The organism is Pseudomonadota bacterium (assembly GCA_039815145.1).
GTDB lineage: Bacteria > Pseudomonadota > Gammaproteobacteria > Steroidobacterales > JBCBZW01 > JBCBZW01.
This window is the reverse complement of sequence record JBCBZW010000011.1, coordinates 1-81,961: the sequence shown is the minus strand read 5'-3', so window position 1 is coordinate 81,961 and position 81,961 is coordinate 1. Positions and strand designations below refer to the sequence as shown.

Annotated in this window: 77 protein-coding genes; 25 read left to right on the top strand and 52 right to left on the bottom strand. The window is 67.1% G+C overall.

Annotated elements, in window-relative coordinates; genetic code table 11:
- A partial coding sequence (locus AAF184_05380; protein ID MEO0421744.1) for an MTH938/NDUFAF3 family protein occupies positions 1-382 on the top strand: 382 nt, incomplete at its 5' end.
- Positions 383-406: 24 nt separating this feature from the next.
- Here AAF184_05380 and AAF184_05375 read toward each other — a convergent pair.
- The 4 genes from AAF184_05375 to surE are packed head-to-tail and all read right to left on the bottom strand — an operon-like array spanning position 407 to position 3,278.
- Positions 407-1,228 (bottom strand): peptidoglycan DD-metalloendopeptidase family protein, encoded by an 822-nt coding sequence (locus AAF184_05375; protein ID MEO0421743.1) that lies wholly within the window; start codon positions 1,226-1,228, stop codon positions 407-409.
- A 30-nt stretch (positions 1,229-1,258) separates the two neighbouring features.
- Positions 1,259-1,810, bottom strand: coding sequence for a YqaA family protein (locus AAF184_05370; protein ID MEO0421742.1), 552 nt, complete (start codon positions 1,808-1,810; stop codon positions 1,259-1,261).
- 41 nt (positions 1,811-1,851) lie between these two features.
- Entirely contained in the window at positions 1,852-2,523 is a 672-nt protein-coding gene (locus tag AAF184_05365) for a protein-L-isoaspartate(D-aspartate) O-methyltransferase (protein MEO0421741.1), read from the bottom strand.
- Positions 2,520-3,278: a 5'/3'-nucleotidase SurE gene (gene surE / locus AAF184_05360; GenBank protein ID MEO0421740.1), complete on the bottom strand. Its 759-nt coding sequence runs from the start codon at positions 3,276-3,278 to the stop codon at positions 2,520-2,522. Before surE ends, AAF184_05365 begins: the two co-directional genes overlap by 4 nt.
- Positions 3,279-3,405: 127 nt before the next feature.
- Here surE and AAF184_05355 point away from each other — a divergent pair, with 127 nt between their 5' ends.
- Positions 3,406-4,005, top strand: coding sequence for a Smr/MutS family protein (locus AAF184_05355; protein ID MEO0421739.1), 600 nt, complete (start codon positions 3,406-3,408; stop codon positions 4,003-4,005).
- Between the two features lie 7 nt (positions 4,006-4,012).
- Here the strand turns inward: AAF184_05355 and AAF184_05350 are convergent, their stop codons facing one another.
- The 10 genes from AAF184_05350 to AAF184_05305 form a co-directional block, all read right to left on the bottom strand.
- Entirely contained in the window at positions 4,013-4,777 is a 765-nt protein-coding gene (locus AAF184_05350; protein MEO0421738.1) for an enoyl-CoA hydratase/isomerase family protein, read from the bottom strand.
- 2 nt (positions 4,778-4,779) lie between these two features.
- Positions 4,780-5,868, bottom strand: a complete 1,089-nt coding sequence (locus AAF184_05345; GenBank protein MEO0421737.1) for a tRNA pseudouridine(13) synthase TruD — start codon at positions 5,866-5,868, stop codon at positions 4,780-4,782.
- Positions 5,865-6,176, bottom strand: coding sequence for a septum formation initiator family protein (locus AAF184_05340; GenBank protein MEO0421736.1), 312 nt, complete (start codon positions 6,174-6,176; stop codon positions 5,865-5,867). The genes AAF184_05345 and AAF184_05340 overlap by 4 nt, the downstream gene beginning before the upstream one ends.
- Positions 6,177-6,188: 12 nt before the next feature.
- Positions 6,189-7,493: a phosphopyruvate hydratase gene (gene eno, locus AAF184_05335; protein MEO0421735.1), complete on the bottom strand. Its 1,305-nt coding sequence runs from the start codon at positions 7,491-7,493 to the stop codon at positions 6,189-6,191.
- A gap of 46 nt (positions 7,494-7,539) precedes the next feature.
- The gene (gene kdsA / locus AAF184_05330) at positions 7,540-8,373 is read right to left on the bottom strand and encodes a 3-deoxy-8-phosphooctulonate synthase (GenBank protein ID MEO0421734.1); all 834 of its coding nucleotides are present in this window, start codon (positions 8,371-8,373) and stop codon (positions 7,540-7,542) included.
- A 19-nt stretch (positions 8,374-8,392) separates the two neighbouring features.
- The gene (locus AAF184_05325; GenBank protein ID MEO0421733.1) at positions 8,393-10,039 is read right to left on the bottom strand and encodes a CTP synthase; all 1,647 of its coding nucleotides are present in this window, start codon (positions 10,037-10,039) and stop codon (positions 8,393-8,395) included.
- Between the two features lie 108 nt (positions 10,040-10,147).
- Positions 10,148-11,443: a tRNA lysidine(34) synthetase TilS gene (gene tilS / locus AAF184_05320; protein ID MEO0421732.1), complete on the bottom strand. Its 1,296-nt coding sequence runs from the start codon at positions 11,441-11,443 to the stop codon at positions 10,148-10,150.
- Between the two features lie 77 nt (positions 11,444-11,520).
- Entirely contained in the window at positions 11,521-12,486 is a 966-nt protein-coding gene (locus AAF184_05315) for an acetyl-CoA carboxylase carboxyltransferase subunit alpha (protein ID MEO0421731.1), read from the bottom strand.
- A gap of 161 nt (positions 12,487-12,647) precedes the next feature.
- Positions 12,648-16,169: a DNA polymerase III subunit alpha gene (dnaE, locus tag AAF184_05310; protein ID MEO0421730.1), complete on the bottom strand. Its 3,522-nt coding sequence runs from the start codon at positions 16,167-16,169 to the stop codon at positions 12,648-12,650.
- Positions 16,166-16,798, bottom strand: coding sequence for a ribonuclease HII (locus AAF184_05305; protein ID MEO0421729.1), 633 nt, complete (start codon positions 16,796-16,798; stop codon positions 16,166-16,168). Before AAF184_05305 ends, dnaE begins: the two co-directional genes overlap by 4 nt.
- A gap of 193 nt (positions 16,799-16,991) precedes the next feature.
- Between AAF184_05305 and ppk2 the strand changes: the two genes are divergently transcribed.
- Entirely contained in the window at positions 16,992-17,783 is a 792-nt protein-coding gene (gene ppk2, locus AAF184_05300) for a polyphosphate kinase 2 (GenBank protein MEO0421728.1), read from the top strand.
- A 1-nt stretch (position 17,784) separates the two neighbouring features.
- Here the strand turns inward: ppk2 and lpxB are convergent, their stop codons facing one another.
- The 13 genes from lpxB to rpsB form a co-directional block, all read right to left on the bottom strand.
- On the bottom strand, positions 17,785-18,984 hold the full coding sequence (gene lpxB, locus AAF184_05295; GenBank protein MEO0421727.1) for a lipid-A-disaccharide synthase: 1,200 nt from the start codon (positions 18,982-18,984) through the stop codon (positions 17,785-17,787).
- A gap of 22 nt (positions 18,985-19,006) precedes the next feature.
- Positions 19,007-19,780, bottom strand: a complete 774-nt coding sequence (lpxA, locus tag AAF184_05290) for an acyl-ACP--UDP-N-acetylglucosamine O-acyltransferase (GenBank protein ID MEO0421726.1) — start codon at positions 19,778-19,780, stop codon at positions 19,007-19,009.
- On the bottom strand, positions 19,777-20,217 hold the full coding sequence (gene fabZ, locus AAF184_05285) for a 3-hydroxyacyl-ACP dehydratase FabZ (GenBank protein MEO0421725.1): 441 nt from the start codon (positions 20,215-20,217) through the stop codon (positions 19,777-19,779). Before fabZ ends, lpxA begins: the two co-directional genes overlap by 4 nt.
- A gap of 45 nt (positions 20,218-20,262) precedes the next feature.
- Complete coding sequence (gene lpxD, locus AAF184_05280) at positions 20,263-21,306, bottom strand: UDP-3-O-(3-hydroxymyristoyl)glucosamine N-acyltransferase (GenBank protein MEO0421724.1); 1,044 nt, start codon at positions 21,304-21,306, stop codon at positions 20,263-20,265.
- A 16-nt stretch (positions 21,307-21,322) separates the two neighbouring features.
- On the bottom strand, positions 21,323-21,838 hold the full coding sequence (locus tag AAF184_05275; protein MEO0421723.1) for an OmpH family outer membrane protein: 516 nt from the start codon (positions 21,836-21,838) through the stop codon (positions 21,323-21,325).
- 50 nt (positions 21,839-21,888) lie between these two features.
- Positions 21,889-24,291: an outer membrane protein assembly factor BamA gene (gene bamA, locus AAF184_05270; GenBank protein ID MEO0421722.1), complete on the bottom strand. Its 2,403-nt coding sequence runs from the start codon at positions 24,289-24,291 to the stop codon at positions 21,889-21,891.
- Positions 24,292-24,326: 35 nt separating this feature from the next.
- On the bottom strand, positions 24,327-25,700 hold the full coding sequence (rseP, locus tag AAF184_05265) for an RIP metalloprotease RseP (protein ID MEO0421721.1): 1,374 nt from the start codon (positions 25,698-25,700) through the stop codon (positions 24,327-24,329).
- A 166-nt stretch (positions 25,701-25,866) separates the two neighbouring features.
- Entirely contained in the window at positions 25,867-26,715 is an 849-nt protein-coding gene (locus tag AAF184_05260) for a phosphatidate cytidylyltransferase (protein ID MEO0421720.1), read from the bottom strand.
- Between the two features lie 57 nt (positions 26,716-26,772).
- Positions 26,773-27,540 carry a polyprenyl diphosphate synthase gene (uppS, locus tag AAF184_05255; GenBank protein MEO0421719.1) on the bottom strand — a complete coding sequence of 256 codons (768 nt, stop codon included), beginning with the start codon at positions 27,538-27,540 and terminating at the stop codon, positions 26,773-26,775.
- Positions 27,541-27,543: 3 nt separating this feature from the next.
- The gene (gene frr / locus AAF184_05250; GenBank protein ID MEO0421718.1) at positions 27,544-28,101 is read right to left on the bottom strand and encodes a ribosome recycling factor; all 558 of its coding nucleotides are present in this window, start codon (positions 28,099-28,101) and stop codon (positions 27,544-27,546) included.
- A gap of 65 nt (positions 28,102-28,166) precedes the next feature.
- Positions 28,167-28,901, bottom strand: a complete 735-nt coding sequence (gene pyrH, locus AAF184_05245) for a UMP kinase (GenBank protein ID MEO0421717.1) — start codon at positions 28,899-28,901, stop codon at positions 28,167-28,169.
- A 36-nt stretch (positions 28,902-28,937) separates the two neighbouring features.
- Positions 28,938-29,816, bottom strand: a complete 879-nt coding sequence (gene tsf, locus AAF184_05240) for a translation elongation factor Ts (protein MEO0421716.1) — start codon at positions 29,814-29,816, stop codon at positions 28,938-28,940.
- A gap of 137 nt (positions 29,817-29,953) precedes the next feature.
- Positions 29,954-30,904 carry a 30S ribosomal protein S2 gene (gene rpsB / locus AAF184_05235; protein ID MEO0421715.1) on the bottom strand — a complete coding sequence of 317 codons (951 nt, stop codon included), beginning with the start codon at positions 30,902-30,904 and terminating at the stop codon, positions 29,954-29,956.
- A gap of 212 nt (positions 30,905-31,116) precedes the next feature.
- On the opposite strand from rpsB, the gene map reads away from it, so the two are divergent.
- From map to dapE, 5 genes are read left to right on the top strand one after another with little or no spacing between them, the layout of a single operon-like run.
- Positions 31,117-31,884, top strand: a complete 768-nt coding sequence (gene map / locus AAF184_05230; protein MEO0421714.1) for a type I methionyl aminopeptidase — start codon at positions 31,117-31,119, stop codon at positions 31,882-31,884.
- 3 nt (positions 31,885-31,887) lie between these two features.
- Positions 31,888-34,629: a [protein-PII] uridylyltransferase gene (gene glnD, locus AAF184_05225; protein ID MEO0421713.1), complete on the top strand. Its 2,742-nt coding sequence runs from the start codon at positions 31,888-31,890 to the stop codon at positions 34,627-34,629.
- Between the two features lie 37 nt (positions 34,630-34,666).
- Positions 34,667-35,884, top strand: a complete 1,218-nt coding sequence (gene dapC, locus AAF184_05220) for a succinyldiaminopimelate transaminase (GenBank protein ID MEO0421712.1) — start codon at positions 34,667-34,669, stop codon at positions 35,882-35,884.
- A gap of 46 nt (positions 35,885-35,930) precedes the next feature.
- On the top strand, positions 35,931-36,752 hold the full coding sequence (dapD, locus tag AAF184_05215) for a 2,3,4,5-tetrahydropyridine-2,6-dicarboxylate N-succinyltransferase (protein ID MEO0421711.1): 822 nt from the start codon (positions 35,931-35,933) through the stop codon (positions 36,750-36,752).
- Positions 36,749-37,921: a succinyl-diaminopimelate desuccinylase gene (gene dapE, locus AAF184_05210; GenBank protein ID MEO0421710.1), complete on the top strand. Its 1,173-nt coding sequence runs from the start codon at positions 36,749-36,751 to the stop codon at positions 37,919-37,921. Before dapD ends, dapE begins: the two co-directional genes overlap by 4 nt.
- Positions 37,922-37,924: 3 nt before the next feature.
- On the opposite strand, the gene pstB is transcribed toward dapE, so the two are convergent.
- The 9 genes from pstB to AAF184_05165 all read right to left on the bottom strand — a co-directional run bounded on the left by pstB (position 37,925) and on the right by AAF184_05165 (position 48,370).
- Positions 37,925-38,743: a phosphate ABC transporter ATP-binding protein PstB gene (gene pstB / locus AAF184_05205; protein ID MEO0421709.1), complete on the bottom strand. Its 819-nt coding sequence runs from the start codon at positions 38,741-38,743 to the stop codon at positions 37,925-37,927.
- Positions 38,744-38,746: 3 nt separating this feature from the next.
- A complete protein-coding gene (gene pstA, locus AAF184_05200; protein ID MEO0421708.1) occupies positions 38,747-40,090 on the bottom strand; it encodes a phosphate ABC transporter permease PstA in 1,344 nt (447 codons plus the stop codon).
- Positions 40,083-41,453 (bottom strand): phosphate ABC transporter permease subunit PstC, encoded by a 1,371-nt coding sequence (gene pstC / locus AAF184_05195; GenBank protein ID MEO0421707.1) that lies wholly within the window; start codon positions 41,451-41,453, stop codon positions 40,083-40,085. Before pstC ends, pstA begins: the two co-directional genes overlap by 8 nt.
- Entirely contained in the window at positions 41,453-42,478 is a 1,026-nt protein-coding gene (locus tag AAF184_05190; protein MEO0421706.1) for a substrate-binding domain-containing protein, read from the bottom strand. The genes pstC and AAF184_05190 overlap by 1 nt, the downstream gene beginning before the upstream one ends.
- A 117-nt stretch (positions 42,479-42,595) precedes the next feature.
- A complete protein-coding gene (gene phoU, locus AAF184_05185; protein MEO0421705.1) occupies positions 42,596-43,381 on the bottom strand; it encodes a phosphate signaling complex protein PhoU in 786 nt (261 codons plus the stop codon).
- A gap of 172 nt (positions 43,382-43,553) precedes the next feature.
- Positions 43,554-44,900, bottom strand: a complete 1,347-nt coding sequence (gene phoR / locus AAF184_05180) for a phosphate regulon sensor histidine kinase PhoR (protein ID MEO0421704.1) — start codon at positions 44,898-44,900, stop codon at positions 43,554-43,556.
- A gap of 18 nt (positions 44,901-44,918) precedes the next feature.
- A complete protein-coding gene (gene phoB / locus AAF184_05175) occupies positions 44,919-45,614 on the bottom strand; it encodes a phosphate regulon transcriptional regulator PhoB (protein MEO0421703.1) in 696 nt (231 codons plus the stop codon).
- Positions 45,615-45,692: 78 nt separating this feature from the next.
- Entirely contained in the window at positions 45,693-46,394 is a 702-nt protein-coding gene (gene tsaB, locus AAF184_05170) for a tRNA (adenosine(37)-N6)-threonylcarbamoyltransferase complex dimerization subunit type 1 TsaB (protein ID MEO0421702.1), read from the bottom strand.
- Positions 46,391-48,370: an ATP-dependent DNA helicase gene (locus AAF184_05165; protein ID MEO0421701.1), complete on the bottom strand. Its 1,980-nt coding sequence runs from the start codon at positions 48,368-48,370 to the stop codon at positions 46,391-46,393. Before AAF184_05165 ends, tsaB begins: the two co-directional genes overlap by 4 nt.
- 145 nt (positions 48,371-48,515) lie before the next feature.
- Here AAF184_05165 and phaP point away from each other — a divergent pair, with 145 nt between their 5' ends.
- Positions 48,516-49,049, top strand: coding sequence for a TIGR01841 family phasin (gene phaP / locus AAF184_05160; protein MEO0421700.1), 534 nt, complete (start codon positions 48,516-48,518; stop codon positions 49,047-49,049).
- 37 nt (positions 49,050-49,086) lie between these two features.
- Here phaP and AAF184_05155 read toward each other — a convergent pair whose 3' ends face one another.
- From AAF184_05155 to AAF184_05120, 8 genes are all read right to left on the bottom strand, one after another.
- The gene (locus AAF184_05155) at positions 49,087-49,389 is read right to left on the bottom strand and encodes a hypothetical protein (GenBank protein MEO0421699.1); all 303 of its coding nucleotides are present in this window, start codon (positions 49,387-49,389) and stop codon (positions 49,087-49,089) included.
- A gap of 50 nt (positions 49,390-49,439) precedes the next feature.
- Positions 49,440-50,348 (bottom strand): adenylate/guanylate cyclase domain-containing protein, encoded by a 909-nt coding sequence (locus AAF184_05150; GenBank protein ID MEO0421698.1) that lies wholly within the window; start codon positions 50,346-50,348, stop codon positions 49,440-49,442.
- Between the two features lie 125 nt (positions 50,349-50,473).
- Positions 50,474-51,328 (bottom strand): class I SAM-dependent methyltransferase, encoded by an 855-nt coding sequence (locus tag AAF184_05145; protein ID MEO0421697.1) that lies wholly within the window; start codon positions 51,326-51,328, stop codon positions 50,474-50,476.
- A gap of 138 nt (positions 51,329-51,466) precedes the next feature.
- Positions 51,467-52,477, bottom strand: coding sequence for a tRNA dihydrouridine(20/20a) synthase DusA (gene dusA / locus AAF184_05140; protein MEO0421696.1), 1,011 nt, complete (start codon positions 52,475-52,477; stop codon positions 51,467-51,469).
- A complete protein-coding gene (locus AAF184_05135) occupies positions 52,474-53,379 on the bottom strand; it encodes a CorA family divalent cation transporter (protein ID MEO0421695.1) in 906 nt (301 codons plus the stop codon). Before AAF184_05135 ends, dusA begins: the two co-directional genes overlap by 4 nt.
- Positions 53,380-53,477: 98 nt before the next feature.
- On the bottom strand, positions 53,478-54,608 hold the full coding sequence (locus tag AAF184_05130) for a carboxylate-amine ligase (protein ID MEO0421694.1): 1,131 nt from the start codon (positions 54,606-54,608) through the stop codon (positions 53,478-53,480).
- A 92-nt stretch (positions 54,609-54,700) separates the two neighbouring features.
- The gene (locus AAF184_05125) at positions 54,701-55,297 is read right to left on the bottom strand and encodes a hypothetical protein (GenBank protein ID MEO0421693.1); all 597 of its coding nucleotides are present in this window, start codon (positions 55,295-55,297) and stop codon (positions 54,701-54,703) included.
- A 9-nt stretch (positions 55,298-55,306) separates the two neighbouring features.
- A complete protein-coding gene (locus AAF184_05120; GenBank protein ID MEO0421692.1) occupies positions 55,307-57,010 on the bottom strand; it encodes a hypothetical protein in 1,704 nt (567 codons plus the stop codon).
- Between the two features lie 264 nt (positions 57,011-57,274).
- On the opposite strand from AAF184_05120, the gene galE reads away from it, so the two are divergent.
- Genes galE through AAF184_05105 form a run of 3 tightly spaced genes read left to right on the top strand, consistent with a single transcriptional unit; the run spans position 57,275 to position 61,115 of the window.
- Positions 57,275-58,267 (top strand): UDP-glucose 4-epimerase GalE, encoded by a 993-nt coding sequence (galE, locus tag AAF184_05115; protein ID MEO0421691.1) that lies wholly within the window; start codon positions 57,275-57,277, stop codon positions 58,265-58,267.
- A complete protein-coding gene (locus AAF184_05110) occupies positions 58,264-59,865 on the top strand; it encodes an acyl-CoA ligase (AMP-forming), exosortase A system-associated (protein MEO0421690.1) in 1,602 nt (533 codons plus the stop codon). Before galE ends, AAF184_05110 begins: the two co-directional genes overlap by 4 nt.
- Complete coding sequence (locus AAF184_05105) at positions 59,862-61,115, top strand: pyridoxal-dependent decarboxylase, exosortase A system-associated (GenBank protein MEO0421689.1); 1,254 nt, start codon at positions 59,862-59,864, stop codon at positions 61,113-61,115. The genes AAF184_05110 and AAF184_05105 overlap by 4 nt, the downstream gene beginning before the upstream one ends.
- 14 nt (positions 61,116-61,129) lie before the next feature.
- On the opposite strand, the gene rimI is transcribed toward AAF184_05105, so the two are convergent.
- On the bottom strand, positions 61,130-61,642 hold the full coding sequence (rimI, locus tag AAF184_05100; GenBank protein MEO0421688.1) for a ribosomal protein S18-alanine N-acetyltransferase: 513 nt from the start codon (positions 61,640-61,642) through the stop codon (positions 61,130-61,132).
- A complete protein-coding gene (locus AAF184_05095) occupies positions 61,639-62,427 on the bottom strand; it encodes a uracil-DNA glycosylase (GenBank protein MEO0421687.1) in 789 nt (262 codons plus the stop codon). The genes rimI and AAF184_05095 overlap by 4 nt, the downstream gene beginning before the upstream one ends.
- Positions 62,428-62,610: 183 nt before the next feature.
- Here AAF184_05095 and AAF184_05090 point away from each other — a divergent pair, with 183 nt between their 5' ends.
- Both AAF184_05090 and AAF184_05085 read left to right on the top strand, forming a co-directional pair.
- A complete protein-coding gene (locus AAF184_05090) occupies positions 62,611-64,329 on the top strand; it encodes a proline--tRNA ligase (GenBank protein MEO0421686.1) in 1,719 nt (572 codons plus the stop codon).
- Positions 64,330-64,441: 112 nt separating this feature from the next.
- A complete protein-coding gene (locus tag AAF184_05085) occupies positions 64,442-64,990 on the top strand; it encodes a lytic transglycosylase domain-containing protein (GenBank protein MEO0421685.1) in 549 nt (182 codons plus the stop codon).
- On the opposite strand, the gene AAF184_05080 is transcribed toward AAF184_05085, so the two are convergent.
- The 4 genes from AAF184_05080 to AAF184_05065 form a co-directional block, all read right to left on the bottom strand.
- Positions 64,991-65,293, bottom strand: coding sequence for an acylphosphatase (locus AAF184_05080; GenBank protein ID MEO0421684.1), 303 nt, complete (start codon positions 65,291-65,293; stop codon positions 64,991-64,993).
- Positions 65,294-65,308: 15 nt separating this feature from the next.
- Entirely contained in the window at positions 65,309-65,611 is a 303-nt protein-coding gene (locus AAF184_05075; GenBank protein ID MEO0421683.1) for a DUF4398 domain-containing protein, read from the bottom strand.
- 84 nt (positions 65,612-65,695) lie between these two features.
- Positions 65,696-66,433, bottom strand: coding sequence for a DnaA regulatory inactivator Hda (gene hda / locus AAF184_05070; GenBank protein ID MEO0421682.1), 738 nt, complete (start codon positions 66,431-66,433; stop codon positions 65,696-65,698).
- Complete coding sequence (locus AAF184_05065; GenBank protein MEO0421681.1) at positions 66,434-67,606, bottom strand: DUF2066 domain-containing protein; 1,173 nt, start codon at positions 67,604-67,606, stop codon at positions 66,434-66,436.
- Positions 67,607-67,876: 270 nt separating this feature from the next.
- Between AAF184_05065 and purM the strand changes: the two genes are divergently transcribed.
- The gene (purM, locus tag AAF184_05060) at positions 67,877-68,920 is read left to right on the top strand and encodes a phosphoribosylformylglycinamidine cyclo-ligase (GenBank protein ID MEO0421680.1); all 1,044 of its coding nucleotides are present in this window, start codon (positions 67,877-67,879) and stop codon (positions 68,918-68,920) included.
- Between the two features lie 13 nt (positions 68,921-68,933).
- Here the strand turns inward: purM and dcd are convergent, their stop codons facing one another.
- Together dcd and apbC are read right to left on the bottom strand one after the other, a co-directional pair.
- Entirely contained in the window at positions 68,934-69,500 is a 567-nt protein-coding gene (gene dcd, locus AAF184_05055; GenBank protein ID MEO0421679.1) for a dCTP deaminase, read from the bottom strand.
- On the bottom strand, positions 69,500-70,591 hold the full coding sequence (gene apbC, locus AAF184_05050) for an iron-sulfur cluster carrier protein ApbC (GenBank protein MEO0421678.1): 1,092 nt from the start codon (positions 70,589-70,591) through the stop codon (positions 69,500-69,502). Before apbC ends, dcd begins: the two co-directional genes overlap by 1 nt.
- 164 nt (positions 70,592-70,755) lie before the next feature.
- Between apbC and AAF184_05045 the strand changes: the two genes are divergently transcribed.
- The 10 genes from AAF184_05045 to AAF184_05000 form a co-directional block, all read left to right on the top strand.
- Positions 70,756-73,212, top strand: coding sequence for a HEAT repeat domain-containing protein (locus AAF184_05045; GenBank protein MEO0421677.1), 2,457 nt, complete (start codon positions 70,756-70,758; stop codon positions 73,210-73,212).
- Positions 73,213-73,217: 5 nt separating this feature from the next.
- Positions 73,218-74,318, top strand: coding sequence for a PilT/PilU family type 4a pilus ATPase (locus AAF184_05040; protein ID MEO0421676.1), 1,101 nt, complete (start codon positions 73,218-73,220; stop codon positions 74,316-74,318).
- Positions 74,315-75,412: a type IV pilus twitching motility protein PilT gene (locus tag AAF184_05035; protein ID MEO0421675.1), complete on the top strand. Its 1,098-nt coding sequence runs from the start codon at positions 74,315-74,317 to the stop codon at positions 75,410-75,412. Before AAF184_05040 ends, AAF184_05035 begins: the two co-directional genes overlap by 4 nt.
- 84 nt (positions 75,413-75,496) lie before the next feature.
- On the top strand, positions 75,497-77,152 hold the full coding sequence (gene metG, locus AAF184_05030) for a methionine--tRNA ligase (GenBank protein MEO0421674.1): 1,656 nt from the start codon (positions 75,497-75,499) through the stop codon (positions 77,150-77,152).
- Between the two features lie 9 nt (positions 77,153-77,161).
- Positions 77,162-77,734: an Rnf-Nqr domain containing protein gene (locus AAF184_05025; protein ID MEO0421673.1), complete on the top strand. Its 573-nt coding sequence runs from the start codon at positions 77,162-77,164 to the stop codon at positions 77,732-77,734.
- A 22-nt stretch (positions 77,735-77,756) separates the two neighbouring features.
- Positions 77,757-78,287, top strand: coding sequence for an RnfABCDGE type electron transport complex subunit B (locus tag AAF184_05020; protein MEO0421672.1), 531 nt, complete (start codon positions 77,757-77,759; stop codon positions 78,285-78,287).
- Positions 78,284-79,927, top strand: coding sequence for an electron transport complex subunit RsxC (gene rsxC, locus AAF184_05015; protein MEO0421671.1), 1,644 nt, complete (start codon positions 78,284-78,286; stop codon positions 79,925-79,927). Before AAF184_05020 ends, rsxC begins: the two co-directional genes overlap by 4 nt.
- A 6-nt stretch (positions 79,928-79,933) precedes the next feature.
- Positions 79,934-80,956, top strand: a complete 1,023-nt coding sequence (locus AAF184_05010) for an RnfABCDGE type electron transport complex subunit D (GenBank protein MEO0421670.1) — start codon at positions 79,934-79,936, stop codon at positions 80,954-80,956.
- Entirely contained in the window at positions 80,953-81,540 is a 588-nt protein-coding gene (locus AAF184_05005) for an FMN-binding protein (GenBank protein MEO0421669.1), read from the top strand. The genes AAF184_05010 and AAF184_05005 overlap by 4 nt, the downstream gene beginning before the upstream one ends.
- The coding region (locus tag AAF184_05000) for an Rnf-Nqr domain containing protein (protein ID MEO0421668.1) at positions 81,537-81,961 on the top strand (425 nt) is incomplete at its 3' end. The genes AAF184_05005 and AAF184_05000, both read left to right, overlap by 4 nt.

Genomic DNA, 81,961 nt, shown 5'->3' with positions numbered 1-81,961 from the left:
TCGAGGAGATCGCGTGAAACTGACCCTGCATACGGAGGCAGGCGTACACCTGGTCCGCGCCTACCGACCGGGCCAACTGCGCCTTGCGGATCGCGAGGTGGATACGCCCGTGCTGATGAGTCCCAACGAGCTCGTATGCCCTTGGGATGCCCCGCCCGTGGAGACGCTCGATCTGAAGGCGCTGAAGCCGTTGCTGGCCTGGCAGCCCGACATCGTCGTGCTCGGCACCGGTCCGACCCAAGCGTTCCCGCCGGCGCTGCTCATCGCCGACCTCGCCGAGCTCGGCATCGGCCTCGAAGTCATGGGCACCTCGGCGGCCTGCCGCACCTACAACGTGCTGGTGGTGGACGGGCGCCGGGTGGCGGCGGCGCTGATCCTGTAGGCGATCGCGGCACGAACGCGGGGGTCAACGACCGCGATCGCGGGCCGGCAGGTAGCGCAGAGGATCGACGGGCTTGCCGTTGACGCGGATCTCGAAGTGCAGGCGGGGCTGCTGCCCAGGACCGAGGCCCATGCGAGCGATGCGCTGCCCTGCCCGCACGTCATCCCCCTGGGAGACGAGGAGCGCGTCGTTGTAGCCGTAGGCGCTCAAGAAGGTATCGTCGTGCTTGATGATCACCAGGTTGCCGTAATAGCGCAGGCCACTGCCCGTGTACACCACTCGGCCGCTCGCGGCGGCGCGTACGCCGTCTCCCTTCTTGCCACCGACGTCGATACCGCGTCCCGCCTCGGCGGGGTCGCTGAAGGTGGCCACCAGGGGGCCACTGGCGGGCCAGCGCCAGCTCAAGGAGGACGCCACAGAGTTGGTTGGCGCCGGCGTACGCTTCGGCGGTGACGTAGGTGCTGGCGTCGCCGCGGTGCCCTTGGGTGGCTTAGTCGATGGCTTAGGCGTCGGCGACCTGCTGGAGGTGGACGGGGGAGTGCCACGGGCGACTCGCGTCGACTTGCTGCGCCGCTTGGCACCTGACGGCTCGCTCAGCACCAGGCGCTGACCAGGGTGAATCAGGGAGGGGTTGTCGAGGCCGTTCCAACGGGCGAGGTCACGCCAGTCGAGCTTCAAGCGAAAGGCGATCGAGTAGAGCGTGTCGCCGGGCAACACCGTGTAGTGCGTGGGTTTAGCGGGCTGGTAGGGCGTGTCGTCCTGGGTCACGATCACGCACGCGTTGAGTAGCAGCAGCGTCGCCCAGGCGGCCAGGGCGACGCCCACACGCCGCGGAGGCAGCTTCACCCGGTCACTGACGCGCCCGGCCCGCATCGCTCAGTGCCCGATGGTGAGCGCCACGATCAGCACGGCGATGACGAGCACCAGGGCCCACCCCAGCCACTCCACGTGACGGCGTACGGCGGCCTCCATAGCGGGACCGCCCGCCTTCATCAACCCGGCCACCAGGAAGAAGCGTGCTCCGCGCCCGAGCAATGACATCAGCACGAAGCCCGGCAGGAACATACCGAGGGCGCCCGCGGCAATGGTGAACACCTTGTACGGGATCGGCGAGAACCCCGCTGCCAATACGGCTAACAAACCCCATCGGTCGAACCAGCTACGAGCGAGCTCGTAGGCGTCGACGTATCCAGCACGCTCGAGGAACGGCGTAATGCTCTCGATGGCGAGCACGCCGATCAGGTAGCCGAACAAGCCGCCGGCCACCGACGTGGCGGTGGTGATCGCGGCCAGAAACCAAGCCCGCGTCGGGCGCGCCAGGGTCATCGGGATCAGCATGACGTCTGGCGGGATGGGGAAGAAGGACGACTCGGCGAAGCTCAAGCCGCCGAGGTACCAGGTGGCCTGCGGCGTGCCGGCCCGGCCCATCACCCAGCTGTACAGGGCACTGAACCAGCCGCCCTCGCCGCTCAAGCGCGGCCCTCGACCAAGGGCACGAACACCACCGGGTCCAACACCTCCTGCTCGAAGTGATCGCCCTGGCGGCGAATGCACAGGAGCTGCTGCGCCCGACGTCCGCCGACGGGGATGACCAGGCGACCGCCTTCGGCGAGCTGGGACTCGAGCATCGCCGGCACCCGTGCCGGCGCCGCCGTGCAGAGGATCGCGTCGTAAGGGGCGTAGGTGGTCCAGCCCTGCCAGCCGTCGCCGTGGCGCAGGTGCACGTTCGAGAGTTTCAGGGCGCGCAGCTGCTCGCGAGCACGCTCGTAAAGCGGGGCCAAGCGCTCGACGCTGTAGACCATGCGCACGAGACCTGCCAGCACCGCGGTCTGGTAGCCGCAACCGGTACCGATCTCGAGCACCTTTGCGGGCTTGGGCGTCGTTGCCAGAATCGCTTCGGTCATCCGCGCCACCACCCAGGGCTGGGAGATGGTTTGGCCATGGCCGATGGGCAGGGAGCTGTCCTCGTAGGCGCGACTGGCGAGGGCCTCGTCAACGAACAGATGGCGAGGCACCTCTCGCATCCGATCGAGCACGGCCGTATCCGTGATGCCCTGCTCCGCCAAGCGCATGACCAGTCGCTCACGCGTACGCGCCGAGGTCATGCCGATGCCCGACGAGTATCCGTCCCCGCCCCTCATGCGCCCAACTCCGACACCCAGCCAGCGAGGCTCGGCAACGCCGAATGGCGCGTGAGATCGACCTGCAAGGGGGTGATGGACACGCAGTGTTCGGTGAGGGCGTGAAAGTCCGTCCCCTCCCCCGCGTCCTGCTCCTCGCCGGCGGGTCCTACCCAATAGATCCGTGCACCGCGTGGATCGGTCGATGCGATCGCCGGCTCCGCCTTGTGTCGATGGCCGAGGCGCGTGCTGCGATAGCCGCGAAGCTCCTCGACGGCGACCGCGGGCACGTTGACGTTCAGGATCGTGTCTGCGGGCAAGGGGTCGTCGATCAGGCGCCGCACCAGCTCGGCCGCCACATGGGCGCCCGTTGGCATGAAGCGACTGCGCGGCGAGCTCGAGGACATCGCGATGGCGGGCAAGCCGAGAAAGCGCCCCTCCATCGCGGCGGCGACAGTGCCCGAGTACAACACGTCATCGCCGAGATTAGGTCCATGATTGATGCCGGAGATCACCATGTCCGGCTCGAAGTCGAACAGCCCCCCGGTCACGGCGAGGTGCACACAATCGGTCGGCGTGCCGTTGGTGAAGTAGACGTCCTCCGCATCCTTCCAGACGCGGATGGGTTGCTCCAAGGTGAGCGAGTTGCTGGCGCCGCTGCGATTGCGGTCGGGCGCGACGATCACCGTCTGCTCGACAAGCGGCGCGATCGCATCGCGCAAGGCGCGGATGCCCGGCGCGCGATAACCATCGTCGTTACTGATCAGGACCTTCATGCAGTTGCATAGTCTCATGTGGTGCGGCGTGCCGCGGCGGCCTTGCGGGCCCAAGCGCTACTATACTGGATCGAGCGGGTCCCCACGCCCGCATTCAACACTCGATCGGCAACAACAGCGAGGACCCATGGCCGGCGGCGACGACGCTGACGAACAGCAGCAGGAGGCGCAGCGCCTGTTTCGCGAAGCGATGCGCGATGTGCGCCGGCTGGAGGCGGAGGATCCACCCGACGTGCTCATGCGCGCGCGCGATCCTGTGCGTCCGCGGCCGCGACCGTCCGACGCACCCTCGGCGGCGGATCGAACGCCCACCCCAAGCGCCATGGCCGACGCGTTCGCCGCGCAGAACCTTCCGAGGGTGGGACGGGGCGAGCCCCTCGAGTACCGTGCCCCCGGTGTCGCCACCTCCACCTTGCGACAGCTGCGGCGAGGTCAGTATCGGGTGGAGGGAGGCGTCGATCTGCACGGCCTCACCACCGCCCGGGCCACGAAAGTGCTGAGCGACTTCATGGCGGAGGCGCGCGAGGAACGGGCGCGTTGCATTAAAGTGGTACACGGCAAGGGGATCGGAAGCGGCGATCGTGGGCCCGTGCTCAAGACCCTCGTCAACGCCTGGCTGCGCGAGCAGCCCAACGTCCTCGCCTTCGTCTCGGCGCCAACCGAAGACGGCGGCACCGGCGCGGTCTACGTACTCCTACGCCGACCGCGGCGCGACGCCGAGAGCTGACGCAACCTCAGCGCTTGGCAAGGCGCGCTACCAACGCCTTCATGGAGGCCTGCGTCTCATCGCTGAACCAGACCTCCGCCATGCGCTGGCCGAGCCCTTCCTGGCGCAGCACCTCGAAGCGCGTGAGCAGCGCATGGCGCGCGTAGCGCCTCGTCTCGCGCTGCGCAATCGGCGGAAACGCCGCTAGGCGACGCGCCTCCTCCAGCGCCCGGGGCACCACCTCGTCCACCGCCACCACCTCGTCGACCAGACCGGCCTCGAGCGCGTCGTCGGGGGGTAGCAACGCCGCGAGGCTCAGCAGGCGCTCGGCCCGTGCAGCGCCCACCAGCCGAGCGTAGGCGTCGACCACGACGGGCGGCACGGGCAGCCCCACCTGCACTTCGTTCAGCCCGATCGTGTACTTGCCCTCCGCCATGATGCGGTAGTCGCAGAACACGGCGAGTACGGCACCGCCGGCGGGGCTATGGCCGGTGATCGCCGCCACCACGGGCACGGCACTCGCAGCGATCGTGTGCATGAGGTCAATGAAGTCCTCCCACACGGTAGCGATCGTCGGCCGATCGAGCTGCAACAGGGTGGGCACGTCGAGGCCGGCGGTAAACATGCCCGGCCGCCCGGAGATGACCACGGCGCCGGCCTCACCCCCCGCCGCCTTGATCTGGTCGCGCAGCGTCGCGATCAGGTGAGGGTCCAGGGCGTTGACCGGCGGGCGCGCCATGCGCAGTTCCCGCACGCCGCCCTCGTGGTCGATCACATCCACGGTGTCACTCATCGTCAGTCTCCTGCTTCGCTCGCCCGCGCGGTTGCGCGCGAGCGGTCGGGTTCGTCGATATCGGCCAGCTCGCGCACCAGGGAGGTGGCGTAGCTACCCGCGGGTAAGGTGAAGCGAACGCACGCCGTGCGCTCGTGCTGCTCGATCGTGGCGCCCTCGGCGCACGCGCGCAGGGGACGACGCTGCTGGCGCAGGCCGCCGCGGGCCAGCCCCGTCGCGAAGCCTTCGTGGGCGGCCGCCACCGCCTGCTCGAGCTCGGCGATGCTCGCGCCGGTGGCGAGGTCGCCCGCGCCCCACAGGGGGCCGCTCGGATGGATGTCGAAACAGGCCAGGCGCTCGGCCAAGGCGTCGTCGGGGGTGTCGACGGCGAACCAGCTCTGTGAGCCTGCCAGCATGGCCGCATCGCCCGCGAGCAGCCGGTTCCAGCTGCCCTGCGCCACACGCTCGGCGAGCACCGTATCGAAGAGCAAACTGCGCGCGGACGACAGCGCCATGCTGCGCTGCTCGCGCTTCAGGCGCCGCCCCTTCCCCGAGAACAGGCTGCGGGCACTGTCGAGGTTGCGCTGGCCGTAGCGTTGCGCACCAAAGTAGTTCGGAAACCCGTGCGCGAGCACATAGGCGAAGCGATCCGTTAGGTCCGCATCCAACTCGCGAAGGGTCAGGGTGAAGTGATTCGCCCGATGGGTGCCCCGGCGCAGCTTGCGGCCATGGCGGGCGCTGCTCAGCACCTCGACGCCTTCCACGTCGAGCTCGGCCAAGGGCGGGTCCTCGCGTCCTCCCATGCGCAGGGAGAACCACTGACGGGTCACGGCATGGCGGTCCTTCATACCGCTGTAGCTCACATCCGCCGGGGGTATCTGCGCCCAACGGGCGAGCTGGCGAGCGACCCAGGCCGTGTTGGCACCGGTCTTTTCCACTCGCAGCAAGAGGTGCTCGCCGCTGCCGTCAGGCTCCAGCCCGAGGTCCTCGTCGACCATGAAGTCCTGAGGCTCGGCGCGCAGGACGCAACGGGTCGCGGGCGCACCCTGGGCCCGAGGCGGGGCGAGGGGTGTGTCGGCGGGTGCGGTCGGGAGCGCTGGGGGCTCGCTCACGGCGTCGGCGAGGCGTTGCCGATGCGCAGTGCGCGCGTGGGCGATCGGTAGAAGGTCTCGTCGTCGCGAATCATGCCGAGATCGGTGCGGGCGCGTTCCTCGATGGCGCCGAGGCCCTCGCGCAGATCGGCGACCTCCGCGTCGAGCTTGGCATTGCGCCGCACGAGCCCGGCGTTCTCCTCCCGCAGCTGATCCAGCTCAGCGCCCAGGCGAAATACCTCGCGCAGCCCCTGCGGCGTCAGCCACAGCTGGTACTGCAGCAGCACGAATGCAGCGAGCAGGCTGATCAGGAGTGCGCGGAAGGCCATCGTTTCGGTGCCCTAGGCGAGGAGATCCAAGTTGAAGGCCTTGGCGCCGGGGTACACGGCCGCGTCGCCCAAGGCCTGTTCGATGCGCAGGAGCTGGTTGTACTTGGCCATGCGATCGGACCGCGAGAGCGAACCGGTCTTGATCTGCGTGGCGCTGGTGCCCACGGCGATGTCGGCGATCATGTGGTCGGAGGTCTCGCCCGAGCGGTGTGACACGACCGCGCCGTAGCCGGCGGCACCCGCCATTTCGATCGCCTGCAAGGTCTCTGTGAGGGTGCCGATCTGGTTCGGCTTGATCAGGATGGCGTTGGCGATGTTGCGATCGATGCCCTCGCGCAGGATGGCGGTGTTGGTGACGAACAAATCGTCGCCGACCAACTGCACCTTGTCGCCGACCGCCTTGGTGAGCAGGTCCCACCCATCCCAGTCGCTCTCGTCCATGCCGTCTTCGACGGAAATGATCGGGTAGTCGCGGGTGAGCGTGGCCAGGTATTCGACGAAACCGCCCGCATCGAAGCTGCGGTTCTCCGCAGCGAGCGTGTACTTGCCGTCGGCGTAGAACTCGGAGCTGGCGACATCGAGGCCCAGGTACACATCGCTGCCCACCTTCAGCCCGGCCTTCTCGATGGCCTGCATGATGGTCTCGAGGGCCACCGCGTTGGACGGCAGGTCGGGGGCGAAGCCGCCCTCATCGCCCACCGCCGTGTTCAAGCCCTGACCCTTGAGCACGCTCTTCAGGGCGTGGAACACCTCAGCGCCGTAGCGCATGGCTTCGGTGAAGTTCGGTGCGCCCACCGGGAGGATCATGAACTCCTGGATGTCGAGGGCGTTGTCCGCGTGGGCGCCACCGTTGATAATGTTCATCATCGGCACGGGCAGCTGGCCGACCGAGGCGGCCACGCCGGCGGTGGCGGCCAGGCGCTGATACAGAGGCTGGCGCGTGGAGATGCTCGCCGCCTGCGCCGCAGCGAGGGAGACGGCCAACAGGGCGTTGGCGCCGAGGCGGCCCTTGTTGTCGCTGCCGTCGAGGCTGATCAGGCGGGCATCCAGCGCGGTCTGATCGAGCACGTCCATGCCGACCACCACGTCGCGAATCTCACCGTTGACGTTGGCCACTGCCTTGCTGACGCCCTTGCCCAGGTAGCGAGCCTTGTCGCCATCGCGCAGCTCCACCGCTTCGCGCGTGCCCGTGCTGGCGCCCGAGGGCACCGCCGCGCGCCCGAGCGAGCCGTCTTCCAGCAACACGTCTGCCTCCACGGTGGGATTGCCCCGGGAATCGAAGATCTGGCGGGCGACGACGTTGCTGATGTTGGTCATGGGCGGGGTACTCCGCGGTCCGGTGGTGATTGATTGGCCGCGTATTCTACAGGGTTGTTTCGGCGAAACCTTCAGACTTTACCAGGCGGTCCAGGGCGATCAGTGTTCGCAGCAGGGGCTCGAGCTTGCCCAGGGGCCAGGCGTTGGGGCCGTCGCTCAGAGCCTTCTCGGGATCCGGATGGGTTTCCATGAACACCCCCGCCACCCCCGCGGCGACCGCTGCCCGGGCCAGCACGGGCACGAATTCCCGCTGGCCGCCAGACGCGTGGCCCTTGCCACCTGGCAGTTGCACGCTGTGCGTGGCATCGAACACGACGGGACAGCCCGTCTCGCGCATCACCGCCAGCGAGCGCATATCGGACACCAGGTTCTGGTAGCCGAAGCTGAAGCCGCGCTCGCAGACCATGATCTGCGCGTTGCCGGTGGCCCGCGCCTTGTCCACCACGTTGCCCATCTCCCAGGGCGAGAGAAACTGCCCCTTCTTGATGTTCATCGGCTTGCCAGCGGCGGCGACGCGTTGGATGAAGTTGGTCTGACGGCAGAGGAATGCCGGCGTCTGCATCACATCGACGACCGCCGCGACCTCCTCGATGGGCGTGTCGTCGTGCACGTCGGTGAGCACGGGCACGCCGATCTGTTCGCGCACAGCCTCGAGTATCTTGAGCCCCTCGTCGATACCCGGGCCGCGAAAGCTGCCGGCGGAAGAGCGGTTCGCCTTGTCGTAGGAACTCTTGTAGACGAAGGGAATGCCTAACTCTTCCGTCAGGTCGCGTAGGGCGCCTGCCGTCTCCATGGCCATCGCTTCACTCTCGATGACGCACGGACCGGCGATCAGGAACAGCGGGCGCTCCAGACCCACCTCGACGCCGTTGAGCTTCACGGGGAGACGCCCAGGCTGCTCAGGCGCTCGCCTCACGCGGCATCATGCCCTCGCGGTAGGCACGGGCGGCGCGCACGAACCCTGAGAACAGCGGATGGCCATCGCGCGGATTGGAGGTGAACTCCGGGTGGAACTGGCAGGCCAGGAACCACGGGTGATTGGGCACCTCGACGATCTCCACCAGGTCATCGGCGGAGCGACCGGAGAAGCGCAGGCCCTGGGCCTCGAGCTGGCCCATGTAGGTGTTGTTGAACTCGTAGCGATGGCGGTGGCGCTCGGAGATGGTGAGATCGCCGTACAACTGGTGGGCCAGGGAGCCCGGCCGCAGGCGGCACTCCTGGGCACCCAGGCGCATGGTGCCACCGAGGTCGCTGTCCACATCGCGCTGCTCGACGGCGCCGCTACGGTCCCGCCACTCGGTGATCAGGCCGATCACCGGATCCGGCGTCGCCGGATCGAACTCTGAGCTGTGGGCGGAGGTGAGGCCCGCCACGGAGCGCGCGTACTCGATCACCGCCACCTGCATGCCGAGGCAGATGCCGAGGTAGGGAATGCGCTTCTGACGCGCGTAGCCGGCGGCCAGGATCTTGCCCTCGATGCCGCGCTCGCCGAAGCCGCCGGGCACGAGCACCGCGTCCATGCCGGCGAGGCGGCCGGGGCCATCCTCCTCCAGGCTCTGGGCTTCGATGTAGTGCACCCGCACGCGCGTGTGGGTGTGCACGCCGGCGTGCATCAGGGCTTCCGTAAGGCTGATGTAGGAGTCGCGGAAGTCCACGTACTTGCCCACCATCGCCACGTCGACCTCCGCTTCCGGATTGGCCCGTGCATCCACCACCCGCTGCCAATCGTCGAGCTGAGCCTCGGGCACCTCGAGGCCGAAGTGCTCGGCAACGATATCGTCGAGACCCTGGCCCTTCAGGATGAAGGGGATCTTGTAGATGTCGTCTGAATCGTGGCAGCAGATCACGGCGCGCGGTTCCACGTTCGTGAACAGGGCGATCTTGCGCCGCTGCTCCTCGGGAATCATCTTCTCCGCGCGACACAGCAGAATGTCCGGCTGAATACCGATCGAGCGCAGCTCCTTCACCGAGTGCTGCGTCGGTTTGGTCTTGATCTCGCTCGACACGCTGATGTACGGCACCAGGGTCAGGTGCATGAACAGCGAGTTGCGTACCCCCACCTCCACGCGGAACTGGCGAATCGCTTCCAGGAACGGCAGGGACTCGATGTCACCCACGGTGCCGCCGATCTCCACCATGCATATGTCCGCGCCGTCCGCGCCCTGGCGGATGCAGCGGATGATCTCGTCCGTGATGTGCGGAATGACCTGCACGGTGGCGCCGAGGTAGTCCCCCCTGCGCTCCTTGCGGATCACATTCTCGTAGATGCGCCCGGTGGTGAAGTTGCTGGAGCGGCTCGTGGTGTGGCGCACGTAGCGCTCGTAGTGCCCCAGGTCGAGATCGGTCTCGGCGCCGTCGTGGGTGACGAACACCTCGCCGTGCTGAAAGGGACTCATGGTGCCTGGATCGACGTTGATGTACGGATCCAGCTTCATCATGCTGACGCGCAGACCGCGCGCCTCGAGCAGAGCTCCCAAAGAAGCCGAGGCGATGCCTTTCCCCAACGAGGAAACGACGCCGCCGGTCACGAAGACGTATTTAGTCATGAGAGGGAACCCCGTCTGTGCGGATGCAAAAGGCGCATCAGCAAGCCGGGAGTAGAAACTACCAGATTCGGTCCCTAACGACAAAGGAAAGCGCGACCGACCGCCCCGTCAGTGCACGCTCGGGTGCCCCTCCCAGCGCACTTCGAGGGCTGGCGCGTCGGGTCTCGCGGCAAACTCCGCGGTTACCGCCAGGCCGGCGATGGCGACGATCGCATCCCCCTGACACAGGAGCGGGATGCGCCCGCGCATCCATGGCACCACCCCCCAGTCCTGCAGCAGGTGCTTCAGGGATCGGCTGCCCGCACGCCCGACCAGGCGAACGCGCTCCCCGCCGCGGCGAAAACGCACGCGCACCGGAGCGGCGTGCCAACGCTCGGGATCGACGCGCAAGCCCCCCACCCCCGGCGCCACCGGGGCCACCGCGAGGCGCCCCAGCGCGGCGGGAAGCGCCAAGCGGTCATCGGCGCTCGGCAGCGGGTCATCGAGGCGGATCTGCGCGGGGCACACGAGGTAGAGGTGATCGCGATAGCGGCGCAGAGCGACCTCCTCCCACTCGAGGCTCGGCAGGGCATCCTGGGCGCAGGTGAGGAGGTCATCGAGGCCCTGGCGCAGGCGCCGCTCCGGCGGCGGCCGATACCCGCGGGCGCGACACCAAGCGCGCACGAGGTTGCGCTGACGATCGCCACCCAAGGGCGCGAGGCTCACCACCGGCAAGCGATCCAATACGGCCAGTTCGGCACCGGCGTCCACGCGGGCGAGGGCGTCGCCCTGGGCCGCGGCGGCTCCGCAGTGGGCTGCACTGCGCACCGCGCCCGCCGCGATCGACGGCCAGCGTGCCCGCAGCCGCGGCACTACCTCACGGCGCAGATAGCTGCGCGCGTGACGCGGATCGGCGTTCGAGGGGTCGTCGACGTAGGTGAGGCGATGGTGGTGCGCATAGGCCGCCACCTGTTCGCTCGACCAATTCAGCAGCGGTCGCAGGTGCCAGCCCTTCCCTCGCCGCTGTACGGAGGGCATTCCCGCGAGGCCCTGCACCCCTGCTCCTCGGGCCAGGGCCAGCAGCACGGTCTCCAGCTGATCGTCCGCGTGATGCGCTGTCAGCAGGCGCCCTTGTGCGGCGAGGTGCTCGAGCAAAGCGGCGTAGCGCGCTTCGCGAGCGACTGCTTCCTCGCCACCATCGCCGGCCCGTCGCGCCAGGGTCAGGCGCTCGACCGCGAGCGCCACGCCGAGTTGCCCCGCCTGTTGCTCACAGTGTGTTGCCCACGCGTCCGCTTGCGGGTGCAGGCCATGGTGGATGTGAACCGCTTGCAACTGGCAGCCGGGCAGCGCGCCGGCGGCGCTGAGGGAGTGGACCGCGTGCAGCAGCACGCTCGAGTCGCGGCCGCCGCTGTAGGCCAGCAGCAACTGGCCCGGTGGGACATCGGGCGGTTGGGCGAGCGGATCGAGTAACAGGTCGCTCGCCGGCGGGGTCGCCTCGCCGGTCAGGCGGCCCCGTCCTTGAACATGCCGAAGTTGGCGAGGCGCTGATAGCGCGCGGCCACCAGATCCTCGGCAGGGATGCCGCTGAGCTGATCGAGGAGCTTGTCGAGCGCGCTGACGAGCGTCTTCGCCATGGTCTTGGGATCGCGATGGGCGCCGCCGAGCGGCTCGTCCAGCACCTCGTCGATGAGTCCCAGGTCGTACAGACGGTCACCCGTGATGCCCATCGCTTCCGCCGCGTCCTCGGCCTTCTCCGCACTGCGCCAGAGAATGGAGGCGCAGCCCTCGGGGGAGATCACCGAGTAAATCGAGTGTTTGAGCATCAGCACCCGATCACCGACGCCGATCGCCAGGGCGCCGCCCGAGCCGCCCTCGCCGATCACGACGCACACGATGGGCACGCTGAGGCGCGCCATCACCGTGAGGTTGCGGGCGATGGCCTCGCTCTGGCCGCGCTCCTCCGCACCGATGCCCGGGTAGGCGCCCGGGGTGTCGATCAAGGTGATGATCGGCAGCTTGAAGCGCTCAGCCATCTGCATCAGGCGCAGGGCCTTGCGGTAGCCTTCAGGACGCGCCATGCCGAAGTTTCGGCGCACCTTCTCACGCGTATCGCGGCCCTTCTGATGGCCGAGGATCAGCACCGGGCGCCCCTCGAGGCGGCCGATCCCGGCGATCAGGGCAGGATCATCGCGAAAGGCGCGATCTCCGTGCAGTTCCTGAAAATCCGTGAACATCATGTCCACGTAATCGAGGGTGTACGGGCGAAGCGGGTGGCGTGCCAGGCGAGCGATCTGCCAGGCGCTCAGGTTGGAGAAGATCTGCTCCGTCAGCGCGCGGCTCTTCTCTTCGAGCTTGGCCACTTCCTCATTGATGTTGATCTCCGAGTCGCCGGTGACGTGGCGCAGTTCGTCGATCTTGGCCTCTAGTTCGGCGATCGGTCGCTCGAAGTCGAGAAAATCCGTATCCATGTTCGCGGTCAAATGGGCAACCCCGATAACGACTTGTAAGACCGGCTGGGGTGCGCCATCGCTGGGCGACGGGCGTTCCTGGCATGCCGATACTGGTTGAAGCCCGCAACCTTAGCGGGCGTGCGCCGGGTCCACAAGCAACTCACAGGGGAACACGCCGCCTACGCGTCGAGTTGCTGCGCGTAGACCAGCCGGACCCGGCGACCGCCGGTCAAGGAGTGGAGACGGTCGAGGAGCTGGCGGGTTGGGCGCACCCGCCACTCATCGCCGAGGGACAGGCGAGCGCCGGCTTGAGCGCTGCGGTAGAGCACATTCACCTGGCAGCAGCCGGGCGCCTTGAAGGGGCTCAGCGCCTCGCGCAGCTCACTGGCGAAACGTTGGGCGTCCTCGCCGCTATCCACGTCCGCAGGCGCTTGCCAGAAGATGTCCATGCGCCGGGCACACTTCTCCCAGAGCTGATCGAGGTCCATGATCTCGCGAGCGTCCCCACGCCATGCGTCGCTGTAATCGTCGTAGCGCAGGATACAGTCCACGATCAGGATCGTGTCCTTGACGATGGCGTTGCGCGCCCGCTGGTACAGATCGTCGTTGACCACGATCTCCATTCGACCGCTGCGGTCATCCAGCATCAGCATCAGGCGTTGGCCGCGCTTGCGGATATCCACCAGCAGGCCCGCCACGCGTACGTTGCGACGACCGGCCGAATACGCGCGTTCGCGTTGCGCCTGGGTCGGCTCTTCGGCCTGCAGCTCACCGAGCCGACCGCTGGTCACCTCGGCGATCTCCGCCTCGTACTGGGCGAAGGGATGGCCGCTGAGGTAGAGCCCCAGCGCGTCGCGCTCGTACTTCAAGCGCAGGCTCTCCGGCCACTCCGGCCGCGGCGCCGCGCGCGGGGCGCTGGCGGTGTCTGCCGCCGCCAAGGGCGCTTCCGTGGCGGCCAGGCCGAACAGGTCGTCCTGCCCCGCCTCGCTGGCTCGAGCGCGTTGCTCGGCGGCGCGCAGGGCATCGCCCAGCTGCGCGTCCAGGGTGGCTCGGTTAGCACCGATGCTATCCATGGCACCGGAGCGAATCAGCCCCTCCAGCACGCGGCGATTGATCCGCTGCAGATCGATGCGGTCGCACACATCATGCAGGCTCGTGTAGGGCCCACCCCGCTCGCGTTCTTCGATCACCGCTTCTACCGCACCGCGCCCGACGCCCTTGATGGCGCCGAGGCCGTAGCGAATGCCGTCGCCCTCGGTGGTGAAGTAGTAGTCCGAGGCGTTCACATCCGGCATCTTCACCTCGAGCTTCATCTCGCGGCAGGCATCGACCAGATGCATGAGCTTGTCCGTGTGCTCGAGGTCTGCGGACAGCACGGCAGCCATGAAGGCGGCGGGGTAGTGGGCCTTCAGCCAAGCGGTGTGGTAGGAGAGCAGCGCGTAGGCCGCCGAGTGTGACTTATTGAAGCCGTAGCCGGCGAACTTCTCCATCAGGTCGAAGATGTGGGTCGCCACATCCTCGTCGACGCCGCGCGCCAACGCCCCTTCCATGAAAATGTCGCGCTGCTTGGCCATCTCCTCGGGTTTCTTCTTGCCCATGGCGCGACGCAAGAGATCGGCGCCGCCGAGGGAGTAACCGGCCAGCACCTGAGCGATCTGCATCACCTGCTCCTGGTACAGGATCACCCCGTAGGTCGGTTCCAGGATCGACTCGAGCTCCGGGTGCGGGTAGGCGATCGCCGCCAGGCCATGCTTGCGCGCGATGAAGTCGTCCACCATGCCGGACTGCAGGGGGCCGGGGCGGAACAGGGCGACGAGGGCCACGATGTCCTCGAAGCGGTGCGGCTGCAGGCGCTTGATGAGGTCCCGCATGCCGCGCGACTCCAACTGGAACACGGCCACGGTGTCGCAGGCCTTGAGCAGATCGAAGGCGGCGCTGTCGTGCATGGCCACGCGGCGCAGATCTAGGGGCTCCTCGCCGGCACCCGCACGGGCCACGTCGATGGTCTTCACCGCGCGGTCGATGATCGTGAGCGTGCGCAGCCCCAGGAAATCGAACTTGACCAGACCGATCGCTTCCACGTCGTCCTTGTCGAGCTGGGTGACCTTGTTGCCGCCCCCCTCTTCGCACACCAGCGGGGTGAAGTCTGTGAGTTCGCCCGGGGCGATGACCACGCCGCCGGCGTGCTTGCCCGCGTTGCGCGCCAAACCCTCCAAGGAGCGCGCGAGATCGATCACCGCGCTCACCTCCTCGTCGCTGTGGTACTGGCGCTTGAGCTCCTCGTCCTGCTCCAGGGCCTTGTCCAAGGTCATGCCGATCTCCATCGGGATGAGCTTGGCGATGCGATCGACGAAGCCGTAGGGATGCCCCAGCACGCGGCCGACGTCGCGCACCACGGCGCGCGCGGCCATGCTGCCGTAGGTGATGATCTGGGAGACTCGATCGCGGCCGTAGCGATCGGCGACGTAGTCGATCACCCGGTCACGGCCGTCCATGCAGAAGTCGATATCGAAATCGGGCATGGACACGCGTTCGGGGTTCAGGAAGCGCTCGAAGAGCAGGTCGTACTCGAGGGGATCGAGATCGGTGATGCCCAAGGCGTAGGCCACCAGGGAGCCCGCGCCCGAGCCACGGCCGGGCCCCACGGGCACGTCGTTCTCGCGCGCCCAGCGCACGAAGTCCGCCACGATGAGGAAGTAGCCAGCGAAGCCCATGCTCTGGATCACGTCGAGCTCACGGGCGAGGCGCTTGTCGTAGACCTCCTGGGCGTGCTCCGTTGGGTGCTCGATGAGCTTCGGTCCTAGGCGGCGGGCCGACTCCTCGGCGAGGAACCGGTTCTCGTCGTAACCGTCCGGCAGCTCGAAGTCCGGCAGCACGCTCTTGCCGAGGGTCAGCTCCAGATTGCAGCGCAGGGCGATCTCGACGCTATTCTCGAGGGCCTCGGGGAGATCGTCGAACAGGTCCGCCATCTCCTCGACGGTGCGCAGGTACTGCTCCTGCGTGTGGCGACGGGGTCGGCGCCCGTCGGCAAGCGTGTAACCGTCGTGGATACACACGCGAGCCTCGTGCGAGTCGTACTCCTCAGGCTGGAGGAAGCACACGCCGTTGGTGGCCACCACCGGCACGGCGAACTCGGCGCTCATCAGCACCGCATCCGCCAGGTACTCATCCTCGCCCGGGCGACCGATCCGCTCCAGCTCGACGTAGTAGCGATCTTCGAAGACGTCCAACCAATGCTGGAGGCGCTCACGGGCCAGGGGCGCACGGTTCTGCACCAGCGCCTGCCCGACATCGCCGTCCATGGCCCCGGACAGGGCGATCAGGCCTTGGGTGGCCTGTGCACTCAGCCACTCCCGCTCGACCCGGGGACGTCCGTCGTGCAAACCGTCGAGGTACGCGCGAGTGAGTAGATTCGATAGGCTACGGTAGCCGGTGGGATCCTGGCAGAGCACCGTGAAGCGGTAGTCCGCCTGCCGTTCCTCGTGTGCGGCGATGGTAAGATCGGCACCGATGATCGGTTTGACGCCGGCCTTCTCCGCGGCGCGGTAGAACTTGACCATGGCGAACACATTGTTGTGGTCGGTGATCGCCACCGCGCCCATACCGTTGTCCGCCACCCGGCGCACCAAGCCGGGGATACGCACCACGCTGTCGATCAGCGAGTACTCCGAGTGCACGCGCAGATGGACGAAACCGCTCATGCCACGCCCTCGGTCCGCTCGCGCAGGGCGGCGTCGACAGGGGCGAAGCTGCGCCTGTGCAATGCGCAGGGGCCGGCATCGCGCAGCGCCTCGAGATGCGATCGGGTGGGATAGCCCTTGTGCTTCTCGAAGCCGTAGGCGGGAAACCGCGCGTGCGCTTGCACCATGTGCTCATCGCGCCAGACCTTGGCGAGGATCGACGCGGCGCTGATCGACGCCACCGTCGCATCGCCCCCGATTACCGCCTCTGCCCTCGCGACACCCTCTGGCAGGGTGGGTAGCTGGCGGCCGTCGATCAGGGCGCGGTCGGCGGGGCCGTCGCTGACCACGCCGGCGAGGGCGCGCGTCATGGCGAGAAGGCTGGCCTGCAGAATGTTGAGGCGATCGATCTCCTCGACCTCAGCGCTGGCAATACACCACGCCGTCGCCTGCTCGCGGATCTCCCCTGCGAGGCGCTCGCGCTGGCGCGCGGTGAGCTTCTTCGAGTCCTTGAGCCCCTCCGGGACCCGCCGCGGATGCAACACCACGGCCGCCGCAACCACCGGGCCGGCCAGGGGCCCGCGGCCCACCTCATCCACGCCGATAGCCCAGCGCCGAGCGCGCACGCCACGGCGGCCGCCGCAATGCACGCTCGCCCCCGGCAACGGCAGCGGCTCGGATGCCAAACCGCGCTGTTTTGCTGCCACCCTGGTGCTCCCGTCGACCAAGCTACCCCCCTGTCGCCCACGTAATCGCCTCAGCCCCAATCGGCCAGAGCCTGTCTGGCGCTGGGGGGCGCGTCAACCTTGATCTCCATGGGCCAGTCGTGCCTGATTGGGCGCCATGAGCTCAGACTACAAGCAAGCGCTGCGCGCGCTTCAGGTGCGGCTGGTACGCATGCAGCGGCGCATCATCGACGAGGGACTTCGGGTATTGGTGCTGTTCGAGGGGCGTGACACCTCGGGCAAGGACGGTGTGATCAAGCGCATCACCCAGCACTTGAGCCCGCGCGACCTGCGAGTGGTCGCCTTGGGCAAACCCTCCGACCGCGAGACGTCGAGCTGGTACTTCCAGCGCTACGCCCATCACCTGCCCGCCAACGGCGAACTCGTGCTCTTCAACCGCAGCTGGTACAACCGCGCCGGGGTGGAGCGGGTGATGGGGTTCTGCAACGACGAGCAGCACGAGCGCTTCCTGCGCCAAGTGCTGCCCTTCGAGCGGATGTTGGTCGACTCGGGCACGATCGTGCTGAAGTACTACCTCGATATCTCCCGCGACGAGCAAGCCGAGCGCCTGGCCGCGCGGCGGGAGGATCCCCTGAAGCAGTGGAAGATCAGCCCGATCGACGCCGTCGCCCTCGAGCACTGGGACGGGTACACCCACGCGCGGGACGAGATGCTCACCCGGACCCACACACGGGAGATCCCCTGGTGGGTGGTGCGCACGAATGAGAAGCGCGAGGCGCGCCTCAACGTGATCCGCCACCTGTTGCGCGAAGTCTGCCCAGATCTCGCCCCGGAGCCCCCAGATGCACCGGAGGGTCTGCTCGATGAGAAGGTGCTGTTCGCCTTCGGCCCCGAGCGCCTGCCCGGCAAGGATCGGACGAACGGCGACCTGACCACCCTCGCTCCCTAGATCAGCTGGAGCTGAGGCCCTCGCCCCTCCCTTGCAGCAACTCGTGCAGCGCCTGCGCGGCCCGCTGGCTGGCGCCCCGGCGCAGGATTCGGTGGAGCCGTTCGTAGGTGCTGGTCAACCTGGCCCTTGCATCGGATGATGCCTCTAGCTGTTCGAGCACGGCAGCGCCGAGGGCCTCACCGCTGACCGCCTCCTGCATGATCTCGGGCACCAAGTCCGCGCCCGCCAGCAGATTGGGCAAGGAGAAGCGCTCGGTGGTCATCAGTTTCAATCGTCTCGCCACCCAGGCGCTCACCGGCGATACGCGATAGCACACCACCATCGGCCGCTTGATGAGCAGGGCCTCGAGGGTGGCCGTACCCGAGGCCAGCAGCACCACATCGGCAGCCGCCATCACCTCGCTCGCACGGCCGTCGATCAACGCGAGGGGCAGGGGCGACCCTGGCTGCTCTGCGAGGAGGGTCTCGAAGGTGCTGCGCACGGTCGGGTTTGCCATCGCACTGACGAAACGCACCGCCGGCCGACGTGCCAACAGCCAACGCATGGCGTCCCCCAGGGGCTGCGCGAGCCGGCGAACCTCGCCCTCGCGACTGCCGGGCAATACCGCGACGACGGGCGACTCATCGTCCGACGGCAGGCCCAGCGCCGCGCGAGCGCGGTCAGGATTGCTGGTCATTGGCACTCGGTCAGCCAACGGATGGCCGGTGAAGGTGGCACCCACACCATGCTCCGCGTAGAACTCCGCCTCGAAGGGCAACAGGCAGAGCACGTGATCCACGCTCTCCCCGATACGCTTCACGCGCCCGCTGCGCCAGGCCCAGAACTGAGGGCTCACGTATTGCACGGTGCGCAGGCCACTCACGCGCGAGCGCAGGCGTCGGGCGAGGCCGAGGTTGAAGTCCGGGGAGTCTATACCGACGAAGAGATCTGGCGCGGCCGCCGCGATCTCGCGCAACAGGCGCGAGCGCAGGCGAAGCAACCTCGGCAGATGACCTATCACCTCCGCTAGGCCCATCACGGCGATCTCCTCGCTGTCAGCGAGCGCCTGGCAGCCTAGGGCGCGCATGCGCGGCCCAGCCATGCCGAACACGTGGGCCTTCGGGTAGCGCTCTCGAAGCGCTTCGATCAGATCGGCCCCGAGCGCATCACCGGACGCCTCACCGGCCACGAGCGCGATCCGAGGAGAGCGCTGGTCGGTCATGGACGCCTACCGCGGGAGCGCGCTAGCGAATGATGCTGCGCTGGGTGTCGCGCAGGAAGTCGACCAGCGGTTGCAGCTCGGGCTGCTCGCCGACCACCGCATCGAACTGCTCCAAGGCCTGCTCCAGGCGCAGCTCGCTGCGATAGAGCACCTTGAAGGCGTTGCGGATGTTACGAACCTGCTCGGCCGTGAAGCCTCGGCGCTTGAGGCCTTCGCTGTTCACCCCCCGCGGCTCGCCCAGATGCCCGGCCGCCATCACGTAGGGGGGCACATCGCGCGAGAGGCCACAATCCATCGCCGTGAAGGCGTGACAGCCGATGCGGCAGAACTGATGGACCTTGGTGAAGCCGCCGAGCACCGCGTAGTCGTCCACGGTCACGTGGCCCGCCAGGGTGGTGTTGTTGGCCATTACCGTGTGATCGCCGACCAGGCAGTCGTGGGCGATGTGCACGTAGGCCATGATCCAGTTGCCATCGCCGATGCGGGTGACCCCACCGCCCCCGCTGGTGCCGCGGTTGATGGTGCAGTACTCACGGATGGTGTTGTCCGCTCCGATCTCGAGACGACTGTCCTCATCGTCATCGAACTTCTTGTCCTGGGGGTCGCCGCCGATCGCCGCGAAAGGGTAGATGCGCGTGCGAGGGCCGATGGTGGTCGGGCCCTCGATGACGGCGTGGGCACCGATGCGGCCGCCCTCACCGATCTCGACCTCAGCGCCGATCACCGCGTAGGGGTCGACCTGTACCGAGTCATGTAAACGAGCCTGCGGTGAAATCACCGCGCGCTCATCTCTCAACTGCCGATCTCCACCCGTGCAGCCATGATCTCAGCCTTCGCGGCGACGTCGCCGTCCACCTCTGCCACCGCATCGAAGCGCCAGATGTTCTTCACCGTGCGCAGGGAGCGCACCCGCAGCGTGAGCGTATCCCCAGGTTCCACGGGACGCTTGAAGCGGGCCTTATCGATCCCGCAGATGTAATAGAGCACGGTCTCGTCCGGCACGCCGAGGGTCTGGAAGGCGAGCAACCCAGTCGCCTGCGCCAGCGCCTCGATGATGAGGACCCCCGGCATGACCGGTCGATGGGGGAAATGCCCCGTGAAAAACGGCTCGTTGATGGTGACCTGCTTGATCGCCACGAGGTGGCTGTTCGCCTCGCACTCGAGCACCCGATCGACGAGAAGAAACGGGTAGCGATGTGGCAGCTGGCTCATCACCTTGTGGATGTCCATCACCGGCTTCTGCCCCTGCTCTCCTGCTGCCATCGTCTCCCCTTCCGCCTAGTTGTCGTTGCGAGTGGTCACCTGTTTTTCCAGGCGCTTCACGCGGCTCGCCAAATCATCGAGCTGCTTGTAGCGCGCGACGCCGCGCGCCCAGCGCTTGTTCTCTTCGACGGGAATGCCGCTGGAGTAGACGCCGGGACCGGCGAGCGACCTGGTTACCATGGTCATGCCGGTAACCACCACGTCATCGCCGATCTCGATATGGCCGTTGAAGCACGCTGCGCCGCCAATCATACAGCGTTGGCCGATTCGCGTACTGCCGGAGATACCAACGCAGGCGGCGATCACCGTGTGATCGCCAATGCTGACGTTGTGCGCCACCTGGATCAGGTTGTCCAAGCGCACGCCGTGGCCGATGACCGTGTCGCCGATGGCACCGCGGTCGATGGTGGTGGAGGCCCCGATCTCCACGTCGTTGCCGATCCGTACCCCGCCGATCTGGGGCACGCCGATCCAGCCTTCGGCTGTGCGCGCCATGCCGAAACCGTCCGCGCCGAGCACGACTGCCGGGTGCAGCACCACCCGATCCCCGAGCGTGACGTCGTGACAAAGCGTGACGTTGGCCGCCAGCCGGCAACCGGCACCCAGTCGGGAGCTGGCGCCGATCACGCAGCCTGCGCCAACGACGCTGTTGGCCCCGATCTGGACCTCATCCTCGATGACGACGTTGGGGCCGATGGCCACGCCCGACCCCAGCTCGACGCGCTCTCCGATCACGGCGGAGGGGTGCACCCCAGCGCTCGGTCGCGTCCGCGGGTAGAGCCAATCCGCGATGCGGGCGTAGGTGACGTAGGGGTCGTCGCTGATCAGCGCATCGACCGGACAGGCGTCCAGGTGCCGGGGCTGGAGCACCACGGCGCCGGCACGGGTCGAGGCGAGTGCCCCCGAATAACGAGGGTTGGCGAGAAAACTGAGGGCATCCTCACCAGCATCGCCGAGGGTGGCGACGCGAGCGATCATGCGCTCCGGGTCTCCCCGGAGCGATGCACCGGCGCGCACGGCCAGGTCACCCAAGCGGAGCGCTAGCGGCTCCCCACGCACGCCAGTGGCCCAGTGATCAGCGGGCGTTCTTCTCCAGGGCCTTCAACACCTCGTCGGTGATGTTGGCCTTGTCGCTCGCGTAGAGCACGCCTTCGCCGACCAGCAGATCGTAGCGCTTGCTCTTCGCGTAGTCCTGAACCGCCACCAACAACTCGCGCTGCAGCCTGCTCAGGGATTCGTTGCGGGCGATATTGAAGTCTTCCTGGAGCTCGCGCTCCTTGCGCTTGTAGTCGAGCTCGCGGCGCTTGATGTCGGCTTCCTTACGCTCGCGCTCGCTCGCTCCCATCACCGGGCTGTCGCGACGGAAGTTCTCCACTTCACGCTGCAGCGCCTGGCCCTCGTTCTGCACTTCCTTCAAGCGCGGCGCGAACTGTTGGTTCAGCTGCTCCTGCACGGACTGGGATTGCGGAGCGGCCTCCACCAGGCGGGCGAAATCCACCACGCCCACCTTCAGGTCGGCGGCGGTGGCAGCGGTCGTGGCGCAGAGCATCAGCGCAACGCTCAGGAACATGGCTTTGGTCGCTTGTCGCATGAGGTATACCTCTGTTTTCCTTTTCATTAGGTAATAAGCGTGGGCAGCAATCAGAACGTCTGGCCCACGGAGAACTGGAACCGCTCGACTTCGTCTAGAGGACCCGCGTTGAGCGGGACGGCGAGACTGAACCGGAAGGTACCGAGGGGCGCTAGCCACTCGACGCCGACACCGACGGAGCTGCGCAACTCGTTCAGATCGAATCCGAAGTCAGTTCGGTTGGCGCTGGGCGTGCTGCAGGACGTACCCACCAGGTTGCCATTGTCCGCCCGTGCCGTACAGAAGTCAGTGTCGCCTTCGTAGAAGATGTTGCCGATGTCGTAAAAGATGGCAAACCGCGTGCTATCGCCGAAGTTCTCGGGCGTCGGCACCAGCAGTTCGAGGTTGCCTACCACCTTGACGTTACCGCCGTAGGGGTTGTTGAACGAGTCACGAGGCCCGAGGAAGCCGTTGCGATAGCCACGTACCGAGCCCGGTCCACCGGCAAAGAAGTTCTTGAACGGTGGCAGGTCCGTCGTCTCGTTAAGGGGCTGACCATAGCCCAGCTCCGCGTTCGCGCGGATGCCCCAGCGGCCCGGCAGGTTGATGTACTTCAGGTAGTCGTAGCGCGCGGTGAAGTACTCGACGTCGCTCACTTCGGGCGCGGTCACGCCGAGCGTCAGGCGCTGGCGGCTGCCGCGGGTAGCGAAGATCACGCGGTTACGCGTGTCACGGCCCCAGCCCAGGAACGCCTCGATGGTGCGGAAGTTGGTGCCGAAGAACCCGTCCGCCACCTCGAAGGTATCGCCGTTGTTGAGCACGAAGGCCCGCGCCTGCTCGGCGCTGAACTGGCCCGTGACGAGATCCGCACTCTGGAACGCCAAGCCGTAGCGGAAGAAACCGAACTCTGAGATCGGCACACCAAACTCGAAGCTCGCGTTGATGGTCTCGGTGGAGAAGTCCGACGCGCCGATGATGAACTGGGTGGAATCGCGGTAGCCGAGCCCGAGCGTTAGCTGCACACCGTCCTTGGTCCAGTAGGGGTTGGTGTGCGAGACCTGCGCGGAGGTCACGAACTGGCCGAGGTTGAGGTCCGCGGCGAGGCGGGTGCCGCGGCCGAGGAAGTTGGTGTGCGTGAAGTTACCGTTGAGCAGGATACCCTGCGTGCCGGAGAATCCGATGCCGCCGCCGAACTGTCCGGGCAGGCCTTCCTCGATCTCCATTTCCACATCGACCAGGTCGTCCGAGCCCGGCACGGGCACGGTCTCCGTGGATACGTTGGTCACGAAGGGCAGGCGTCGCACGCGCTGCTCCGAGCGCTCGAGCTGCACGTTGGAGAGGTAGCCCCCCTCCAACTGACGCATCTCGCGGCGGAACACATCGTCATCGACGGTGGTAGTGCCATTGAAGTTCACCCGCCGCACGTACACACGCTTACCGGGCTCGACGAAGAAGCTGATCGCCACCTCGCGGGTCTCGGGGTTGATGTCGGGAATCGGGTTGATGTTGGCGAACGCGTAACCTTCCTGCCCCAGCCTGTAGCCCATCAGCTCCGTGCTCTGAGTGACCTGCTTGCGCGAGAAGGTCTCGCCCGGCCGAGCCAACACCAGCCCCAACAGATCCTCCTCGGGCACGACGAGATCGCCCGTCATGCGCACTTCAGAGACGGTGTAGCGCTCGCCCTCTTCGATGTTCACCGTGATGAACATGTCCTGCTTGTCCGGCGAGATGGCCACCTGAGTGGATTCGATCTCGAAGGAGGCGAAGCCCCGATCCATGTAGAAGGAGCGCAGACTTTCGAGGTCGCCCTGCAGGGCCTCACGGGCGTAGCGATCGCGCTTGTTCAGGAACGAGAGCAGCGTGGGCGTGCTGAGCTGAAACTCATCCAGCAGCTCCTTGTCCTTGAAGTTGTCGTTACCAACGATATTGATCTGCCGGATACGGGCTCGCACGCCCTCTTCGACGAAGACCTGGATGCTGACGCGGTTGTCCGGCAGATCGGTCACCGAGGTGTCCACCGTGACGCCGTACTTGCCGCGTTCGAAGTACTGCTGGGTGAGGAACTGGGTGACGCTATCGAGGACGGAGCGATCGAAGGAGCGGCCAGGCGAGAGGCCCACCTCACGCAGTGACCCGAGAAGATCCTCGGTCTTGATATCCTCGTTACCGCTGATGTCGAAGGACGCGATCGACGGGCGCTCGCGCACCACCACGATCAGCGTGTTGCCATCGCGGCGAAACTCGATCCCATCGAAGAACCCCTGCGCGTAGAGCGCACGGAAGGCTTCGCGAAGGCGCACGGGGTTGAGCTGATCACCGATGTTGATAGGCAGGTAGTTGTACACCGTGCCTTCGGAGATTCGGCGCAAGCCCTCCACGCGCAGGTCCTGCACGGTGAAGTTGGCGTTGGCCGCGACCTGGGCGAAGGACGGTGCCGAGAGGCACACGAGCAAGCCCATCAGGAGGCCGCCCAATACCGCCCTCGCCTTCCGTGGCGCGAGCAAATGCATCATCCGATGAGCCTCGACAGATCGTTGTACAAGGCGAGGGTCATGAGCGCTAACACGGCGAATATCCCCACTTGCTGACCGAGCAGCTGAACGCGATCGGACAGGGGACTACCCCGCACACCCTCTATCGCCGTAAACACAATTTGCCCGCCGTCCAGCATCGGCACGGGCATCAGATTGATGAGCCCGAGGCTAACGCTGACCAGCGCCAGGAAGCGCACGAAATCCACGAAGCCGCTGCGGAAGGTATCCCCCGCATAGACTGCGATGTTGATCGGCCCCGAGAGGTTCTCCATCGACACCTGTCCGAAGAGCATGCGTCGGAACAGATCGAGGGTCAGGCTGGTCATCTCCCAGGTTTTGGCGGCCGCGTTGCGGGCCGCCGTGACCGGGCCGAAGCGCTGTTCGGACCACAGCTGATCGATCGTCTCGCGAGGCAGGGGGGCTGCCGCCACGCCCGCGTAGCCGACGCGCTGCTCGCCCTCCACCTGCTCGCCGAGGGTGATGTCCAGAACCGCTTCGCTACCGTCGGCGCGGGTCACTGCAAACGAGGTGCTACGGCCAGGGAAGGGACGCACCTGATCGACGAAGTCGCTCCACGTCTCCACGCGAGCGTCGCCCACCGCCACGATCCGGTCGCCTGGCGACAGGCCGGCACGCGCCGCCGGGCCGTCGCTCGGCACTTCGCCGATGATCGGGGGTACGTCGGGAAACCAGACGTTGAGGCCGAGTCCCGGCAGCAGTTCCCCCGGTCGGGTCAGCTCGCGCAGGGAAGCGGTGGGTCGCAGCACCACGAACTCGCGACCGCTGGCGCCGGCGCGCTGCACCGTCAGCGGCACCTCGCCGTCGTCGAGCACGGTGCGGTAGATCGCGAGCAGTGCGCCTTCCCAGGTCTGCACCTCGTTGCCGTCCACCGCGACGATCAGGTCCTCCTCCTGGAGGCCTGCGACAGCGGCGGGCGAGCCCGCCTCGGCGGCGCCGACGAAGGGCCGCAAGCCCGGCATCCCGACGAGGAAGATCAGCCAGAAAGCGGCGATCGCAAACAGAAAATTCGCGGCGGGCCCCGCCGTGAGGACCGCGATGCGGTGCAAGGGCGGGCGGCGATTGTAGGAGCGGTGGACCTCGTGCTCAGGGATCGGCCCCTCGCGCTCGTCGAGCATCTTCACATAGCCGCCGAGCGGGAGGCTGCCCAGCACGTACTCCGTGCGGTCGGCGCCAGCCACGCGGCGTAGGAGAGGCTTGCCAAAGCCCACGGAGAAGCGCAGCACCTTGAAGCCCAGACGCCGAGCCATCCAGTAATGGCCATACTCGTGCACGGCGACCAGCAGGCCGACCGCGAACAAGAAGGCAAAGACGTAGGTAAGTATCGTCATCGTGTCACTCGAGACCGGTTCTTACTCAGACGCGCGGGAGCCCATTCGCTCGCCGCGCAAACGCGACAGTATAAGGGCTTAGCCGCGCAAACCTCACCGCTGGCCTCACCGCTGGTTGCCAGACTCAGACCCGTCGCGTGCTGCGTTGGTTCCGGCCGCTGGCGCTTCACGCGCTACCCCCTGCGACGGCCAGCCACAGGGCCCAGGCGGGTGCCGTCGCGCAAAAACTGTCGATACGGTCGAGCACCCCACCGTGGCCAGGGAGCAAGGTGCCACTGTGCTTGACGCCCGCCCGGCGCTTGAAGAGGCTCACCGTCAGATCGCCCAGCACCGAGACCAGAGCGATCACCACCGCGGCGAGGAGGAACCACGGCGGCGTCGGCACCGGTAGCACGCTCAGCAGCAGCGCCAGCAGCACCGTCCACGCCACACCGCCCGCCAAGCCCTCCAGCGTCTTTCCGGGGCTCACCCGGGGCAGTAGCCGTCGGCGCCCGAAGAGCCGACCTATCGTATAGGCCCCGATGTCGGCCGCCACGGTGAGGCCGATGATGGTCAACATCGCCCAGGCACCGGAGGACTGCGCATGCACCGCGCCCAGTCCCAGCCAGGCCGGCACCAGGCAGAGCACCCCCGCCAAGGCTACGGCCCAACGCTGCCAGCCCGTGCGCGGCGTCGCCCCATCCACCGCTTCGTCGATACCTTCCGCGCCAGCCCGCAGCACGATCACCAAGGCGAGGCACCACCATGCGGCAGCGATCCACCAGATCGACACGCCAACGCCCGGATCCTGCGCGGTGGCAAACCAGCTGAGCACCATGATGAGCGCGATCACAACAACATAAAGCGCGCGGACCACGGGGCTCAGGCGCTGATCGATCAGCGCACCCCACTCCCAGGCACCGGCGAGCACCAGCAGGCCGATCAGCAACACCGCCGACCAGCGAGGCCCCAGCAAGATACTGGCGCCGACCGCCGTGGCCAGCGCGATACCGGTTAGCGCACGCTTGATCAGCACCGCCTGAGCCTTGGGTGTCGACGATGCGGGCGCACCATGGGCGGGCGAGCGCGCCGCCTACGCGCCAGGAGCCTGACCGACTAGGCGCCCAAAGCGGCGCTCTCGGTGCGCGAAGAATTCGAGGGCCTCATCGAGAGCCGCCGCATCGAAGTCCGGCCATAGGCAATCGGTGAAGTGCAGCTCTGTGTAGGCCAGATTCCACAACAGGAAGTTGCTCACGCGACGCTCGCCACCGGTGCGAATGAAGAGGTCCGGATCGGGCAGCTGGGTCAGCTCCAAGCGCTCGTGCAGGTGCTCCTCGCCGATATGATCGGGGTCGAGCTTGCCGTCGCGGGCGTCGGCGGCGAGCTGCTTGGCCGCCTGGGTCAGATCCCAGCGTCCGCCGTAGGACACGGCGATAACCAGGCGCAGACCTGAATTTTCACGGGTGGTCTGCTCGGCCTCGACCATCAGCTTTTGCAGCTGCGGATTGAGGGCGTCGCGATTGCCGATGAACTCCAGGCGCACATCGTTGCGGTCCAGTTCGGCCACCTCGTTGCGCAGCGCCTCGGCGAATAAGGTCATTAGGAGACCCACCTCGCGTCGGGGCCGCTCCCAGTTCTCGCTGGAGAAGGCGAACAGTGTGAGCGTCTCGATGCCGCGCTCGGCACAAGCTCGCACCACCGCCCGCGTCGCCTTCACACCCGCGCGGTGTCCGGCACTACGGGGCAGAGAGCGGTTGGTGGCCCAGCGGCCGTTGCCATCCATGATGATCGCGACGTGCCGAGGCAGGGCGCCCGGCTCGCGCGGTAGGGGTGCGTTGGCTGCACTGGCCGGCGTACTCACCGGTCAGACCTCCATCAGCTCGGCTTCTTTTTCCGAGAGCACATCGTCGATTTGCGCGACGTACTTGTCCGTGAGCTTCTGCGTCTCCTCCTGAGCCCGGCGCTCATCGTCCTCGGTGATCTCCTTCTCCTTGGCGAGCTCCTTGAAGTCCTGGTTGGCGTCCCGTCGGATGTTGCGCACGGCCACGCGCGCAGCCTCCGCTTCCTGGCGCACGAGGCGCGTCATCTGCTTACGGCGCTCTTCGGTCAGGGCGGGGAGGGGCACGCGGATCACCGTGCCGGCGCTCGAGGGGTTGAGCCCCAGGTCGCTGTCGATGATCGCTTTCTCGATCACCGACACCATGTTCTTGTCGAAGGGCGTGACGCTCAGCGTTCGCGCATCGGCGGCGGCGACGTTGGCGGCCTGATTCAGGGGCACGCTGGCGCCGTAGTAGTCCACGCTCAACCCATCGAGAAGGCTCGGATGGGCCCTGCCGGTTCGGATCTTCTTCAGGTCCGAACGCAGTGCTTCGACGCTCTTGGCCATACGCTCGGCGGCGTCTTTTTGAATGTCTTCGATCATTCGTCACTCCAGGCGCGTCATCCTTGACACATCAAGGACCGCGGCGCCAGATCGCTACGCGTCAGCTACCGCGGATCGTTGGTCAGAAGCGTCCCCACGTCTTCACCCCGCACGATGCGCTCGAGGCCACCGGGATTGTGCAGATTGAACACGCGCAGGGGCAAGTTGTGTTCACGACACATCACGATTGCCGTCGTGTCCATGACGCGCAGATCATCGGCGAGCACCTGATTGAAGGACAGGCGCGGGTAGTGCTTGGCGTCCGGCGTGGTCATCGGGTCAGCCGAGTACACACCGTCCACCTTGGTCGCCTTCATCAGCAGATCCGCACCGATCTCGGTGGCGCGCAGGCTGGCCGCCGTATCCGTGGTGAAGAAGGGGTTGCCCGTACCGGCCGCAAACACCACCACACGACCCTTCTCCAGATGGCGAATTGCCCGGCGTCGGATGTAGTCCTCGCACACCTCGTTGATGCGAATCGCGGACATCACCCGGGCCGTCACGCCGCAAGATTCCAGGGCATCCTGCATGGCGAGGGCGTTGATGACCGTGGCGAGCATTCCCATGTGATCGCCAGTCACCCGGTCCATGCCGGCGCGTGCCAAGCCGGCGCCGCGGAAGATGTTGCCGCCGCCGATGACGACGGCCACCTGCAGACCTAGGGAGACCACATCGTGGATCTCCCCGGCGATGCGCTTGAGCACCGCCGGGTCGATTCCGTAGTCGACGCCACCGAGCAGCGCCTCGCCGCTGAGCTTCAACAGCACGCGACGGTAGATCAAGGGGCCGTTAGCACTCATCCAGTTGGCAGCTCCAAGGTGCCCTGACGCCTACGCTCAGTTGCCGCCGCTGAGGGCGGCCACTTCGGCGGCGAAGTCATCGCCACCCTTCTCGATGCCCTCGCCCACCTCAAAGCGCTGATAGGCGCTCACGGTGGCCTTGGCACCGGACACAAGCTTCTTCACGGACACATCGGGGTCCTTGACGAAGGGCTGGCCCATGAGGGTGATCTCGCCCAGGAACTTACGCAGGCGACCCTCGACCATCTTCTCGATGATGTTGGCCGGCTTGCCGGACCCCTCCGCCTGGGCGATCAGGATCTCGCGCTCCTTGGCGACGGTGTCACCGGGAACCGCGGCCTCATCGAGAAACTGGGGCTTGGCAGCAGCCACGTGCATCGCCAGATCCTGGCCGAGTTGCTCATCGCCACCCTGGTAGGCCACGAGCACGCCGATGCGCCCGCCGTGAGAGTAGTGGGCGATGGCACCGTCGCTCGCGACTTGGGAGATGCGGCGCACGGTGATGTTCTCGCCGACCCGAGCGGTCAGCTCGCGACGAGCCTCGTCCACGGTCTTGCCGTCAGCGAACTCGGCGCCCGCGAGCGCCGCCACGTCTTCGTTGCCCAAGCGCAGGGCGACGGCGGCGACGGCGTGCGCGAAACCGCGGAAATCATCGCCATTGCCGACGAAGTCGGTCTCGCTGTTCACTTCCACGAGCACGGCTTGCTTGCCGCTGTCAGCCACCGCCGCGGCGATGACGCCCTCGGCAGCGACGCGGCCAGCCTTCTTGTCGGCCTTGGCGATGCCGGCCTTGCGCAGGTTCTCGGCAGCGGCGTCGAGGTCGCCCTCGGTCTCCACCAGTGCCTTCTTGCACTCCATCATGCCGGCGCCGGTACGCTCCCGGAGCTGGCGCACCATGTCAGCGCTGATCTTCATGTCCTGATATTCCTCAGCTGGGGCCAAAGATGCCGCGCCGCCGTCGCAACGGCGCGCGGTGTGGCGTTCTCTCTCATCCCGCCCACCGGCGATCGCCGTGACCGGCGGCCGCCGCGGGCGGTAGCAGGCGTGATGGCTTACGAGGCGCTCGCGTCGCCGTCGCCGCCCTTATCCTCTGCTGGCGCTGCCGCCGCCGGCGCTTCCGCTGCCGAGGCCTCGCTGGCCGGCGCCGGGGCAGGCTCTGCACTCGCCGCCGCACGGCGAGCACCGCCGCCGCTGCCGCCGCCACGACGCTTGTTGCCACGACCGCGGGCGTCGCGACGACCGTTGTCGCCCGCCTTGCGCGGCTTACCGTCCTCATCGAGTTCGACGAAGTCGTCCTCACCACCGAGATCGAGCGCCGGCGAGGACTCGCGACCCTCGAGCACCGCGTCGGCGATACCCATGGTGTAGAGCTCGATGGCGCGCATGGCGTCGTCGTTGCCCGGGATAGGGTAGTCCACGCGCTCGGGGGAGCAGTTCGTGTCCACCACCCCAACCACGGGGATGTTCAGCTTGCGCGCCTCGTTCAGCGCGATCGTCTCGTGACCGACGTCGACGATGAACAGGGCATCGGGCAGGCCGGGCATGTTCTTGATACCGCCGAGGCTGCGCTCCAGCTTCTCGAGCTCGCGGCGACGGTTCAGGGCTTCCTTCTTCGCAAGGCGATCGAAGGTGCCGTCCTCGAGCTGGGTCTCCAGCTCCTTCAGACGCTTGATCGACTGACGCACCGTGCGGAAGTTGGTGAGCATACCGCCGAGCCAACGGTGGGACACGAAGGGCATGTCACAGCGGGACGCTTCGCGAGCGAGCGTATCGCGCGCGGCGCGCTTGGTGCCCACGAACATGATCCGACCGCCGTTGGACACCATGTTCTTCACGAAGCCCGCCGCTTCCTGATACAGGGGCAGCGTGCGCTCGAGGTTGATGATGTGGATCTTGTTGCGTTCGCCGAAGATGTAAGGAGCCATCTTCGGGTTCCAGTAGCGAGACTGGTGGCCAAAATGCACACCGGCCTCCAGCATCTGACGCATGGAAGGAGTAGCCATCTGATTTTCTCTCCGGGTTAGGCCTCCACACGCCCCACCCGGAAACCCGCGGACCCTTGCAGGATCGGCCAGGCACCCAACCGGAGTGTGACGACGTGTGTGAGAAGTGTTGGCGGCTGCTGGAGCCACCGGTTGCTGCTATGCCAAAATGGCGGGCGCTTTATAGCACGGAATCCCCTCAGCGACAATCGGTTCGGTACCCAAGTTCGAATATGGCGATTAGCATCAAGTCCCCGGAAGATCAGGAAAAAATGCGTGCAGCGGGAGCGGCCGCGGCACAGGTACTGGACATGATCGGCGAGCATGTCAGCCCCGGTGTGACCACAGATGAGCTCAACGACATCTGCCACCGCTACATCACCGAGCAGTTGGAGGCGATTCCCGCGCCCCTGAACTACAAGGGATTTCCCAAATCGATCTGCACATCGGTCAACCACGTCGTGTGCCACGGCATCCCGTCGAACAAGAAACTGCGGGCCGGCGACATCGTGAATATCGACATCACCGTGATAAAGGACAGCTTCCACGGCGATACGAGTCGTATGTTCTACGTCGGCAAACCGGCGGTGATCGCCGACCGGGTCTCGAAGGTGGCCCACGAGGGCATGCGGCGGGGCATCGAGCTGGTCCGCCCCGGCACCACCCTCGGCGACATCGGCCACGCGATCCAGACCTTCGTCGAAGGGGAGAACTGCACCATCGTGCGCGAGTACTGCGGCCACGGCATCGGCCGGATCTTCCACGAGGAGCCGCAGGTTCTGCACTACGGCAAGCCAGGCGCCGGCGTCACCCTGGAGGAAGGCATGACCTTCACCATCGAACCCATGGTCAATGCGGGCAAGCGCCACGTGCGCCTGCTCCCCGACGGCTGGACGGTGGTGACCAAGGACCACTCGCTCTCAGCTCAGTGGGAGCACACGATCCTCGTCACCCGCGACGGCTTCGAGGTCCTGACGCTCGGATCCGCCGGCGACATCTGATCGATGGCGCCACTCTACTCAGCCGAACCTGGCCTCGCCGCGAGCACCCTCGCCGGCGATAGCGCCGCCAAATGGCTGCCGCGGGAGACGCTCGACCGTGCGGCGAGTGCGCCTCAAGAGGAGTCGATCACCTTATTTCGCGAGGCCTTGGCCTTCGGCCATAGCGAACTACACCGACGCTTCGAGGCCGGTGACAGCATCGAGTCGCTGGTGCGCGGCCGCGCCGCCCTGGTGGACGAAGTGCTCACCCGCATCTGGCACCGCGTGTTCGACGCCTGTGAGATGCCCATCGCGCTGATCGCCGTCGGTGGCTACGGCCGCGGCGAGCTCCACCCGTGCTCGGACATCGACATCATGCTGCTGCTGCCCGACGGCGCCTCGCCGAAGGACAAGCAGGATCCCATCAGCCAGATGATCACCACCCTGTGGGATGTGGGCCTGGAGGTCGGCCACAGCATCCGCACCGTGCGCGACTGCGAGCGCGAAGCGCGCAGCGACGTCACCGTGGTCACGGCCCTGATGGAGTCGCGCTGGCTGGCGGGGGCGTCGGAGCACTTCGCCCGCATGCAGGAGGCGATCAGCCCGGCCCGCATGTGGCCCTCCACGGCGTTCTTCGAAGCGAAGACCGAGGAGCAGGCCCAGCGCCACGCGCGCTACCACGACACGGCTTACAACCTCGAGCCCAACGTCAAGGGCAGCCCGGGCGGTCTGCGCGATATCCAGACCGTCGCCTGGGTGACCCAGCGCCACTTCAACACCTACACCCTCGACCAGCTCGCCGATCAGGGATTCCTCACGCCGGACGAATACCAGGCCCTGCTCTCCGGACAACGTTTCCTGTGGCGCATCCGCTTCGCCCTGCACCTGGCCAGCGGCCGTCGCGAGGACCGCCTGCTCTTCGACCTGCAGACTCGCCTAGCGAAGATGTTCGGTTACGAGGACGCCAGCTACACGCTCGCTGTCGAACAATTCATGCAGCGCTACTACCGCACCGTGAAGGAGCTCTCGCGCCTGAACGATATGCTGCTGCAGATGCTGCGCGAGGCGATCATCGACGCCGATGCCGATCAGGCGCCGACGCCGATCAACGAGCGCTTCGAGATCCATCGCGACTACATGCGCGTGCGCCATGAGGGCGTGTTCGCGCAGGAGCCCTCGGCCCTGCTCGAGATGTTCCTCATCCTGCAGCAGCACTATCACCTGCGCGGGCTTAGCGCGAGTACGATCCGCTCCGTGCGCAAGAATCTGCACCTGATCGACGAGGAGTTCCGCCAGAACCCCCGCCACCATCGGATGTTCGTACAACTGCTGCGAGCGCCCGAGGGCGTGACCCGCGAGCTACGCCGCATGAACGCGCTTGGCGTACTCGGGCGCTACATCCCAGCCTTCGGTCGGGTGGTAGGACGCATGCAGTTCGATCTCTTCCACACCTACACCGTGGACGAGCACACGCTGTTCGTGCTGCGCAACCTGCGCCGCCTGGCCCTCTCGCGCTTCGATGAGGAGTTCCCCGACGTCAGCGATGTCATGCAGGCGCTGCCGAAGCCGGAGATCGCCTACCTCGGCGCCCTCTTCCACGATATTGCCAAGGGCCGCGGCGGTGACCACTCGGAGCTGGGCGCGGTGGACGCCGAGGCCTTCTGCCTCGAGCTCGGCCTGCCGCGCTACGACGCGCGCCTGGTCGCCTGGTTGGTGCGCCACCACCTGCTGCTCTCGGTCACGGCGCAGAAGAAGGACATCAGCGATCCGGAGGTGCTGCACGAGTTTGCGTCCGTGGTCGGGGACGAGACCCACCTGGACTACCTCTACGTGCTCACCGTGGCGGACGTTCGCGGCACCAATCCCAAGCTCTGGAACTCCTGGAAGGCCTCGCTCTTCCGCGAACTGCACCAGGCCACGCGCCGGGCCCTGCGCCGGGGCCTGGAGAATCCGATCGACCGCGAGGAGCTGATCGAGCAAACCCAGGAGGCGGCTCGGGAACAGCTGCTCGAGGGTGGGTTGGAGCCGGAGGCGATCGACAGCGTGTGGGATCGCTTCACGGACGAGTACTTCCTGCGCCATTCGCCGCAGGAGGTGATCTGGCACAGCAACCGTCTCGCTCCGCTCGCCATGGATGGCGCCGAGTCGCTCATCGCGGTGGCTCGTGAGCCCAAGCGCGGCGGCACGGGGGTGCTCATCTACAAACCCTACTCGCCCGCCAACTTCGCTCGCTCCACGGCGGTGTTCGCCGAGTTGGGACTGAACGTGTTCGAAGCCCGCCTCTCGGTGGTCGCCAACCAGGCGAGCCTCGACACCTACGTGGTGTTGGATGAGAGTGGCAACACCCTCGATGACGCAGCCCGCGTGAGCGAGCTGGAACAACGCCTGCGCCAAGCGATGACCGGCGATAGCCTCGAGCCCGCCGTGTCGCGCAAGACCCCGCGTCGCGTGCGCCTGTTCTCCACCCGGACGCGCATCGACTTCGCCACCGACGCACGCGCCGGGCACACGGTGATGGAGCTCGTCGCGCCGGATCGCCCCCGGCTGCTCTTCGATGCGGGCACGGCCCTGCGCGAGGCGGGCGTGCAGCTGCACACGGCCAAGATCTCCACCATCGGCGAACGTGCCGAGGACGTGTTCATCCTCACGGACGAGTCGGGCGCGCCGCTCTCGGACGCTGCCTGCGCGCAGCTCAAGGAGCTGCTGCTGAGCGCACTGCATGAGCCCGACGACGCCCAGCAGCGCACCCGGGGCACGGGTGCCTGAGGAGCCAGGCGCCGCCGGCGGCATCGTCCACGCGTCGATGAACCCCCGCCTTGGCCAGCTCCACGACTACCCCTTCGAGCGCCTCGGGAAGCTCCTCGCAGGCGTGGAACCTCCCGCGGCGCTGGCGCCGATTTCGCTCGCCCTCGGCGAGCCCCAGCACGCCGCCCCCACCTTCGTAGTGCAGAGCCTGCAGCGCCATCTCCACCAGCTGACGCGGTATCCGACCACCACGGGCCTCCCGGCCCTGCGTGAGGCCATCGCGCAATGGCTGCAAGCCCGATTCGAGCTGACGGCGGTGGACCCTGAGCGACATGTGCTTCCCGTCTGCGGTACCCGAGAGGGTCTCTACTCTTGCCTGCACGCCACGCTGGATTCCAGCGCTGGCAAGCACCCCACGGTGGTGGTCCCCAACCCTGGCTATCAAATCTACGAGGGCGCGACTCTGCTCGCGGGCGCTCGTCCGTGGTACCTCGCACTCGAGGAAGACGACGGTTGGGCGGTGAATCTCGACCGCGTGCCGGAGCACGTCTGGCGTGACTGCCAGTTGTTGGTGCTATGCACGCCCGGCAACCCCACGGGGGCAGTCGCCGACCTAGCGACCCTCAGGCACGCGATCGAACTCGCCCACCGCCACGACTTCGTCGTCTTCAGCGATGAGTGCTACAGCGAGCTCTACCTCGATGAGTCGGCACCCCCAGCGGGCCTGTTGGCGGCGGCCACCAGCCTTGGCGAGGACACCTTCGCCCGCTGCGCCGTCTTCCATTCACTCTCCAAGCGATCGAACCTACCGGGGCTGCGCAGCGGTTTCGTCGCCGGCGACGCCCGCCTGATGAGCGCATTTCGCCGGTATCGCACCTACCACGGGTGCGCCATGCCCCTGCCGACCCAGCACGCGAGTATCGCCGCCTGGGGGGACGAGGCGCACGTTCGCGAGAACCGCGCCGCCTACCGCGAGAAGTTCGCCCTCGCCCGCGCCCACCTGCCGGCCGCCTTCGATGCCGCGATTCCCCCGGCGAGCTTCTACCTCTGGGCACGGCCACCGATCGACGCGGAACGCTTCGCGCGCGAGGCGTGGGCGCGACAGGCGCTCAAGCTCCTGCCGGGCGCCTACATGGCGCGTCGCGACGACTCCTCCGGCCGCATTCCAGGCGCAGATCGCGTGCGCATTTCGCTGGTCCCGACCGTGGAGGCTTGCACGCAAGCGCTGCAGCGCTTGCGCGCTCTGCTCGACGCCCTCGCTCCAGTCACACCGTGATGCGAGGCGCCGCATCACGAACACTCAAAGCCTAGGAAAACTGCTAATGGAAGCACAGCGACAGCTGATCGAAGATGCCTTTGAACGGCGCGGGGACATCACGCCTGCCAACGCAGATCCCGCCCTGGTGGAAGCCGTGGAATCGGTATTCGACGGGCTCGATGAGGGCAGTCTGCGCGTGGCCGAACCGGTGGACGAGGGTTGGCGGGTTAACGAATGGCTGAAGAAGGCGGTGTTGCTGTCCTTCCGCCTGCGCGACAACGCGGTGAGCGACGATGGTGTGAGTCGCTACTACGACAAGGTGCCCCTGAAGTACGAAGACTACGACGAGGGCCGCTTTCGCCAGGAAGCGGTACGGGTCGTGCCGCAAGCCGTAGTGCGACGCGGCGCCTACGTGGGGCCCGATGTCGTGCTCATGCCCAGCTACGTCAACCTCGGCGCCTACGTGGGCGCAGGGTCCATGATCGACACCTGGGCGACGGTCGGTTCCTGCGCGCAGATCGGCCGCAACGTGCATCTGTCAGGAGGCGCCGGTATCGGCGGTGTCTTGGAACCCCTGCAGGCGGCACCGACCATCATCGAGGACGATTGCTTCATCGGCGCGCGCTCGGAGGTCGTCGAGGGCGTGCGAGTGCGCCAGGGGGCGGTGATCGCCATGGGCGTATTCATCGGTGCGAGCACCCGCATCTACGACCGCGAGCGCGACGAGGTGAGCTACGGCGAAGTGCCGCCCGGCGCGGTGGTGGTGCCCGGGTCCCTGCCCGCGGAGGATGGCCGCTATGCCCTCGCCTGCGCGGTGATCGTCAAGCGCGTAGATGCGAAGACCCGCGCCAAGGTGGGCCTCAACGAGCTGCTGCGCACGACATGAGCAGTTCGTCCGCCCTGCAAGACGCGGCCTTCGCCCTTACCTGCGAGCTCATCGCCCGTGCGTCGGTCACGCCGCAGGACGCGGGCTGCCAGGCATCGATCGCCGAACGCCTGCGTGCCCTTGGCTTCGAGGTCGAGGACATGCCCTTCGGCGAGGTCAGCAACCTGTGGGCCCTGCACCCCGGCGGCGCGGACACGCCGGCGGATGCCCCCGTCCTGTGCTTTGCCGGCCACACGGACGTGGTACCCACCGGCCCCCTGGAGCGCTGGACCAGCCCGCCCTTCGAGCCGACCGTGCGCGAGGGCAAGCTCTACGGACGGGGCGCAGCCGACATGAAGTCCGGCGTTGCCGCCATGGTGACAGCCTTCGAGGCCTGGATCGCCCGCACCTCGGGCCGCGGCCGCCTGGCGATTCTGCTCACCAGCGACGAGGAAGGCCCGGCCCGCGACGGCACCCGCCGCGTCATCGAGGCCTTGCAAGCGCGCGACCAACGCATCGATTGGTGCGTGATCGGCGAGCCCTCCTCCCAGGGCGCGCTGGGCGACATCGTGCGTGTGGGCCGGCGGGGCTCGCTGACCGGACGCCTGCGCGTGATCGGCAAGCAAGGTCACGTGGCCTACCCCCACAAGGCGCTCAACCCTATCCACGAGGCGGCACCGGCGTTGGCCGAACTCGTCGCCACGCGCTGGGACGAGGGCAACGAGTACTTCCCGCCAACCAGCTTTCAGATCGCACAGGCGCAGGCTGGCACGGGCGCCAGCAACGTCATCCCCGGCCACCTGGATGTGGTGTTCAACTTCCGCCACAGCACCGAGTCCACGGTCGATGCCCTGCAGCGGCGCGTGCTGGAGACGCTGGGTCGCCACGGCTTGGGTGACCGCGTCGAGCTCACGTGGGACGACCCGCCGTCGCCCCCCTTCCTGAGCAAGGCCGGTGCGCTCGCGGACGCGGTGCGCGAGGTGCTTCCCAGGCACACGGGCACGGCGCCCACGATGGACACGGGCGGCGGCACCTCCGATGGACGCTTCATCGCGCCTGCCGGCATCGAGGTAGTAGAGCTGGGGCCGGTGAACGCCAGTATTCACCAGATCGATGAGCACATCGACGTGCAGGACATCGGTCGGCTCACCGCCATCTACCTGGATCTTATCGAGACCCTGATCGGCTGACGCTCAGCCGAAGCGGCCGGTGATGTAGTCCTCGGTTAGCTTGTGCAGAGGATTGGTAAAGACCCGATCCGTCTCCCCCACCTCCACCAGGTGGCCTAAATGGAAGTAGGCCGTTCGCTGGGACACGCGGGCGGCCTGCTGCATCGAGTGGGTCACGATGGCGATGGTGTAGTTCTGGCGTAGCTCGTCCATCAGATCTTCGATCCGCGCGGTGGCGATCGGGTCGAGGGCGGAGCACGGCTCGTCCATCAAGATCACCTCGGGGCTCACGGCGATCGCGCGGGCGATGCACAGGCGCTGCTGCTGGCCGCCGGAGAGCCCGGTGCCCGGTGAGTCCAGCCGATCCTTCACCTCGTCCAGCAAGCCGGCCTTCTCGAGGCTGGTGTGCACGATCTCGTCGAGTTCGGCCCGGCCGCTGGCAAGGCCGTGGATCCGCGGCCCATAGGCGACGTTCTCGTAGATGGACTTAGGAAAGGGGTTGGGTTTTTGAAAGACGATACCGATCCGCGCCCGCAGGGCCACCGGGTCCACCGTCCTGTCGTACACATCGTGGCCGTCGAGGCGGATGTCCCCCTCCACGCGACACCCCTCAATCGTGTCGTTCATGCGATTGAGGCAGCGCAGGAGGGTCGACTTGCCGCAGCCTGAGGGACCGATCATGGCGATGACCTGGTGCCGCCCGATATCGAGGGTCACGTTCTTGATCGCGTGCTTATCGCCGTACCACACGTTGACGTTCTTGGCGGAGATCCAGGGATCGCGCAGGGTCGGCGTACCGACCGTACCGGTTTCCAGTGCGTCCTGGTTAACCGAGTCCAGCATCATTCAGCTCCGCTCAAAGCGCCGGCGCAGGTACACCGCCAGGCCGTTCATCGTGATCAAGAAGACCAGCAATACCATGATGGCGGCGGAGGTTCGCTCGACGAATGCCCGCTCCGGGCTGTCGGCCCAGAGGTATATCTGTACCGGCAGCACCGTCGACGGATCGGTCAGGCTGCCCGGCACATCCACCACGAACGCTACCATGCCGATCATCAACAGTGGCGCTGTCTCGCCGAGGGCGCGGGCCATGCCGATGATCGTCCCCGTGAGCATGCCGGGCATGGCCAACGGCAGAACGTGGTGGGTGACGACCTGCGTCCTCGAGGCGCCCAAGCCGAGCGCCGCATCTCGGATCGAGGGCGGTACGGTCTTCAGGGCCGCGCGACTGGAGATGATGATCGTGGGCAAGGTCATCAGGGAGAGCACCAGGCCGCCGACCAGGGGCGCGGAGCGCGGTAGGCCGAACAGATCGATGAAGAGCGCCAGGCCCAGGAGACCGAAGACGATCGACGGCACCGCCGCGAGGTTGTTGATGTTCACCTCGATGACATCGGTGATGCGGTTCTTCGGTGCGAACTCCTCCAGGTAGATCGCCGCGGCCACGCCGACCGGAAACGACACCAGCAAGGTCACCAGCAGGGTCAGCGCCGATCCCACCGTCGCCCCCAGGATTCCGGCGAGTTCCGGGTTGCGCGAATCCCCGCGGCTGAACAGCGCCAGATTGAAGCGTCGCTTGATGCGCCCCTGCGCCTGCAGTTCGTCCACCCAGGCAAGTTCCTTGGTCGACAGGCGGCTGGGCGTGGCGGCATCGTCGCGATCGACGTAGCCCTTGACGAGCAGATCGACCTCCTCGTCCGCCGGTAGCCAAAAGCGGCGTTCAGTGCCGAGCGCCTGCGGATGACTCAGCAGGTAGTCGCGTACGCGGTAGGTGGCCCCCATCGAGACCAGACGATAGAGGTTGCGCCGATCTCGACGAGACTCATCGGGGAAAACACGATCGAGGGCGTCTCGGACGAGGCGCCCGTAAGCGGCCTGCGCCAGCGCATCGGCCGAGGCGTCACCGCCCGGTGCCAGTAATTCGGCATCGAAGCGGATATCGAGCGCCATGTGGGTCTGCGTGAACGCGGGCAAGCCCTGGTAGACGACACTGCTCAACAAGATGACCAGAAAGCCTAACCCTACCGTTAGCGATGCTACCCCAGCCAAGCGGAACATCTTCTCTGCACGATGACGCTTGGCGAGCCGCGCCTGCACACGACGCGCCGCTTCTTGCGGATCGAGCAGCCCCTCGATCCCGCCCGCCGGGCGGGCGGTGACGCCGGTCGGCTCTACGGTGGAGCTACTCATACTGCTCCCGGTATCGGCGCACGACCTGCAGGGCCACCACGTTCAGCAGCAAGGTGACGATGAACAGCACGAGCCCGAGGGCGAAGGCGGCGAGGGTCTTCGGGCTGTCGAACTCCTGATCCCCCACCAGCAGGGTGACGATCTGCACGGTCACGGTGGTGACGGCTTCCAGGGGGTTGGCTGACAGGTTTGCGACCAGGCCAGCCGCCATTACCACGATCATGGTCTCGCCGATCGCCCGTGAGGCGGCCAGCAGCACGCTGGCCACCACCCCTGGCAGGGCGGCGGGCAGCACCACGCGCACGACGGTCTCGGAGCTCGTGGCGCCGAGCCCGAGGGAGCCGTCGCGCATGCCCTGGGGCACGGCGGAGATCACATCGTCCGAGAGGGAGGAGACGAAGGGAATGATCATGATGCCCATCACGAGCCCCGCCGCCAGCGCGCTCTCCGAGGCGACGGGCAAGCCGACGCTCATGCCCACGTCGCGAATGAAGGGGGCCACGGTGAGGGCTGCAAAGAAGCCGTAGACCACGGTGGGGATGCCGGCGAGGATCTCGAGCAGAGGTTTGGCCACGGCCCGCATCCGGGGCGTCGCGTACTCGGCGAGGTAGATGGCGGACATGAGGCCGACGGGCACCGCCACGGCGAGAGCGATGATGGAAATCAGCAGGGTGCCCGCAAAGAGCGGGATCGCCCCGAAGGACCCCGACTCACCGTCCTGGCCCTCCCGACTCGGCCACCATTCCAGACCGAACAAGAACTCCGTCAGGGGCACGGCCTGGAAGAAACGCAGGGCCTCGAGCAGGACTGACAGCACGATCCCCAAGGTGGTGAAGACCGCCACCGAGGAGCTTGCGATGAGCAGGCCCTGCACGACTTGCTCGACGCGGTTACGGGCGCGCAGCTGCGGGTTGATCCGCTGCACCACGAGCCAACCGAAGAAGGTGGCCAGACCGAGCACGGTGACGAGCAAGGCGATCTGTCCGAGGCGTTGCCAACTCGCATAGTCGGCCGCCGCCGCCGCCATGGCCGGTGTCACCTCGGCGAAGACCTCCCGCCCCTGCGCCAGCTGGCGGACGTTGGCGGCGAGGGCGCTGCGCTCGTCAGCACTGAGTTGGGGGGCGGTGGCGGGTAGGCTGTCGATCAACAGGGAGTCCAGCAACACGGGCTGTAGCGTCGTCCAGATAACGGCCACCAGCAGCGCCGGCAGCACGCACCACAGGGCCGTGAGGGCGCCGTAGTAGCCGGGTCGAGAGTGCAGCTGGCGGACCTTATCGAGGCCGCCGACAGCGCTCACGGCACGCTGCGAACCTATCCGATAGGCAGCGATCCCTAAGCCGACCAGGAGCAGGAACAGAATCATCACGACTCGGGCAGTCGTAGCGGTGTCAGGTCAGCGGCCCGCTGGGCCACATCGCGGCGGTGCCCATCGGCCAGGGGAATGAGCCCGCGATAGGAGAGATAGCCGAACTCGCCACTCGCATCCTCACCGGTGAACTCGGCGAGGAACTCGCGCAAGCCGGGCACCAGGCGCACGTGGCGCTTCTTGACGTAGAAGTAGAGCGGCCGGGAGACGGGGTAGCTGCGGTTGGCGATGTTGGCGAAGGTGGGGGTGACCCCGTCCACCGGGGCCGCCTGCACCTGATCGAGATTCTGGTCGAGGGAGCTGAAGCCGAAGATACCGAGCGCCTGCGGATTGGCGTTCAGCTTCTTCACGATCAAATTGTCGTTTTCGCCAGCTTCCACGAAGTGCCCGTCTTCGCGCATCGCGTGGCAGAGGACACGAAAGCGACGCTCGTCCGTGTGGGCAAGCGCTGCGATCCATCCAGCGGAGTGCTTGCAGCCATCCTCCATCGCGAGTTCGACAAAGGCGTCTCGCGTGCCCGAGGTCGGCGGCGGACCGAATACTTGGATCTCCCAGTTCGGCAAGGCCGGATCGATGTCGCTCCAGAACCGATGAGGGTTGTCGATGAGCCCATCACCGTCGGGCACCTGCTTGGCGAGCGCCAGAAAGATGTGCGCGCGGGTCAGGGCCGGCGGGGGATTGGCCCGGGAGAGGCCCATGACGATCCCGTCGTAGCCTATGTTCACCTCGACAATGTCATCGACGGCATGACGCTCGCACGCGGCCACCTCGGAGGCTTTGATGCGACGAGAGGAATTCACCACGTCGGGGTGTTGAAAGCCGAGTCCAGCGCAGAACAGCTTGATACCACCGCCCGAGCCCGTGCTCTCGATGAGCGGCGTCGGGAACGGCGTCTTCTGGCCGAACTGCTCCGCCACCACCGTCGAGAACGGATAGACGGTGGAGGACCCCACGATATGGATGTGCTCCCGCACGCCCTGCCCGGAGCCGCAGCCCACCATGAGCGGCAGCGCCGCCAACATGACGGACGCGATCAACAGCCTGGCTTGAAGCAGCATCAGCTCCTCGACGACACAACGCACCGGACCCCGCCCGGTCGAATCGGAGCAAGTTTATAGTGGTCAGATAAAGCTTGTGTTTCAGGCGGTGGGCAAAGGGCTCTGTCGGGAACCCTGGGGCGGGCCGTCGACGCTTGGATCGTCGCCCGCGCCGCTGGCGGCGAGCGCCAGGTCGAGGTCGGCGAGCTCGCTATGGCGCACGTCCTGGCCGTACACCATGAAGATCACATGCTCGCAGACGTTGTGGACGTGGTCGCCGATGCGCTCTAGGGAGCGCGACGCCCAAATGGCATCCAAGTGCATCGGCACGGCGGCGGGCAATTCCATCATCGCCGCCGTCGCATCCTCTCGAATAGTGAAGTGTTGCGCATCGATCGCACTATCCATTCGCGCAATTGAGATCGCATGACGCGCGTCGAGTCTGGCGAACGCGTCGAGAACGCCCGACACCATGGTCATGACCTGGCGGCCGAGGGACTGCAGTCGATCGAAGACCGGGCCGTTGCGATCGATCTCGCTCAGGCGGGCCGCCGCTTCGCTGATCTTCTGCGCTTCGTCGCCGATGCGCTCGAGATCGGTCACCGTCTTGAGGGTGGCGACGACCAGACGGAGGTCGCTGGCGGCGGGCTGGCGCAAGGCCAGAATGCGCCTGCATTCCTCGTCCAAAACCACTTCCATGCGGTTTATTTTGCGATCGTCCGCGCACACCTCGGCCGCGAGACGCTCGTCGCCGTCGGATAGCGCGCGCAGGGAACGCTCAACTTGAGCTTCGACCATGCCTCCCATGTGCAACACGCGATGCCGCAGTGCAGAAAGGTCTTCGTCGAACTGGCGCGAGATGTGATGCCCTAGATCTTGCTGATCCACGCTTCACCCTTTTGCCTTCAATTCGGGGCCGCCAAGGCAGCCGCCGGTGGGTTGCTTCTTCGTCACCTCACCTGAAGAGTGCAAACGATCGTGAGGAAGAATTCAAGTCCCGACTAATAATAAGTTGAACAGTGTTACGGACTTGTGGCAACGGGAAGAGTTCCCTAAGACGTCAGTCAGCGGCGGCGACGGCCGACCGTGAGGCCTCCTCGGAAGGCGCTGCGGGGCCCACTCGCCGCGACGGAAAGCGACAGGTAAACCGCGAGCCCTCGCCGAGCGCGCTCTCCACCTCGAGCGTCGCATCGTGGCGCTGCAGGGCGTACTTGGCGATCGCCAAGCCAAGCCCCGTCCCCCCTGCCTGTCGAGCGCGCCCCTTGTCGACCCGGTAGAAGCGCTCTGTAAGCCGGATGACATGTTCCGGTGCGATACCGATCCCCGTGTCTTCCACGATGAGTTCGCCAACGCCGTCGACCACTCGCCAACGCACGTTGATCCGACCATCGCTGGGGGTGTACTTGACGGCATTGATCACGAGGTTGGCAAAGACGCTGTGCAGCTCATGCTCTTCACCGAGGATCCGTTGATCCGACTCCAGGGAGAGCTTGATCTTCGGGGGCTCCGCCGCGTGCGAGGCCGCCTCGGAAACGACGTCCCTCAGCATGGCGGCAAGGTTGACGGGTTCGAGCCGTGCGGGTCGCGCCGACGATTCCAGACGGGACAGTTCGAGCAGGTCGTCGATGATCGCGGCCATGCGCCTGGCCTGGCGCTGCATCTCTCCCAGGGGCACGTCCCACTCGGCGGACTGCTCCGGATCGTCGCTCATCTGCTCGAGGTAACCGGTGATCACGGTAAGCGGGCTGCGCAGCTCGTGGGAGGCGTTGGCGACGAACTTCCGCCGCACCTTCTCCAATTGATGCAGGCGGGTGTTGTCACGGAACATGAGCAAGCGCCGCCCCGTACCGAAGGGCACGATGTGCACGGCGAGCTTGGTCTTCTTGTTGATGGGCGAAGCGATCTCCAAGGGCTCGCGCACATCTTCCTGGGTGAGGTAACTGGCGAACTCCGGTCGCCTGATGAGGTTGTCAACGCGCTGACCGATGTCCCGCTCACCGTCGAGGCCGAGCAGGCGGGAGGCCGCCTCGTTCATCCACAGAATCTCGCGACTCTCGTTGAGCACCACGGACGCATCGGGCATCGCCGCCGTGGACTCCTGGTACTCGCGCAGCATCGTCTCGAAGCGTCGCTCGCGCCGTCGATCGCGGTACACCAGGCCACGCAACTGCGCCGCCAGCTCGCCCCACAATCCGACCGCGTCCGGCACTTCCTCGAGATCAGCCTGTTGGCGCTGAAGCCAGCGCGTGAGGCGCTTCAGCTGCACCAGATGCCAGCTCGTGTAGAGGGCGATGCCTACGATGACAGACGTCACCGGGTAGCCGATAAGGGAGCCGAACAGGGCGAGCACGCCAAGCACGGCGAGCACGCGTAGGGTGGCGAGGATCCAGAAGCGCACCGGCGTCATGGGTGGCGCCGCTGGGGGCTACTCGGTCTTCACGGAGAAACGGTAGCCTGCGCCGCGCACCGTCTGAATGAAGCTGTCACAGCCGTGCTCCGACAAGGCCTTGCGCAGGCGCCGAATGTGCACGTCGACGGTACGCTCCTCCACGTAGACGTTGCCACCCCAAACGCGGTCGAGCAATTGCGTGCGACTGTAGACCCGATCCTGGTGACTCATGAAGAACTTGAGCAGCTTGAACTCGGTGGGGCCCAGCTGAACTTGCTTTCCATCCACCGTGACGCGGTGACCGGGGAGATCCAACTCCAGGGACTCGGCCTTGAGCACCTCGGCATCACCGGCGGGTGCCGCCCGACGCAGAAGCGCCCGCACACGCGCATTGAGCTCCCGGGCCGAGAACGGCTTGGTGATGTAATCATCAGCCCCGCTATCGAGCCCTTTAACCTTATCTTCTTCTTGGCTACGAGCCGTCAGCATGATCACGGGGATATCGCTGGTCTTCGAGTCCTTCTTGAGACTACGAACGAACTTAAGTCCACTCATCTCGGGCAACATCCAGTCCAGCAGGATCAGGTCCGGTTGCTTGTCCGCGATCATCGACCTGGCGCCGCGGCAGTCTTCCGCTTGGGCCACGTCGAAGCCCGCCCGGCGCAAGCCGAACGCCGTCATCTCTCGGATAGCCTGCTCGTCTTCGACGATCAGAATGTGCTGGTCACCCACTGGCGAGTCCCTCCTCAGGGTCCGGCGCGTTGCCTACGGTGAAAGTGGCCCGGCGGCAGCGCGCCCCGTGCGCGCCCACTACACCGGCGGGCGGAAGTATACCGGTAGCGCCTGCTCCGGGGGCACTCCGCCGGGGCCGTGCAGTAGATCGCGCGCGCCCAGGGCCAGGGCGTCGCGGGCGCTGGGCAGCGCGGACAGGCCATTATCGTGCGCTCGCAGCAACTCCCGCAGGCGCGGGTGGGCCTGCGCGCCCGTCCCCGCCAGCAGCAAGGGTTTTCCCTCCGCGCTCAGCGCCTTCGCCTGCTCGAGCATGGCCTCGGGCGGGTCCGCACGGTCGCTCACGCGGGTCTTCACTACATGCGCCTCGTCGGCGTCGTAGGCCCCCCAGTAGACCTCGCCCATGCGCGCGTCCTGGGCCACGATCACCCGCGCGACCGCGCGCGGGGCGCTGTCCTGGGCGAACCGATGGGGAACGAACTGCGCGGCGACCGTGGCCAGGCTCGAGACGGGCAGCACCGCCAGGTCGCCGGCGAGGGCCAACCCCTGGGCGACGCTGCAACCGATTCTCACGCCGGTGAAGCTGCCAGGGCCGACGCCGATCACGATCCCGTCGAGTCCCCCCAGGGGCTGCTGCGCCTCGCGCAGGAGTCGGTCGACCATGGCGAGCAGCTGCTGTGCATGGACGCGGGGCTCATGGGTTTGCTCACATCGCACCTGATCGCCCACCGCCAGGGCCACGGTGCACGCGTCAGTCGCCGTGTCGATGGCCAGCAACCTCACGACGATGCCTCCGGTAGCGACTCGACGGACGTCGACGCCACACCGCACAGGAACGCCATCGCCTCCTGCGCCTCGGACGTGGTGGTCATCGTGGGCAGACTGCGCAAGAACCGCTTGCCATAACCGCGCGTGCGCAGGCGCGGATCGCAGAGCATCAATACGCCGCGGTCCTCGTGATCACGGATCAGCCGTCCCACGCCCTGCTTGAGGGCAATAACGGCGTTCGGCAACAGATGGTCACGAAATCCCGAGCGACCCTGCTCCTTCAGCCAATCCAGGCGCGCCTTCAACAATGGTTCACCCGGCGACGCGAAGGGCAGCTTGTCGATCACCACCAGGGACAGCGCCGGCCCCCGCACATCCACGCCCTCCCAGAAGCTGTTCGTGCCCAGCAACACAGCTCGTCCGTCGGCACGGAAGCGCTCCAGGAGGATCGAGCGCGGCGCATCGCCCTGTACCAGCAGGAGCCGGTCGAGGCGACCGTCCAGCCAACGCCGGGCAGCCTCCAAGGCCCGGTGGCTGGTGAACAGAGCGAAGCTGCCGCCGGGGTTGGCGGCGAGCAGTGGCAGGGCAGCGGCGCAGGCCTGTTGCACGTACCCCGTCGAACTCGGGTCCGGCAAGCCGTCCGGCAGGTAGACCTGGCAGTTTCGCTGGTAGTCGAAGGGGCTCGTCAGCTGCAGTGTCTTCGTCTGCGCATCGAGGCCGATGCGTTCCAGGTAGTGGCGAAAGTCCTTTTCCACCGCCAGCGTGGCCGAGGTCATCACCCAGGCGCAGCGCCGGGCCTGCAGCGATGCACCGAGGGCCGTTGCGGCCTCCACCGGCGTCAGGTGCAGGGAAAAGTGGTGGCGGTGCACATCCACCCATCGCAGCAGCGCATCCGCCGGGTCTGTTACCGCTTGGGCGCTGGCGTCGCCGGCGGCCAGGAAGTCCTGCAGGAAACTGCCGAGCTGGCGGGCGCGGCGGGCGAGGTGATCGCTCGAGGGCTCGTCGTCCGCCAATTCCTCCAGCGCCAGCGCCAGCGTTGTCAGGTGCTCGGCCATCTCGTCCAAGGCTTGATTCAGAGGCGCGGTGGCGCGCTCACCGAGATCATCCCAGGCGAGGCGACGGGTCTCCTGGCCCAGGGCGCTGCGCACACCGGCCGCGCGATTCTCCAAGTCCTTGCGCAGGCTCGCGAGGCGCGGCGTCGCGTTTGCGGTGCGCGTCACCTCGTCGGTGAAGTCCCCCACCCACGCCACGAGTTGGGCCGAACCGAAGCTGCGACCGAACTGCTGGGCAGCGATCTGCGGCAGCTGGTGCGCCTCATCCACCACCACCACATCGATGTCCGGCAGCAATTCGCCGAACCCGCCGTCGCGCAAGGCAAGGTCCGCGAGCAACAGGTGATGGTTGACGATGACCACCCCTGCTCCGCCCGCTCGACGTCGCGCCTGGGCGACGTGACAGTCCGAGAACTTGCCGCAGCGGCTGCCGAGACAGTTGTCAGCAGTCGAGGTCACCTGAGCCCAGATCGGCGACTCCTCGGGGACGTCCTCCACCTCGGCGATATCGCCCGTACGGGTGCGCCAACCCCACTCCCGAATTCTCGCCAGGGCCGCCCCCTCCGCGCCCCGGTCCACGGCCTGCGGCAAGCGATGACGACAGAGGTAATTGCTGCGGCCCTTGAGCATCGCCACCTCCACCGGCACACCGATGGCCCTCGCCACGGTCGGCAGGTCGCGGGAGAAAAGCTGATCCTGGAGGGCGCGCGTGCCGGTGGAGATCGCCACGCGCTTACCGCTGAGCAAGGCCGGCACCAGATACGCGAATGTCTTGCCGGTACCTGTGCCCGCCTCCACCACGAGGTTCTCGCCGCTGGCCATCGCGTCGGCGACGGCGAGCGCCATTTCCCGCTGTTCTTCGCGTGGTGCGTAGTTTTCGACGGTCTGGGCGAGGGCTCCGCCCGCGGCGAACGCCTGGGCGACCTGATCGACGCTCACGTCGACGGGCCGCCAAAGCAACGACAGAATTTTATATTTCGAGCTCTTGACACAGCGCAGCAAAACCCATAACTTTACGTCCTGTTGCGGCGCATCAAACGGTGCTCTTGCAACGCCCTATTATCAACCAAACGACGAGGAAGCCATGACCGAGAACACCGAAACGGCACTGCAGAAGGCCATGTCCGCCCCGATGCGGCTCACTCGCGGTTCCGTGGTGCGCGTTCGCGGCGCCCTGAACCGTACCGCTGGCCTGGTGGCCAGCGCCAAAGGTCCCACCCAGCGCATCGGTAGCGCCGGCCTGAAGATCAACGAAGTTGCCCACGACGGCATCGACCAACTCGTGCGCCATCAGGTGCAAGTGGTCGAAGGCATCGTGGATGAGAGCGCTCAGCGCCTGCAGCTCGCCGCTCAGGCTGGCTCGCTCAGCACGCTCGTGAACGAGCAGGTGTCGATGCTGCCGCAGACCCGCACCCGCGTGGTCAACGACGTGCGCACCACCATCGGCATCCTGGGCAACACCCAGGCCAAGATGACGGCCGCCGTGCGCGAGGAATTCTCCAACAAGTCCACGCTGCAGTCTGTCGCTGACGAGGTGACCGAGGCGGCCAGCGAAGCGGCTAGCCAGGTGGCCGAAGCGGCCGAGGCAGCCGTCGCCGAAGTTACCGCCAAGGCTTAAGCGATCCCGCGCGGGCTGGCGCCCCTTGGGCCAGCCCTCAGTCGCGCGTCGAACCGTCTCCGGTCGGTTCGGCGCCCTTGCGATTGGAGGGGTCGATCTCGACCTCGGCCATCCCCTCCTGCATCGCTCGTTGCAGAAGTCCCGGCCAGTCGACGACCGACTGAAGTCCTGGAGGCACCATCGCCTTCAGCAGGGCGAGGGGATCGGCGCTCTTAGCGGCGGCGTTGACCCGCGAGCCAACGGCCTTCAGCACGTCCGATTGCAGGCCCGACACGTCGGGCAAGCCCACCAACTCGCGCATCTCCGACGCCTCAACATCGACTTCAAGTTTTATCTTCATGGTCTCTCAGCGCCCCCGTGCGCGTGAGGCCAACGGCCACCACGCGAGCTTCAATCGCTGCTGTCTTCGAGCAACTCGAAGCTGAGCGTGTGAATCGTGTCGCGGCGTGCCACCCGGCCCAAGCCGATGATGCCCCGCCCCTTGATCTGCACGTGATCACGGCGGATGTAGAGTTCCTCGCCGTCCTCGGTGATCACGCAGGTGCCGTTGGTACTTTCGTCGTACAGCGTGAATCGACCGCGCTCGTACTCCACGCGGGCGTGGGCGCGCGAGATCAGCGTGTCCTTCACCACCAGATCGCTGTCCTCAGCGCGACCGAGGGTGGCCTGGGTGGCGGACTCTCCAACGACGAACTCCTGCCCCTGGTAGCGGAGCACCAGGCGCTTTGCGCTGGTCTCACCGACCATGCCCTCGATAGTGGGCAACATCGCGGTGTTGTCATCTCGCTGCCACAACACCTCGAACAGGGCGATGCCGTCGCTGCGCCCCTTCACCTTGGCGAAGTCGATCTGGCGCGTCGCGCCCTGGAGGTTGGCTGGGAGGGTATCCACGGTGGCGCCCGTGGTGATGATCTGCTGCGCCTTGGCCTGACTGGTCATGCGATTGGCCGTGTGCACGGTGGTGCCGAAGACGTCGTCTTCCTCCTCCATGACCGGGCCGTAGTGCAGGCCGATTCGGATGTCTACGGGCACGCCCGCACCGCGCATGTCCTCCTTGATCATCATCTGCATGCGACAGGAGGCTTCAACGGCGGCGGCGGAACTGGCGAAGGTGGCGAGCACCTCATCGCCCATGGTCTTGACCACTCGGCCGCCGTGCAGCTGGGTGGCCTTGGTCATGACCTCGATGCATCGGGCGACCGTGTCGCGGGCCCTGGCGTCGCCCAGCTGCTCGTACAGGCGAGTGCTGCCGACGACGTCGGCGAAAACTACGGCGAGGGAGGCGCTCCGCTGGGGCATGCTACTTTCGACCGGAAACCGAGGACCCGGGCCGCGTGGTGGCTAACCCGCTTAGGGTGCGTGTGGGCCGCCACGTAGTCAAGGGAGAGCGATCTGCCACCCTAGGGGGAGAGCGATCTGCCACCCTAGGGCTCGGCAACCACGTACACGATCCACGCCGGGTCCGCCTCGCCCTTCTCGACGGCCTCGTACTCGCCGGTGCCTTCACCCTCATCGTCAGCCTGCTCCCAGTACACGGTGATGTCGCTGAAGCCCGCCTCCATGATCACGTCGCGCAGCTCCGGCAGCGTCCACAGCCGCCAGCGGTACGAGAAGGCCGGCTCCATCTTGGAGCGATCCGGGAAGTGGAAGTGGATGAAGCAGTCGACGCTGCCGGAAAGCGGGTCGTAGTTGGCCTGCTCCCAGACGTAGGTGAAGCCCTCGTGCTTGGTCTTCTCCACACATTCGGTGAACGCGTCGGGGCCACCGTAGAAGTCGAGCAGCATCAGGCCGTCGTCGCTCAGCGACGCGAGGGCCCGGCGGAAGTACGCCAACATCCGCTCGCGGGTCTGGAAGGTCCAGTAGCTGAAGTTGAAGGCCACCAGGATGTCGGCCGGATCGGTCTCGACCTTGAGCACGTCGGCCTCGATCAGCTCTATCCGATCGGCTTGCTTAGCCGTGAGCTTGCCGACGTTGTTCTCGCGTCCCCAATCGAGCACTTCACGGTCGAAGTCGACGCCGATACCGCGATGCTTGGGGTTGGCCTTGATCCACTCACAGGTGAGCGTGGCCGTGCCGCAGAAATCTTCGCGTAGCACGCGCGGCTTCACCTTGCGGTGGTTGGCGTAGAACTGGCGAATCAGATCGATCTCATCCTCCGGGCTCTGCACGGACTTCTCGTAAAGCACATGCCGATCCGCTTGGCTGGCGAGGGTCGCCTTCTTGCCCGCTTTCTTGGCCGGCTTGTCCGCCTTCCCTTTCTTACGGTCTTTCTTCGCCATCTTGGTCCTTAAGAGTAGAAAGGCGCCCCGCAACCTGAGCGGGCCGCACGGTACCGGAACGACGCTGCCGCGCCCACAACCGCGCGTATTCTCCGGTTGGCTAGGGCTGCTGTCCAATCGAGTGACAGATCGAGTTCTTTACACGGGGCTCGCGACGTCGTCGGATGGGACCGGCGCCTCGCTGACCAACGAGAGTCCGTAGCGCAGAATGTCCAGCTGGTGTTCGGCGATCAGCGCTGGATCGGACATGGCCCGGCGCCAGCGCCGCGCGCCGTAGCAGCCACTAAACAATCCACAGAGGTGACGGGTCATCACCTTGAGCGGCACGCCGCGGGCGTGCTGATCGCGCAAATAGGGCTCGAAGGCGAGCACCACGCTGGCCCGATTCGGCGGGCGTTCGCTACCGAACACCGCTTGCTCCAGGGCCGCAAAGCGCCAGGGGTCGTGGTAGGCCATGCGCCCCACCATCACGCCGTCCAGGCCTGCCTCGAGCTGCTCCAGGGCGAGCTCAGCGCTGGCGATGCCACCGTTGATCACCACCGTCAGCTGCGGGAAGTCGCGCTTCACCCGTTGCACACGTGCGTAGTCCAGCGGTGGAATCTCGCGGTTCTGCTTCGGGCTCAGACCACTCAGCAGCGCCTTGCGCGCATGCAAGATCACGGTGCCGCATCCGACCGCACGGACGGCCTCGAGGAACTCAACGAGGAACTCGTAGCTGTCCTGCTCATCCACGCCCAAACGGGTCTTGACGGTCACGGGCACGTCCACCGCACGCGCCATCGACTCCAGGCAGCGCGCGACGAGATCGGGTTCGCGCATCAGGCAGGCGCCGAAGCGGCCCGACTGCACGCGATCACTGGGGCAGCCGACGTTCAGGTTGATCTCATCGTAGCCGTACGCCTCGCGTGCGACGCGCGCGGCTTGCGCGAGTTGGGCGGGGTCACTACCGCCGAGCTGAAGTACCAGCGGGTGTTCGGCACCGTCGAAGGCGAGGAAGCGATCGCGATCACCGTGCACGATCGCCGCGGCCACCACCATCTCCGTGTAGAGCTGCGCGCGCGGCGCCAGCAGGCGCAGGAAATAGCGGCAGTGCCGGTCGGTCCACTCCATCATCGGTGCGACCGAGAGGCGGTGGGCGGGCGGGCTCATAGCCACCCGCGCCAACGGAAGGCGGCGAAAAGCGCCAGCCCCAAGCCCAACAGCATCCCGCAGACGAGCCAGAAGGCATTCGGTGACTCCACCCCGGGCATTCCACCCACGTTGATACCGAGCAAGCCCGTCAGCAGCCCCAGGGGTAGGAACAAGGCGGTGACGACCGCCAGCAGCATCATGGTGCGGTTCATCTCCTCGCTGCGCCGGTCGAGCAGTTGGTCTTGGGCAGCCCCGACGCGCTCGCGCACGGCCTCCAACTCCTCGGCGAGGCGGGTGGTACGGTCGGAGGCCTCGCGCAGGCCGCTGCGGGCGGTGCGCGTGAGCCAGGGGAGTTCTTCGCTCGCGAGGGCCGACAGGGCATCGCGCTGGGGGGCCATGAAGCGGCGTAGGGCGATGGCCCGCCGACGCAGATCAGCGAGCCGCGACCGCTGCTCGCTCAGGGCGCCGCGTTGCAGGTTCTCGCCGGCCTCCTCCAGGTCATCGACCGCATCGTTGAGCGCCGCCACCACCGGTTCGATGCCCTCGACGATCCTCGTGGCGAGGCGGGCCACGAAATCGCCCGGCGAGTTGGGTCCTCGACCGCGCGCGAGCGCCTCGTGGAGCCCGGCGATGACGCGCATGGGACGCAGCCAGACGCCCACCACCCGATCCGCGTCCACCCACAAGCGCACCGAGATCATGTCCTCGGGCTCGGCCCCCGGCGTGAGGTTGACGGCGCGCAGGTTCACCAGCGCGCCGGGCTCATGCAAGGTGACCCTGGGGCGCGTGTCGTCCGCGCTGAGGCCATCGGTGATCACCACGGGCAGGCCCGACTGTGCCTTCAGCCACTGCGCGTTGCCAGGGGCATCGCGGCGCAGATGTACCCACACGTATCCGGTGTCGGCGACGCCTTCGAGCACCGCGTCTGGCTCGACGCTCTGGGCGGCGCCATGGCTGTCGACGCGCCAAGCGAGGGTATCAGGTATTTCTTGAGTCAGAGGCGCCTGGGCCGACGCACTCACAGGTCCATCGCCGTCTCTTCGATCAGCATGTCCACCACGGCGCGCAGCGCCTGCTCCTTGCTCGCCCCCGAAGCGATCGCCTCGGCATGGGCGGCGACCTGACGTCGTGCGCTGTTGCCCCGGGTCACGATGTCGCGGGCCCGTTCGACCTCGCTCGTGCAGCCGAAGAACTCAGCATCCTCCGCGATCAGGTCCAGCATCTCATCGAGCAGGCTCTGGTAGGGCACCACCTGGGAGATACCGAAGTCGATCAGCCCACCGTCACACCCGTAGCGCATCGCGCGCCAGCGATTCTCCTGGATCAGCATGTTGGCGAAGTTACGCCAGCGCTGATTGCCGCGACGCAGGCGGAACAGGAAGCGCATCAGGCATTGGGTGAGCGCGGCGAGAGTCAAGGAATCCTCTAGGCGAGTGCACACGTCCATGACCCGCGTCTCCAGGGTCTGGTAGCGCGAGCTCGGCCGGATGTCCCACCAGATCTTGGACGAGTCCTCGAGTACGCCCGACTTCACCAGCACCGCCACATGGCGTTCGAACTCGGCAAAGCTCGAGAAGCTCTCCGGCAGGCGCGTGCGAGGAAGCCCATCGAATACGGTCAGTCGGTAGGACTGAAGCCCCGTATCCGATCCCTCCCAAAAGGGCGAGGAGCAAGAGAGCGCGAGCAGGTGCGGCAGGAAGTAGGTGAACTGATTCATCAGGTCGATGCGCAGTTCGTCATCGTCGATGCCCACATGCACGTGCATGCCGCAGATCAACAGGCGCCGGGCCGAGGCCTGCATCGCCGTCTCCAGGGCCGCATAGCGATCCTTGGAGGTGCGCTTTTGCTGGTGCCAGTTAGCGAAGGGATGGGAGGAGGCCGCAATCGGCGCGAGGCCGTACTCCCCCGCCACCTCGACGATGGTGCCGCGCAAGTGCTTGAGCTCCTCGCGCGCCTCCGCCACGTTCTTGCACACGCGGGTGCCGATCTCGATCTGGGCGCGCAGGAACTCAGGCGTGACCTGGTCATCGCACCTGGCGGCGCAGGAGGCCATCATCTCCTCCGGCGGCTCCTGGGCGGTATCGCGGGTCTCGCGATCGACGAGCAGGTACTCCTCCTCGATCCCGATGGTGAACGGCGGCTCCCTCAGCATGGTCGGCATCCCTCGCGGCGGTCATCCGCTGCGAGCATGGGCAATCCGGGGGAGCTTTGCAACGCGCCGCCCTGCGGCGCGCACTAGCACTAGGGCGCGGCGCGCACCTCCTCACGGGCTGGCATCGAGCGCACCGCGACGCCGTGGGCATCCGTGCTCACCCGAGCGTTCGCCTTAGCTCGGGCGGCGCCGGGATCGACCACCACGGGCACGGCAAAGCCGCGCATGCGCCGCGCGCCCGTATCGTCCAGGGTGCTCACCACCACGTTCAGGTAGCGACGCGATGCGAGGGTCGGGGTGACCAGCACCTGCTGAGTCCAGTGCTCCCGTGCAGCGCGGTGCCCGATCTCGAAGTCCGGCGAGTTCACCTCGAGCCCCTCTTCGCCGGCCAACCGCACCTGCGCCGAGAGGCCGGTGAGGGCGCGGAAGTCCAGGGTGATGGCGACCGGTTCGCCCAGGCGCGGCGGTGCCGCCAGGCGCCAGCTCAGGGCGATCGGCGCCTTGGTGGCGTACGCGGTGGCCGGCAGGTGACCCATCGCCGCCTTGCTGAAGCTCGGGTGGCTCGACCCCGTGAGCAAGTGCTCGGGATAGGCCGCGCTCTGCTCGGCCGCGACCGCGCCTTGGGTCAGCAGCGCGAGGGCCGCGAGGGTAAGCGCGGTGAATGATGGTCTCTTAGCTACGTTCATGACTCTCTCCTAGCTAGTGGCGACGGAGACGTCGAGGCAGGCGCGACCGCTAGGTACACCGCCAGCCAAATTGGTGAAGACGAAGCTCCCCTCATAGACCTCCAGCAAGTAGCGACCGGGGGCGAGCACCGGGGTGGTCAGGGTCTCCTGACCGTTGGTCTCGAGCTGGGAGATCGCCACGAAGCCGCGCTGCCAGAGCACGATGTCCGGGTCGGAGCCGTTGGGCCCCGTCACGGTGACCTCGTAGCGCCCCGACGCCGCGACGTCGAACCATAGGAAGCGACGGTTGGAGAGTTTGTTGAAGTCACCAAAGGTGTCGATCGAGCATACGGTCCGCGCCGGCCCGCCCACGGTGATTTCGGTGTAGACGGGCAGTACGTCCGCATTGCCGGCATCGTTGGTCTCGGTGCTCGCGAAGGGCTCGATGGTGGCGCTCACGATGTCCTGCGCCGCCACTACCGCATCGATCGCCGCTGCATCCGCGGGTCGGGCGGTCTTGAGGGCGTCGACGTAGCTGAAGACGGTGGTGAAGGCGTCGCTGGTGCGCTGGGTGTTCACCAGCACGTCGTAGAGGGGCTGAAAGCCGAGGGCGATGTTGTCGACGCCGTCGTCGTCTGCGTCGAACAGGTCGAAGAGGATCGACTGCGCCGAGCCCTCGCTGTACCAGCCCGGGTTGGCGTTGACGTTGGCATCGACGTCGATGATGAAGCCGAGCGACTGATCGTTACCGAAGGAGTCCTGAGTCACCGCATCGCCGAGCACGATCCCCGCCCAGGCGTAGCCGAAGCCCTCGCTGAAGGCGACGCGCGGATCGAGGATATCGGCGGTGGTGTGAGGGCCACCGACGCTGTCGGCACGCGAGAGGGTGTCCTCGAAGAAGTGCCCGAACTCATGAACCACGACATGGCCGTCGTACTCGTCCGTGTCGTTGTTCTCCGCGCCGAGCACGAAGATCTCGTTGGCGGTGTAGAAGGTGGTGCCGATCTCGCCGTTGGCTCGCGATCCCGACACGGGTCGGTTGTCGGGGCTCCAATTGAGGGTCAGCGCCTCGAAGCTCACGTCGGGATCGACCGCCAACACGGCCAGACGGGCCTCGTTGACCGAATCGAGGATCGCGAAGGGGCCGGCTGCGCGGGCGCTGGCGTAGGAGAAGCCGTTCCAGCCGGTCTGTGCCGTCAGGTCGCGCACGGAATCGGCGTCGCCGCTGCTGGCAACGGCACCGTCCAGCACGTACAAGGCGCCGTTGCTGGTGTTGTCCACCACTTTGAAGTCCCAGCGCCCGCCGGAGTCGACAATCTCGGCGCGCACGCGAATGAAGAGCTGAGTCTCGCCGGGCACGACCAGGGAGTAGTCGCCGGCGTCGTCCGTGCGCGCGGTCTCGAGCACCGAGCCGGTACTGCTCACCGCCTGCACAACAGCCTGGCGCACGGGCACATCGAAGACGGCGTTGTAGTCCAGGGGGCCAGTGCCCGTGTGCGGCACCCGCTCAAACTGAACCTTGCCGCTGATGGTCACGTCGGGCGCGGCGCCACCGCCGCCGCCACCACCAGTATCGCCGCCACCACCGCCGCCTCCGGCGTCGCCACCATCACCTCCGGTGCCGCCACCACCGCCTCCGCCGCCGCCACAGGCCGCGAGGCCCAGGGCCAACGTCGTCAGCAGGCAGAGGACGAGGCCGCGGTGGGCGATCCTTCCGTCGTCGACTGATCTCATTCGATTGCTCTCCTGCTCAGCGATTGTTCACAGCTCGCGTGACTTATGCACGGATCCCGCACGAGTGCCGTGGCACAGTTTGCGATTGGCGAAAGCGGCGGGACGCACCCGACAGCACCTTGGGGTCAGTGTGGCGCGCCGAGGCTGAACTGCCCCTGAAGCGCGCCGACTTGTTGCGCTGCTATCATCGCGCCGGCGGAGGGCGCCGAGCAGCGGCGTACTCCTCAGGACGTCATCCCAATCACCCTCGAGTCAGACACCCCCATGAGCAACGCGATACTCGTCACCGGCGGCGCCGGCTACATCGGCAGCCACGTCGTGCGACAGCTCGGAGAGCGCGGTGAGCGCACGGTCACCTTGGACGACCTCTCCACTGGCTTCAGCGACGCAGTCCTCTACGGCGCACTGGTCGAAGGCAACACCGGTGATCGCGAACTCGTCCTCCAACTTCTCGACGAGCACCAGGTCGACACAGTGATCCACTTCGCCGCTCGTACCATCGTGCCGGAGAGCGTCGCAGATCCGCTGCGCTACTACCAGAACAACACCGCGGCAACACTCAACATGTTGCGCTGTTGCCGCGAAGCCGGTGTCCGTCGCTTTATCTTCTCCTCGACAGCCGCCGTCTACGGCACACCGGGCAGCGGTGTCTGCGAGGAGACCGACCCGACCGCTCCCATCAACCCCTACGGCAGCTCCAAGTTGATGAGCGAATGGATGCTGCGCGACCTGTCGGCCGCCGGCGACATGGACTACGTGGCCCTGCGCTACTTCAATGTCGCTGGCTGCGACCCCGGCCAGCGCATCGGTCAATCGACCCGTCAGGCAACCCTACTCACCAAAGTGACCTGTGAGGTGGCCGCAGGTGTGCGCGATCACGTGAAGATCTTCGGCACGGACTACGACACGCCAGATGGCACCGGCGTGCGTGACTACATCCATGTGGAAGACCTCGCCGACGCCCACGTACGGGCCGTCGATCACCTGCGCGGTGGTGGTGAGTCGCTCACCCTCAACTGTGGCTATGGGCGTGGCTTCAGCGTGCGTGAGGTGATCGATGCGGTAACCCGCGCCCACGGCAGCCCGCTGAAGGTGATCGAGGAAGGACGACGCGCAGGCGACCCCCCGACCCTGATCGCCCGCGCCGACCGAATTCGCGACGTGCTCCAATGGACCCCGCGCTACGACGACCTTGACGTCATCGTGCGCACGTCGCTCGCCTGGGAACACAAGCTAAAGGAGCTTCGCAACTCGTGAGCCACACTGGTCTGATTCACGGACTTCTGCTCGAGGCTGCGGCCCGCTGGCCCGACGCGAGCGCGGCGCTGCACGGCAAGCGCGAGCAAAGCTACGCCGAACTGGCGAACGCCGCGCGCGCCGTCGCCCACGGGTTGCTCAAGACCGGCCTCGAGCGCCAGGAGCGCGTCGCCGTGTACCTGCCCAAGCAGTTGGAGACGGTGGCCAGCCTGTTCGGCGCTGCGATCGCCGGGGGCGTGTTCGTGCCGGTCAACCCGGTGCTCAAGCCACCCCAGATCGGTCACATCCTCAACGATTGCGATGTGCGCGTGCTGATCACGGCGAAGTCTCGCCTGCGCCAGCTCGCCCCGACCCTCGCCGACTGCCCCGCCCTGCGCCTGATCGTGCTCACGGACGCCAAGGAGGGGGAGGAGCTCGAGCCCCTCGGCGACCGCCCGGTGATCGGGTGGTCGGCGCTGACCGACGCTCCCGAGGCGACACCGCATAGGGTGATCGATCGGGACGTTGCCGCCATCCTCTACACCAGTGGCAGCACGGGCAAACCCAAAGGGGTCGTGCTCTCGCACGCCAACATGGTGGCGGGCGCCCTGAGCGTGGCGGAGTACCTGGAGAACACGGCGCAGGATCGCCTCCTGGCAGCCCTGCCCTTCAGCTTCGACTACGGCTTCAGCCAGCTCACCACGGCGTTCAGCGTCGGCGCCAGCGTGGTGCTGCTCGACTACCTGATGCCCCGCGACGTGGTGCGCGCCATCGAGAAGCACGGCGTGACCGGCCTTGCCGCCGTGCCGCCGCTGTGGGTGCAGCTCGCCGGGCTCGAGTGGCCGGAAGCGGCACGCCGCACCCTGCGCTACGCCACCAACTCGGGCGGCGCCATGCCCAAGCGCACCCTCGCCGCCCTGCGCGAATCGCTCCAGAACACCCAGTTCTACCTAATGTACGGGCTTACCGAAGCCTTCCGCTCCACCTACCTGCCGCCGGATCAGGTGGATGCTCGCCCCGATTCGATCGGCCGCGCCATCCCCAACGCCGAGGTGATGGTGCTACGCCCGGACGGCTCGCCCTGCGATCCCGACGAGCCGGGCGAGCTGGTCCACCGCGGGGCGCTGGTATCGCTCGGCTACTGGAACGATCCCGAGCGTACGGCACGCCGCTTCAAAGCCCTGCCCACCACCAACGGCTCCCCGCTCGAGGAAGTGGCCGTCTGGTCCGGCGACACGGTGCGCAAGGACGCGGACGGCTATCTCTACTTCGTCGGTCGCCAGGACGACATGATCAAGACCTCCGGCTACCGCGTGAGCCCGGCGGAGGTGGAAGAGGAGGCCTACGGGTCCGGCTCGGTGGCCGAGGCGGCCGCCGTCGGCGTACGCCACCCCGAAGCGGGGCAGGCGATCGTGCTGGTATGCGTGGCCAAGGCAAACACCCAGGCCGAGGAGAGCGAGCAGGCATTGCGGGCCCACCTGCAGGGCCGCCTGCCCAACTTCATGCAACCCGCCGCCGTAGCGTGGGTGGACAGCCTACCGCGCAACCCCAACGGCAAGCTGGACCGCACCCAGCTGGCGAACACCTACGCCAACGAGTTCGACGAGGATGGCGCATGAGCGAAGCAAAGAAGAAGGCCCCACCGGCCCACGCAGAGCATCCGTTCTTTCACAGCGGAGCCGCCAACGGCTTCCTTGAAGTAGACGGTCGCCCCCTGAACCTGTTGGTGGAAGAGGCGGGCGGCACGCCGCTGTTCATCTACTCGCGCGCGGCCATGGCGGCGCGCGTACAAGCCCTTCGCGACACCATGCCGAAGGCGCTCCACCTGCACTACGCGATGAAGGCCAACCCGATGCCTGCGGTGGTGGGCTACATGGCGGGCCTGGTGGACGGCCTCGACGTGGCCTCGGGGGCCGAGCTGCGCGTGGCCCTGGATGCCGGTATGCCCGCCGAACGGATCAGCTTCGCCGGTCCCGGTAAGCAGGAGGGCGAGCTGACCCAGGCCGTGGCCTCGGGCGCCACCATCAACCTCGAGTCCGAGACGGAGATGCGGCGCGTGGCCGCCATCGCCGAGCGCCTCGACGTACCTGCCAAGGTAGCCGTACGCGTCAACCCAGACTTCCAGCTGAAGACGTCGGGCATGAAGATGGGCGGGGGCTCGCAGCAGTTCGGCGTCGATGCCGAACGCGTGCCGGACATGCTGCGCGAAGCGGCCAGCCTACCGGTGCAGTTCGTTGGCCTGCACATCTACAGCGGCTCCCAGAACCTGCGCGCCGAAGCCATCATCGAGTCGCAAACCAAGACCCTGGCCCTCGCCGCCGAGCTCGCCGCGGCGGCGCCGGCCCCCATGGCCCACGTCAACATCGGCGGCGGCTTGGGTATCCCCTACTTCCCTGGCGAGACGCCGCTCGATCTGGCCGCGGTCGGGGACGCCCTTCGCCGCACCATGGCAGATCTGCCCGCGCCCCTGCGGGAGACCCAGATCATCATGGAATTGGGGCGCTTCCTGGTGGGCGAAGCGGGCCTCTACGTGTGCCGTGTGGTCGACCGGAAGATCTCGCGCGGGCATCCGTTCCTGATCACGGATGGCGGCCTGCACCATCAGCTCGCCGCGTCGGGCAACTTCGGACAGGTCTTGCGCAAGAACTACCCCGTGGTCGTCGCCTCGCGCATGCACGAGCAGGCACGTGAGGTGCAGTCCGTCGTGGGCCCCCTCTGCACGCCCCTCGACCTGCTTGGCGATCGTATGGCGTTGCCGCCCGCGCAGGAGGGCGATCTCATCGCTGTGCTGCAGTCGGGTGCCTACGGGCCGACGGCCTCGCCGAGCGCGTTCCTATCGCACCCGAGCTCGCGGGAAATGCTGGTCTAGGCGGCCCTGGCCTCCTAGCGGGGGTCGTGGGGATCCCGGGACGCTGCGTCCGGCTCGGCGGGGCCTAAGTCTAGGGCCAACACCAAGGCGTCCTCGCGGCCCTGGGGCGCCTTGTAGTAGGCCGTGCGGCGCCCGATGGTGCGAAAGCCCAGCGAGTCGTAGAGGCCCCGAGCGGCGTGATTGGTGGGTCGCACCTCGAGGAACAGGCGCGTCGCGTTCAGCAGCGCCGCCTCGCCGATGACCTTGTCGAGGAGCTTGCGGCCGTAGCCACGCGCCCGCGAATCCACGCCGACGCACAGATTCAATAGGTGAGCCTCGCCCACCGCCACACTCATGATGGAGTAGCCGTGGAGCACGCCGCCCTGCTCGGCCACACGGCAGCAATAACCTACGCGCAGGCAGTCGCGAAAGATCGTCTGGCTCCACGGGTATTGGTAGGCGCCCTTCTCGAGCGCCCACACCGCCGGGAGGTCATCCTCGCCCATCGCGCGGACGATGACGGAGGCTTCTGCGCTGGCCGCACTCATGCACTGAGCTCCATAATCAGGCGCAGGTCTTCCCACGCCTTACGTTTCTCGCCCGGGCTGCGAAGCAGGTAGGCCGGGTGGTAGGTCACCACCAAGGGCACCGGACCGCTGTCAGTTTGCCACTGATGGGCGCGTCCGCGAAGTCGACCGAGCGGCGTATCCACGCCCAGCAGGCGCTGGGCGGCGATACGTCCGAGGGCGATGATGACCTTCGGCCGGATCAAGGCGATCTGCCGCTGCAGGTAGGGCGCGCACTGAGCAGCCTCGTCGGCGCTCGGATCACGGTTGTTCGGCGGGCGGCATTTGAGCACGTTGGCGATGAACACCTCCTGACGCTCGCGGCCCGTGGCGGCCAGCATGGCGTTCAGGAGTTGGCCGGCGCGGCCGACGAACGGCTCGCCCTGACGATCTTCCTGCGCCCCCGGGGCTTCCCCTACGAACATCCAGTCCGCCTGCAAGCTCCCGACGCCGAACACCGTGTGGGTGCGCGTGCTGTGCAGGGCGCAGCGCTGGCAGCCCGCCACGGTGGCGCGCAGGGCGTCCACGTCCATGGCGTCTACGTTGATCGTGTCGGCGAGCGGTAGGGTGGCGGGCGCCGGGCTGGTCGCCACCAGAGATGGCGACGGGGACGACGCTGGGGCTGGCGCGGGGGTCGGTGCCGGCGCAACCGCAGTCTCGCGCGCCGGTGCGTCGTCCGTCAGGGCCTCGCCCTCGCCACCTCGCAGCGTCCAGCGCTCTATCCCCATCAGCGAAAGCGCGCGACGGGCGCGTCGATCCAACCCCACCGACAATTCTCCTCAAGCCGTACCACGGACGGTGATCAGGGTACCGCCCCCGCCGCCGGTCTCGCCATCCCCGGCGCCGCTGGATTACCCGAAGCGGGTAGAATCCCCACCTGTTTCGCGCCTACCGTCGGCGCCCGCCAGCTCCCACGCCCCGCGTGGCCAACCCGAAGGACCTTAAGAATCGTGCGACTCTCCACCCTGCCCCTGCAGACCGCCCGCGAGGCGCCGGCCGATGCGGAGATCATCAGCCACCAGCTGATGCTGCGCGCGGGCCTGATCCGCAAGCTCGCCGCCGGCCTCTACTCCTGGATGCCGCTCGGACTCGCCGTGCTGCGCCGGGTCTCTCAGGTCGTCCGGGAGGAGATGGACGCAGCCGGCGCCCATGAGCTACTGCTGCCGTCGGTGCATCCGATGGAACTGTGGCAGGAGACCGGTCGCTGGGATCAGATGGGCCGTGAGCTGTTGCGCCTGCAAGACCGTCACGAGCGTTGGTTCTGCTACGGGCCGACCCACGAGGAGGTGATCACGGACATCGTTCGTCGCGATATCCTGAGCTACCGCCAGCTACCCGTGACCTACTACCAGGTGCAAACGAAGTTCCGCGACGAGATCCGCCCGCGCTTCGGGGTGATGCGCTCGCGTGAGTTCATCATGAAGGATGCGTACAGCTTCCACGTGGGCGCGGAGTCCCTCGGCGAGACCTACCAACGCATGCACCAGGCCTACTCGCAAGTCTTCGAGCGCCTGGGGCTGCGCTTCCGTGCGGTCACCGCCGACAGCGGCAACATCGGCGGCGCCGTGTCGCACGAGTTCCACGTCCTCGCCGATTCCGGCGAGGACGCCATCGCGGTGAGCGACGAGGGGCCCTTCGCCTCCAATGTGGAGCTCGCCCCCGCGCCCATGCCCGCGGCGGCGCGCGCGGCACCCGCCGCCGACATGAGCAAGGTGCACACCCCCGGTGCCCGCACCATCGACGCCCTGACGGAACAGCTAGGCATCGCCGCGTCATCCTGCGTGAAGACCCTCCTCGTCGAGGGCAGTGACGACGGCGGGCTAGTGGCGCTGTTGGTCCGCGGCGATCACGAGCTGAACGCGGTCAAGGCGCAGCAACTCGATGCCGTGGCCTCGCCCCTGCGTATGGCCTCGCCAGAGGCCATCCAAGCCGCCGCAGGATGCGCCCCTGGCTACCTTGGGCCCGTCGGCCTGTCCTGCCCGATCATCGCCGACCACACGGTGCTCGCCATGGGCGACTTCGTCTGCGGCGCCAACGAGAAGGAACAGCACCTGACCGGCGTCAACTTCGGCCGTGACCTGCCGCAACCGCAGGCTGCCGACCTGCGCAACGTAGTCGAGGGCGATGCGAGTCCAGACGGAGTGGGCACGCTCGAGATCGTGCGCGGCATCGAGGTGGGCCACATCTTCCAGCTCGGCGACAAGTACAGCAAAGCGATGGGGGCAGCGGTCCCCGACGAGAACGGCGAGCAGCAAACGCTGCAGATGGGCTGCTACGGCATCGGCATCACGCGCATCGTCGCCGCGGCCATCGAACAGAACCACGATGAGCGCGGCATCATCTGGCCCACCGCCCTCGCCCCCTTCCAGGTGGCGCTGGTCCCCCTCAACGCGCACAAGTCCTACCGTGTACGGGAAGCGGCCGATGCCCTCTACGACCGCCTGCGTGAGGCGGGCTTCGATGTGTTGCTCGACGATCGCGACGCCCGCCCGGGGGTGAAGTTCGCCGACATGGACCTCATCGGGATCCCCTGGCGCGTGGTGATCTCGGAGCGCGGCCTGGACGCGGGCACCTTGGAGCTCAAGGACCGGGCAGCGGCTGATCCTGAGCATATCCCGCAGGCGGATCTGATCGATCGCCTGCGCTCGGCGCTAGGCCGAGACGCCTAAGACGATCGTACGCTTGGACACCCCATGCGCGCACAGGGACGAGCAGGCGGTCCCGCGTCGCGGGCGCAAGCGACGCGCGCGCTGGGCGGCGGCCGCGGCGCTCGGATGGGCGATGCTCATCGCGACACCACCTGCCCTGGCCCAAGCTGGCGAGACCACGCCCGCTCCTGACCCGGCCCTGCGCCGCCTGCTGGTGGAGGCGGTCAACGAAGCGGACAGCTTTCGCGACCGCTTCGATGCCGAGGTCTGGCTGGTGGACATGTCCACGCGGCTCTCGCGCAAATTGCCCGACACGAAGGAGCGCCTCGAGCTGCTCAAGTTGGTGCATGCGGAGGCGGCGCGGGTGGACCTCGCGCCCGAGTTGGTACTGGCCGTGATCGATGTCGAGAGCAACTTCGACCGCTACGCCATCTCGAGCGCCGGCGCGCGCGGGCTCATGCAGATCATGCCCTTCTGGTTGGATGAGATCGGTCGCCCCGACGACAACCTCTTCAAGGTACCGGTGAACCTGCGCTACGGCTGCACCATCCTGCGCTACTACTACGACCTGGAGAAGGGCGACCTGATCCGCGCCCTGGCGCGCTACAACGGCAGCCTCGGCCGTCGCACCTACCCCTACAAGGTGCTCGATCGCCTGCGTTCTCGCTGGTATCGACTCTAGTCAGCCGGTAGTGAAATCGGCGGGAATCTGTTCAACGCCCGGGTCCACCTGCGCCACCTGCACGGCATCTACGCGGGCGAACAAGGGGCCTTGGTGGAGCCACGCGATCAGCGCCTCGAGTGCCTCGTCGGCACCGCAGGCGAGCACCTCCACACGTCCATCGGGCAGATTGCGCGCGTAGCCACGGATGCCTAAGGCCTGCGCTTGGCGAGCGGTGTTGGCCCTGAAGGCGACGCCCTGCACGCGACCGCTCACCCAGCAGCGTCGCGCCGCTAGGGGTGATGGCGATCCTTCAGGGGCCATGTGCGGGTGGAGGGTTCAGCGGTTCTCGGGGAGGCTGGCCCTGGCGATGACGCGTGCTTCGACGGCGCGCGAATGGGCGCTTACCGCATCTGTGCGCGCACCGCGGTAGTCCTGCTCCTGGAGCTTCTCTTCGGCGCTCGAGAGCAGCATCTGGGCGGCGTTGAGGCGAGCCGTTGCGTAGCGATCAGCCCCGGCATCTTCAGCTGCCATGATCGCCTGACGCGCGTCGCTGAGTTCCTGCACCGGCGGAGTCGAGGCGCACCCTGCAGCCAACGCTGCTACGGCCCCGAGCAATGCCACCAAGGTGATCCGTCTCATATTTCTTGTCTTCGCGTACGTCTACCGACCATTCGACGGTAGCAGCGGCTCGAAGGACCCGTCAAGCAGGGTCGAAGTGAGACTTCAATTGTCGTCCACGCGCAGCATGTCACGGACGAAGGGCACGGTCAGGCGCCGCTGGGCGACCAGGGAGGCCTCATCCAGGCCGTCCAAGAGGGCGCACAGGGAGTGCATGTCCCGGCGCGCACGGCGCAGTAACCAGGTGATGGTCTCATCGGGCAGTTCGAGCCCGCGGGCCGCCGCCCGCAGGCGCAGGGCGGCACCTGCCGCATCGTCATCCAGGGGACTCAAGCTCGCGTGCAGCCCGGCGCGCAGACGCGACGCCAGGTCCGGCAGCTGCGGGGACTGCGCCGCCAAGGGTTGGCGAACGGCCAGCACCAGGCGCCCGCCCTTTGCCTGCAGGTCGTTGTACAAGCGCATCAGGGCCACTTCAGCGTCGTGGTCGCCGAAGATGCTGTCCGCACGATCGAGCGCCACCAGGGCCAGGCGTCCCCATCCCTCGAGCGCACTCGCGAGCCGCTCGCGCGGGAGCTCACCCAAGGAGAGGTAACCGCAGGGACGGGTGCCGACGGTGGTAGCGCCCTCCTCGCCGGCACTGAAGCGCGCACAGGCCGCCTGCAACAGGTGGGTCTTGCCGCTGGCCGGTGGGCCGGCGAGCACGAGGCTGGTGCTACTCGTGCGCTCGAAGTCGCCATCGACGAAGGCCACCAGGCGATCCAGCACCTGTGCGTTGGGCCCTACGTGGAAGGTGTCGAAGGTGGCGTGGTCAGCGAGGCGTACGCCGAGGGGTAGCTGACGCATTCAGCGCGAGTCCGCCCCGTCACCGGTCAGCCCCCCCGCCGGCAGGGAGAGCCCGGGCGCTGGCGCGGCGGGCGCGCTTTGGAAATCGAAGCGCAAGGTGTCGGGAAGCATCCCGCGCCCATCTTCCGTGGGAACGAGGAAATCCGATAGCTGCAACAAGCGAGCGAGCTTGGCGGGCTCGTAGCGGGTGGTTAGCGAGAGCAGTACACGTCCGGCGCGGGCCTGACGCAGATCCACCCGCTGCACGAGATCGAGGCGGCGAAGGTAGGCGAGCGTGCGCTCGTAGGCGGGAGCGCTGTCGATGCCGCTGAGTTCCAGGCCCACCTGGCGCACGCCGACACCGGCGTAGGCCGCGTAGCGAGACGCTAGCAAATCTGCTAGGAACTCGGGGCCCGTTTCCAGACCACCGATCCACGGCTGGGTCTGGGCATCGGCGAACAGTTGCCAGCGCACCTGCCAGATGCCATTGGCCGTGCGATCCCCCTCACCCATCAGCACCACGTCCGCGCCCTGGGCACGCGCCAGCACCAAGGCGGGGTGGGCAGCATCGACGGTGGTCGGTAGCAACGCGGTGGCGCCCGGCCGGTCGAAGCGCGGCGCATCGTGTGCGGGGGCCGCATCGAGGGGGGTATCGATGAGCGCCTCGGGCGTGGGCAGCAGGAGCGGCAGACCGCGCCGATCAGCGGCGCGGAGCAGCGCGGTGACCACCTCACCCTCGTCCTCGCTGGTCAGATACCGTGACCGCCACGCGACCCCGGCGCCGGGCACGGAATCGCCCGGCGCTGGCGCTTGCTTGGGCCCCGCCAACGCATCGGGGGGCAACTGCAGTAGGGCCAGGACCCGCGGCCGGTCGTCATCCCAATACGGCAGGCCAGCCGCCAACACGGCTTCGCGCGTGGCGCCCTCGTCGAATACGTAGCGCAGGGTTCGCCGGGCGCTGAATCCCTGCTGCTGCACCAGTTGCTCCGCCTGCGCCAACACCGGCGCGACGAGGGTGGACCCAGTGACATCACCGAGCCCGGTGACCTTCACCAGCACCGCCGCGAGCGCCCGCTGCGCCGTCGCTTCCGAGGCCGCCCGCTCGCCCGGGATCAGATCGACGGACGCACCGTACAGATCATCGACGGTCGAGGCGGACCCCAGGAGCGGCACGGCCAACATCAATGCCGCCATCCAACCGCGCCGACCCGCAAGCGACCGTCGGTCGCTCCCACGGCCAACGATGCCGCGGCGATCTGTCGCCCTGATTGTCTCACCCATGATCAATGCCTTCCGCGTAGGTGGCTGAGTACCGCGAAGCGGATGCGCGGCCCGACCCCAGCGGGAGCGCTGCGCGGTCGAGAACATACCACAGCGACGCCCGCGCGCTGCCGTCGCCCACGCACCGTGCGACAATCGCCCGCGCAGCGGCCACGACAGGCCGCCCAAAGGAGACTCGACCCGATGACCGACCGATCCCTCACCTACCGCGATGCCGGCGTGGACATCGACGCGGGAGACCGCCTCGTCGACCGCATCAAGCCTGCCGTGCGACGCACGCAGCGGCCGGAGGTGATCGGCGGCCTCGGCGGATTCGGCGGGCTCTTCGCTTTGCCGCCGGGCCGCTACCATGAGCCGGTGCTCGTGGCCGGCACGGACGGCGTGGGCACCAAACTGCGCCTGGCCATCGACCTCGGGCGTCACGACACGATCGGCATCGACCTCGTGGCCATGTGCGTGAACGATGTGATCGTGCAGGGCGCCGAACCCCTGTTCTTCCTCGACTACTACGCCACCGGCAAGCTCGACGTCGACGTGGCCGCCGACGTGGTGGCGGGCATCGCCGAGGGCTGCCGCCTGGCCGGGGCCGCCCTGATCGGCGGTGAGACGGCGGAAATGCCTGGCATGTACGCCGAGGACGACTACGACCTGGCGGGCTTCTGCGTCGGTGCCGTGGAACGCGCCAAGCTGATCGATGCCAGCCAGGTGGCCGACGGCGACGCCCTGATCGCCCTGCCCTCGAGCGGCCCGCATTCGAATGGCTATTCGCTGATCCGGCGCATCCTCGAGCACAGCGGTGCCGATCTGCAGGCGTCGCTCGCGGACAGCGACGACGAGCGCCCACTCGCCGAGCACCTGCTCGCGCCCACGCGCATCTACGTCAAGGCGTTGCTCGCCGTGCACGAGGCGGGCGCCCTGCACGCGGCCGCCCACATCACTGGCGGCGGCATCCCGGGCAACGTGGTGCGCATCCTGAGCGATTCGCTGGACGCGCACCTGCGCGCCGACAGCTGGACATTCCCGCCGGTCTTCCAGTGGTTGCAGCAGGCGGGAGGCGTCGCCCACGAGGAGATGCTGCGCACCTTCAACTGCGGCCTCGGCATGGTCCTGGCCGTCCCGGCCGAGCGCCGTGACGAGGTGCTGAGGATCCTTGCCCAGCACGGCGGTCAGGATGCCTTCGAGGTGGGCTCGATCCGCGCCGGATCCGGCGCGGTGATCGTCGACTAGCAGCCCGCAGTTCCTAGGCCTTGGGCAGGGTCACCCCGCGCTGGCCCTGATACTTACCGGCGCGATCGGCGTAGCTCACCTCGCACGCCTCATCCGACTGCAGGAACAACACCTGCGCCACGCCTTCGTTGGCGTAGATGCGCGCAGGCAAGGGCGTGGTGTTGGAGAACTCCAGGGTCACGTGGCCTTCCCACTCGGGCTCCAACGGCGTCACGTTGACGATGATGCCGCAGCGCGCGTAAGTCGATTTACCCAAGCAAATCACTAGTACGTCGCGCGGGATGCGGAAGTACTCCACCGTGCGTGCCAGGGCGAAGGAGTTCGGCGGGATGATGCACTCGTCTGCGGTGATATCGACGAAACTGCTCTCATCGAAGGCTTTGGGGTCGACCACGGCGGAGTTGATGTTGGTGAACACCTTGAACTCGCGCGCACAGCGCACGTCATAGCCGTAGGACGAGGTGCCGTAGGAGATCACCCGGCGGTCGTCCACCGTGCGCACCTGACCCGCCTCGTAGGGTTCGATCAGTCCGTGTTGTTCGGCTTGCTGGCGAATCCAGCGATCAGATTTGATGCTCATCATTCCACCACGATGTTCGGGAAGCGGTGCGAGTAGTCTCGTTTTTGGGCCGCGAGGCGCGAGGTCGCCCGTAGGGCGATGCGGCGGTAGTCTTCGGCGAGTTCGCCATCGGGCTCGGCGATCACCGTCGGGGCGCCGCCATCGGCCTGTTCGCGAATGCGGATGTCGAGTGGCAGGGCGCCGAGGAATGGCACGCCGTCCTCCTCGGCCATGCGCCGCCCGCCGTCGTTGCCGAAGATGTGTTCCTCATGGCCGCACTTCGAGCAGATGTGGGTGCTCATGTTCTCCACCACGCCGAGCACGTTCACATTGATCTTCTCGAACATCTTGAGCCCCTTGCGCGCATCGAGCAGCGCGATGTCCTGGGGCGTGGTCACGATCACCACGCCGCTCAGGGGCACGCGCTGACCGAGCGTGAGTTGCGTGTCGCCCGTGCCGGGCGGCATGTCGACGATCAGGTAATCCAGTTCGCCCCAGTTGGTCTGGGCGATCAGCTGGTTCAAGGCTTGGGTCACCATCGGGCCGCGCCAGACCATGGGCTGCGCCTCATCCACCATAAAACCGATGGACATGGCGACGATGCCGTGGGCCTTCAGGGGGTCGACGAACTTGCCGTCGGGGGTGGTCGGCTGGCGCCCGCGCAGGCCGAGCATGCGCGGCTGACTCGGGCCGTAGATGTCCGCATCGAGCAGCCCCGTGCGGGCGCCCTCGCTGGCCAGGGCCAGGGCCAGGTTGGCGGCGGTAGTGGATTTGCCGACCCCGCCCTTGGCCGAGGCGACCGCAATCACGTTCGCGATACCGTCGATCGGCTTCAGGTTGGCCTGCACCGCGTGCGACCGGATGCTGCTGTGCACGTCGATCGTGACCCGATCGAGGGCACCGAAGGCCTCGCGCAGGGCAGCCTCCAGCGCGGCGCTCAGGCGGTAGCGGTGGCGGGCAGTGGGAAAGCCGACCTCCAGGCGCACCTTCAGATGGCCCCCGTCCAGTTCCGTGGTGATATCGGCACCCGCCTCATCGAGGCGCAGATCAATGAAATCGTCGGCGAACTGGTCTAGAAAGTTATCGATCGTGGATTTGCTAAGATCGGACATGTGAGGCTCTGGTGTAGACAGGGCGACGCGCGCTCGCGCTGCGACCGGCGACAGGGAAAGTCGGCGATTGTAGCAATATCCTGCGCCGCGGCAGCGGCGCATGCCGGTGCGTATTGCCCTCCTGCAGCCCACCCTCGCGTGTCATCTGGAGATCTAAGGGAAAGATGAAACTCCTTGCGGGCATGCAGGCGGAGAAGCTGATCGCCGAGCTCACCTCGCTCGACGGCGGCTCCCCGGAGCAGGTCAATGCGCTGGTGGAACGTATCGCCAAGCTGGGCGGAGGTGCCGTGCCGCGCCTGCTCGGCACGCTGGCCGACGCGGATCGCCAGCAGATGATGCTGCTCATCGAGCCGCTGGGCCGCCTGCTCGACGAAAAATCCCTACGCCACTTCCGCGACGCCCTGCGCCACGACAACCCCAAGGTGGTCCAAGGCGCAGCGTGGGCGATGGCCAGTCGGCGTAGCTACGATCCCAACAACCTCCTCGACCTGCTGGAAGACCAGGAGGTCGCGCGCTCACGCCTGCTCGAGGTGCTGGACGCGCAAAAAGACCGCCTGGATGTGCGCCAACTCCTGCGCTACGCCTACGAGGTGGACGGCAAGGACAAGGAAGCGCTCCTGCGCATCCTGAGCGATCTGGCCACCGAGTCCCTGGTGCCCGACCTGCTCGACCGCCTCACGGGTTCCGACCGTGACGTGCGCCGCTCGATCACCGAGATCGTCGGCCGCTTCCCGCGGGACGACGTGGCCAGCGCCCTGGCCCGCCAGCTCGATGATCAAGACCGCGGCGTGCGCAGCGCGGCGATCCGCGGCATGGCGCGAATGCCCAACCGCATCAACATCACCCGCCTGTGCCAGATGCTCACGGATCCCGACGTGGATGTGCAGAACGCCGCCGTCGAGGTAATCACCGAGTTGAACCACCCCGAGACCACCCAGCACCTGGTGGCCGTGCTCAAGGATGAGAACGAGTACGCGCGGCGCTCGGCGGTGGAAGTGCTCAACGAGATCGGCACCGCCGAGAACGTGAAGGACCTGCTCTCCGCCCTGCGCGACGACGACTGGTGGGTGCGCTCGCGCGCCACGGACGCCCTCGCCTCCATCGGCGGCCCGCGCGTGGTGGATGCGGTGCTCTCGCTCTTCAACGACCCGGACGAGGAGATCCGTCGCGCGGTCATCGAGATTTTGAACACCACCGAGGACAAGCGCGCCCTCGACTACCTGATCAAGGCCACCCAGGACGATGACTGGTGGGTGCGCGAGCGCGCTGCCGACGCCTTGGCCAAGATCGGCGATCGCAAGGCCGTACCGGCGCTGGTGAACATGCTGCGCACCGCCCCGAGTTCGGCTCCGGCCGTGATCCGAGCCCTCGCGTCCTTCGGCGATCGTCGCGTCGTTCCCCATCTGATGCCGTTGATTCAGGCGCCGGACAAGTCGGTCAAGATCGAGGCCATCAACACCGTCGTGCGCCTGGCCGACAAGGACCTCGCACCCACCCTGCGCACCCGCATCGCCGCCGAGAACAGCAGCGACACGGAGGTAATCCTGGCCATCAAGGATGCCGTACGCAGCCTCGATCAACGCTTCCCGGACACGGTGAGCACGGACAGCGCGGCCCAGTTCGGCAATCCCTCGCGCACCCTGCTGGCCGAAGTTCCCGACGCCGATCAACTGGCGGCCTTGTTGGGTGAGACGGTGCCCTCGCCCACCAGCACACCGCCGCCGTTGCCGGATGCGGCGGCCGCCGCGTCGCGCTTTGATATCGCCCACCTCAACCCCGGCGACATGATCGACGGGCGCTACGAGTTCATCAAACAGATCGGCCGCGGCGCCTTCGGCACGGTGCTCCTGGTGAGCGACACGGTGGTGGACGAGAAGCTGGTGCTCAAGTTCCTCAACAAGAGCATCGCCAACGACCAGGAAACCATGCGCCGCTTCGTACAGGAGGTGCGCCTGGCGCGCAAGATCACTCACCGAAACGTGATCCGGCTCTACGACTTCCTATCCCTCGAAGGCCTCAATGCGATTTCGATGGAGTACTTCCCATCGAACCCCTTGACCGCCGAGGTGGCCGATCGACAGCCCGTGCCCATGCTGCGCGCCCTGCGCATCGCCCACGATGTGGCCTTAGGGATGACAGTGGCGCACCAGGAACAGATCGTTCACCGCGACCTGAAGCCCGCCAACATCCTGGTCAACCAGGCAGATCTTGTGAAGATCGTGGACTTCGGCGTGTCGTCGGTGATGAACGCGGAGACGGACCTCACGAAGACGGGCTACGTAATCGGTTCACCGAAGTACATGGCCCCGGAGCAGATCTTGGGCAAGGAGATCGACCAGCGCGTGGACATCTACGCCCTCGGCGTCATCCTCTACGAACTGCTCACCGGTCGACCGCCCTACGCGGAAGGCGATCAGATGGCGGTGATGTACGCCCACGTGCAGGGCACGGCCAAGCCGGTCGACGAGGTGAACCCAGACTTGCCGGAGTCCGTCTCCGAGCTGGTCAAGCGCTTGATGATGGTGCAGCCGGACCGGCGCTACCAAACGATGGAGTACGTCACCCGCGACCTGTCGCGGCTGATGGAAAAGCTCAGCGACCAGCCCGCCGAAGAGGACTGACCAGAATGGCCCGTATCGATGCCTTCCTGAAACTCGGCCTGCAGCAAGGCTGCTCCGATGTTCACCTCGCGGTGGGCGTGCCGCCGATGCTGCGCATGCGCGGCGACCTCCTACCGATCAAATTTCGTGAGCTTGGCGCGACGGAGCTGAACACCTACATCAGCGAAGTGCTCACGACACAGCAGCAGGCGCGCCTCGCCTCCGGCGAAGATCTCGACTTCTCCTACGTCACCGCCGAAGGCACACGCTTTCGCGCCAACGTATTCCACAAGGCGACCGGTGTCGGCGCCGTGCTGCGGCATATCCCCAACGACATCCCCAGCATGAAGAAGCTGAACCTGCCGCCGATCATCGAGAAGCTGTGCGACATGCACCAGGGCATGATCCTGGTCACGGGCGCCACGGGCACGGGTAAGTCGACCACCCTGGCCTCGATGATCAATCACCTGAACGAGACCCGAAAGCTCAACATCCTCACCCTCGAGGACCCCATCGAATTCGTTCACCCGAGCAAGCAATCACAGGTGATTCAGCGCGAGGTGGGCTCGCACCTGCAGAGCTTCGCGGACGGCTTGCGCGCCGCCCTGCGCGAAGACCCCGACGTGATCCTGGTCGGTGAGATGCGCGACCCCGTCACCATCTCGATGGCCATGACGGCGGCGGAGACGGGGCACCTGGTGCTCGGCACCATGCACACCACCGGAGCTGTCAAAACCGTTGACCGAGTGCTCGACGCCCTGCCGGCGGAGCTGCGCGAGCAGACCAAGGCCTTCCTGTCCCAGAGCTTGCAGGCGGTGATCAGTCAGATCCTGCTGAAGACGCCGGACGGACGCGGGCGCACGGCCGTGCAGGAGATCATGGTCTCGAACCGCGCCATCGCCAAGCTGATCACCACGGACCAAACGCACCAGATCCCCTCGATCATCCAAACCGGCGGCGATCAGGGCATGCAGCTGATGGATCAGGCCTTGCTTGAGGCGGTGAAGGCGAAGACCGTCGACCCCGACGAGGCCTTCCTGTTCGCGGCGAACAAGAAGCCCTTCGAACGCTACGTCACCGATCTCGATCTGCTGCCGCAGATGCAACAGGGGGAGAAGAGCGCATGAGCACCGACACCACTGCCAGCACGGGCGAGAAGCTCAGCATCGATCGCTTCCTGCGTACCATGATCGAGCAGGACGGCTCAGACCTGCACCTGCTCGCGGGCGATCCGCCGCGGGTGCGGCGCTACGGCGATCTCGAGCCCGTGTCCGACGAGAAGCTCTCGCCGGTCGCCCTGCGCGAGGCCCTGTTCGCGATCATGCCGGCGCGCCAGCAGACGCTCTTCGACCAGCACGACGGCGCGGACTTCGCCTATGAAATCGAGGGGCTCTCACGCTTTCGCGTGAACGTGTTTCGCCACATCGGCGGCATCGGTTCGGTCATGCGCGCGATTCCCTCGCAGGCCCTGACGTTGGAGGAGCTCAACCTGCCCGATGTCGTCCAAGGCATGTGTCGGCACAAGCAGGGGCTGGTGCTGGTCACGGGCAAGACGGGCTCGGGCAAGTCCACCACGCTCGCGGCGATGATCGATTTCATCAACAAGGAACGGAAGGGGCACATCCTCACCATCGAGGATCCGATCGAATTCACCCACGAGCGGCGCGGGTGCCTGATGAGTCAACGCGAGGTGGGTTCGCACACGAAGAGCTTCGCCGCCTCCCTGCACTCGGCCCTGCGTGAGGACCCGGACGTGATCCTGGTGGGTGAGATGCGCGATCTCGAGACCATCGGCATCGCCGTGACCGCGGCGGAGACGGGGATCCTGGTCATGGGCACGCTGCACACGAACGGCGCCGCCTCCACCGTCGACCGCATCGTCAACACCTTTCCCGCGGACAAGCAATCGCAGATCCGCTCCATGCTCTCCACCTCCCTGAAGGGCGTGATCTCACAGCAGCTATGTAAGAAAGCCGGCGGCAAAGGTCGCGTGGCGGCGCTCGAGATCATGGTCAGCACCCCGGCCGTCGGCAACCTCATCCGCCAGGGCAAGCTCGACCAGTTGGAGACGGCTATGCAGTCCGGGGGCAACCTCGGCATGCAAACCATGGACAGTGCGCTCATGGCCCTGCTGAAAGAGCGCCAGATCGAACCGCGCGAGGCCTACGAGAAGGCCATCACCAAGAGCAAGTTCGAGTCCTTCGTCAGCGAGCCCGCGTGAGGCGCGAATAATCCCCGGGCCGCCAGGGCCCGGCCATGCTTGTGGCATACTGGTGGACTTCGCGCCTGAAGCGTCGGACACCCCATGAGCACGCCCCGAAAGATCCTCATCACGAGCGCCCTGCCGTACGTTAACGGCCCCATTCATCTGGGCCACCTGCTGGAGGTGGTGCAGACGGACATCTGGGCCCGATTCCAACGCATGCGCGGTCACGACTGCTACTACGTCTGCGCCAGCGACGCCCACGGCACGCCGGTGATGCTGCGTGCCCGCAGCGAGGGCATGGAGCCGGCCGCGATGGCTCAGCAGTTTGGTGAGGAACACCAGCGCGACTTCGCCGACTTCCTGATCAGCTTCGACTTCTATCACTCCACCCATTCGCCGGAGAACGAGCGTCTGGTGGGGCAGATCTTCCAGGCCCTGGAGGCCGGCGAGCACATCGCCCGTCGCAACGTGCGCCAGGCCTACGATGAGCAGGAGCAGATGTTCCTGCCCGATCGCTTCGTGAAGGGCACCTGCCCGGTCTGCAAGACGCCGGATCAGTATGGCGACTCGTGCGAGAACTGCAGCGCCACCTACACGCCGGCGGAACTGATCGACCCGGTGTCGGTGATCTCCGGCACGCCCACGGTTGAGCGCGACAGCGAGCACCTGTTCTTCCGCCTCGAGCACTTCGCCGACGCGGTCAAGGCGTGGCTGGACACGGGCGCGGTGGCGCGCGAGGTGCGGGCCAAGCTCGACGAGTGGTTGGACGGCGAACTGCGCGACTGGGACATCAGCCGCGATGCGCCCTACTTCGGCTTCCAGATCCCCGGCCACCCGAACAAGTTCTTCTACGTCTGGCTCGACGCCCCGGTGGGCTACATGGCGAGCTTCACCGCCCTGTGCGAACGCGAGGGACTCACCTTCGAGGATTGGTGGGGCGCGGACAGCGAGGCAGAGCTGCACCACTTCATCGGCAAGGACATCTTCTACTTCCATTGCTTGTTCTGGCCGGCGGTGCTGCAGGGCTCGGGCCATCGCCTGCCCACCAACGTGCACGTGCACGGCTTCGTCAACGTGAACGGCGAGAAGATGTCCAAGCGTCGCGGCACCTTCGTGCGCGCCCGCACCTACATCGAGCATCTCAATCCCGAGTGGTTGCGCTACTTCTACGCCGCACGCCTAGGCCCCGGCATCGATGACATCGACCTGGCCTTCGATGATTTCGTCGCCCGCGTGAACTCGGACCTCGTGGGTAAGTTCGTCAACATCGCCAGTCGCTGCGCGGGCTTCATCACTAAGCGCTTCGACGGTCGCCTGGCGGACGCGCTGCCCGACGAGGCCCTCTACGCCTCCTTCATCGAGGGCAGCGAGTCCATCGCTGAAGCCTACGAGCAGCGGGAATTCGGGCGTGCCATGCGCGAGATCATGGCCTTCGCCGATCGCGCCAACCAGTACGTGGATCACCACAAGCCTTGGGTGCTGGCGAAGGAACCTGATCGCCTCGATGAGGTGCAGGCGATCTGCACTCAGGGGCTGAACCTGTTCCGCGTGCTGCTGGTGTGGCTGAAGCCCGTGCTGCCGGCGGTGGCCGAGAAAGCCGAGGCCTTCCTGCAGGTCGATCCGCTCAGCTGGGACGACGCGGGTACGCCGCTGCTCGGCACGCAGATCGCCCCCTTCAAGGCGCTGATGACGCGGGTGGATGCGGCTGCCGTGGAACAGATGCTCGAAGCAGGGCGCGAGCCGCCGGCGGCCTAGGGGCTAGCCGTGGCGTCCCTGCTCTCGACCTTCGCAACCCTCGCCGTCCTCCACAATCTGCTCCTGACGCAGGCGGTCGGCCTCGGCGCTGCCTTGGCTTGCGGGGGACGCCTGGACACGGCCTGCGCCCACGCGGCTAGTACTCTCCTCGCCGTGGTGCCGGCGGCCGCCCTGGCCTACGCCGCGGATCGATGGCTGCTGCAACCTGCCGACGCCACCGCCTTGCGCCTCCTGCTCTGGGTGCCCCTGTGCCTGAGCGCAAGCGCTCTCGCCCATCGCCTCGTGAGTGACCGATACCCGGCGCTAGGTGAACGCCTGGTGGCCCAAGGCCTGCTCGGGGCGGGCTACCTGGTGCAACTCGTGGTGCTTTGGCGAGTCACCGCCGATAGCGCTTCCGTCGCGAACGCCGCCCTCGACGCGCTGGCCTTGGGAACCGGCTACGGCGCCGCTACGATCGCCCTGACGGCCTGGCACGGACGGCTCATCAGCGCCGGGTTGCCGCGCACTGTGAGCCTCGCCAGCGCGGTGCTGCTGAGCACGGCGATCGCCAGCATGGCCGTGGTCGGCCTAGGGGGTGCCTAATGCTATCGCCAGGTGAGCTGCGATGTTGAGCTTGCTCTGCCTGGCGCTGATCGGCGGACTTACCGCGTTCGCCCTCACACGCGAGAGACGGCCGGCGCCGTCGCCCCCCGACGCGCGCGCAGCCCTCGCCGAGCGCCTGGATCGCCTGCTGCCCCAGACCCAGTGTCGCCAGTGTCTCTACGACGGCTGCCGGCCCTACGCCGACGCCATGGCCCAGGGCGAGGCGCAGATCAACCGCTGTCCGCCTGGTGGCGAGGCGACCATCGCACTGCTCGCACGGGAGCTCGGGCGCGAACCTATGCCCCTCGACCCCCGCCACGGCACGCACGGCCCGCTGCAGCTCGCGCGCATCGACGAGAGCCGTTGCATCGGTTGTCGCCTCTGCATCAAGGCCTGTCCCGTCGATGCCATCGTCGGCGCGCCGAAGCTCATGCACACGGTACTGGCCGAGGACTGCACGGGGTGCGAACTGTGCCTGCCGCCCTGTCCGGTGGACTGCATCGACCTGCTCCCGGCGCCGGCACTCCCGCCGCGGCAGGGCACGCCGTCATGAGCCTCAGCGCCTGGTGGCACGGGTTGCGGCCCGGCTTGGCCCTCGCCCCGGAGGTGCTGCAAGGATCCCGCGAGGAACCCGCGGGCCTGCGCCGGGTGCCACTACCGGCACAGCTCACCTTTCCCCTGCATCACCCGGGCGGGTGGACCCTCACGCCGGCGGTGGGCGTGGGCGATCGCGTGCGCTTCGGTGAAACGCTGGCCGTGGGGCCCGAGGGATCGGCCCTGTCCCTGCACGCCGCCGCCGCGGGCACGGTGAGCGAGGTGGATGAACATCCCGTGATCGATCCCGTGGTGGAGCGCACGCGCTGTATCGTGATCGCGACGCGGGCAGAGAAGGACCAGCCCCCCTGGTTGACCCCGATCACTGCGCCGGAGTCGGCGGCGCCGGAAACGCTTCGCGCCCGCGCCGGCGAGGCTGGCCTAATGGGCATGGGAGGTGCGCAGTTCCCCACGGTCACCAAGCTCGAACTGGCTGCGGCGGCGGGCGTGCACACACTGATCGTGAACGGGGCCGAGTGTGATCCCAGCCTCACGTGCGATCAGTGGTTGATGCAGGCCTACGCCGCCCAGATCGTGCGCGGTGCCCAGCTGCTGCTGCGCGCATGCGGTGCTGAGCGCTGCGTGCTGCCCTTGGAGGACGACAAGCCAGCCGCCGTCGCGGCGATGGAGGCGGCGGTGGCCGACGCCGCGGACCCGCGTCTCGAGGTCATTCCCGTCGCGCCGCGCTACCCCGCGGGCGGTGAACGCCAGCTGATCGAGCGCCTGTTCGCCGTGGAAGTGCCCACGGAGACCTGGCCGGTGCACGCCGGCTACGTGAGCTTCAACGTGGCCACGGCGGCCGCCTTCGACGATGCCGTGCGCCAGGGGCAACCGCTGACCGAGCGCATCATCAGCATCGCGGGGCCCGGCGTCGCCCAACCGGGCAACGTGATCGCCCCCCTCGGCGCCTCCATCGCCCACCTGATCGAACACGGCGCGGGCGGCTACCGCGAGGATGCCAGCCGCCTGGTGGTCGGCGGCGCGATGATGGGCATCGCCATGGCGGATGATGACGCGCCGATCACCCCCGCCACCAACGGCCTCCTGGTACTCACCGGGACGCGTACCCAGGAGCCCAGCCACCGGGGCGCACTGCCGTGCATTCGCTGCGGCGACTGCGCCGCCGTGTGTCCCGCACGCCTGCAGCCGCAGGAGCTGTTCCGCCACCTCGACTCCGGCGACCTGGCGAGCGCAAGCGCCCTGCACGTCGTCGACTGCATCGAGTGCGGCAGCTGCGACACCGTGTGCCCGAGTCAGCTGCCCCTGACCGAAGCGTTTCGTCAGGCGAAGCGCACGATCGCCCGCACGCAACAGGAGACCCAGCGCGCGGACCGTTGGCGCGCCTCCTTCGAGCGCCGCAACCATCGCCTCGCTACCGACGATCGCGCCGACGCCGCGCGGGCTTCGCGCCGGGCGGCTCGCACCACGGCCGCGGCGGCCGACGCGGCGGCACCGACACCGCCAGTGGTCGATCACGTGCCGGGACGTCCCGACACGCGGGCGACGGAGGACGAGCGCCAGGCGGTGATCCGCGCCTCGATCGAACGTGCACGGCAACGACGGCAGCGCCCCCGTCGCGACCCCGACACGGACGGCTAGGCGACGATGCGCTTCGACACAGCCCCCGCCCCGCACCTCGCCCCCACCCGTCAGGTCATCGGGGTGATGGCGCCCGTGTGCATCGCCCTGCTCCCGGCCGCCACCGTACATGTGCTGTGCTTCGGCGCAGGCTTGGCCCTGAACCTCGCCAGCACCGTGACCGTCGCCCTGCTCTGCGATGGGCTCAGCGCGCGCTGGCTCGACAACCCGCGCACCTGGCGCCCACCCGTGGGTGACGGTAGCGCGCTGGTCACGGCCATCCTGATCGCCTTCTGCCTACCGCCCCTGACGCCCGTGTGGGTGAGCGCCAGCGCGGCGGCGATCGCGATCGTACTGGGCAAGCAACTGTTCGGTGGCCTCGGTAAGAACGCCTTCAACCCGGCGATGGTGGGCTACGCCGCCGTGCTCCTCGCCTTCCCCGCGCAGCTGGTGGGCTACCCGCATGACACGGGTGGCGCAACGTCGTTGGCGCAGAGCTTCGCGATCTTCATCGGCGGCTTGCCCCAGGAGCTCGCCCGGGCGGACGCCATCACGGGCGCGACTCCCCTCGATCGGATGCAGGACGGCCTGAGCCAGATGATGATGGTGTCGGAGATCCGCGCCGAGGGCGGCTTCAGCGCCGCCTACGGCCCGCGCTGGGATCTCCTTAGCCTAGCGTTTCTGCTGGGTGGGGTGGCATTACTCTGGCGACGGATCATCACCTGGCACGCACCGATCGGCGTCTTCGCGGGCGCGGCGCTCGCGGCCATCGTGCTGGCGGCGAGCGCACCCGACAGTCATGCCGGCGTGCTGTTCCACCTCGCGGTCCCCTCCACGGTGCTCGCCGCATTCTTCATCGCGACGGACCCCGTGTCCAGCGCCACCTCGCCGCCCGGGCGATTCGTCTTCGGGGCGGGGGTGGGCGTGCTGTGCGTGCTGATCAGGCGCTTCGGCGCCTATCCGGACGGCGTCGCCTATGCGGTGCTGGTCATGAACCTCACGGTGCCCCTGATCGATCGGTGGACCCGACCGCGGGTGGTGGGCAATTGAGCACTGACACACATCGCGTGGTGGCCCTGGGATTCGGCCTCACCCTCGCCGCGGTCGTGTTCATTGCGCAGGCGTTGCTGGTGGAACCCACGCGCGAGCGCGAACGCCGCGCCGCCCTGCGTGAGCTCGCCGCCCTGGCCGACCCGGTCGCCTTCGACAACGATCCCTTCGCTGCCGTGCAAGACCTCAGCACACGCGCGCCCCTGCCGGGCCTGAACGCGACGCTCGTGCAAGCCATGCCCCTTCGCGCGGGCGGACGGCAGGTGGGGGTGGTGGTGGACGCGCGAGCGCGGGGCTACGTCGACGACGTAGTGCTGCGCGTCGCCTTCGCCACGGAAGGGCGAGTCCTCGGCACGCAAGTGCTGACGCAGCGCGAAACGGCCGGTCTCGGCCGCCGCCTCGTCGAGTCGAATTGGCTCGCGCAGTTCGATGCCCGTACACCGCACAGCGAGGACCCGCGCTGGCGCGTTCGACGCGACGGCGGCGAGGTGGACCAACTGACCGGCGCCACCACCACTTCGCGCGCCGCCCTGCACGCCCTCTTGCTCGCCGCCAGCGTCGAGCTTACGGACGCGACGCCATGAGGCGCCGACCCACTCCCTCGGGCTGGACGACCACCGTCTTCGCGATGGCCCCTCTGTGCATGCTCTCCGACAGCGCCCTGACGGGACTCGTCGTGGCGTTCATCGCCACCAGCACGCTGCTCGTGAGCCTCCCCCTGTCCAAGCTGGTGGCCGCGCGCTGGAGCGCCTTGCGCTTGCCTGGCACGAGCCTCATGGTCGCTGCCACCTGGGTCAGCGTGCTCGATCTGCTACTGCATTGGATGGCGCCGGAGTTGCGTGGAGCCCTAGGGCCCTACGCGCCCCTGGCGGTGGGCAGCTTCGCGCTGCTGGTCGCAACAGGGCGAGAACACGATCCCATTGCTGAGCCGAGCCGAGCGGCGCTGGCAGTGCCCCTCATCACCGGTGTCCTGCGCGAGCTGCTCGGCACTGGGCGCCTGCTGGG

Coding starts and splice junctions, on each gene's coding strand:
- AAF184_05145 (MEO0421697.1), bottom strand. CDS start 51,328: ATGGCGAAGAAAGACCGTAAGAAAGGGAAGGCGGACAAGCCGGCCAAG.
- dapD (MEO0421711.1), top strand. CDS start 35,931: ATGGAAGCACAGCGACAGCTGATCGAAGATGCCTTTGAACGGCGCGGG.
- AAF184_05150 (MEO0421698.1), bottom strand. CDS start 50,348: ATGCCCCAGCGGAGCGCCTCCCTCGCCGTAGTTTTCGCCGACGTCGTC.
- AAF184_05020 (MEO0421672.1), top strand. CDS start 77,757: ATGTTGAGCTTGCTCTGCCTGGCGCTGATCGGCGGACTTACCGCGTTC.
- metG (MEO0421674.1), top strand. CDS start 75,497: ATGAGCACGCCCCGAAAGATCCTCATCACGAGCGCCCTGCCGTACGTT.
- map (MEO0421714.1), top strand. CDS start 31,117: ATGGCGATTAGCATCAAGTCCCCGGAAGATCAGGAAAAAATGCGTGCA.
- AAF184_05035 (MEO0421675.1), top strand. CDS start 74,315: ATGAGCACCGACACCACTGCCAGCACGGGCGAGAAGCTCAGCATCGAT.
- AAF184_05370 (MEO0421742.1), bottom strand. CDS start 1,810: ATGGGCCGGGCCGGCACGCCGCAGGCCACCTGGTACCTCGGCGGCTTG.
- AAF184_05315 (MEO0421731.1), bottom strand. CDS start 12,486: ATGGATACGGATTTTCTCGACTTCGAGCGACCGATCGCCGAACTAGAG.
- AAF184_05275 (MEO0421723.1), bottom strand. CDS start 21,838: ATGCGACAAGCGACCAAAGCCATGTTCCTGAGCGTTGCGCTGATGCTC.
- rsxC (MEO0421671.1), top strand. CDS start 78,284: ATGAGCCTCAGCGCCTGGTGGCACGGGTTGCGGCCCGGCTTGGCCCTC.
- eno (MEO0421735.1), bottom strand. CDS start 7,493: ATGACCAACATCAGCAACGTCGTCGCCCGCCAGATCTTCGATTCCCGG.
- glnD (MEO0421713.1), top strand. CDS start 31,888: ATGGCGCCACTCTACTCAGCCGAACCTGGCCTCGCCGCGAGCACCCTC.
- pstB (MEO0421709.1), bottom strand. CDS start 38,743: ATGCTGGACTCGGTTAACCAGGACGCACTGGAAACCGGTACGGTCGGT.
- lpxB (MEO0421727.1), bottom strand. CDS start 18,984: ATGACCGACCAGCGCTCTCCTCGGATCGCGCTCGTGGCCGGTGAGGCG.
- galE (MEO0421691.1), top strand. CDS start 57,275: ATGAGCAACGCGATACTCGTCACCGGCGGCGCCGGCTACATCGGCAGC.
- AAF184_05010 (MEO0421670.1), top strand. CDS start 79,934: ATGCGCTTCGACACAGCCCCCGCCCCGCACCTCGCCCCCACCCGTCAG.
- surE (MEO0421740.1), bottom strand. CDS start 3,278: ATGAAGGTCCTGATCAGTAACGACGATGGTTATCGCGCGCCGGGCATC.
- purM (MEO0421680.1), top strand. CDS start 67,877: ATGACCGACCGATCCCTCACCTACCGCGATGCCGGCGTGGACATCGAC.
- dcd (MEO0421679.1), bottom strand. CDS start 69,500: ATGAGCATCAAATCTGATCGCTGGATTCGCCAGCAAGCCGAACAACAC.
- dnaE (MEO0421730.1), bottom strand. CDS start 16,169: ATGAGCGGTTTCGTCCATCTGCGCGTGCACTCGGAGTACTCGCTGATC.
- rimI (MEO0421688.1), bottom strand. CDS start 61,642: ATGAGTGCGGCCAGCGCAGAAGCCTCCGTCATCGTCCGCGCGATGGGC.
- AAF184_05355 (MEO0421739.1), top strand. CDS start 3,406: ATGGCCGGCGGCGACGACGCTGACGAACAGCAGCAGGAGGCGCAGCGC.
- rseP (MEO0421721.1), bottom strand. CDS start 25,700: ATGACGATACTTACCTACGTCTTTGCCTTCTTGTTCGCGGTCGGCCTG.
- AAF184_05120 (MEO0421692.1), bottom strand. CDS start 57,010: ATGAGATCAGTCGACGACGGAAGGATCGCCCACCGCGGCCTCGTCCTC.
- AAF184_05155 (MEO0421699.1), bottom strand. CDS start 49,389: ATGAAGATAAAACTTGAAGTCGATGTTGAGGCGTCGGAGATGCGCGAG.
- phoR (MEO0421704.1), bottom strand. CDS start 44,900: ATGACGCCGGTGCGCTTCTGGATCCTCGCCACCCTACGCGTGCTCGCC.
- dusA (MEO0421696.1), bottom strand. CDS start 52,477: ATGAGCCCGCCCGCCCACCGCCTCTCGGTCGCACCGATGATGGAGTGG.
- AAF184_05365 (MEO0421741.1), bottom strand. CDS start 2,523: ATGAGGGGCGGGGACGGATACTCGTCGGGCATCGGCATGACCTCGGCG.
- AAF184_05340 (MEO0421736.1), bottom strand. CDS start 6,176: ATGGCCTTCCGCGCACTCCTGATCAGCCTGCTCGCTGCATTCGTGCTG.
- AAF184_05190 (MEO0421706.1), bottom strand. CDS start 42,478: ATGTTGGCGGCGCTGCCGCTCATGGTGGGCTGCGGCTCCGGGCAGGGC.
- AAF184_05325 (MEO0421733.1), bottom strand. CDS start 10,039: ATGACTAAATACGTCTTCGTGACCGGCGGCGTCGTTTCCTCGTTGGGG.
- rpsB (MEO0421715.1), bottom strand. CDS start 30,904: ATGGCTACTCCTTCCATGCGTCAGATGCTGGAGGCCGGTGTGCATTTT.
- tsf (MEO0421716.1), bottom strand. CDS start 29,816: ATGAAGATCAGCGCTGACATGGTGCGCCAGCTCCGGGAGCGTACCGGC.
- AAF184_05065 (MEO0421681.1), bottom strand. CDS start 67,606: ATGGCGGCATTGATGTTGGCCGTGCCGCTCCTGGGGTCCGCCTCGACC.
- AAF184_05045 (MEO0421677.1), top strand. CDS start 70,756: ATGAAACTCCTTGCGGGCATGCAGGCGGAGAAGCTGATCGCCGAGCTC.
- hda (MEO0421682.1), bottom strand. CDS start 66,433: ATGCGTCAGCTACCCCTCGGCGTACGCCTCGCTGACCACGCCACCTTC.
- frr (MEO0421718.1), bottom strand. CDS start 28,101: ATGATCGAAGACATTCAAAAAGACGCCGCCGAGCGTATGGCCAAGAGC.
- ppk2 (MEO0421728.1), top strand. CDS start 16,992: ATGAGCTCAGACTACAAGCAAGCGCTGCGCGCGCTTCAGGTGCGGCTG.
- AAF184_05040 (MEO0421676.1), top strand. CDS start 73,218: ATGGCCCGTATCGATGCCTTCCTGAAACTCGGCCTGCAGCAAGGCTGC.
- AAF184_05125 (MEO0421693.1), bottom strand. CDS start 55,297: ATGAACGTAGCTAAGAGACCATCATTCACCGCGCTTACCCTCGCGGCC.
- AAF184_05080 (MEO0421684.1), bottom strand. CDS start 65,293: ATGGCCCCTGAAGGATCGCCATCACCCCTAGCGGCGCGACGCTGCTGG.
- pstC (MEO0421707.1), bottom strand. CDS start 41,453: ATGATTCTGTTCCTGCTCCTGGTCGGCTTAGGGATCGCTGCCTATCGG.
- apbC (MEO0421678.1), bottom strand. CDS start 70,591: ATGTCCGATCTTAGCAAATCCACGATCGATAACTTTCTAGACCAGTTC.
- AAF184_05075 (MEO0421683.1), bottom strand. CDS start 65,611: ATGAGACGGATCACCTTGGTGGCATTGCTCGGGGCCGTAGCAGCGTTG.
- dapC (MEO0421712.1), top strand. CDS start 34,667: ATGAACCCCCGCCTTGGCCAGCTCCACGACTACCCCTTCGAGCGCCTC.
- AAF184_05350 (MEO0421738.1), bottom strand. CDS start 4,777: ATGAGTGACACCGTGGATGTGATCGACCACGAGGGCGGCGTGCGGGAA.
- AAF184_05105 (MEO0421689.1), top strand. CDS start 59,862: ATGAGCGAAGCAAAGAAGAAGGCCCCACCGGCCCACGCAGAGCATCCG.
- pstA (MEO0421708.1), bottom strand. CDS start 40,090: ATGAGTAGCTCCACCGTAGAGCCGACCGGCGTCACCGCCCGCCCGGCG.
- dapE (MEO0421710.1), top strand. CDS start 36,749: ATGAGCAGTTCGTCCGCCCTGCAAGACGCGGCCTTCGCCCTTACCTGC.
- pyrH (MEO0421717.1), bottom strand. CDS start 28,901: ATGAGTGCTAACGGCCCCTTGATCTACCGTCGCGTGCTGTTGAAGCTC.
- phaP (MEO0421700.1), top strand. CDS start 48,516: ATGACCGAGAACACCGAAACGGCACTGCAGAAGGCCATGTCCGCCCCG.
- AAF184_05085 (MEO0421685.1), top strand. CDS start 64,442: ATGCTCATCGCGACACCACCTGCCCTGGCCCAAGCTGGCGAGACCACG.